Source organism: Streptomyces sp. (assembly GCF_019510245.1).
Lineage (GTDB): Bacteria > Actinomycetota > Actinomycetes > Streptomycetales > Streptomycetaceae > Streptomyces.
Genome location: NZ_JAEKKT010000126.1, coordinates 1 through 112,594 on the forward strand (window position 1 = coordinate 1; position 112,594 = coordinate 112,594).

The window sequence follows — 112,594 nt, forward strand, 5'->3', positions numbered from 1 at the left end:
CCTCGCCCCAACCGATATCGGCCGGAGACGGGGTATCAACATATCTGGCGTTGACTTTTGGCACGCTGTTGAGTTCTCAAGGAACGGTCGCTTCCTTTGTACTCACCCTCTCGGGCTTTCCTCCGGGCTTCCCTTCGGTGTTTCCAACCTTACCAGATCCGTTTTCCGTTCCGTTTCCGGTCGGAATTCATTTCCGGTGGCCGTTGGAGGGCCTTTGCCTTTTCGATTGCCTTTCGGCTCTCTTTCGGCGAGTCCGACTTTATCAGAAGTTCTTGGCCGGTCTGACCGGCCACTCACTCCTGAGTACATCGGGGTGGCTTCAATGTCTCGGAGAGAGCTCTCCGTTGTGAAGCAGATCGATTCTAACGATCGACCCTGAACTTGTCCAGTTCTGGGCAACTGTTTGAATCTACCTCCCCATCCAGCCCGTGTCAACGGGTCTTCCGAGGCGAAGAGGAGACTAGCAGCTCACAGGAGGTCTGCGCACATCAGGCGGCCGTAGGGATGAGCGCGCTGCGTTCGGTCTCCTCGAGGTCACCTGTCTCACCAGCACGGGCGGCGCGGCCGCCGACGACGAAGACGTAGGTCAGGAAGGCGAGCTCAGCCACTACTCCGATGGTTATGCGCGCCCAGGTCGGCAGGCCGGACGGGGTGACGAAGCCTTCGATGGCGCCGGAGACGAACAGGACGAGGGCCAGGCCGATCGCCATGCCCACGGCGGCGCGGCCCTCCTCGGCCAGGGCTGTACGGCGGCTGCGCGGACCCGGGTCTATGAGGGTCCAGCCCAGGCGGAGTCCGGTGCCCGCGGCCACGTAGACCGCGGTGAGCTCCAGCAGTCCGTGCGGAAGGACCAGGCCCAGGAAGGTGTCGAGTCGGCCGGCCGAGGACATCAGGCCGAAGCCGACGCCCAGGTTCAGCATGTTCTCGAAGAGGATCCAGAGGACAGGAAGGCCGAGGAAGACGCCAAGGACCAGGCACATGGCGGCGGCCCTGGCGTTGTTGGTCCACACCTGGGCCGCGAAGGAAGCCGCGGGATGGCTGGAGTAATAGGTCTCGTACTCGCCGCCGGGGCGGGTCAGCTCGCGGAGCTGGCTGGGGGCCGCGATGGTCGACTGCACGTCCGGGTGGGTGCCGATCCACCAGCCCAGGACGATCGCGATGGCGGTGGATATGAGCGCGGTGGGCACCCACCAGTGGCGGGAGCGGTAGACGGCGGCCGGGAACCCCTGTCCGAGGAAGCGGGCGACGTCGCGCCAGGAGGCGCGGCGGGTGCCTGTCACGGCGCTGCGCGCGCGGGCCACGAGCTGGCTGAGGCGGCCGGTGAGCTGTGGATCGGGAGCGCTGGACTGGATCAGGGAGAGGTGGGTGGCGGTGCGCTGGTAGAGCGCGACGAGTTCGTCCGCTTCGGCTCCGTTGAGGCGCCGCTGACGGCGGAGGAGCGCGTCGAGGCGGTCCCACTCGGCTCGGTGTGCGGAGACGAAGACGTCGAGGTCCATCGGGTCTGCCTGCTCCTCGGCTGGTCGTCGACTGCCTGTCGTAGCAATGTCGCAGCTGTCAGCTTGTCGTACTGCGGCGCGATGCGCCCTCAGCTTGGCAGACTTGCGCTGTACAGGGCAGACCAGGGGAAGGCGGCGGGCGTGAGTGAGCTGGTGACGGGTGAGGCGGTGGCGCTCGAACTGCGCCCCGCGAAGTTGCCCAGCAGGGCGCTTGCCGTCCTGCTCGACCTGATCGTGACCTTCACCGTGTACATCGCTGTCTCGATCGGTCTGGCGGCGGCCACGGCCTCGCTCGACGACGCCGCCCAGATCGCCCTGACGATCGCGGCCTTCCTGCTGGTGCTGGTCGGTGCGCCGATCGCGGTGGAGACGCTGAGCCATGGGCGCTCGCTCGGGAAGATGGCGTGCGGGCTGCGGGTCGTGCGGGACGACGGCGGGCCCATCCGGTTCCGGCATGCGCTGGTGCGGGGTGCTCTCGGTGTGGTCGAGATCCTGATGACGTTCGGCGTCGTCGCCTGTATCGCCTCGCTGGTCTCGGCGCGTGGGCGGCGGCTCGGGGACGTGTTCGCGGGCACCCTGGTCGTGCGGGAGCGGGTGCCCGTCGGGCAGACCCGTTTCGTTCCACCGCCTCCGCCCTGGCTGGCGGGGCGTTTCGCCGAGCTGGACCTGTCGGCCGTGCCGGACGCGCTGTGGCTCGCCGTCCGGCAGTACCTGACGCGGATGCAGCAGCTCGATCCGCAGGTCTCCTGGGCGATGGCCGCACAGCTCGCGGGGGATCTCGCGACACGGACGGGTACCCCGGCGCCGACGGACATTCCGCCGGCCGCGTATCTGGCGGCGGTGGTGCAGGAGCGGCAGGCCCGCGAAGCTCGGCGGGCCTTCGCCGACCATGCTTCCGCGTCCGCCGGTGTCCCCAGCGCGTACGCACCTCCGGTCCTCGGCGCGGCCCCTGCACCCGCACCCGCACCCGCACCTATGCCTACTCCGCCTGTCCCTCGGCCGTCGGCTGTGCCCGTGGTTCCTCCCGCTGCCGCGGCCGAGCGGCCGGCCACCGGGTTCGTGCCGCCGGCCTAAGCGTGGTCGGCCCCCGCGGGGCCTGCTGTCCGGTCTCACTCCTCGGGGTCGGCGAAGAGCGACGGCGGTGACCGCAGGTCCTCCAACTCGATTCCGGGGGCGGCCAGGACCACGTCGCCGGCCAGGTGCACAGAGTGCTGTTCGCCGGTGTCCAGGGCCGTGACCTGGTACTCGTCCACGGTCAGAGGGCCGTTGTCAGTGGCGTGTGTTTCTCTTTTCAGCAGGGCCCAGGACTGGTCCACGGTGCGTGGGGCGAGGACCGGGTCCGTGAAGGCCACGAGGCGTACCCGGGTCGCGGTGGCGGAGGGGGTGAGGCGCAGGAGACGCGCGGTGGCGACGAGGAACGCGGGGGACGTGCCGGTGAAGGCGTGGGCGCGCACATTGCCCGTGGAGTTCCAGGCGGATGGGGCGGCCGAGGTCGTCGAGGGCGAGATCCACCGAGCCGCCGTGATCGCCGGAGGGGGTGGTCACCTGGGAGACATAACGCCAGCCGGAGGGGCCGGGGGCGCACTGGAAGTGTTCTTCGCCGAGGGGGGTGTGATCGTGCGGATCGTGGAGCGAATAGCGGCCGCGGGGCATGGGGGTCCTGGGGCTTGACGGGGCGTGGATCCGGCGCTCGGACCTCCGGTACGGCCGCGCGGGCGGTCGACGGTCCAAAGGGGCAGGCCCCCGGCACGGGGGTGCGGGGGCCTGCCTCGGCGGACCGGAGGACCTGCCGCCGGGAGAGCACGTCGGTGCACGGGTGCGCTTCCCGGTGGGCGGGTCTCGGACTCAGTAGCGGTAGTGGTCCGACTTGTACGGACCCTCGACCTTCACGCCGATGTACGAGGCTTGCTCCGGGCGCAGCGTCGTGAGCTTCACACCGAGCGCATCCAGGTGCAGGCGGGCGACCTTCTCGTCGAGGTGCTTGGGCAGCGTGTAGACGCCGACCGGGTACTCGTCGGGCTTGGTGAACAGCTCGATCTGGGCCAGGGTCTGGTCCGCGAAGGAGTTGGACATCACGAACGAGGGGTGACCGGTGGCGTTGCCCAGGTTCAGCAGGCGGCCCTCGGAGAGGACGATGATCACCTTGCCGTCGGGGAACTTCCAGGTGTGGACCTGCGGCTTGACCTCGTCCTTGACGATGCCGGGGATCTTGGCGAGGCCGGCCATGTCGATCTCGTTGTCGAAGTGGCCGATGTTGCCGACGATGGCCTGGTGCTTCATCTTGGCCATGTCCGAGGCCATGATGATGTCCTTGTTGCCGGTCGTGGTGACGAAGATGTCGGCCTTGTCGATGACCTCGTCGAGGGTCGTGACCTGGAAACCGTCCATCGCGGCCTGGAGGGCGCAGATCGGGTCGATCTCGGTGATGATCACGCGGGCGCCCTGTCCGCGCAGGGACTCCGCGCAGCCCTTGCCCACGTCGCCGTAGCCGCAGACGACCGCGGTCTTGCCGCCGATCAGGACGTCGGTGGCGCGGTTGATGCCGTCGATCAGCGAGTGGCGGCAGCCGTACTTGTTGTCGAACTTCGACTTGGTGACGGCGTCGTTGACGTTGATCGCCGGGAAGAGGAGGACGCCGTCGCGCTGCATCTCGTACAGGCGGTGGACGCCGGTCGTGGTCTCCTCGGTCACGCCACGGATCTCGGAGGCGAGCTGGGTCCACTTCTGCGAGCCGTCCGTGATGGTGCGGTGCAGGAGTTCGAGGATGACGCGGTGCTCGTCGGACTCGGCGGTGTCGACGGAGGGGACCTTGCCGTCCTTCTCGTACTCGACGCCCTTGTGGACGAGGAGGGTGGCGTCACCGCCGTCGTCGAGGATCATGTTGGGGCCGCCGGTGGGGCTGTCCGGCCAGGTCAGCGCCTGCTCCGTGCACCACCAGTACTCCTCCAGGGTCTCGCCCTTCCAGGCGAAGACCGGGATGCCCTGCGGGTTGTCGGGGGTGCCGTTCGGGCCGACGGCGATGGCGGCGGCCGCGTGGTCCTGGGTGGAGAAGATGTTGCAGGACGCCCAGCGGACCTGTGCGCCCAGGGCGACCAGGGTCTCGATCAGGACGGCGGTCTGCACGGTCATGTGCAGGGAGCCGGTGACGCGGGCGCCGGCCAGCGGCTGGGTCTCGGCGTACTCCTTGCGGATCGCCATCAGGCCGGGCATCTCGTGCTCGGCGAGGGTGATCTCCTTGCGGCCGAAGTCGGCCAGGGAGAGGTCGGCGACCTTGAAGTCCTGTCGGTTGTCGACAGTCGTCATTGCGAGCTGCTCCTCGGGTTGGGGTCGAGGGTGGGTACGGCTGGTCTGCGCGGCGGCGGACACAGGGGTGCCCGAGAAGAGGACACAGGCATGCCCGCGTGCGCGCAGCGCAGTCCGTCGGAGGCCCTCTCTCCCTCGGACGGTCCATGTGGGACCGCCCGACCGCCATCAGCAGCGACGTCTGGCTCCGTCCCAAGCTACACCGGAGGAGCGGGCCGTCCCCAGTCCGCCTCCGAACAGATCACGCCGTTCGAGGGGGTCAGTGGTCGGCGGGGTGGGGGGCCGGGCCGCCCGGGGTGGCTTCCGGGTCGGGGCCCTTGGCGGCCTCCGCCTCGCTGTAGATGTCGGGTTCCAGGTAGATCACGCGGGCGATGGGGACCGCGGCACGGATGCGGGCCTCGGCGGCGTTGATGGCCTTGGCGACCTCGGCGGCCGTGTCGTCGTGCTGGACGGCGATCTTGGCGGCGACGAGGAGTTCCTCGGGACCGAGGTGGAGGGTGCGCATGTGGATGATGCCGGTGACGGTGTCGCCGTCGACGGTCGCCGCCTGGATCTTCTTGACCTCCTCGGCGCCGGCGGCCTCGCCGAGCAGGAGGGACTTGGTCTCGGCGGCCAGGACGAGGGCGATCATGACGAGCAGGACACCGATGCAGACGGTGCCGATGCCGTCCCAGACGCCGTCGCCGGTGAGCACGGCGAGGCCGACGCCGCCGAGGGCGAGGACCAGACCGATGAGCGCGCCGAAGTCCTCGAGGAGGACGACGGGCAGCTCGGGTGCCTTGGCACGGCGGATGAACTGCGACCAGGACAGCTTGCCGCGCAGTTCGTTGGACTCCTTGATGGCCGTCTTGAAGGAGAAGCCCTCGGCGATCACCGCGAAGACGAGGACGCCCACCGGCCAGTACCAGTGCTCGACCTCGTGCGGGTGGCTGACCTTCTCGTAGCCCTCGTAGATGGCGAACATGCCACCGACGGAGAAGAGCACGATGGAGACGAGGAAGGCGTAGATGTACCGCTCGCGGCCGTAGCCGAAGGGGTGTTGCGGGGTCGCCTCGCGCTGGGCCTTCTTGCCGCCGACGAGCAGCAGGAACTGGTTGCCGGAGTCGGCGAGCGAGTGGACGCCCTCGGCGAGCATCGACGAGGAGCCGCTGAACGCGAACGCCACGAACTTCGATGCCGCGATCGCGAGGTTGGCGCCGAGTGCCGCCACGATCGCCCTGGTGCCGCCTGACGCGCTCATGTGTTCGCGTTGTCCCTTCTCGTTCTCGCCGGTACTCGCTTTGCCCGTGCTTTGCCGGTGGGTCATTCTTGCAGCCCGGTACGGGAGCGACTCGTCAGGTATCCACACTCCCGGTGCGGCAATCGGACTTCACCGGACTCCGCGAGAAGCGCCGACCCCTCAGACGATCATCAGACGATCACCGTGGCGCGGAACACCGTGCCCGCGCCCGACACCTCGGCCTTCTCGGCCGCCGGGACGAACACCGAACGGCCCGGGGTCAGGTCGTACTCGCCGACGCGTACCGCACCGGCCGTGCAGAGCAGGATCTGCGGGGTGGGCAGGGTCAGGTCATGGGCCTCGGCGCCCTCGGGCAGGACGTACCGGGAGAGCCGGAACTCGTCGATCGGCGTCTCGTAGACCTCCTCGCCGTCCGGGGCCGCCTCGGGACGCAGCACGCCGGCGTCGCCCGCCTCGAAGCGGACGATGCGCAGGAGTTCGGGGACGTCGACGTGCTTGGGGGTCAGGCCGCAGCGCAGGACGTTGTCGGAGTTGGCCATGATCTCGACGCCGAGGCCGTTGAGGTAGGCGTGCGGGATGCCGGCGCCGAGGAAGAGGGCTTCGCCGGGCTGCAGGCGGACGTGGTTGAGGAGCATGGCGGCGATCACGCCGGGGTCGCCCGGGTAGTGGTGGGCGATGTCGGCGTAGGGCAGGTAGTCGCCGCCGAGGCGGGTGCAGGCGGCCGTCGCCTCGGCGACCGTGCGGGCCATCTCCTCGCGGTCGGCGCTGAGGATCGCGGTGAGCACCTCGCGCAGGGCCGCTCCCTCGGGGTGGGCGCGCAGCAGGTCGACGTACGGCTTGAGGGAGTCCACGCCGAGGCCGTCGAGGAGTTCGGCCGCCTGCTCCGGTGCGCGGAAGCCGCACAGGCCGTCGAACTCCGTGAGCGCGCAGATCAGTTCGGGCTTGTGGTTGGCGTCCTTGTAGTTGCGGTGCGGGGCGTCGACCGGGATGCCGCGCCGCTCCTCGTCCTCGTACCCCTCCCTGGCCTGTTCGAGGTCGGGGTGCACCTGGAGGGAGAGCGGGGCGCAGGCGGCGAGGATCTTGAGCAGGAAGGGCAGTCTCGGGCCGAACCTGGCCACGGCCTCCTCGCCCAGTTCGGCCCTCGGGTCCGCGTCGATGACCTCGATGAGCGTGCCGCGCGCGGTGCGCGAGGGGGCGCCCGGGTGCGCGCCCATCCACATCTCCGCCTGCGGCTCGCCGCTCGGCTCGACCCCGAGCAGCTTCGGGATGGCAGTCGGGGAACCCCAGGCGTAGGGGCGGATGGTGTTGTCGAGGAGGTCCATGACTTCTCTCTGCGGTTCTCTCTGCGGACGGGCGGGGGCGAACAGGGTTGCACGGGAGGGCGTGGGAGGCACGGGGACGGGGCGCGGCGTACGGGTCGTACGACGGCGCACGACGTTGTACGACGGCTGTGTTCACCGTGTGTTCCCTCACCGTGTTCCCTCACCGGTTCGCCTTCGGTACGGCCCTCAGGTCGTCCTTCGTGCGGCGGGTCCGGCGCCGGTGTCCACCTCAGGCCCTCGAAGCGAGCGCCAGGTAAACGGCGGCGAAATCCGTGACGGCGATCAGTTCCGCCAGGGTCTCCAGCTCGTCGCCCGCCTCGGGCTCCAGCTCGCTGATGGGGGTGTCGTGGCTGAGGGCGAGGTCGCGGGCGGCCGGCGCGGCGGTGAGGCCGCCGATGGGGCGGTCGCGCAGCAGCACCACGCGCGCGTGCAGCGCGGGCGGCTCGTCCACGCGGTCGCGGAAGAAGTCGTCGGGGTCGGCGCTTGCCGCGAGTCGCCCGGCGAGCAGGGCGGCGTGGGCGGCCAGGGCTTCGGGGAGTTCGGCGACCAACGCGGGGCGGCCGGCCAGTTCGGCGAGGGCGGCGGCGAAGCGGCGGCCCGCCGGGCCCGCCGAGTCGCCCTCCGTCCAGACCACCGGGAGCGCGTCGGCCAGTTCCGCGGCGAGAGTCTTGGCCGGGTTGCTGTAGGTCACGATGGCCGGGCCGCAGCGCTCGGCGATGTGGTCGAGGCGGTCGGCGACCTTCTCCAGCGCGTCCGGCGGGGCGGTGAGCAGCCCGACGCGGTCGAGGAGTGCGAGCAGCGGGGTGAGCAGCGCCCACAGGACGCCCGGGGAGGAGCCGGCGAGCGGCTCGCCGTGGTCGTACGGGGCCGTCGCCATCGGCATGAACAGGCCGTGGGCGCCGGCCACCGCCTCGGCGAGCGGGGTGCCGGCGGGGGCGACGGCCGCGACCGAGCAGCCGCGGCGGTAGGCCTGGTCGGTGAGGAGGGAGAGGCTTGGCTCGGTGCCGTCCGGGGTGGCGATCAGCAGCAGGTCGACGGAGCCGGCCCAGCCGGGGAGCTCCCAGCGCAGGGCGCCGGCGGCCGGGGCGACGCCGGTGGGGGCCAGGCGGGTGACGGGGCTGCCGGGGCCGGCCAGCGTGCCGAGGAGGTCGGCGGCGTGGGTGGCGGCGACGCCGGGGCCCGCGATCAGGACGGCGCGGGGGCGGCCGTCCGGCTTCAGCTCCTGCACACCGGCCTCGATGGCGTGCCGGGCGGCCGTACGGACGCGGGCGCCGGCCTCGGCGGCGCCGCGCAGTAGACCTCGGCGGTCGGCCCCGGCGAGGTCCTCCGGGGTGTCGAGCAGCGTTTCGTCGAGCATGGAGCGGCCTCCGGTTGCCGGGGTCCTGGTCCTGATCTGATCTTGTTGCTGGGGGGCTGCCGTTGTGGCGCCTACGCCGGGCGGCGGGCCTCGTCGACGAGGAGGACCGGGATGCCGTCGCGGACGGGGTACGCCAGGCCGCAGTCCTGGCCGGTGCAGATCAGCTCGGCATCCTGCTCCTTGAGGGTGGCGTGGCAGGCCGGGCAGGCGAGGATCTCCAGGAGGCCGGCTTCGAGCGGCATGGCGGGGGTTCCCTTCGGGGCGGATGTTCGCGTGCGGTCAGGTTACCGCCGGTGGGGTGGGTTGGGCTGACCGTGGCTGACGGCTGACCGCCGGCCGGGGTGACCGCCCAGGGGGCTCCGCCCCCTGGACCCCCGAGACCTTCGCCCACCCACCACCCGACTCGGTCGATCGAAAGGTGAGGGGTGGGGGCGGGCCGGCTCGGCCGACTGACGGGCGCGGCGCAGAGACGACGCGACACCGCCAGGCTGACAGGTGCGGCGCAGGGACGAGCCGACACCACCCCACTGACAGGCGCGGCACGTGAGGCAGAGGCGGGAGGGGGCGGTCGGCTGGGTGGTGTGGGGGCGGGTTGGTGGGGTCAGGCCCTGATGATGGCCAGGACCTCGTCGCGGATCTTGGTCATCGTCGTCTCGTCCCTTGCCTCCGCGTTCAGGCGCAGCAGCGGTTCGGTGTTGGAGGGGCGGACGTTGAACCACCAGTCGGCGGCGGTGACGGTGAGACCGTCGAGGTCGTCGAGGGTGACGTCGTCGCGGTCGCCGTAGGCGGCCCGGATCGCGGCGAGGCTGGCCTGCTGGTCGGCGACCGTGGAGTTGATCTCCCCGGAGCCGGTGTAGCGGTCGTACTGGGCGACGAGGGCGGAGAGCGGGCCGGGCTGGCCGCCGAGGGCGGCGAGGACGTGCAGGGCCGCCAGCATGCCCGTGTCGGCGTTCCAGAAGTCCTTGAAGTAGTAGTGGGCCGAGTGCTCGCCGCCGAAGATCGCGCCGGACCTCGCCATCTCGGCCTTGATGAAGGAGTGGCCGACGCGCGTGCGGACCGGGGTGCCGCCGTTCTCCCGGACCACCTCGGGGACGGTCCAGGACGTGATCAGGTTGTGGATGACCGTGCCCTTGCCGCCGTTCCTCGCCAGCTCGCGTGCGGCGACGAGGGCCGTGATCGCCGAGGGGGAGACCGGCTCGCCGCGCTCGTCCACGACGAAGCAGCGGTCCGCGTCGCCGTCGAAGGCCAGGCCGAGGTCGGCCGACTCGGCGCGCACGCGCTGCTGGAGATCCACGATGTTGGCGGGGTCGAGCGGGTTGGCCTCGTGGTTCGGGAAGGTGCCGTCCAGCTCGAAGTACATCGGGACCAGGGTCAGCGGCAGGCCCTCGAAGACCGTCGGGACCGTGTGGCCGCCCATGCCGTTGCCCGCGTCGACCACGACCTTCAGGGGGCGGACAGAGGTCAGGTCCACGAGTGTGCGCAGGTAGGCCGCGTAGTCCGACAACGTCTCGCGGGTGGTGATGGTTCCGGGTGTGGCCGCCGGCTCGGGGGCGCCCTCCTGCGACCAGCGCTCGGCCAGCTCCCGGATCTCCGCCAGGCCCGTGTCCTGGCCCACCGGCGCGGCTCCGGCGCGGCACATCTTGATGCCGTTGTACTGGGCGGGGTTGTGCGAGGCCGTGAACATCGCGCCGGGCAGACCGAGGGCGCCCGAGGCGTAGTACAGCTGGTCGGTCGAGCACAGGCCGATCTCGGTGACGTCGACGCCCCGGGCCGCCGCACCGCGCGCGAAGGCGCGGGACAGACCGGGCGAGGAGGGCCGCATGTCGTGGCCGACGACGATCGCGGCAGCACCGGTCACCTGGACGAAGGCGGCGCCGAACAGCTCGGCGAGCGCCTCGTCCCACTGGTCCGGGACCACTCCGCGCACGTCGTACGCCTTCACGAGCTGCGACAGATCAGTTACAGCGGCCACAGGCCAACCCTCCTGGAATACTTTCGGTCGCCCCAAACTACCCGGCCCGGGTGAAGGCCCGACGCCCGATCCCCCGGCGAGCCCGCCGCGGTTTCCGGCTGTGATCTGCGGAGATCCAACTCGGCGAGCACGATCGACCGCAATCGATGGTGGGTGGGCTGCAGGCTGAAGCCCTCCTCGCGCAGCAGTCCGGCGACCGTGTCTGAGAAGGCCCGGTGGCCCCGCCGGGTCGGCTCGGCTGCCGGCTTCCGGGGCGCCTTCGCCGTCCAGCGCAGCGGAGACAACGGATCGCCCCGTCGTCGGCCTCTACCAACGCCGACAGCGCCCGCCGCAGCCCCACATCCAGCTCGGCAGCCTTCTTCCGGCCTCCACCGGCACGACGGACCCGGCCCAACAGCCCCTGGCGGGCTCGGGTTCAGTCACCCCACGCGAGACCGCGCCCTCCCGGACCCCGGCCGCAGCGGCGACAAACCTGAATCCCGCCGTGCCCCCAACGACCACCCTTCCGCCCCCATGGACAGCCGAGATGCGGCAACAACGCCTGGAACTTCGCCGCCACGACGGACTCGATCGCCCCAGCCCCTACCAGAAACGATCCCCGCAGCTGCAGACCACGACCTTTTGCCCCGCTAAACCCTTAGAAATCTCAACGAAATGATCTTCGAGGTGGTTGGATCACTCCGGGACCAATGATCCAAGGGTGCGAGGTGGCGCGCTCGAAGCGCGGAAATCTACGACGAGTCGTGGGCGGTGATCGAGCCGCTGCTGCTCAAGGTCGAGCGACGAACCGCCACCCGGGACGCAAGCGGCATCCGGACCGGCTGGTGTCCCGGGGCATCCTGTTCGTCATGCACACCGGCACCGCCCGGGAACACCTGCCGCAGAACTCGTCTTCGGGCCGGGCATGGCCTGCTGACTGGCAGCAAGCGCAACGACGTCACCCCGCTGATCCAGGCCGTGCCGCCGGTGCGGGGCAAGCGCGGCCGACCCGGCGCCGCCAGGACGCGGCGTGACCGGTGCTACCACCGCGTGTGTACCCAACAATGTGCCGTGGAGCGCTTGTTCACCCATCTGTGCTTGCTCTGCCGCCTGCGCATCCGCCGGGGGATCCGCGACGACATCCACGAAGCCTTCCGCGCCCTCGGATACGCAGTCATTCTTCCGAAGACGCCTGCAGGCATTGCGATAGGAGTGCTTGGCCAGTGTCGGTCGGTCAGGGTTTCAGGGTGTTGAAGAGGTCGCAGACGCCCTCCAGGGTGGGCCGGTCGTTGACCCGGGCGCGGAGGTTTTCGCGCAACTCGTCGGTCTGCGCGTCAGGTTTCGGGTGCAGGGCGAGGTTGACCAGGGCGGCCAGGGTGGAGGCCAATTGGCCTTGGCGGTCGAACGGCAGTGTGCCACCGGGGTCGAGGAAGACCGAGGTCATGTGCTCGGCTCCGGTGGCCAGTAGATGGGTGAGCAGGTCGGCACTCGGCTGGAGTCGAGGGCGGGACGGCGCGTAGGGGTGGGGGACGGGGCACGGCTCGTCGAGCAGGCCGGCGGTGACGATCGCGGCGACGGCCGGGGCCATCAAGACGCCGTTGCGGTAGGTGCCGGTGGCCAGGTGCAGCCCCTCGGGCCCCACCGGACCGAGGAGGGCTTTTCCGTCGCCGGTGGCCGGGCGGTGGCCCCAGCGGATCTCCCGTACTGCGGTCGTGCGCAGGTCGGTGCGGAATTGGTGCAGCAGCCCATGGAGCAGGCTGAGGTGTTCGTCCGTGGTCGCGCCGCCGGCCGGTCCGGGACGGTTGGTCGCTCCGAGGTAGAGGCCGCAGGCCGCGCGGGGCACCAGGTGCAGGCCGCAGGCGAAGTCGCGGTTGGGGGTGCGAATGACCATCGGTGGCTGTTCGGCGACAGGCACATCGAGCAGCATGCTGACGCCCTTGGCAGGCAACACCGCTGGCAGGGTGGGCGGGGTGAGACCGTCCAGGAGGGCGCCGGTGGCGGCACCGGCGCAGAGCACCACCTGCGCGGCGGGTAGTTCGCCGCCGGCGCCAAGGCGTACACCGGTCACGCGCGATCCGTCGGGGCTGACAGTGACCCGCCGGACAGTGTCGGGCACGGTCGTGATCCGAGGATGGCGTGCGGACGCGGACTCCAGGGCATCGAGCAGGGCGTCGGCATCCACCCACCCCTCGTCCGGGCAGGCCAGCGCTGCCACAGGGGCATGCCGGGGCGCCGGGCGCAAGCCCGGCACGTGCCGCGGGTCCAGCCGCTGCGCGCGCAGCCCGAGATGGCCGGCGGCGCGTTCGATCGCGTCGAGGTTGTCCTGGTCACCTGGGTGGTCGAGGTTAGCGATGACCACGGTGCCGCGCCGCAGCACCACCGGGCTCGGGGTGTGCTCGGCGAGTCCGGCCAGCCATCCGGGCCACATCTCTGCGGAAGCAAAACGGAACTCAAGGTCCGCCGGGTCGGTGTCCTCGGCGGTGTGTTCACCGAGTACACCGAGCATCGCTCCGGCCGCCGCGGACGCCGCGCCCTCGGTCCGGCACCCCGGGGACACCAGAGTCACCCGGAGCCCGGCGTCGGCGGCTCCCAGGGCGACCGCCATACCGAGTACTCCGCCACCGACCACGACCACATCACGCATCTGGTTCCCCTGTCTCGTTGGTCAACACAATGCCGTTGCCCGCCGATCGCCCCGGCCGGCCAGCGGGAGCCGCCACGGCCGCCGACACCCGCCGGCTACCGGGCACCGGGGCCGGTGGACGCCGGGCGCGGCCGCAGGCCGATCGCCTCGGCCGCCCGGGTCTGGCCGCCGCCCGGCCACTCCCCGTCGAGTGCCCAGGCGGCGTCGAAGACCCGCACTTGGTGTTCGAGGCTGCGTTTGTACAGCCGAAAGAGGCTCTCCCGCTCGGCCGGGCCGCCGGCCTCGGCGGCGTCTTCCATGACGGCCGCGTGTGCGGCGCACATCTCGGTTCGGGTGCGCCGTGTGTACATGTCCGCCCACCGGCGATAAGGCTCGGGGCCGGGGATCCGCACGCCGCGGAACCGTGACCCGATGACCTCCGTGAACAGCGAACAGGGGTAGAGGCTCGACGCGATGTGCGCGAAGGTTCCCTCCAGGCCGGTACGGACAAGGTGGTTGACGTAGCCCTCGCGGGCGGGGGAGGTGCTCCAGCGGTCGTGTCCTATGACGACTGGGAAACCGAGATCCTCGACCAGTGACTGCTTCTCGCCGAGTTCGTCCACAGTGGACATGTTGGCCAGCACGTTCGCGGCGGCCTTCGCCCACGGGTGCCCGACCGGGGCCTTGGCGATGCCGATCGCGATGGTGCGGTTAAAATCAGCGACGTGCGCGCCGTCGTCGGCCTGGAAGAACACGAACTGCTCCGGCCGTAGTGTCCCGCCGGCCAGCGCCTCGATCCAGGGGTGGCGGCGGTAGGCGCTCCAGACCGCCTCACTGCGCTCACGGCAGTCGTCGACGAACGTCATTCGGCTGCTCTCCTCATCGGGGCCGACGTCGCGGCCCACCGTCGAGCCGACAGTTGCCCAGCCGCTTGCTCTGTCCCGGCGGCGATCTCGCGGTCGTCGGTGACGAGTTCGGCTAGCAGTTCGGCCGTGCCGGGGCCCGCGATGTAGCCCTCGCCGCCATGGCCGAAACATCCGAACAGGCCGGGCGCCAGGCGGTCAACCACCGGTCGCCGGTCCGGCAGCGTCGGCCGCAGCCCGCGGCGCTCGGTGACCACGCGTGGTTCGCCGATGCCCGGCAGCAGGCGGCGGGCACGCGTGAGGATCCGTTCGGTCAAGTCGGCGGGCTCCGCGGCGTCCTGTGGATACCAGGAACCACCGAGTACAAGCCGGCCCTGCGGGGTCTGATGGGCCAGCAGGGCCACCGAGCGCGGCGCGCCGATGCTATCTTCAGCCAGCACTCTGCGTAGGGTCGGCGCGACCGGCTCGGTGATCAGCACGCGTCCGCGCACGCCGCTGAGCGGGATGTGGATGCCATGCGGTGCGAGCAGCGCGGCCGATCCCAGGCCGGCGGTAACGACCACCTGCCGAGCGGCGAAACGCGCACCGGCCGCGCCGACGACCGCCCATCTTCCGCCCGGGCTCTGCTGCAAGCTCACCGGCCCGAGGCCCGACCGTGACATCACCCCGGCCTTCCGCCCCGCGCACACCAGGGCGTCGAGCACGGCAGCCGGTTCGATACGACGCCCCTCGGCCAGCAGTCGGGCCGCCCGGACGTGGGGCCCGACGGCTGGTTCCAGGGCGGCGAGTTCACCGCGCGGCACTGCCTCGGACCCGGTGACGGATCGGGCCGCCGGTCCGGCGCCGCTGTCGTGCCCGGCGCGGCCGGCAGGATCAGCGGGGCTGTCAGGGCTAAAGGGACTGACGGCCTCGGGGGGAGCGGTGAGGAGCAGGGTGCCGACCGGCTCGTCGTCCCACCGCATCCCGCTCTGCGCGGCCAGCCGGGCGTACAGCGCCAGGCTCCGCCGGAAGCAGGTTTCCAGCTCCGGGGAGGGCGGGACGAGCTCGCCCTGGGCCGCGTGCGAGGCCCCGGCCCCGGGTGCGGCGGCGTCGAGGACCGTGACCTCGGCGTCGCGCAGCGCCAGCAGCCAGGCCACCGTCAGCCCGACGACCCCGCTTCCGACCACCACCACGTCGGCGCCCTGTGCGTCGCTGCTCACCGAGCCGTCCGAACACTGAGCAGATCCAGGGGATGATGCCCCGATCCGATGTCCGCTGCCCCGTGCCGAATGCCCAGCCGGACCGCCTCATGGGCCTGGCGGGCCGCTTCGAGCAGGCCCATGTGGCGGGCAAGGAAGACCGTCAGCAAGGCCGAGTGCGCGCAGCCGGCGCCGTGATCGCACCGCGTGTTCTCGCGGGGGCTGCGGATCTCGTGGTGTTCCTCGCCGTCGAACAGCCAGTCGCACACCTCCGGCCCGTCCGGGAAGGCGTCGGTGATGAGCGCGGACGCCGCCCCGAGCCCGACTAACTTCTCGGCCAGCAGCGCCGGCGGTGCCTCCTGCCCGAGCCCGGTGAGCAACCGGGCCTCCGTCAGGTTCGGGGTCGCGGTCCGGGCGAGCGGGAGCAGGCCCTCGCGGACGGCCGCGAGCGACTCCGCGTCCCCGCCGAGCGCGGATCCCGCGGCGGTGACCATGACAGGGTCGACGACGACGGGGGTCTCCGTCAGCCGACCGAGCCGCTCCACCAGCGTCCACACCACCAGCGGGCTCCATGTGGTGCCCACCTTCAGCCCGTCCGCGCCGATGTCGTCGAGCACCGCCTTCAGTTGGCCGTCCACCAGTTCGGGGTCGATTGGCGCGCGGGCGCTGACCCCCATTGTGTTCTGCGCCGTCACCCCGACGACCACGCTGGCGCCATACGCACCAACTGAGGCGAAGGCCTTGAGGTCGCCCTGTATACCGGCGCCGCCACCGGAATCCGAAGAGCCGATGGTGACACACCGCGTCCGGGCTGCTGTGGCCGGCGGCCGTTCGGACGCGAGGGGCGTCGGGTTCACGACGTCACCCCGGCGGCCGCTGTCTGGGCTTGCAGTGCCGCGGCCACCAGGGCGGTCACCTCGCTGACGCACTTCTGATCGTCCCGGTACTCCACGAGCATGACAGGTGCGACCTCGGGCAGGCCGCTGACCAGGGCCGCCGGCTGCGCACCGGGTTCTACCAGCACCACGGTGGGCCGGCCGAGCGCCGAAGCCCAGCCCAGTTCCACGTGCGTGCCCGGGGACACCGGGTTGCCGGGGAAGGCGACGAAGACCGAGCAGCGGCGCATCCAGGCAAGGTCACGTCGGGTGCAGTCGCGATCGCTGACCAGGCCGGCCCCCCAGTCCTCGGTGCGGTGGGCGCTGAGCACCCCCCATCCCTCGGCCTCGAAGGCGTTGATGAGCGTCGCGTAGCGGTCGCGCACCCGTGGCGGCAGGCTCCCGGTGGCCTCATCGATCAGGGCTTTGAACGGGCCGCCGAGGAACACGGCGGGACGGTCACCTTGCGGCATCGAGGACCTCCGGGGGGACGGGGCTTCGGTCGCCAGCGTGGGGAAACGCTGGAGCATTAGGCGCCGGTAGAGCGGGGGCAACCGGTCGACGAGGCCGTCGTCGCTCAGCTGGCCCGCCCGGGCCCGGCGGTAGAGCTCGAACAGCCGCACCACGTGCGCCCACCACGGTGGGAGGCCCAGCGCCTCCACGCTGTCGGCGTCCAGCCGCGTATGGCCGAGCCGGAGCGTCTCCTCGATCTGCAACACCTGGGCAAGGTAAGGGCGGTTGTCCCCGTCCGGCATCGCGGGCATCCGGCACTCCGGCGGCTCGGGCGCGGGATTGTCCAGCAGGCGGACCGCCTTGGCCAGGTCGGGTTCGTACAGGTGCAGCGAGCCTGCAACGTGCGTATAGGTACCGAGGCCGACGCCGAACTGCCTGGCCATCATCTCCTGCAGGATGGTGAAGGAGAAGATGTCGCTGGTCATGCCCCGGTAGGCGTCATTGGCGCGCATGTAGGCGACCATGTGCATCCGGCCTTCACGCAGCAGGAACTGCAGAGCCAGGGTGCAGGCCATGTCAATGTTGCCGGGCACCAGCAGCTCGCTCGGCCGCAGGATCTGGATGACCGCGCGCTTGGTGTCGGGATCCTCGCGAATCGCCTCCGTGACGGCGGCCCACTGGTCGCCGGCTCCCTCCCCGTAGGCGAAGATCCGCGGACCGTAGGCGGTACCGGTCAACCGCACGCCATCTGCGGAGTACTTAGCGACACCGGGCGCGTAGTACGCCAGGTAGGCCAGGTCGTCCCGGCCTGCGAGATACCAGAGCGCTTCGGCCACGTTGAACACGAGGTTTGCACGCCGCCTGGGGTGAGTGACGAGCCGTCGCAACGGGTCGCGCAGCGTGAAGGCGGCTCCCAGCTTCTCCTGGCTGGCGTAGCCGCGTGGACTGTTGTGGAATTGCGGCTCGTGCACAAGCTCTGCGAGATGGTGCAGGTAGGCGTCCTGCAGCCCGGCAAAGACTCTCACTTGAAGTCCTCGGGAGGGCGGACGGATCTGCCGGTGGGGCGGTGACGGGCGATCGCTGCACTTCCGCGGCCTGCCCGGGGAGTGCCGCCGGGAGCACCCGGTTCGGTCTCGGCGGGTCGCCGCGGGGGTTCACGCCGGTCGGTGGGATCGAAGGAGCGGGTGGGGAAGACCGTTCCGCGTTGCATTCGGCCACCTCTGTGGTGTTGTGCGCTGCCGCGCTGCGCGGTGGGCGCTGTGGAAGGCCGGCAGTTTGCCAGGCCGGCCGGAGGCAAAGGGCGAGACGTGGGACCGGCGGCCTGACGCAGGGCAGGCGCGCCGCAGGATGCCCAGCCCGGGGAGGGCCAGGGCAAGAAGGGGTGAGGTAGGACGGCGCGGGGCCGGCCGCCGAAACGGCAGCTGGGAGGCCGCGCAGAGCCGACGCGAATGGCGGCACTCGGCAGGCGAGAATCTCGGTGTTGAACGGATTATGAACTCGGACAAAAGGGGGCGTCGGGCGATGCCTGTCTTCGCCGGGGTTCGCTGCGCTTCGAGAGACATCCTAGACAGCGCCTCGCCCCTCGTCTATAAGCTCAACAATAAGAGGTTCGAGCATTCAAGTAAACGACTGCCGGGGCCGCTTGGCCCCGAAAGCGTCAGGTTGAAGCGTTCCGTGGTACCACCGCGTTTGGTCGCCGCACTCTTGGGCGTGCCGCCGTTCCAACGGGTCACCACATCTGGCGAACAGATCGGATGGGGGGCAAATCGAATTAAATCAGGCCTTGGGTAAGTCAGTCCGACCGGACACTGCGTTGCCGTTGCAGGTTTTGCGGGCCCAGGTTCGGGCCATACCATCGCCATGGCTATTCCAAGACGTCCCCCAAATGCTTCGGGGATGCCAGGGCCGGTTTGCTACAGCTTTCACCGAAATCGGGATAGTTTGCGCCCCACACCACAGGCAGGCGTCGCGCTCCCGTAGACACAGAGCCGAAGACATCGAAGGACGCCAAGGATGCTGTGGACGCCGAGGGCCGTGGAGGGGAGCCGCTATGCGCAGCCAGGAATTCGGAGCCGGCCTCATCGCGCAGAACCAGTCGTCGCTGGCGCCCTTCCGGCTCAGTCGTCCGACATCGGTCGACGACGCTGTCGCACTCGTGGCAGCGGAACCGGAAACGGTCGTCGCGGCGGGGTGTACGGATCTGGTAGCACAACTGCGGGAGGGACGTGCGCCTCGGTCGATGGTGCACCTGAGCCGAATACCCGAACTGCGGGAGATAACCCACCGCGGGGGCCGTCTCTCGCTCGGTCCGACCGCAACTCTGGACCAGACCGCGACCGCCCATGCTGTCGTCGATGCCGTTCCGGGGCTGGCCCGGGCCTGCGCACGGATTGCGACCGTGCGGGTGCGTCGCACGGCGACGGTGGGGGGGAACCTCCTCGCCCGCCGGTTCCGCTACGAGATGCCGGTGCTACTCAGCGCGCTGGACGCCGAATTGGAGTTCGCGGGGGGGCCGGGCACGACGATGGAAGAGCTGTGGCGCGAGGACGCCGGGGAAGGGCGGGCTTGCGGCGCTTGGGAACCCCAGGGGCTGCTCACCGGCGTTTCGGTCCGCACGGCCGGCCTCGTGTGGTTCGGCTACGAACGATCAATGCGCCCGACAACCACGGTGGCACTGGCGGTGCGCCGCCGCTCCGACGGAGCGCTCACGGTGCGCGCCGTAGCCGGCTCCGAGTACCGCCGGCCGTACACGATGACCTGGCGGACCGGGGTGGCCGCCCTCGCCGAGGCCGAACCCGCGCAGATCGGCGGGGCGCTGGCCGCCCAACTGCCGGACCGGATCGCCGACTACTGCGGCTCGGCACCATACCGCAGGCATCTGGTCGGCGTGCTGACCGCACGACTGCTCACGGCGGCCTCGGCCGCGACCACACCAGGAGTACAGGACACCTGAGATGAGCGAGCAACCTTCGGAAGGGACAACCGAGTCGGTCGTGGCATTCGGGCTCAACGGCGAAAAGCAACTCTGCACGGTTCCGACGAGCAGAATGCTGCTGGACCTGCTGCGCGACACCTTCGGCTGCCAGGGAGTTCGCGGCTCGTGCGAACGGGGGGTCTGCGGTGCTTGCACGGTGCTCGTCGACGGAGTCCCCGTCGCGGCGTGTGCCACGTTCGCCTTCGCGGTCGACGGCGCGGACGTGGAGACAGTGGAAGGCCTCGCCTGCGACGACGGCACGCTGTCGCCACAGCAACGGGCCTTCGCCGAGTGCGGCGGCTACCAGTGCGGCTTCTGCACCTCGGGCATGCTGATGACCACCACGGCCCTCTTACGGCACGACCCATCGCCCGACCGGGCCACGATCCGTGAGTGGCTCAGCTCTAACACCTGCAGATGCACCGGCTACGAAATGATTGTCGAGTCGGTTGAGCGCGCCGCGCGTCTCCTCGCGGACGGCGGAGCACAGCGATGACCCCGACCTCGGACAGCCTCGCCGCCGACCCCACCGTGAGCCCCGCAGTCGATCCCGCCGCGCCGATGGCCGCCCTGCCCGCTCCGGCGCCGGGCCGCCGGGTGACCGGCCGGGACGGCACCCGCGCCGACGCACGGGCCAAGGTGACCGGTGCCGCCGTCTACGGCACCGACATCCGCCGCCCTGGAATGCTGCACGCCAAGGTGCTGCGCAGCCCGCACCCGCACGCCCGGATCCGGGCAGTCGACACCGCCGCGGCCCGCCGGCTCAATGGCGTGACCGCTGTCCTCACCGGTGCCGGCGTGCGGCACCTCAAGCCCTACGGGACCCTGGTCAAGGACCAGCCCGTGGTGGCCGTCGACACCGTCCGCCATGTCGGCGACATCGTCGCCGCGGTCGCCGCGGTGGATGAGCGCACCGCGTTCGCCGCGTTGGACTTGATCCGAATCGACTACGAAATCCTGCCCGCGGTCCTCGACATGGAGGAAGCCCTCGCCCCCGACGCGCCGCAGATCTTCCCCGATCCCCCGCACGGCATCGTCCCGCGATACGGCCAGGGGGCCTCGGGAGCCCTGCGCACCGGCCCCAACGTCGCCTACGAGTTCCGCTACCGCACCGGGTCGGCCGCAGTCTGGGACGAGTGCGACCACGTCTTCACCGACACCTTCCGCTTCTCGCGGATGAACCACATGCACCTGGAGCCGTTCGTCACTGTGGCCGAGGCCACCGACGAGGAGATCGAGGTGTGGACGGCGACGCAGACGCCCTTCCCCCTGCGCCGGGAGCTCAGCTGGATCTTCGGCCTGCCGGAGAATCGCATACGGGTCCGGGTGCCGTTGCTGGGTGGCGGGTTCGGCGCGAAGAGCGGCCCGAAGGCCGATCCGATCGCGATCCGGCTGTCCCAACTCAGCGGCGGCCGGCCGGTGCGGTTCTGTATGACCACCGAGGAGGTCTTCCACACCCTCTCCCAGCACGCGGCCACCCTGGTGGTGACGTCCGGGGTGAAGGCCGACGGCACATTCGTGGCACGCCGCAGCAGCGTGCTACTCGACGGCGGTGCCTATACCGAGGCCAGCCCCGTGGTGTGCGAGAAGGCGGGCTACCGGATGCACGGCGCGTACCGCTGGCGGCACGTCGACTCGGTCTGCCGAGCGGTGATCACCAACACCGTCCCCGCCGGTGCCTTCCGTGGCTTCGGCGGCACCCAGGCGACGTGGGCCGGTGAGCGCCAGATCGACCTCATCGCCGAGCGGCTCGCCATCGATCCGATCGAACTTCGGCGGCGCAACCTCGTACGCCGTGGCGAGGAGGTCGTCCCGGGTGAGCTCGCGATGGACTGCGACCTCGCCGAGGGGCTCCGGCTGGTCGCGGACGCTATCGGCTACGGCCGCGGGCGCCCGGCGGGCCGCGGCGTGGGGATCGGTATCGGCGTCAAGGACGGCGGAGGGCTCAACAAGCCCGCCCAGGCCAGGGTAAAGGTGTCCACCGACGGCGATGTCTTCCTGCACTGCGGACTCATCGAGATGGGTCAGGGCGGCCAGTCGGCGATGGCGCAGATCGTCGCCGAGGTCCTGCGATGCCCTCGGGAACGGATCACCTACGCCGGGATCGACACCGATCACACTCCCTTCGACCAGGGCACCAACGCCTCCTCGGGTATCACAGTGACGGGCCGGGCCGTGCACCGCGCCGCAGACCGGCTGCGGCACGACGTCCTGAATTGGGCGGGCGAACAGCTCGGGCGTGACCCCCACGGCTTGGAACTCTCCGACTGGACCGTCGTGGACGACGACGGTGGCCGGCACCCCCTGCCCGCGATGATTATGTCGACCTTCGGGGGCCGGGGCTACGAGTTCACCGCCGACGGCTTCTACAAGGTCCGCAACTCCCACCTCGCGCCCCTTGGGGCTCCCTGCGTGTTCTGGGAGGTCGGGGTGGCCGGAGCGGAGGTCGAGGTCGATCCCGAGACCGGCCGGGTCACCGTCCTGCGGCTGGTGGTCAGCGGCGACGCCGGCACGGTCATCAACGAGATCGGGTGCCGCGGCCAGGCCGAAGGGGCAGCGGTCTTCGGCCTCGCCCAGTCGCTGTTCGAGGAGTTGCGCTACGAGGACGGGAGGCCGTTGAACGCTGAACCGCTGCTGTACCGGGTACCGCTGGCCGAGGACGTTCCCCACGACTTCCGCTCCGTCATCCAGGAACAAGGTAACGGCGCGGGACCGTTCGGCGCGAAGGGCATGGGCGAGGGCTGCATCCTGCCCATCGCGCCGGCCATCGCCCAGGCGATCGCTGACGCCGTCGGCGCGCAGCTCACGCAACTGCCGATGACGCCCGAACGCGTCCACCGGGCGATCGACCGCGGGCGGGGCCGACCCTCTGGGGGCGCCTGACGATGCGCGCCCGGCAGCGGGCTGCGAGCACGACCTGCCATGCCGACCCACTGAGCGAGGTTTCCGTGACGGACACAACGAATTCCGGCCGTGGCGGCGGACGCGGGGGCGGGGCCATCGAGCCGGACCCCGTGGTGGACGCGGTGGTGGACACCGGAGTGGACTCGGTCGGGGGCGCCGTGGTGGACGCGTGGCGTTATCCGCTGTTCCCCGCCCTCGCCAGGCGGCGCTCACGCCGCTTCCCGGTGGGGGCCGCCAGCAACGGACTGTCCCCCTTCACCTCCACCGCACTGCCGCAGCCGCTCACGCACACCGAGGAGGCCTTGCTGGTGATGGCGGCAAACGGGGCGACCGGGCCCGTCCTGCCGGACGATCTGCTCGGCGGAACGCTGGACCACAGCATGGCCTTCCACGGGCGGACTTACCCCTCGGCGTGCGCGGTGCACGGCACCACGTTGCTGCTGACCAACGACGAAGGGGTCTTCGTGGCCGGCCCGGTGCCGCTGACGGACCAGCCACCGCAGGACGCCGCGGACGCCTACCTGCGATGCCGCACCAGAATCGCGGACAGCCGGCTCGACATCCCGATGGACCCGCCGGCGACCGCGCGGTCCAACGCCTGGAGCGTGAACAAGCCCGGCACGACGCTGCTGATGCCGGTCACCGACGTGACGCACCAGTACATCAACATGCTGCTGATGATGCTGGACGATCCCAACAGGATTTACGTCTACGACGATCTCAACGGCGGTGCGGAGCCGCTGGCCAAGTACGCGGGCAGACTGGACCCCGCGCGCGGCCTTCCGCTGTCGGCGTTCGAGCTCAAGCTGGCCCAGAGCACCGCCGCCACGGAGCAGGCCCTCATGCTCGGCAACGCCTTTCTCGCCACTCAGGCGCTGGGCCTCGGCGGATGGCTGTTCACGCCGTCCGATCCCGTCGCGGTGCTCGCCACACTCGGCTTCGCCCCGGGACTGGCGCCGCACGTCACCCCATGCCGTCCACCATACCGGCCGACGATGGCCGACGCCGTCCGGCGCGTAGTGGCCGACAAGCACCACAACTACGCCGTGGCCGACACGCCGCTGCGCCGCAACCTGGTCACCGGAGCCACCCGGGTCTCGGACTGGTGCGTGGACGCGGTCGTCGACCTGTGCACCTATGTATGGGAGACCTACGGGAGTTTCCCGGCGCGCATCCCACCGGTCCAGATGGTCAGCTGGTTCCAGGCACACCACCTCGACACCGCCTACTACGACAGGTACTACCGGCCCGGGACCTACCACGACGGTATCCGCACGCACCACAGCCGATGGCACACCGGGCGTACCGCGAACTGACTCCCCGCCCAGAGGCCTGACGCGGACCGGGGACGGCTGTCGGCCGCCCGGCCCGCGGGCGGCCACGAGGGGGGCCATCGGCTCAGGACCCGCCGCGCAGGGCTCATACCCGCCTCCTGGCCGGGTGAGTGGATGGTGGCGCATGTGTCACCTCGCGCCGTGGGACGATGGCCGCCGTTTCCACGGTCCGCCGGGACGGACGGGATCGGACGTTCCGGCAACGGCGGGAGAGAGCGATGAGTCGGTGGATCGAGCGGTGGGACCCGAGGACGAGGCTTCTGAAAGTGCTGGAACGAGCCTGCGAACAGGGCCGGCGTACCGCCCATGGAGACGACCCGCCAGGTGAAGAGATTTCCTCCGACCGGTTCACTTTGCGGGTTGACGTCGGGGCGTAGGCGCTGGACTTGAGGCTATTTCGTCATGCTTGTCCAGGTCCGCGCCGCGGGCGCCCTCGAGGACGGCGGGGCGGACCTCCTCCGCCGCCGGTACGCGTGCGTGCGGTACGGCGAGCAGGCGGCGCGGCCGTCCGCGAGTTGGGCGGAGACGTGGTGGGAGACGGCGGCAGCGCGGACCGGGTCGAAGCCGAGGGCGACGAGCATCAGCGATGCAGACCGCGACCGGGGCGCCGAAGCCGGCCAGCGCCTCCAGGAGAGCGCCGAAGCACGAGGCGACCACGAATGCGTGGATGCGCGGCGAGCAGGGGGAGACCCCTACGGGATCGCCACCAGATCCCTACGGGACGTCGGCGCCCGGTACTCCGTCAGTTGTCCGGTGACCGCAGGACCCGCAGATGGCCGCGCCGGGCGACCTCCATCGGGTCCGCGCCGCGACCGCCGCCCGCCTCGGCCGCCCGCTCCTGGGGGCGGGCCGCCTCGCGCACCGCGTTCGCAAGCGCTTCCAGGTCGTCCCCGCTCGGACGCGCGGGAGCGGAGCCGTCGAGGAGGCGGACCACCTCCCAGCCACGCGGGGCGGTGAGGCGCTCGGAGTGCTCGGCGCACAGGTCGTAGCAGTGGGGTTCGGCGTAGGTGGCGAGCGGGCCGAGGACCGCGGTCGAGTCGGCGTAGACGTACGTCAGCGTCGCGACGGCGGGTCGGCCGCAGGCGGTTCGCGAACAGCGACGTACAGGGCTCACGACGTTGGACGGTACCGCACTCTTGAGCGGGCCGCGACGACTCTCCCCCAGGTCACTCCACCGTGTCGTACTGTGAAACGCCCCACACCCCCCTCCCGACACGCCCTGCCGACCTGCACGGAAGGGATCGTCCGGGGTCACGGCCGGCACCGCATCCGGTCACGAGTCGGTACAAACACCGTCAATTGCCTTGAGTTCGCCGGTCTCGTGGAGATACGGAAACGAGCCCAACGTTGGCCGGAATGGTCATCCTGTGACACGCCGTCCCGGGCGGTGCCGGTGCGTGGAGCGGCGCGGCCGAAGCCGCGAGGACTACGCTTCACCAGTGATGGACAACCGTGTACCGCCCCGTGCCGCCGGCCCCGGGCCCCGTCGACGCGATCGCCACGGTCGGGGCATGCGCGGGCCGATCGCACCACCCCAGGTGCCGCTGGCCGCGAGCCGCGCCGACGTGTTCGCGGACCTGGTGCAGGACTCCGTGGAGCGCCTGGAGCGGCGCTGGCCGCAGCTCGCCGACATCGATTTCCTGGTGCTCGAAGTGCCCCGGCTGCAGGACCGGCACGGTGAGAGCTGGGACGACGAGGCGGTGCCGCTGGGCGGGATCATCACCGCCCGCGAGGGACGCCGGGCGCGGGTGGTCGTCTACCGCCGGCCGGTGGAGATCCGCACCAAGGGGCGCGACGAGCGGGCCGCGCTGGTGCACGAGGTCGTCGTGGAGCAGGTCGCCGAGCTGCTCGGCCTCACCCCGGAGACGGTCGATCCCCGCTACGGCGAGGACTGAGCCCCGGCGACCCGCCCGCTCTACTTCTGCAGCACCGACACGTCCTGGTCCGCCTCCGGAACGGCCACCGTGCCGCGGTCGTCCGGGAGGGTCTGGATCGTGAAGCCCGGGACACCGCCCTCGGTGGCCGCCAGGGTGCGGGCGCCGTAGACCGGACCGCCGGAGACCGTCTCGACGGTCAGGGCATAGGTCCCCTTCAGCCCGGACGGGACCGGGGCGGCCACGTTCTGCGTGGTGCCGGACTTGATCGTGAACGTCTTGGACACCGATGTGCCGCCGCCGCTCCCCGCCGACGCCGTGACCTTGACCTGGGCGGTCCCGGTCGGTGCGGTCAGGGAGAGGGTGGTGCCCTTGCCGCTGTTGTCGGCGGAGGTCGCGCGCGTGCCGACCGGTGCGGTCGCCGGGATGTACGCGGTCTCCCGGTTGCCGCCCTTGCCGCGCGTGACACGCAGGGCGGCCACCACCGGGACGGACTGGTCGGAGGGCGTGAGGATCAGCGAGCCCGCCTCGCCGCGCGTGACGTCGCCGAGGTCGGTGGCGGTGGTCATGCCCGACTTCACGTGCAGCGTCTCGTTGCCGGCGGGGGTGATCGTGCCGTCCGGGGAGGCGAGGCGCACCTTCAGGTCCGCGTCGTTGTCGCCGGTGGTGAAGGCGATCAGGCGGACGTCGGTGGCGTCCTTGGGGATGCCCGGCAGCACCAGGCTGCCCGCCGGGTCGGCGGCGGCGGCCAGCCAGTCGCCGCCGGTCTTGTCGTCCAGGGCCTGCACGCTCGCGCCGACCCGGCCGCTGCGCACGCTCACGTGCACGGTCAGGTCGGTCTGGCGCTCGTCCGTGAGCGTGGAGAGCAGGACCGGCTCACTGGCGTGCGGCTGGACGGTGATGCCCTCCCCCACCGTGGACTTGAGCTGGCCGTCCTTGCCGTACAGCTCGACGTCGACCACGGCGGCGCTGTCGTCGGGGTTGGTGAGGTGCACGTAGTCGGTGCGGCCGGAGGCGGTGCTGGCGCCGGGGAACCAGAACTCGGTGTCGGCCGCCGTGCAGGTGACCCCCTGGAGGCCGCGACCGGTGCCCGCGGCGACCTCGGTGGTCTCCTGGACCGTCCAGCCTGAGGCGTACTTGCCCTCGGCGGTGCCGACGTAGGCCGGCCCGTCGGAACCGGAGGTGTCCCCGGTGGCCGGCGTGCCGGGCGCCTTGGGGGTGAGGACGGGCTTGGCGGCCTTCTTCTTGCCGCCGCCGCTCCCCGTCCCCTGCGCCGACTGCTCGGTGGCGGCCTGGAGCGCGGCCTTCCCGTCGCTCGTGGCGCCCTTGGTGACGGGCGTGAACGACGTGTACGAGGTGTCCGCGATGTCGGACAGGCTGGGCGCCGGGCACAGCAGCGTGGAGCGCTCCACGGGCAGCTGGACGGCCGCCTCGGCGGCGTGCGCGGGGGTGGCGGCCGGCGCGTTCAGCTCGGCGAACCCGGTGACCGCCGCGAGGGCCGCCGTGCCGGCGAGCAGGGACAGGGTGGTGCGGTTCACTGCTGGCTCCCGTCGTGGTGCTCGCCGCCGGTGCCGCGGTGGTGCTGGGCGGCCGGGTCGTAGGCGGGGTCGTAGGCCGGGTCGTAGCCCTGCTGGTACGTCGGGTCGTACCCGGCCTGCCCCTGCTGACCGCCGTAGGCGTACGGGTCGTACTGGCCGGTCTGGTAGGGGTCGTAGGTCTGCTGGTCGTAGCCGCCGGTCTGGTACTGGCCGGTGCCGGCTTCGGCGCCCTGGTACGGGTCGGCGTAGCCCGCGTCATAGCCGTCGCTCTGCGGATAGGACGCCGGGTCCCACTCGTCGTACGACTGCTGCTGCGGAACCGCGGCCGGGGTCTCCTCCTGCGGAGCCTGTGGATCCGCCGACGGGACGTCGGCGCCTTCCGGGGCCTCCTGGTGCTCCTGGGACTCCGGGAACTCCGGGAACTCCTCCTCGGCCTCCGCCTGGGCGCGCAGGCGGCGGGCGCGGCGGCCCTCGCCCTCGGTGGCCTGGGCGGGGATCGGCTGCTCCTCGGGAAGGTCGTCGTCGACGTCACGGCGGCGGCCGGGCAGGGCGAGGACGACCAGGACGACGGCGAGCGCTCCCTGCGCCCACAGCCAGGCGGTGTGGGTGAACGGGGTGTCGTAGGTGAGGTCGAGCTTCCCGCCGGAGGAGGGGAGTTCGAAGCCCTGGGCCCAGCCGTCCACGGTGGTGCGGGTCAGCGGCTTGCCGTCCAGGGTGGCCGTCCAGCCGGGGGAGGCCGAGTCGGCCAGGCGCAGGATGCGGCCGTCGGCGCCGGCCGGGACGGTGGTGTGGATGTCGACGGGTCCCGCGGCGACGGAAACGGGGGTACCCGAGCCGTTCGCGGAGACGATGGTCGCGCGGGAGACCTGCTGGTCGACGCGCCACAGGGCGCTGCCGTCCTGCTGGCTGAGCCGGGACAGGCCGGGAGTGGCGTCGAGCACGCGCGTGATGTCGCGCGGCGCGCCCTTGTGGACCAGGACGTAGCGCACCGCGAACCCGCCGAGCTGGTCGGCCTGGTCGGCGCCGGAGCCGGCCACCAGGTTGGCGACGACCTTGTCGAGCTTGGCGTTCTCGCCGTCGGCGGCGGCCACCTCGGCGTCGCCCATGCGGGCGCCGGAGCCGCGTACCAGCATGTAGGTCACGCGGGCGGTGCTGTCGCTGTCGAGGACGAGGGTGCGGACCTGGTCGGTGGTGGTGCTGTCCTCGGCGACGAAGGCGGGCACCTGGGTGGGGTCGCGGCGCTCGACCGGGCCGTCGGCGCCCGCGATCATCCAGCCGGCGGCGAGCAGCAGCGGGCCCGCGGCGGCGGCGAAGGCGATCAGGGCGGCCACCGGCTGGCGCCAGCCGAAGCTCTGTTCGGCGACCCGGGAGCGTGCTCCGTCGGCGCCGAGCGCGGCGGCGGCCAGGATCGCGATGCCGTAGACGAGGGTCGCGGGGCCGGCCCAGGCGGACTTGTTGGACAGGACCGCGAAGACCAGGCCGACCAGGGCGACCGCCCAGGCGGTGCGGACCGCCGACTGGCGCTCGGAGCGCAGCAGGGCGGCGAGCGCGGCCAGGACGACGCCGATGAGCAGCAGCCCGTCGACGGTGCCGGGGCCGCCCGGGCTGGCGCCGAGCAGGTCGAGGGCGGAGGCGGCCGAGGAGCCGTACCCCAGCCCGGCCTGTGTGAAGAAGCCGGACGGCAGCAGGGTCAGCGACCAGGGGGCGAGGACCAGCAGCGGGGTGCCGAGCTGGGCCAGCAGCCGCAAGCCGGAGGCGACCAGGTCGGAGCGGCGTACGGCGAGCACGGCGAGGCCGAGGACCAGGGCGATCGGCCAGACGATCGGCGTGAACGCGGTGGTGACGGTCAGCAGCAGCGCGTACGCCCAGGTGGCGCGCCAGCTGCCGCGTGCTCCGGAGGGGTGCGTGAGGCCGCTGGCCGCGATGCCCGCGCGGGCGATCAGCGGCAGCAGGATCGCGAGGACGGCGGTGCCGATGCGGCCGCCCGCGAGGGCGCCGGTGGCGGCGGGCAGGAAGGCGTAGGCGATGGCCGCCCAGGCGCGCAGCAGCCGCGAGGTGACCAGCGGGCGGGAGGCGAAGTAGGCGGTGAACCCGGCCAGCGGCACCGAGGCGACCAGGAGCACGGTGACGGCGAGCCCGGTGGAGCCGAACAGCAGGGAGGCCAGGGAGGCGATGATCGCGAGGTACGGCGGCGCGGCGGGAGTGCCGCCGGCGCCGACGGCGTGCCAGGCGTCCAGGTAGCGCGACCACAGCTCGCCCGCGCTGCCCGGGGCGGGCAGCAGGGCGCCGCCCGCGAGGGCGCCGGAGCCGAGCAGCGCGCGGCAGGCGACCAGCGAGAACAGCAGCAGCACCAGGAAGAGCACCGGGCCCGGTTTGCGGGCGATGCGCTTGAGGCGGGCGAACTGCTCGATCTCCAGGAAGTCGGCGTCGTCGCCGCCGGGCCCGGACTCGACCGCGCCGCCGTGCCGGCCGGCCGCGGAGATCTCGTCGTCGGCGCCGAAGAGGTTGCCCGCGACCTGTTCGACGGTGGCCCGGACGGTGGCGCCGGGCGGCGGGAACAGGGGGCGCAGCTCGCCCTTGTCGAGCTGGGAGCGGCCGCGCCTGCGCCGCCCGGCGATGATCCGCTCGGGCCGCAGCAGGGTGCCCAGCAGGCCGCGGATCTCGTCGAGGGCCTGCCCGGGGACCTTGCCGACGAGGTAGGCGACGGTGCGCAGCAGGGTGCCGAGGACCAGGCGGAACAGGATCCAGGGCAGCACGGCCGTACGGGCGTTGACCAGCAGGGTGTAGATGGCCCCGGCCTTGTCGACCTTGTGCGGGGAGGTGGCGGTGCGGCCGGCGCAGTCGACGGTGCGGCGCTCGCGGGAGGCGGCCTCGGCGTGCCGTACGACGGCCTCGGGAGCGATCAGGACGCGGTGTCCCGCGTTGTGCGCGCGCCAGCACAGGTCGACGTCGTCGCGCATGAGGGGCAGCCGGCGGTCGAAGCCGCCGAGCTCCTCGAAGACGTCGCGGCGGATGAGCATGCCGGCGGTGGAGACGGAGAGCACGGGCCGTACGTGGTCGTGCTGGCCCTGGTCCTGCTCGCGGCGGTCCAGGCCGGTCCAGCGGCGACCGGAGTTGGCGATGGTGACGCCGACCTCCAGGAGCTGCCGGCGGTCGTACCAGCCGCGCAGCTTGGGGCCGACGACCGCCACGTCGTCGCGGCCCAGCTCCATCTCGTTGTCGACGACCCGCAGCAGCTGGGCCAGGGCGTCGGGTTCCGGGGCGCAGTCGTCGTGCAGCAGCCACAGCCACTGGACCGGCTCGCCGTACGGCAGCTCGGGCATGTCGTAGGCGTCGTCGCGCCACTGGCGGGTGACCGGGTCCCAGCCGCTGGGCCGCTTCAGGTACGGCAGGTCGTCCGGGGTGAGGAGGGGCGCGGTGCGGCTCGCCTCCTCGACGGCCTGGCCGAAGCCGGTGCGGCGGGCGAGGTGCAGGACGTTGGCGTCGCCGAGGGAGGCGGTGAGCTGCTGGGCGGAGTCGTCCGCGCTGCCGGTGTCGGCCGCCACCGCGTACTGGACGGGGCGCTCCTGGCCGAGCAGCCCGGCGAGCGCGTCGGGCAGCCAGCGGGCGCCGTCGTGGGAGACGAGCACCGCGGTCACCACATGACGCGGGAACTCGGGCGGGCGGGTTGGGTCAAACCCCGCTGTGGCAGCCGTGTCTTGGGCTGCCGTGTGGCTGTGCACGGACATCGAGGTACGGGCCCCGGTTCGATGGACTGCGGTGGACTCCTGCGCCCGCTGGTGGCGGCGAGGCGTCTCGGACGAGCGACCACACTATCGGCTGGGCATGCCGACGGCCCGCCGCCTGTGGATAACCCACCCGCGACGGGCCGTTCGCGCAGCTCAGATGTGTGCGTTGTGTGGACGTCCGCTTCGGTCGGCAGCCCTCCCGGCTCAGACGGCGGCCTTCTTGAGGCGGCGGCGCTCCCGCTCGGACAGTCCGCCCCAGATACCGAACCGCTCGTCGTTGGCGAGGGCGTACTCGAGGCACTCGGACCGCACCTCGCAGGCGAGGCAGACCTTTTTGGCCTCTCTGGTGGAGCCGCCCTTCTCGGGGAAGAAGGACTCGGGGTCGGTCTGGGCGCACAGCGCGCGCTCCTGCCAGCCGAGTTCCTCGTCCGCGTCGTCGACCAGCAGTTGCTGCACCAGCTCGGTCATGTGCGCCCCTCGTCTGTCTTTACGTCCCCGTGCCCGGCCGTTACCGATTTCGGCTGAACGACACGAGTGAAATTACAAGTGTGCTGCTCCGGGCGAGTCAAGCCGAGATCTGCTATTGGGCCCGTTATTCACTCTGCGGAACCAAGGCCGAGCGGAAAGTGTTCAAATCGGCATAAACCTTGACATGCAGACGAGGCCCCACTCAGGGCCTCCGACCCCATACAGGGCTTGTACGGAGGAGGACGCCCAGATGTTCGATCGCGTTCCGAAGTGGCTCGCGCGCCCGGTTGTGCGCCATGTGTCCCGGGTGCCCACTGAGCAAACCTTTCGGCAGCGAGATGGACCGGATGAGGTGAACCGTGTCCCACATACCGGGCGTCGAGTTGACACGGAGGGTGTGAACCGCTGTTCTTGTGGGCATGCTCGCGAACTTGGCACTCACCTCGACCCGCACCGCCGGGTCCCACGGTGCTGCCCGCGCTCGCTGTAGCTGTTGCTGTTCCAGCTGTTGAGCCGTAGCCGTCCCCGACCGCTCCCGCTCCGGCTGCAGACCGAGTCCCCAGGACTCGGTCTTCGCTTTTCGTTCCCCGCTGACCTTCTTCACTGAGGAACCAACGCACCCCCATGAACAGCGACAACGATCTCCAGATCGCCGGCGACATCCTCGAGGTCACGCACCTGCTGCAGGCCCCGCGCGAGCACCCGGTCACCGTGGCCGAGTTCGTCGGCCTGGCCCGGGCGATCGCCGCCGACCGCGCGCAGTGGGAGCACCTCGTCCAGTACGACGCGACCAGCCGCTGGTACCACCGCCTGCGCACCGGCCCCGGCTACGAGGTGTGGCTGCTGTCCTGGGTGCCCGGCCAGGGCAGCGGACTGCACGACCACGGCCGCTCCTCCGGCGTGCTGACCGTCCTGGAAGGGGCGCTCACCGAACGCACCGGGCGCGGCACGCGCGCGCTGGGCGCCGGTGCGCAACGGGTGTTCGCGCCGGGGTACGCGCACGAGGTGGTCAACGACACGCTGGAGCCCGCGGTGAGCCTGCACGTCTACTACCCGGGGCTGACCGAGATGCCGATGCACACGGCGGCCGCGGCCGCCTGCGAGGCCCGTCCCGTGACTGCGTGACGCGTTGTCGCACCCGCCTGCAAGACTTGGCGCATGCGCATTGTGGTTCTGGCAGGCGGTATCGGCGGTGCCCGGTTCCTGCGCGGTCTGAAGCAGGCCGTGCCGGACGCCGACGTGACCGTCATCGGCAACACCGGGGACGACATCCACCTCTTCGGGCTGAAGGTCTGCCCGGACCTCGACACGGTGATGTACACGCTCGGTGGCGGCATCGACGAGGAGCAGGGCTGGGGGCGGGCCGAGGAGACCTTCCACCTCAAGGAGGAGCTCGCCGCCTACGGCGTGGGGCCGGACTGGTTCGGGCTCGGCGACCGGGACTTCGCGACGCACATCGTGCGCACCCAGATGCTGGGCGCCGGATATCCGCTCAGCGCGGTGACCGAGGCGCTGTGCGACCGCTGGAAGCCGGGCGTGAAGCTGATCCCGATGACCGACGACCGGGTCGAGACCCATGTCGCCGTCGAGATCGAGGGCGAGCGCAAGGCCGTGCACTTCCAGGAGTACTGGGTACGGCTGCGGGCCGGCGTCCCCGCCGAGGCGGTGGTCCCGGTCGGCGCCGAGCAGTCCAAGCCGGCACCCGGCGTCCTGGAGGCGATCGCCGAGGCGGACGTGATCCTCTTCCCGCCGTCCAACCCGGTGGTCTCCGTCGGCACGATCCTCGCGGTGCCCGGCATCCGGGAGGCGATCGCGGACGCCGGGGTACCGGTGGTGGGCCTCTCCCCCATCGTCGGGGACGCTCCGGTGCGCGGGATGGCCGACAAGGTGCTCGCCGCGGTGGGCGTGGAGTCGACGGCGGCGGCGGTCGCCGAGCACTACGGCTCCGGGCTGCTGGACGGCTGGCTCGTCGACTCCGTGGACGCGGGCAGCGTCGCGCGCGTGGAGGCGGCCGGCATCCGCTGCCGGGCCGTTCCGCTGATGATGACCGACCTGGACGCGGCCGCGCAGATGGCCCGGGAGGCGCTGGCGCTGGCCGAGGAGGTGCGCGGGGCATGAGGGACGCGACCGACGACACGACCGCAGCCACCGACGCGACCGGTACGGCCGACGCGGTGCCCGCGTACCGGGTGTGGGCGCTGCCCGGGATCCCCGAAGTCCAGCAGGGCGACGACCTGGCGAAGCTGATCGCCGCGGCCGAACCGGGGCTGGCCGACGGTGACGTGGTGATCGTCACCTCCAAGATCGTCTCCAAGGCCGAAGGACGGCTCGTCGAGGCGGCCGACCGGGAGGCGGCGATCGACGCCGAGACCGTACGGGTGGTGGCCCGGCGCGGGGCCCTGCGGATCGTGGAGAACCGGCAGGGCCTGGTCATGGCGGCGGCCGGGGTGGACGCGTCCAACACCCCCGCCGGGACGGTGCTGTTGCTGCCCGAGGATCCCGACGCCTCGGCCCGTGCCGTCCGCGCGGGCCTGCGGGACGCGCTGGGCGTCAACGTCGGCGTCGTCGTCACGGACACCTTCGGGCGGCCCTGGCGCTCGGGGCTCACGGACGTCACCATCGGCGCCGCCGGCGTGGAGGTGCTGGACGATCTGCGCGGGGGCGTGGACGCGCACGGCAATCCGCTGGTCGCCACGGTCGTCGCCACGGCCGACGAACTGGCCGCCGCCGGTGACCTGGTGAAGGGCAAGGCGACGGGGATGCCGGTCGCCGTGGTGCGGGGCCTCGCCCATGTCGTGGCCGACGCGGACGACGACGGGGACGGCGCGCGGGCGATGGTCCGGGACGCGGGCAGCGACATGTTCCGGCTCGGGACGTCCGAGGCGGTCCGGGAGGCGGTGACGCTGCGGCGGACGGTGCGGGCGTTCACCGACGAGCCAGTCGACCCCGGGGCGGTACGGCGGGCGGTCGCCGCGGCCGTGACCGCGCCGGCGCCGCATCACACCACGCCGTGGCGGTTCGTGCTGCTGGAGTCGGCCGGGGCGCGCGTGCGGCTGCTGGACGCCATGCGGGACGCGTGGATCGCCGACCTGAGGAGGGACGGCAAGTCGGAGGAGTCCATCGCGAAGCGGGTGCGGCGGGGGGACGTGCTGCGGAACGCGCCGTACCTGGTCGTGCCCTGTCTGGTGATGGACGGGGCGCACACGTACGGGGATGCGCGGCGGGACACGGCCGAGCGGGAGATGTTCGTGGTCGCGGCGGGGGCCGCGGTGCAGAACTTCCTGGTCGCGCTGGCCGGGGAGCAGCTGGGCTCGGCGTGGGTGTCGTCGACGATGTTCTGCCGGGATGTGGTGCGGGGTGCGCTCGCGCTGCCGGCCGAGTGGGAGCCGATGGGGGCGGTTGCGGTGGGGAAGGCCGCGGAGGCTCCGCGGGAGAGGGCGCCGAGGGAGGCCGGGGACTTCATCGAGGTGCGGTGAGTTGCTTTGCGCCTTCGGATCGGGGTTGGCCGGTTCGTCGGCGAGTGCACGTTTGTGGGGGTTGATCGCGCAGTTCCCCGCGCCCCCAAAAAGACGGGCGCCTGAGGCCTAGGATTCTTTGAGTGGCTGGTCGGTTTGCTCCGAAGCCCACGCGTACGACCGTGCGGGGTGGGCAGGTCGTCGTGCCCGCCGGGGTGCCTCGGCAGGCTGTCGCGGCCGGGCGGGTGCGGCTCTGGAAGCCGGACGGGCCCCTTGATCTGGGGCTGGTGCTGGGGCCGCTGCGGCGGGGGCCCGGGGATCCGACCTTCAGGGCTACCCGGGACGGGTCCGTGTGGCGGGCCAGTCTCACCCCTGCCGGGGCCGGGACGCTGCGGGTCGCCGTGTACGGCGGTGAGGTGCGCGGGGAGGCATGGGGGCCGGGGGCCGAGTGGCTGCTGGAGCAGTTGCCGGAGATGCTCGGTTCCGCCGATGACCCGTCCGTGTTCGTGCCCCGGCACCGGGTCGTGGCGGCGGCCCGGCATCGGCGGCCGGGGCTGCGGCTGACGCGGACCGGGCTGGTGCTGGAGTCGTTGATCCCGTCGGTCCTGGAGCAGAAGGTCACCACCGACGAGGCGTACCGGGCCTGGCGGTTGCTGGTGCGCGGGTTCGGGGAGCGTGCGCCGGGTCCGGCGGGGGTGGGCGAGCGGCCGATGTGGGTGATGCCGGCGCCGCGTACCTGGGCGCTGATTCCTTCCTGGGAGTGGCACAAGGCCGGGGTCGACGACAAGCGGGCCTCGACGATCCTGCGCGCGGTGCGGGTCGCCGCGCGGCTGGAGCAGGCCGTGGGGATGGCGGCGGAGGCGGCGCAGGCGCGGCTGGAGGTGGTGCCGGGGGTGGGGCCGTGGACGTCGGCGGAGACCGTGCAGCGCAGTCACGGGGCGGCGGATGCGGTGACGGTCGGGGACCTGCACCTGCCGGGGATCGTCGGGTTCGCGCTGGCCGGGGACCGGTATGCCGACGACGAGGCGATGCTGCGGCTGCTCGAGCCGTATGCCGGGCAGCGGCATCGGGCGGCTCGGCTGATTCTGCTGAGCGGGCATACGCCGGCGCGACGGGCGCCGCGGATGTCGCGGGGCGACATCGGCCGGTTGTGAGGCCGCCTGGGGGTACCTCCCAGGCCCTTGAGGCCGTGGGGAGGCACGACTGCCCGCAGCTATGTCTTTCAGGGGCGCGGGGAACTGCGCGATCAGCCCCCACGCACCCGTGGTCAGCGCGCTGCCGCCACCACCCCTACTGGTCCGAAGAGAACCGCACCGCGCCCGCCGGGATCATCGCGTCGCACCACACCCTCGCGCCGTCCCGCAGTTCGTTGTCGGCGCCGATGACCGCGCCGTCGCCGATCACCGTGCCGGTGAGGACCGAGCGTTCGCCGACGCGGGCGCGGTTGCCGATGAGGGAGTCGGTGATGACGGCGCCGGGTTCGATCACGGCGCCGGGGAGGATCGTCGAGCCGAAGACCCTCGCGCCCTCCGCCACGAACGCGCCCTCGCCCACCACCGTGCCCCCCGTCAGCTTCGCGTCCGCCGCGACCCGGGCCGTGGGGAGGATGAGACGGTCGCCGCAGCGGCCGGGCACCGCCGGGGACGGGGCGCGGCCGAGGACGAGGTCCGCCGAGCCGCGGACGAAGGCCGCGGGCGTGCCGAGGTCCAGCCAGTACGTGGAGTCCACCATGCCCTGGAGGTGGGCGCCGGCCGCGAGCAGTTCGGGGAAGGTCTCGCGTTCCACGGACACCGAGCGGCCCGCCGGGATCGTGTCGATGACCGAGCGGCGGAAGACGTACGCCCCCGCGTTGATCTGGTCGGTGACGATCTCCTCCGGCGTCTGCGGCTTCTCCAGGAAGGCGAGCACTCTGCCCGCCCCGTCGGTGGGGACGAGGCCGTACGCGCGCGGGTCCGTCACCTTCGTGAGGTGGAGGGAGACGTCCGCGGCGGTCGACTCGTGCGTGGCCACCAGGGCGCGGATATCCAGCCCGGTCAGGATGTCGCCGTTGAAGATCAGGACCGGGTCGTCGGGCCCGGAGTGGAGGCGGGCGGCCACGTTGCGGATCGCGCCGCCGGTGCCGAGGGGCTCCTCCTCGGTGACGTACTCGATGTGCAGGCCGAGTGCCGCGCCGTCGCCGAAGTACGGTTCGAAGACCTCCGCCAGGTAGCTCGTCGCGAGGACGATGTGCTCCACGCCCGCCGCTCTGGCTCTGGCCAGCTGGTGCGTCAGGAACGGGACCCCGGCCGCAGGGACCATCGGCTTGGGCGTGTGGACCGTGAGCGGGCGCAGCCGGGTGCCTTTGCCGCCGACCAGGAGGATCGCTTCTGTCACCTGTCGTCTCTGCTTCCTGCCGGGACCGGCCGAACTCTCTGTCGGCCGGCCAGTGTATGCAGACCGTGCGACGGCGCCCTCGACGGCCGCGCGGTGCCACGCGGCATGGGTGTGCGGTATCCCCCGACTGCCCCCGACGGCGGTGAACGCCGGCCCCGTACTCAGCGCCCCTGAAGGTGCGCGGAGCTGGTCCGGGCCGAGCCGAGCTTGGCGTAGAGCTTGGCGCCTGGGCAGTCGGTGGCGTACCCGTCCCTGTGGCCGGAGATCACGTTGAGTCGTACGTTCTTCCCCTTTGGGTAGAGATTGCCACCCCCGGACTTCAGATATGTCTTTCCCTTCGGATTGGCCCCGAAGAGCCCGAGTTTCCACGCGGTGAGCTTGGCGACGGCGGTCACGGCGGCGGCGGACGGCTTGTGCGAGCCGTATGTGCCGATCACCGCGATGCCCATGCTGTTGTTGTTGAAACCGAGCGTGTGGGCGCCCCTGACGGCCTTCGCCGCTCCCCCGGCGCGGCCTTCGTAGATGGTTCCGCACTTGTCGACGAGGAAGTTGTAGCCGATGTCCCGCCAGCCCATGCTCACGACGTGGTAGCGGTAGATGCTGCGGATGACGGACGGGGCCTGGGAGCAGCGGTAACCGTTGCCGGAGGCGGTGTGGTGGACGAAGGCCGCCTTGACCTTCCCCGTGTAGACGAACCCCTTCTCGCGCAGCGATTCGTCGGCGCCCCAGCCTCGGCGGGTGACGATCCTCGGGCGCGGCCCGATGTACGGCTTCGCGAGCGGGGCGCCGGCGCCGCCCATCTCCCGGAGTTCGCGTTCGGTGTCCGCCCGGCTGAGTGCGGGGATCTCGGTGGCGGCGAAGGACACTAGGTCGGCGTTGAGCGAGGCGGCCGCGTCGGCCTCGGTGTCGGTGCGCGGGGTGTCGCCGGGCGGCCCCTCGGACGGGGCCTCGTCGCCGGGGTCGACGAGTTCCAGGCGCAGGCCGGCCGGGAGCAGGTCGCGTCCGACGCCGGGGCCGGGTCCTGCTGTGGCGCGCACGCGTACGTCGACTCCGTCCGAGTCGCCCACCCACAGGGGCGCGGTGGCGCCGTGCACGCGGCCGGAGGCGGCCTCCGCCGTGCCCGGGTCGGCGCCGTGGTCGGCGTTGTGCGCGTCGACGTCCTGCCAGCCCGACCAGTGCCCGGTGCCGGCGGACCGGGTGCGTACCTGGACCTGGCCGAGGAGTTCGGTTCCGGGGTTGTCCCAGACGACGCCGACGAGCGAGAAATGCCGTACGCCGGTGCGGTACACGCCCTGTTCGGGGGCCTGGCCGAGGACACGCTCGCGGATGCGGGGGGTGAGGGGCAGCGACTGGGTGCTGCCGGAGAGGGCCGTCGTGGTCCGGTCCGCGGGTGCGGCGGCCGCGGACGGCAGGTTCAGCACGGTCGGCAGGAGGGTGAGGGCGGCCGCGCAGGTGGCGCCGGTCGGGCAAGTCAGGAATCCACGCATGCCCCCGATATTGAACATAGTCAGACAAACGTGTCCATTGGGGAACTGACGGTCCGTCGGGGCCCGCTACGCCGGACCGGTGGCCCTGCCGGGCGGTGCGGGCGCCGGGCGCGGCGTACGCTTGCGCGGGTGAACGCCACCGATCGCACCCCTGCCGACCTGCTGCGTTCCGCGCTCGCCGCGGATCCCGGACGCCCCCTGGTGACCTTCTACGACGACGCGACGGGCGAGCGCGTCGAATTGTCCGTGGCCACCTTCGCCAATTGGGTGGCGAAGACGGCGAATCTGTTGCAGACCGATCTCGCGGCGGGGCCGGGCGACCGGGTCGCCCTGCTGCTGCCGGCGCACTGGCAGACGGCGGTGTGGTTGCTGGCCTGTTCGTCGGTGGGTGCGATCGCCGACGTGGCCGGGGAGCCGGCGGCGGCCGACGTGGTCGTCAGCGGGCCGGACTCGCTGGAGGCGGCGCGGGCGTGCCGCGGGGAGCGGGTCGCTCTCGCACTGCGGCCGCTGGGCGGGCGGTTCCCGCAGACGCCGGAGGGGTTCGTCGACTACGCCGTCGAGGTGCCGAGTCAGGGGGACCGGTTCGTGCCGTTCTCTCCCGTGGATCCCGAGGAGCCGGCGCTCATCGTCGCCGGGGCGGAGATGAGTGGCGCCGAGGTCGTGGAGCGGGCGCTCGGGGATGCGGCGGGGCTGGATCTGACCGGGCCGGGGTCGCGGTTGCTGTCGGGGCTCGGGTACGACACGTGGGAGGGGCTGAGCGCGGGGTTGTACGCGCCGCTCGCGGTCGGGGGGTCGGTGGTGCTGTGCCGGCACCTGGACGAGCTGGGTGAGGAAGGGATCGCCAAGCGGATCGAGAGTGAGCGGGTTACGGCTTCCGCTCGCTGAGGTCGTTTTCGGGTGCGGCCCGGTGGGGGCCGTTCGCGCAGTTCCCCGCGCCCCCAGGAAGGTGGGACCAGGCACCCGCGCCGGCAACCCCCGCCCCTCCCACAAGACCAGCCCCCGTCGGCACCCCACCACCGCGTGGTTGGACCGCTCACCCGCGTGGACCAGTTACCCCGCCCTCGCGTCCTGGGCCAAGGCACTGTTGAGGAGTGACCGACGTCGTAGGGGCATCCGCCACCGGGTACGGGCTTGCCCGGCGGCGGCGTCGGTGTTGGGTGCGGGGGGTGGCCCTCGGGGTCGGTGTGGTTCTCGTCGGGGCCGTCGGCGGCGGCTGGGCCCTGTACGCCAAGCTCAGTCACAACATCACCGCCGACGAGGCGGCCGAGGCCGAGCTCGACCGGTACGAGCGGGAGCGGCCCACCGAGCTGGTGCGGGGCGCTCAGAACATCCTCCTCATCGGGTCGGACACCCGCGCCGGGGACGGCAACCGCCGCTACGGCAAGGACTCGGGCACCGAACGCTCCGACACGACCATCCTGCTGCATCTGGCCCGCGACCGGCGCAGCGCCACCGCCGTCTCGCTGCCCCGGGACCTGATGGTGCACGTGCCGGGCTGCCTGCGCGCGGACGGGCGGCGCAGCGATCCCTCGTTCACCATGCTCAACTCGGCCTTCGAGGTGGGTGGTTCGGCCTGCACCATCCGGACCGTCGAGAAGCTCACGGACATCCGGATCGACCATCACGTCGTCGTCGACTTCAGCGGCTTCAAGGACATGGTCGACGCGATCGACGGGGTGCAGGTGTGCCTGAAGAAGCCGATCGACGACAAGGCGGCGAAGCTGCGGCTGCCCGCCGGGCGGGTGACCCTCGACGGGGAGCAGGCGCTGGGGTACGTGCGGGTGCGCAAGTCGCTCGGGGACGGCAGTGACACCGGGCGGATGGACCGCCAGCAGCAGTTCCTGGGGGCGCTCGTCAACAAGGTGCAGAGCAGCGACGTACTGCTGAACCCGGCGAAGCTCTACCCGCTGCTGGACGCGGCGACCTCCGCGCTCACCACCGATCCGGAGCTGGCCAGTCTGCGGGGTCTGTACCAGCTGGTTCGCGGGCTGCGGGACGTCCCCACCGACCAGGTGCAGTTCCTGACCGTGCCGCGGGAGCCGTATGTGTACGACTCCAACCGGGACCAGCTGGTGGCGGGCAAGGCGGACGCGCTGTTCGCGCTGCTGCGGGCCGACCGGCCGGTGAAGGTCGCCAGGAAGAGCTCTTCCTCCTCCGGGGACTCCTCGGCGTCCGCGTTTCGCGGTAACACCGCCGCCGAGGACAGTTGCGAGTAAAGCACGCGCCAAGGCGGCGAACTTCCGCGCCGTTCGTTGTCAGTTAAATGAGACGGATTGCCCGGTTGTAGGAAGGACGAATTTGTCACTGGCGTCACTCGACGCTGAACTGGGCGGATAGTGTGAGCGCTCCGGTGCACCCGGCCGCGAGGTCCGTCCTGGGGTCGCGCACCGCGAAACGTGACCGAGCGCCTTGGTGGGGGGAAGGCGCCGCGTGGCCCCGACGGAGGATTCGGACAACCGTGGACGCGCAAGGCCGTGGGCGGGCGGACAACATCGATCCCGCAGACCAGTGGGTGCTCAATCCGAACACCGGTGAATACGAACTGCGACTGACACCTTCCGCACCGCAGTCGCCGGTACCGGGACCGCGCAGGCCCGCCTCGCCGGGCGCCGGCACGGCCGGTACCCGGGAGTCCGTGAGCCCGGAGATTCCGGGGCAGCGCAGACGGCGCGCCGAGCCCGAGCCACCGGCGGGGCGCCGCTCGCGGCGGCAGCCGGTGAAGAAGAAGTCGAAGGCCAAGAAGGTCCTGTTGTGGACCGGCGGAACGATGGCCTTCGTGCTGGTCGCCGCCTCGGCCGCCGGCTACCTCTACATCAAGCACCTCAACGACAACATCACGTCCGTCTCCGACGACGGCGCGAGCACCGGTGGCTTCAGCAAGGACAAGGCGATCAACCTGCTGATCATCGGCACCGACAAGCGGACGGGCTCGGGCAACGAGGGCTACGGCGACGCCGGCAGCGTCGGGCACGCCGACACCACGATCCTGCTGCACATCTCCAAGGACCGCTCGAACGCCACCGCGCTGAGCATCCCGCGCGACCTCATCGTCGACGTGCCCGACTGCCAGACGCAGCAGTCGGACGGGACCGAGAAGGTGATCGCCGGCACCGAGAACGTCCGGTTCAACACCAGCCTCGGCCAGGACGGCCGCACCGCCAGCTGCACCGTGCGCACGGTGACCGAGCTGACCGGGATCCAGGCGGACAACTTCATGGTGGCCGACTTCAACGCGGTCAAGACGCTGACCGACGCGGTCGGCGGGGTGGAGGTCTGCCTCGGCAAGGACATCGACGACAAGCAGTCGCACCTGAAGCTCACCAAGGGCACCCACCAGATCTCCGGCGAGACCGCGCTGGCGTTCGTGCGCACCCGGCACTCGGTCGGCTTCGGCGGCGACCTGAGCCGGATCCAGCTCCAGCAGCAGTTCCTGAGCGCCCTGATGCGCAAGCTCAGCTCCAACTCGACGCTCACCAGCCCGACCAAGCTGCTGAAGCTGGCCGAGGTCGGCACCAAGGCGCTCACCGTCGACTCCCAGCTGGACAGCATCGGCAAGCTGAAGGACCTCGGTCTGGAGCTCGGCAAGCTCAACCCGAAGAACCTGACCTTCACCACCATCCCGGTGCTGGACAACCCGGCGGAGAAGGTGAAGGCGACCGTCGTGCTCAACGAGACCAAGGCCCCCGCCGTCTTCCAGGCGATCAAGGACGACGTCTCCTTCACGGCCGTCAAGAAGAAGCAGGCGCAGGCCAGCAAGGACGCGGCCGCCGCCCGCCTGGAGGGCAGCAAGTCCACGGCCGCCGAGGTGCGGGTGCGGATCCTCAACGGCGGGGCCCCGGCAGGGAGCGCCCAGGAGACGCTCAGCTGGCTGCAGAACCAGGAGGGCGTCCTCAAGTCGGAGAACGCCGGCAACGCGGACGCCGAACTCAGCAGGACCACCCTGGAGTACGCGCCCGCCCAGGCCGCTCAGGCGCGTGAACTGGCCAGCCTCATGGGGCTGTCCGGCTCCGCGATGAAGCCCGGCAAGAGCGTGATCAACTCCCAGGGCCTGCCCGCGATCACCCTGACGCTGGGCAAGGACTTCCAGGGGGCGGGCGTCTCCCTCACCACTCCGACAAAGGCGCCGGACGTGGACAGCAAGACGACGGCGGACAAGGTGACCTGCGCCAAGTAGGGCGGCGCGACGAAGAGTTACGTCACATCACCGCCAAGTAACAGCGAATAAGCAGGTAACCCTATGGGTGCGTCGTGCGTCTAACCGGGCGCGGGGCGGACCCGTGTGGTCCGTGTGGCGTCCGACGGGGGGCGTGGCGGCGGGCCTGTGCGCGCAGGGCGCAGGGTGGGGAGGGCAGGGAGTTGACGCAGAGTGATGTGCGGGGGGAGGTGCCTGCGGTCGAGGACACGATGTCCCTCGCACCGAAGGCACGCACGGCACAGACGGCCCCCGGCGCGCCGGGCGGCACCGGCGGCGGGCGCCGCAAGGGCAGCTCGAACGGCGGCCGGGGGAAGCGCGGCCGGCGGGTGCTGCGCTGGTCGGCGACCGTGCTGTCGGTGGTGATCCTCGGTACGGCCGGAGCCGGTTACCTCTATTACCAGCACCTGAACGGCAACATCCAGAAGGGCCGGCGCGACATCGGCGACGCCAAGGCGCGCAAGACCGCGGCCAACGCGGCCGGCCAGACGCCGCTGAACATCCTGCTGATCGGCTCCGACAGCCGTAACTCCGACGAGAACGTCAAGCTCGGCGGCGCCAAGTACGACCGGGGCAGCCCGCCGCTCGGCGACGTGCAGATGCTGATCCACCTGTCGGCGGACCGCAAGAGCGCGGCGATGGTGAGCATCCCCCGGGACACCCGCGTCGACATACCCAAGTGCACGGACCCGAAGACCGGCAAGGTGTACCCGGCGACCAACACCATCATCAACGAGTCGCTGGCCCGCGGTGGCGCCGGCTGCACGCTCGCCACCTGGGAGAACCTCACCGGGGTCTACATCGACCACTGGATCACGATCGACTTCGCGGGCGTGGTGAACATGGCGGACGCCATCGGCGGCGTCGACGTCTGTGTGAAGCAGAACGTGTGGGACCGGCCGACGGCCGCGGTGCCTGGCGGCTCCGGGCTGAAGATGACGGCCGGTACGCACAAGGTGAAGGGCGAGAAGGCCCTGCAGTGGCTGCGCACCCGGCACGCCTGGGGCAGCGACCCGCTGCGGGCCAAGGCCCAGCACATGTACCTCAACTCGATGATCCGCACCCTGAAGGGGCAGAACGTCTTCACCGACACCGGCAGGCTGATGGACCTGGCCGAGGCGGCCACCAAGTCCCTGACGGTCTCGGAGGAGATCGGCACCCCGAAGGAGCTCTACGACCTGGGCATGCAGCTCAAGTCGGTGCCGACGGACCGCATCACCTCGCTCACGATGCCGAACGTCCAGGACCCGCAGAACAAGGACCACCTCGTGCCGGACGGCGCCAACGCCGCCAAGATGTGGCAGATGCTCCGCGACGACGTGGCGTTCGACAAGAACGGCAACGCCAAGGAGAGCAGGAACAGGAAGAAGACCACGGCGAGTGCCGAGCCGTCCAAGCAGCCGTCCGTCTCCGCGGGCAGCCTCGGCGTGCTGGTCCGCAACGCCACCGGTACCGCCACCGAGGAGGCGGTCGGCGGCCGGGCGCGGGCGCTCACCCAGGAGCTGGCCGCCAAGGGCTACACCAGGGCGGCGGCGGACACCTCGGGGGCCACGGAGTCGGTGGAGAAGACGGTGGTCCAGTACCCGAGCGCGGATCTGGAGGGCGACGCCCAGGCCGTCGCCAAGGCACTGGGCGTCCCGACGAGCCAGATCCAGCAGACCACCGATGTGTCAGGGGTCACGCTCGTCGTCGGCGCCGACTGGCGGGACGGGACCGCGTACCCGAAGCAGTCCGCGCCGAAGGCCGGTGACCTGCCGGAGAACGCCGACGCGATCAACGGTTCAGACACCAAGCAGTGCATGGACGTGTACGCGCCCTATCGCTGGTAGCCGGAGCACACAGGTCCGCACAGGTAGCCACAGGTAACTCCTAAACCCCTGCATGACACTGCCGCCGTGCCCAGGAACCCGGGAGTTCCGGGTGCGGTGGCAGGTGCGAGCGGGAGGGCGGGCAAGGTGGTGCGCAGCAGTGTGCGGGGGGAGGTGTCCGACGTGGTGTCCGTGGAGGACACCACGTCTCCCACGCCCCAGGACGGTGGTGGCCGGCGGAACAGACCCGGCGCGGACGACGACCGCGGACGCCGCAGACGCCGGATCGTACGCTGGTCCGCCTCGGTCCTGGCGCTGGCCGTGACCGGCCCCGCCACCGCCGGGTACCTGTACTACGAGCACCTCAACGGCAACATCAAGAAGGAGTCCCTGAACATCGGGGACTCCAGGGACCGCGCCACGAAGACCAGGGCGAACGCGGCCGGCCAGACCCCGCTGAACATCCTGCTGATCGGCTCCGACGCCCGGAACACCGCCGAGAACCAGAAACTGGGCGGCGCCAAGGACATCGGCACCGCCGCACGCGCGGACGTCCAGATGCTGCTGCACGTGTCGGCCGACCGCACCAACATGTCGGTGGTGTCCATGCCCCGCGACACGCTGGTGTCCATCCCCAGGTGCACCGACGCCAAGACCGGCAAGGTGTACCCGGCCACCACCGGCACGATGACCAACGCCTCCCTGGAACGCGGCGGCCCCGGCTGCACGGTGGCCACCTGGGAGAAGCTCACCGACATCCACATCGACCACTTCATGATGGTCGACTTCTCGGGTGTGGTGTCCATGGCGGACGCGATCGGCGGGGTACCGGTGTGCGTGGACGCCAACATCTACTCGCACACCTCCACCGGCCACGGCTCCGGCCTGAAGCTGAAGAAAGGCACCACCTCCGTCAAGGGCAAGCAGGCCCTGCAGTGGCTGCGCACCCGCTACGGCTTCGAGGACGGCAGCGACATAGCCCGGACCAAGGCCCAGCACATGTACATGAACTCGATCGTCCGCCAGCTGCGCTCCAACGCCACCCTCAGCAACCCCGACAAGCTGCTGGGGCTCGCCGAGACCGCCACCAAGGCGCTCACCGTCGACACCGGCCTCGGCTCGGTCACCGAGCTCTACGACCTGAGCAAGGAGCTGAAGAAGGTCCCCACGAACCGCATCACCATGACGACGATGCCGTTCGTGTACTCCTCCGACGGCAACCGCGTCCTGCCCAGGCCCACCGACGCGGCCAAGCTGTGGCGGCTGGTCCGCGAGGACGTGGCGCTGGACGGCAAGGACAAGAAGAAGACGACGGCCACGACGAAGGTCACCGACAAGGCGGCGGCCGACGACAAGATCGCCGTACAGGTGCAGAACGGCACGAGGAGCAGCACCGAGTCGGCCGTCACCGGCCGCGCCGCCGCCGTCACCGGGCTGCTCGTCGGCGAGGGCCTCACCAAGGCGGCCGCCGACACCGCGGCGCCGCTGAGCGAGGAGGAGACGCTGGTGCGCTACCCGAGCGCGGACCTGGCCGGCGACGCCCAGCGGGTCGCGAAGGTCCTGGGCATCCCCACCGACCAGGTGAAGAAGTCCGCCGCCGTCGACGGCGTCACCCTGGTCGTCGGCGCCGACTGGCGCTCGGGCACCAAGTACACCGCCGCCGAGGACGACACCACGCCGGCGTCGGCGAACGCCCTCAACGCCTCGGACACCAAGGCCTGCATGCACGTCGACCCGGACTACACCTGGTGACGCCCACGGGGCCCGAGGCGCGGGTGCTCAGTTCGAGGACGGGCTGAGCACCGCGGGGCGACGGGACGCGATGACCCGCTTCGCCAGCGACCTGGGGCTGGTCAGGAAGCCGTACCCCCACGACATGTGCATGGTGGCGAGGGCGACGGGGATCTGCAGCCGTGCCTTCAGCGGCAGCCCCTTGCCGGCCGGGAGCGACCCGGCGACGATCGCCGCGAGATAGCCGCCCGGGACCACGAAGGCGAACGGGGTGACCAGCGCCCCGGCGACGACCCCCGCGGCTATCGCGCACAGCGCCGTCGGCGGGGCGAGGTAGCGCAGGTTGATGGAGCCCTCGTGGTAGCGGGCGACGACGTGCCGCCAACGGCCGTAGTCCTTGTACTGCTTGGCGAGCGCCTTCACGCTCGGCCGCGGCCGGTACGACACCTTCAGCTCCGGCGAGAACCAGATCAGGCCGCCGGCCTCGCGGATCCGGAAGTTCAGCTCCCAGTCCTGGGCGCGGATGAACTCCTCGTTGTAGCCGCCCTGTTGCTCCAGCGCCTGGCGCCGGAAGACGCCCAGGTAGACCGTCTCGGCGGAGCCGGCCTCGCCGCCCGTGTGGAACGCCGCGTTCCCGACACCGATCTTCGAGGTCATGGCCGCCGCGACCGCCTGCTCCCAGGCGTTCTCGCCCTCGGCGTGCATGATGCCGCCGACGTTCATCGCGCCGGTCTCCTCCAGGAGCCGTACCGCGGTGGCGATGTAGTTCGGCGAGAGCATGCCGTGGCCGTCGACGCGGACCACGATCGGGTGCCGGGAGGCCTTGATCGCGGCGTTCAGCGCGGCCGGGGTGCGCCCGGTCGGGTTCGGGACGGTGTGCACGCGGGAGTCCTCGGCCACGAGCTCGGCGGCGATCTCGTCCGTACGGTCCGTGGAGGGACCGAGGGCGATGACGACCTCCAGCTCGCCGGCGTACTCCTGCGCGAGGATCGCTTGGACGGCCCCGCGCAGATGCCGCTCCTCGTCGAGGACGGGCATGATCACAGAAACTGCGGGGTGCCGCACGTCGGGCTTGGCGTTCATAGGAGGCTCACGTTACCGCGAACGGGGGACACCGGTGCGCGCCGCATCGACGGTGCCGCGGGCTGAAGGTCGTATCGGCCTACCGTGCTCACGGATCCCACGTACGGCCTCGTCCGGAGGTGTCCTTTGTCCGCCAGCCCGACCCGGTCCCCCGCCCGGCCCGTCCGGCCGCAGCGCCGACCGCAGCCCACCCGTCAGGCCCCGCGGCCGCCGGTACGACCCAGCAGGCCCCGGCGGCCGCGCTGGGCCATGCGGGCGGTCACCACACTCTCCGTGGTGGTGCTGGCGTCGGCCGGGATCGGGCACTCGGTGATGGCCGGCCTGGACGCGGACATCGCCCGGGTCGACCCCTTCAAGGACATGAAGAACCGTCCCGCCGCCGGCCACGGCATGAACGTGCTGCTGGTCGGCACCGACGGCCGCGACAAGATCACCGAGCGGGAGCGGCGCAAGTACCGGCTGGGCGGGGCGCCCTGCCACTGCACCGACACGATCATGATCGTGCACATCTCGGCGGACCGGGAGCGGGCGACGGTGGTCAGCCTCCCGCGCGACTCCTACGCCGAGGTCCCGGCGCACGTGGACGAGACGACGCACCGCCCGTACCCGGCCCACCCCATCAAGCTGAACGCGGCCTACGCGGAGGGCGGCCCGCAGCTGACCGTCCGCACGGTCGAGGACATGACCCATCTGAAGATCGACCACTACCTGGAGGTCGACTTCATCACGTTCATGCGGACCGTCGACGTGCTCGGCGGGGTCCAGGTCTGCACCGCCCTGCCGATGAAGGACTCCTACACCGGCCTGAACCTCGCCCCCGGCACGCACACCCTGGGCGGCGGCCAGGCCCTGCAGTACGTCCGCGCCCGGCACATCGACGCGGCGAGCGACCTGGGCCGGATGAAGCGGCAGCAGCGGTTCCTGGCCTCGCTGATCGAGCGGGCGACGTCGAGCGGGGTGCTGCTCAACCCGATCCGGTTCCGGGACGTGACACGGGCGGTGCTGGGGTCGGTACGGGCCGACACGGGCTTCGGCACGGACGAGCTGCTGGACCTCGGCCGGGCGATGCGCAACTTCTCCCCGTCCTCGTCCGAGTTCACGACCGTCCCCATCGGGCAGCTGGCGTACCCCGTGAAGGGCATCGGCTCGACGCTGAAGTGGGACCGGGCCGGGGCGGACCGGCTGTTCCGGTCCCTGCGCGACGACAAGCCGCTCGCACCGCCCGCGCATGCACCCGCGGCCGCGGCCGCGCCGAAGCCGCAGGGGCCGCCGCCGGCGACGGTGGAGGTGGCGCCGGCGACGATCCGGGTCCAGGTGGAGAACGGCACCGCCACGGCGGGGGTGGCGCGGCGGATGGACGCGGCGCTGGCGGCGACCGGCTTCGCGACGAACCACCGGCCGGTGACCGCCGCACACCGCGACGTGAAGCGGACGGTGGTCTCCTTCGACCCGCGGTGGGACCGCTCGGCCCGGTCCCTGGCGGCGGCGCTGCCGGGCAGCGAGCTGAGGGGCGTGCCGGGGCTGGGGCCGGTGCTGCGGGTGACGGTGGGGGCGGACTTCAAGGGGGCCGTGCGGAAGGTGCGGGTGGACGAGCCGGCACCACAGGGAGCCGCTTCTGTCATCCGGGGGGACGAGAAGGTGTGCTGAGGGTCGTCGGCCGGGTGCGGGCCGGTGGGGGCTGGTCGCGCAGCTCCCCGCGCCCCTGAAGGGGCGCTCGCCCTGGGTCTTTTAGGGGCGCTGGGGGTACCCCCGGCCGAAGGCTGGGGGAGGAACTGCGCGAACAACCCCTACGCACCCGCAGCCGACACACGGCCCGGCGCGGCAGCGGCCTAGTCCGCGTACCCCTCCGCCACCCTGCGCTCGCGCAGCTCACGGATCTCCCGGCGCCTCGCCAGCCGGTGCGTGCGCCTGATCTGGGCCTCCTGGTAGCGCCGGCGGTCCCGGTCCGTCTCCGGGAGCACCGGCGGCACCCGGCGCGGCTTGCCGTCCGCGTCGACCGCCGCGAAGACGAGGTAGGCCGAGCCGACCTGGGTGGCGGGAGTCGACTCGTTCCAGCGCTCGGCGAGGACCCGCACCCCCACCTCCATCGACGTCCGGCCGGTCCAGTTGACCTGGGCCTTGACGTGGACGAGGTCGCCGACGCGGACCGGCTCCAGGAACGCCATCTCGTCCATGGAGGCGGTGACGGCGGGACCGCCCGAGTGGCGCCCGGCCACCGCGCCCGCCGCGTCGTCCACGAGCTTCATGATCACACCGCCGTGCACCGTCCCGAGGAGGTTGGTGTCGCCGTGGGTCATGATGTGGCTCAGCGTGGTCCGGGACGCGGACGTCGGCTTGCCGGGTATATCGGATTCCGCCTCGGGGGCCTGGTCTGTCATGGCCCCCACCTTATGCCGAGGCGACAATCACGGAATTTGTGTCGGCTTCGCAACAGCGGTGCCCTGATTTTCCGACGGCCCTTGTAAGAGGCACACTCGCTGCCTGCACACTGGGGCCCATGAGCGAATGGCCCGAGGGACGGTCGGACGGCAACCGCGGCGACCGGTACGGACGCGGCAGTGCAGGCGCGCAGCCTGAGGGCGCCCGCGTGATGCGCCAGGTACGGCGCGGAGAGCCGTCGGCACCGCCGTACGGCGCCCCGCAGCAGGGCGGCGGGTACGGCGGGGTCCCGCAGCAGTCGTCGTACAACGGCGGGTACGACGGCGGTGGCGGGTACGACGGCTACGACAGCGGCTACAACACCGGCCAGGTCTACGGCGGCGGCCCGGGCGGCGGCGGTCCCTCCGGCACGCGTGAGCGTGAACCGCGCCCTGCTCCCAACTGGCGCAAGCGGATCAAGTGGACCGCGATCGTCGTGGTGAGCGTGCTGGTCGTCACGTCCGTCGCGACCTACTTCTGGGCCGACTCCAAGCTGCACCGGGACGTCGACCTGTCGAAGGTGATCGACCGGCCCGCGGCGGGCAAGGGCACCAACTACCTGATCGTCGGCTCCGACAGCCGCAAGGGCATGTCGGCCGAGGAGAAGAAGAAGCTGCACACGGGGTCGGCCGAGGGCCAGCGCACCGACTCGATGATGATCCTGCACGTCGGCGACAACGGCGACACGCTGGTCTCGCTCCCCCGTGACTCGAACGTGGAGATCCCCTCCTACAAGGGGTCGACGTCCGGCAAGGTCTACCCGAACACCGGCCGGTACACGAAGCTGAACGCGGCCTACGCCGAGGACGGCCCGACCCTCCTCGTCCGCACGGTCGAGTACAACACCGGTCTGCACATCGACCACTACGTGGAGATAGGCTTCGCCGGCTTCGCGGACATCGTGGACGCGGTCGGCGGTGTCACGATCACCATCGACAAGGGCTTCAAGGACAGCTACTCGGGCGCGAACTTCAAGGCGGGCAAGCAGACCCTGAACGGCGAGGAGGCCCTGGCCTTCGTCCGTACCCGGCACGCCTTCGCCGCCTCCGACCTGCAGCGCACCAAGAACCAGCAGAAGTTCCTGGCGGCCCTGGCCCACCAGGTGGCCACCCCGTCGACGATCCTGAACCCCTTCAAGCTCTACCCGACCCTCGGCGCGGGCCTCGACTCCCTCACCGTCGACAAGGACATGAGCCTGTGGGACCTGGCGTCGATGTTCTTCGCGATGAAGGATGTCAACGGCGGCGACGGCGTGTCCATGAACATGCCGATCTCCGGCTCCGTCAACGGAAACCTGGTCTGGGACAAGGCGAAGGTGAAGGCCCTGGTCGACGAGCTGAAGAACGACGAGAAGGTCGCCGTCTCCGGCAACTAGGCCGCAGCGGCGGCCGGTCGGCCACGGTCCTGGTGGAGGGCACCCGGTGGGTGCCCTCCACGGGCGTGCGGGGCCGGGCCGTCACATGGGCATCGTCGCCATCGAGCGGCACATCTCGGCGCAGCTGCGACACGCCTCCGCGCAGCGCTTCAGCTGCGGGTCGTCGGGCATGGACATACACGCCTCGGCGCACATGTCACAGGCCTTGGCACACATCGCACACATCTCGGGCGAGAGCGGCGAACGCCGCATCATCATGTCGGCGCACATGCGGGTCGCCTCGGAGCAGTCCATGAGCGCGCGCATGATCCGCATGTGGGCCTGGCCGCCCTCCATCGACATGCAGGAGCTCAGGGTCTCCTCGCACATCGTGTGGGTGGCCATGCACATGTTGACGCACTCCTGCATCTGCTTGGACATGGCCGTCATGGGTCCGGTCTGGGTCATGGCTCCTCCAGGGTGGGGGGGCGGGGTCCGGGGGCGGTCCCCGTGTGGTTCCCGTCCTAAGCCCGACCGTCCGGTAGTGCCATTCGAGGACCCGCACGGAAAAGGCGCCCCGAGGGGCGCCTTTTCGCCGGATACCCGTGCGGCTACGGCAGGTTGCGGGCCATGACGATCCGCTGGACCTGGTTGGTGCCCTCGTAGATCTGGGTGCTTTATAGGCCATACGGCTCTGACCTGTGCGAACACCCCTCCGAGAGGGGGGCTCCCCAGCATTCCCCCATGATCGTCAAGGGTCTCCGCAGGCAGGAGGTGCACTGGAGGCACCTCCGTCAGTCGCGCGGTATTCGAGCAGACCCGGCGCAGGTTACGCGGTTTCCCGTTCCGTCAACCGTGATCGCTTGACCGGTGCGCCCGGCTCTCGGGAGCATCAACCCAGATGCGGGGTAAGGGCAGCAGCACGGGAGAGGGGAACCCAGACCATGAAGGTCACCAAGCTGGTCAGCACGTGCGACATCAAGGACTGCCCGACGATCTACGCCACGGATCGCGGCACCCTCCTGGTACAGGGTGAGACGCCGACCGACCACGGGCTTCAGATTCCCGCGCACGAAACCCTGGTCGAGATCCCGATGGAACTGATCCAGAAGGCCATCCGTGACAACCTCATCTAGGAGCCTCGTCGACCTCTTCGACACGTTCGAGCGCGAGGCATTCCGACTGGAGACCCTGGACGACTACAGCAAGTCCGGGAGCGTCGACGCCTATCAGGCATTCCTGGCGGGGGAGCCACAGCCAGACGACTACAACGCAGGCTGGATCGAAGAACTACGCTCGCGCACCGAGAAGGGGAAGCGGGTATACCGGGTCCATATCCTGTCCCGCCCGCTCACGGACTATCTCAGGTTCGAACTCGGCTGGGGCTACCACAAGAACGTGAGCGGGGGCGAAGAGTTCTTCATCCTCGACATCACCGGCAAACCCAACCCCTTGGAGAACGTTCCAGATTTCTGGTTCTTCGACTCCGAATCCGTGGCCGTGATGAACTACGACGGAAGCGGAAAGTACCTGGATTCGGAAGTGCTACCGCCGGAACGAACAGCGGAATTCACGCGGTACCGCGATGCGGCTCTCGCGCACGCGGAACCGTTCACCGAATGGTGGGCCAAGTACGGGACGTGAACAGAGCACAGCTTGGAGCCGCGCTGCGGGCGCTGCGAGTGGCATCCGGCAAGGAAGCCAAAGCGGTGGCCCGCAGCGCCCTCATGTCTCCGTCCAAGCTGTCCAAGATCGAGAATGCGAAGCTGGCACCCAGCGCGACGGACGTAGAGCGCATCCTGACCGCCATCGGTGTCTCGGACGAGGTCAAAGCGGAGTACGCGGAAGCCGCACGCGCGTCAGCGACGGAAGCGACGGCGTGGCGCCTGCTCAAGCGAATCGGGGTCCACAAGGGCCAGCAGGCCGCCAAGGCTCTGGAAGCCCAGATGTCTGTACTGCGGCTGTTTCAACCCGCGCTCGTTCCGGGCCTGCTCCAGACGCCCGAGTACATCAGGGCCATTCTGCAACGGCACAATCTGAGTGAAGACGCACTCACGCGAACGATCAATGGGCGACTCGAACGGCAAGCGGTTCTCTACGACAACGCAAAGTCGCTCCGGTTCACCATCACCGAACCTGTTCTGCGCTGGCGCATCGTGCGACCGCAGATGATGGCCGCTCAGCTTGATCGCATCGCCTCCATTTCGCGGCTCTCCCACGTGGACATCCGGATAGTCCCTCTGCGAATTCAGCAACATGACATCGCAAATCATGCCTTCGTCATCCGTGACGACCGCATGGTGACGGTTGAAACCGTCCATGCCGAAGTCGTCGTTACGGACCCGCGAGATGTGAGTCTCTACGTTGATAAGTTCGAAGGATTCGCGCGAGCCGCGCTGGCCGGCGACGAAATGCGGGATCTGATCGAAAGCATCCGCAACGACTTTTTGCGGGAACAGGAAACAGGCTAGAGGCGCAATCGTGGGCCGCCGAAGATGGGGGCCATGGTGAGCGACAGCAAGGCACATAGGACCGAAGCGGCTGATCATCTGGGCAGCAGTGAGGCCCGACAGTTCCTCTCCCGTCTCTCCGGAGCGTTCGGTGTCGGCGGCGTGCTCATGGTGCAGAAGAGCGACCCTGGCCCCGAAGGCGCGGACCTGGCGCCGAGTTCGGCTTTGCGCTGGCCTCGGTGTGAGTGCGGGAGCCCGAAGTGTCCTGACTACAAGCCCCCGCCGAATAGCCCGTCAGCGGGACTGAGCGGCAGAGTCGCCGCAGCCAACGCGCGGACCCGTAGGGGTGGGCTGTGAGCGTCAGAGCGGCCATGCGGTACGTCATGCACCGGATCATCGAGCATCCCGACACGGACGTGACGTTCGAGGCCGAGTGTCTGCACTGCGGTTGGAAGGCAACTCCCGCCGATAACTCGGCCTCCGTCGACGTGGAGTGCATGAGCCACACGGGCCGGTCCGGGCACGCCGGTTTCCGGCGCATCCGGACCTCGTTCGCCATGGTCGTTCGCGCCGAGTGAGACACCGCCCCTGCGGTGGAATCCCTGAACTCCCGCCCGGTATGAGCGGCGACGGTCAGTCATGGCCGTGATCAGTTGAGCAGGAAGGTGCAGTGATGCTGGACGGAAGTGATCTGTACGCGCTCGACATCAACGGGGCGTCGTTCGTGAAGGCATGCGGCGGCCCCTGCACCGAAGGGTGCGTGACCCTGGCGCGGATCGGTGACGACGCCTGGGCCCTGGGTGACAGCAAGCGGCCGGACGCCCAACCGCTGCGGTTCACCACGGAGGAACTGGACGCGGCCGGTATCGACCCGGCGCGCTTCGGCCTGAACGTCTGAGCCTCCCCCTCCCGCCAGCCGGGCCGGGTCCTCCTGTCCCTGGGGCCGGCCCGGCTGGCACTCCTCGGAACGGAACGACTGGTGCACCACCACGGCTATCTATGGACCGGCCCGAAAGAGCGTTTCGACAATGAGGCCCTGCGGCGACCTCCACATCCTGAGCCGCCGCCGGCCGGAAGCAGGCCAGAACTGATCCAGCGTTACCGGGAGGTCGCAGCGGAGTTCCCGACCGTCGACCTGCCGCCCCTTGAAACGGCGTACTGGCTGATCAAGCCCCGTTCCATCGTTCGTGGCACATGGGAGGAAGCCAAGGAGGCTGCAACCTGGCTCGGTGAGCGGCTGGCCGAGTACGCGCCCCGGTTCTCGGCGGAACGGGACCGAGACACCACCCGCCTAGCCCGCCTGGTGGTCTCTGCTGCCGAACACCTGCACTCGGGCGCTGATGTGTCGTACGGCTTCTATCTGGAACGTCCCTCGTATCTGTCCCTGGCAGTGGTGACGTGCTCCCCCAATCGTGCGCTTCCTGGAGCGGCCTGCCCAGTCGCGTAGTCGAAACAGTGAACGGCCCCGTCCGAATGGACGGGGCCTGCTTGGTTTGCCTAGAGCAGCGCAAGGAAGGGGATTCGTGTCCCCGAGCGGTTCCGGTCGCTTCGGTTCCGGCGCAGGCTTGGGTGCTGGTCGGTAAGCATCAAGCTGGACAACCGTTGCTCGGTTCTGTTCACGCTCCGCGCTGGCCGGCTGCGGCACAGCGTCACCGGAACTGCCACCGCAGTGTGTGAAAGCGGATTAGTAAGGGAAGTGTTCCGCGTTCGGCTCTCCCATGTACGTCGGGTACGTGGTCCTGACTCGGATGGACTCGGCGTCCTTCGAGACGCCCACTTCCTGCGGGAGGTGCCGGGTCAATGACATGATCAGCTTGCATGCGTCAAACTCGGCGTATGCGGGAAGCACGAACGTGGCAGTGTAGTTCCCGCCTTGGTCCAGGCCCCCCAACTCCACTTCGGGAGTGTCCTTCAACCCGCCATTGGCCGCGCAACTCAGCGCCCACCAACCGAGGTTCGTGTACTTGGGCACGTGATCAACCCTCCCAACTTTGTTGTGGAACCTTGTAGTCGGTCAGGTTGCGCTCCGCATCGAGGCAGCCGTGCGCCCACTCCTTCCGCTGGTGGCCGTTGTACTCCCAGTGCGAGAAGAAGGAGATCCCAGATGCACGGTCCGGTCCTGGATCAGTCTTGTACTTGACCGGAATCGAACACTCGTCGACGACCATCTCCAGTCCGTACCTTTCGGGCAGCTTGAAGCTGACTGCCCGATTCCAGCCATCTTGATACTCAGCCGATGTGTCGTCCAAGCCCCCACTGCTGCCACTGTCGCTCGTGGCAGCGTGGACGCCGAGGATGCCCGCACCGATGACGAGTGATCCCCCGAGGATCGCTATGGGCATCCAGCCGCCGATGCGTTCGATGAACTCGTGCATGTACATCCCCCTGGTCCTTAGCGGCCAAGCGCGTCGCGACGCGCCTTCGCTTCCCGCTCGCTGACCTGATACGACGCGTAGATGGCCGCACAGGTGGCGATGACACCGAAGACCCAGAGCAGCCAGTAGACGAGCGCGCCCAGGATCGGCACACCGTCCGTCCAAACGCCCAGAAGCAGCCACAGGAAGCCGCCAACTGCCCAGGCCCCCCAGATGGCCTTGTGTTCGGCTTCAGCAGCCTTCTTCACGTCGTAGTACCCGTTGTTCACAATCCCTCCCCATCTCTTGCGAGCGGTGATCTTACATTCAACGAAGCGGGGACAGGAAGCCCGATCCCTGCCTTGACCTTGGGATTTGTGTTTCATGCAGGCAACAGCTATAGCCCGGGAAACGAGCGTTGGCTTCCCCGCTGCGCCGGTGGCTAGAAGTAGCCGCTGCTCAGCATCTCCCCATCGGCGCCACACATGGCGGCGACATCGGCCTCCGTTCCGGTCTGCCAGATCTGGTGGAAAGAGATGACCGACGCGAGGCAACAATGAAGCCCCGGCCTGCTTGGGCCGGGGCTGTTCCTCTGGTGGTTAGAGCAGCGCCAGGAACGGATTCGACTCTCCGAGCGGTTCCGACTGCTGCGGTTCCTGAGCGGGCACGGGCGTAGCCTGCACCGGTTCCGGGCGGTACGCGTCCCGTCGGACGACCCGTGCGCGGTTCTGCTCACGCTCCGCGCTGGCCGGCTCCGGCTCTGCGTGACGGGAAGTGTCCCCGTTCCTGTTGCTGTCCGCGCCGGCCGGCATCGACTCCGCAACCGTTTCTGTCGACCCTCCGTTTTCAGAACCGTCACCGCGGAGTGAGAAAACGGTGGCCGGTCGGCCCGTCTTCCCCGACCGCTCCACGGTCACGACGATTCCGGGCAGCGCTTTGACCTCAGCGGCCGTCGCTCCCACAAACGGGAGAACCTGAGAGGACGTGGCCCGACCGCCGTGCATCTCGATTCGGGCCCGGACCTTGTCCGCAAGACTGAGCGGCTGCCGCTTCACCTTCGGGGAAGTCGCTCCCTTGGTGATGCGTACGGCGTCCTGTACCGATCGGCGAACCAGAGTGAAGGCGGCCGACAGCATCTCTACCGTGATCCGCTCGGAGCACTCAGACGCTGCCAGGCAGGCCGCAAACCTGAGCGTCTGTTCTGCGGTCCGCTCGATGAACGCTGCCTGTTCTTCTGGCAGTGCCTCACCGAGGATCCGGGCATACCGCCGTACGATCCGCCACAAGGGCCGGGCGTCCTCCCCGAGCGTGATCACACGCGGCCGGGCCGTCGCCCACCCGTAAGCGTCAGCCACGTCTCGGCCGTCCACTTCCGGCAGGGTCACCCAGTCGTCATCAAGCATCGGCACGGAAGCGAGCAGGAACGGCAGGATGCGGTTGTAGGAGCCGCCCAGAGCATCGCTGGCCGCAACGTACTTGGTCCAGTCGGAAGGCGTGATGTGAGCGTGCAGGACCATGGCCGGGTCCCGGACTTCCTGGGGCTCATCCTTGGTGGTGTTGCGGAGAGTTGTGCCGTCCCAAGCAGCGCGCAGCTTGGTCGTGAACGAGGGGTCGCGCTTGACCCGCTTCAGAATCTCGGTCCACTCCTCCTCAAACGAACGTCCTCACGTCCCGACCGTGTTCAGTCTCGGAAGTGGCTTCCTGCTGGTCCCACAGGTGTTGCACGAGACTCGCCCCGGAAGTGATCCCGCTGGTTGTGTGGGTGGCCAGGAAACGGCCCAGTGCCTTGTCTACGACGTGATGCGCGGCCCGCAGCGCAGTTCCCTTACCCCTGCCCGTCCCGGCCACCAGGGCGGACCAGATCAGCACAGGGCGAGCGTTTCCACGGGATGACACCTTGACTGAGCCACCGATGGCGGCCGACCAAAACGACAGGGCGGCCACGTACACCCCCAAGGGGTCCGCTTCCAGGAACGGGGCGATCCTGCGAACCGCTCGCCCGATCGGACCGTACAGAACGGGGGTGCTCATGCTGCCTGCGCTTTCTGGGAGTTGGTTTGGTTGCGGAGGGAGACGACGGGTCGCCACCGTCCCCCGTCCTTTGCTAGAGCGGAAGCCTCAGCGGGTGTCCGGAGCGTCGCTCTTACGGCTTTCCCGCTTGCCTCTATTCTTCCGTACCTCTATCACGGAACGGTAACTAGCGGATATCTGACGCATTACTCAAATGTGGGTAATGGTAATTCGATAAAAAATAGGACCCACCGGGGGCGCCTTCCTTCCATCCCGTTCGCCAATCAAAATATTGCACCCTTTGCTGTCACCTGTCGGGCGGTCTGGCGGCAGCGTCAGTCGATCAAGTCGCGTCATCCTGGTTGACCGCGATGTGGATCAACTCGGTTAGGGTTAACAAGTCGTCGTGGAGTTCCCTGAGCATGTCAGTCTTGATTGAATCAGGCAAGGGGAAGTCTTCGCTCCAGACTTGGTCGTACCACCTATCAAATCTTTCGAATATCTCTGTGGAAAGCGAACGGATGGGATCCGGTGCAACCAAGTCAAAGTCCATGGCTGCAATGTTCAGCTCTTCTCGGGTGGCGACGGACTGATAGCTCAATGGGCCGTTGTGAGGGTCGGAGCCTTGGTCGCGGCATAGAATCTCGACCTCAAACTCCGACGTGGCTCGAATTGCAGCCTTTAAGTGAGCCCAAAATATCTGATACCCGGCAATTAGCTTGACGTGGTCCAGGTGTTCGGTCATGTAGCCGTTCGATAAGGGACTCAGGTTGGCCTTGTACTGCCGCATAGCCTTTCGATCGATGGCAGAGTGGGGAGAATCAAAGCGGGTGTGACACGTCGGACACAAGGCAATCAAGTTCTCAAACTCGTGCCGCCTTACCTTCCGCCATGGCTCAATGTGAGCGATCTCCACTGGAGTGGCGCGGCACGTGGGAATCGCGCATCGGTGTCCAGCTTCGACCAGCACGCGTCGCCTCAGGTCACGAGGCACGGCATCTCGCTTAGCACCCATACCTTCGATGCTAGCTGCGGTCACTGACACTCCGTCCGGTCTCCGACTCCTCTGCAGTGGTCTTGCCGCACTCGAAGCAGCCTGCAAGATGATGTCGATGGCGGTCAGGCCAAACCTGCTCCCTGCCGGTCAGTTGCCAGCCGATGTGCACGGCGAACTCCAGTAGGCAAGCGGAGCATTGGTCCTCAGTCCATGGGCACTCAACCCCCGTGTGATGGCCATCGTGAGCACCTGCGGACCCCACCTTCGCTGCTCGTCGGGCGCTCACTTGGCGTCCCCCTCGAAGGTCCAGCCGAGGCGCTTCATGCCTTCTGCGGTGAGCCCCAGCGACCCGGCAAGGTGTCGGAACTCCATCTGATGCGTACTGGTGGCCGTGCCATCAAGGATCTTGCCGAAGTAGGTGAGCATCACGGCTACGGTCGGGATGAACGACTCGTCCCACATGGCGGCCTGCGGAGATTCCCACCACTGTTGCCACTGCTCCCGTTCAGCCTCCGTCCAGTCCCGGACGGCCGGCATGGCGGGCACTGGAAGTCCATGGCCGGAAGGCAACTCCACCACACCCTTATAACGAGAATGAACACTATTCGGATTTCGGAACTTCGGCATTTCATCACCTCTCAAGCAAAACAAATGCCCCCTGCTAACGCAGAGGGCCGGTTCAGTAACAATTGTCAGGCGGCATCTTCTTCGGGCGGCGCAACGAAGTCTCCGAACTCAGCCCGGTTGCCTCGGTACTGGTCGATCAGGCCCAGATCCTTGGCGCTGTCGAAAGTGAGTCGGCCATCCGAAGTGGTCCGCCGGGCGTTCACCTCTTCGCCCAGGGCGCCAGAGAATCCGCGCCACTTCGGCCGGGTCAGCTCACCCGCAGTTGCAGCCCACAGAAATCGGCTGACGCTGCCTGCCAACTGGGCGCGTGCCGCCTTGGCGATTGCCGCCCGGTACCGCTTCAGTGCACGCTCAGACTGCTCGAACCCCTGGCGGGCCAGCTCCGGCAGTTCCTTCACGATGGCGTCTGTTGCTGCGGATTCGGCCTGCTCCACAGCACGGGCCAGGGCAGGCTCTACCCGCTCATACTCCTTGACTCTGAAACGGACCTCGGCCAGATACTTGTCCCTATCGGGAAGCGATCGGCCGTCAGCTACGGCCTGCATCTCCTGCTCCCTGAGTTCCCTATCCGCCTTGCGCAACGCGGGAACGTAGTAATCACGCGACGTAGGTCCGTGGCTGTCGTCGATGTACTGGCGAGCACAGTCCGCATTCTCCATTCTGTACTTGCGGTGGCGTTCCTCCAGATCGTCATGCTTGCGAATCAATTCCAGAGTCTTTCCAGAGGGCTGAAATTCCGACAGATCAAATCCTCGGTGAATGATGGGCATGGGTCTCCTCGTATTTCAGTTACGGCCGAGCATCAGGTCATCAAAATGGCCCGAGCGTCGGGCCTGGGAAATCTGCTCCGGCGACATGCGGGCGAGATCGTCCCGCGTGTACTGCGCGGGCCTGGCCTCCTGCATCGCCTTCAGGATTTCGGCTCGGATCATTGCGCGCATCGGGTCATCGTTCATCGTTGTTCTCCTTGGCTATGCGATGAATCTCGGCAAGCTGAATCGCTCGGGCGGAGTTCTCATCCCCTCCGGCCTGTTCGACCAGGGAAGCGATCGGAATCCGGAGGTGATGAGCAATGACCACGAACGTAGTCAGGCTCGGCTTACGCTCACCACGCTCCCACTGGTAGACAGCCTGGGTGCTGCACCCGATTTGATCGGCTAGCTCCTTGACGGTGATTCCCAAACTGAGACGTCGAGATCTTCCCTGCTCAGGGTCATACATGGCTCCTCCAAGCATTCGAGTGAGTAACAAGAAGAGCAAAAGACAGGGCCCCTAGGTGGCTGAGGGGTGAAGAAATCCGGTGATGCCACAGAGGCGACTATCACTCCACTTGACCTAAAATTCTCTGACTGAGAATGAAGAGGGCCGCTTTGGGGACGGCCCTACACCTCACAAGAGGACAACGTAAGAGAAGACACTGCCCCCCTTACCCCCCACCGTGAACGAGATCAGCAGAGAGCAAGAGGAGGAGTGTTTCTCTACGTTGTCATCTCACAGGGAGGTTTCCGCAGAGCCCCGTAACGACTTGGGAACTGCCCGGCCGTGTAGGCCGTGCCAGAGGCACACCGCCGAGTGTGCATGGCCCCAGAGGATCGCTCCTCCACTGTTCTGAATAAATGCGACACAGGCGGGGGACGCCCTGAAGCGGCTACCGCTGTCACCTTCCGGTGGTGTTGATCCGGCCCCACAGCTCTCGATAGCCGGACAGGTCTTACTCCTCCAGGCCGTCAAAGTCGTACACAAGGTTCCTGTTCTGCCCCACTCGGATTCCCGCATGCCGCGAACGCCGCGTGCGGGCCTTGGCTGCCTTCTGGTGAGCCTGGCAGTACCTTCGGGGCCGTCCACGCTTTCGTACCGTCTGCGAGGCATACAGATGCTCACGGCATCCGGTCCATTGACAGAACTCGGGGGGAGAGCTGCGGCGCTCCACCGTGAAACCGGAGCCGTATTGCGCGCTGGCTTCCTCCGCTTGGGCAAGAAGGGAGACCAGTTCGCCGTAATTGTCGGGTTGCTCCGCACCGGGCCGCTCCCGCATGAGGGATTCCAGGTCTCGACGGTTCAACTCTGGGTCGAAGCTGGGAAGTGCCGCCACGATGGGAACGCAACTCAAAGGAACCATCCCGGTATGCGCCGCCGCTATTCGATCAAATTCCCCTTCTTCCCGCTCCGGCCAGAAACCCGGCCACTCCTCGGATGCCTCTTCGCCAGCCGCCTCTAGAAGTGCATCCGCACGCCGCTCCAACTCGGCCTGTCCCCATTCGCCCATCGGTGGGATCGTCTTCGTCACGCAGTCCTCTCGGTAAACAGAAAGCCCCCGAATTACCTCGGGGGCGTTCGCGTATTGCAGTTCTTCAGTTCTGGTCGTCCAGCCATTTTTCCAAGTCGGCCGGTCGGCAACGAAGGGACTGACCTACCTTGCGGAACGGGATATGTTCGGCCTTCCAGTTCCCGTACACCCAGGAACGGGGCTTGCTCAGGTAGTTGGCCACGTCATCAACGGTCATCAGTCTCGGGTACGCCATTCATCCTCCAAGAAACAAGAAAGCCCCCGAAGACCCTCGGGGGCTCAATGCGTATGAAGTGCTAGGTGGTTCAGCCGTGTTGGCTACCTGCTTCAGCCATTTCCTCAAGTATGGCTTTGGCCTTGTCCGTCAACTCGCCACCCGCCTTACCGGCAACTGTGGTCAGGAAGCCGTCCCTTCTGGCCCGCTTCAGGTGATCCTTCACCGTCTCAGGTCGGCGGCCGATGAGCCGGGCCAGCCATGGAATGGGCGCAGGAGCCCCAAAATCCGCCATGACGGTGTACGTGGCTACAAGCAAGGTCAAGTACCGCTCTGAGACGCCTTCGCCCTCCAGGGCGAGCCTCGCCGCCTCTCCCATCTCATTCACCTTCCCTGCCAGTTCCTCCAACGTTCGCTGAGCTTCGGGAGCCTGCTTGGCCAATTCCAACGCGGCGACCATGTCGAGCCTGCGCAGGACAGTGGTCGAGATACCCCGTGCCACCTCACGAGCCGGGGCACCTTCGGCCGGCTGGATGGTGATCCGCTGCGGTCCCCCGTTGATCGGCCCTACGGGCCACCACATGTGGACCACCCAGGCGCCTTGCCGCTGAGTGATCTCGAACCCGCTGCCATCCGCTTCCATATCACTCAAGTTAGCACACCCAGGGTGTTCCACCCTGTGTTGACAACCCAGGGTGGTCAGTGCGCAAACTTGGAACGCCGGGGAATGACCGGCGCGACGGCGGGGCGGGCCCGTACGTCGGCAGCAGCAGGAGGGGGCCGCTTCAGTGGCAAGGGCATGGGTCGCGCGGTCAAAGGACGACCCGAAGAAGTGGACGACGTTCTGGTACGACCCGGACGGCAAGCAGCGACAGAAGACGTTCGAGACCAAGAAGCGGGCTGATGACCAGCGCAAGCGCAAGGAGCAGGAACTCGACGCCGGGACCTACCTGGACGACCGCTTGGGCAAGCAGCCCGTGACGGCCGTGTGGGAGCAGTGGACCGATCAAAGGAAGCTGGAGAACAGCACCAAGAAGCAGTACCGGTCCATCCTCAACACGACCATTGAGCCGTTCTTCAAGGCCCGTTCCATCGTGTCCCTGAAGGTCGCAGACGTTGAGCAGTGGCTCTTGTGGATGGAACAGGACCGGAAGCTCTCCGCCCGCACACGCCGTCAGCGATTCTCGTTCTTCTCCGGGATGATGGACTGGGCTGTCGTTAACGAGATCATCGGTCGGGACCCGTGCAAGAAGGTCAAGGGCGCCGGAAGCCGCGCCAAGGAGATCCGGGAGCAGAAGAGCACCGCAAGGCGGCTCACGACGCGGGAAGTTCTGGCACTACTGGATGCCGCCCCTCCGCGATACCGCGCGATGCTGTGGCTCATGGCCGGGTGCGGCCTGCGGCTGGGTGAGGCCATGGCGGTATCCCGCGATCAGATCGACTTCAAGGCCGAGACACTTCGCGTCGACTTCCAGATTGCGGAGGACGGAGACACCGAGTCGGGGAAGAACAGCGCGATCCAGCGTCGGCACATCAAGGCTCGTGATGAAGGTGAGCCAGGGCGTACCGTCCCCCTGCCACCGAACGTCGCCTTCGAGCTTCGGCGGCACATCAAGAACCACGGCGTATGGGGGCCGGAGCGGCTTCTCTTCTCCAACGTGACGCGGACCGGCTACCTCTACGCGTCGTACTTCTACCCGAAGATCTGGATGGAGGCTCTGGGCAAGGGACGGGTGAAGTACTGCAAGGCGCACTCACTCCGGCACTACTACGGGTCGCGGCTGCTGTACGCCGGAGTCCCCGAGAACGATGTGGCCGACTGGATGGGCCACAGCAGTACGGACGTGCTGAGGGAGCACTACCACTACATCTTCGAGGGGGCCGAGCAGCGCGGTCGGGCCGCCATCGCGACGATGTTGACGCCTGGCGCCGACGACCCGACGGAGGCATCAGAGGTCGCCTGATCCGTGTACGACAACAGCCCCCGGCGTCGCGCCGGGGGCTGTGTTGTTTGTGCAGCTCAGTGGCCATTTTCAGGTCGGCATCTGCCCAGGATTCCCCCAGCATGACGCCCAAGAACGGCCCTGATCAGCCCGCAACGGACGGAAAGCCAGGGTCGTCCCGCCGGACCTTCGAAACAGCTCCTGACCTGCAAAAACCCTGCTAGGGCAGGTTCCTCGCCATCACGATCCGCTGAACCTGATTCGTGCCCTCATAAATCTGGGTGATCTTCGCGTCGCGCATCATGCGCTCGACGGGGTAGTCGCGGGTGTAGCCGTAACCGCCGAGGAGCTGGACGGCGTCCGTGGTGACCTCCATGGCGACGTCGGAGGCGAAGCACTTGGCCGCCGCGCCCTGGAAGGTGAGGTCGGCGTCGCCGCGCTCGGAGGCGGCCGCGGCCTGGTAGGTGAGGGCGCGGGCGGCGGCGATCTTCATGGCCATGTCGGCGAGCATGAACTGGATGCCCTGGAAGTCGGCGATCGGCTTGCCGAACTGCTTGCGCTCCTGGACGTAGCCCTTGGCGTAGTCGAGGGCGCCCTGGGCGACGCCGAGGGCCTGGGCGGCGATGGTGATGCGGGTGTGGTCGAGGGTCTTCATGGCGGTGGCGAAGCCGGTGCCCTCGGCGCCGATCATGCGGTCGGCGGGGATGCGGACGTTGTCGAAGTAGACCTCGCGGGTCGGCGAACCCTTGATGCCGAGCTTCTTCTCCGGGGCGCCGAAGGAGACGCCCTCGTCGGACTTCTCGACCACGAAGGCGGAGATTCCCTTGGAGCGCTTCTCCGGGTCGGTGACGGCCATCACCGTGTAGTACTCGCTGACGCCCGCGTTGGTGATCCAGCGCTTCACGCCGTTGAGGACGTAGTGGTCGCCGTCGCGGACCGCCTTCGTCTTCATGCCGGCCGCGTCGGAACCGGCCTCCGGCTCGGAGAGGCAGTACGAGAACATCGCGTCGCCCTTGGCCAGCGGCGTGAGGTACCTCTTCTTCAGGTCCTCCGAGCCGGAGAGGATCACCGGGAGCGAGCCCAGCTTGTTCACGGCCGGGATGAGGGAGGAGGAGACGCAGGCGCGGGCGACCTCCTCGATCACGATGACGGTGGCGAGCGCGTCGGCACCGGCCCCGCCGTACTCCTCGGGGACGTGCACGGCCTGGAGGTCGTTGGCGACCAGGGCGTCGAGCGCCTCCTGCGGGAAGCGGGCCTCCTCGTCGACCGCGGCGGCGTACGGGGCGATCTTCGCCTCGACCAGCGCGCGGACGACGTCCCGGAGCATGTCGTGCTCCTCGGACGGGCGGTACAGGTCGAAGTCAGCCGATCCGGCCAAGGTCTCTCACTCCAGACGAGATGGTGCCGACGCTAATTACTGTTAAGTAACTCAAAGTTTAGAACGCTGCCCACCGAACGGTGACGTGAGGTACGCGACAGCGGGAAAGTTGCCCGCGAGGGGGCCCGGTTATGCTCGGCCCCGCAGCAGCACCAACGTCCCCGAGCTGGAGCAGTCCATGAGCCTCAAGATCACTGTGATCGGCACCGGCTATCTCGGCGCCACGCATGCCGCGGCCATGGCGGAGCTCGGCTTCGAGGTGCTCGGGCTCGACGTCGTGCCCGAGAAGATCGCGATGCTGGAGCGCGGCGAGACCCCGATGTACGAGCCGGGGCTCGACGAGCTGCTGCGCAAGCACGTGGCGGGCTTCGAGGGCTCCTCCGGGCGGCTGCGCTTCACCACCGACTGGGCCGAGGTCGGCGCCTTCGGCGACGTGCACTTCGTCTGCGTGAACACCCCGCAGAAGCACGGCGAGTACGCCTGCGACATGTCCTACGTCGACTCCGCGATCGCATCGCTGGCCCCGCATCTGACCGGGCCCGCGCTCGTCGTCGGCAAGTCGACGGTGCCGGTCGGCTCGGCGGAGCGGCTGGCCGCCTATCTCGCCGAGAACGCGCCGGCCGGGGTCGATGCCGAGCTGGCCTGGAACCCGGAGTTCCTGCGCGAGGGCTTCGCCGTGCAGGACACCCTGCACCCGGACCGGATCGTGGTCGGCGTGCGCGGCGAACGCGCCGAGAAGCTGCTGCGCGAGGTGTACGCGACGCCGGTCGGCGAGGGTACGCCGTTCGTGGTGACCGACTTCCCGACGGCCGAGCTGGTGAAGACCTCGGCGAACTCCTTCCTGGCCACGAAGATCTCCTTCATCAACGCGATGGCGGAGGTGTGCGAGGCCGCGGGCGGGGACGTGGCCAAGCTGGCGGAGGCGATCGGGTACGACGACCGGATCGGGAAGAAGTTCCTGCGCGCCGGCATCGGGTTCGGCGGCGGCTGCCTGCCGAAGGACATCCGCGCCTTCATGGCCCGGGCGGGTGAACTGGGTGCCGACCAGGCGCTGACCTTCCTGCGCGAGATCGACTCGATCAACATGCGGCGCCGGGGGCAGATGGTCGAGATGGCCCGGGACGCGCTCGGCGGGGGGTCGTTCCTCGGGAAGCGGGTCGCGGTGCTCGGCGCGACGTTCAAGCCGGACTCGGACGACGTCCGGGACTCGCCGGCGCTGAACGTCGCCGGGCAGATCCATCTACAGGGCGGCCAGGTGACGGTGTACGACCCGAAGGGGATGGGGAACGCGCGGAGGCTGTTCCCGACCTTGGGCTACGCCGGTAGCGCCGAGGAGTGTGTGCGGGGGGCCGATGTGGTGCTGCACCTCACCGAGTGGCGGGAGTTCAGGGAGCTGGATCCGGCGGTGCTGGGAGAGGTGGCCGCGGCTCGAGTGATTCTCGACGGGCGGAACGCGCTGGATCCTGAGGTCTGGCGGCGGGCCGGGTGGACGTATCGCGCGATGGGGCGGCCGACCGCGTAAGGCTGCGGGTGCGTGGGGGCTGGTCGCGCGGTTCCTCCCCCAGCCTTCGGCCGGGGGTACCCCCAGCGCCCCTGAAGGGGCGCCTCAGCCAGGGGCGTTTCACCGCAGCGCTTCCGCCCCGGGCCATAAGGCGACACCGGTTCGGCCGAGGCTCAGTCGGCCGAACCGGTGTCTTGTTGCATTCTGCACCACCCGGCACACGCTTTTCCGGTGAACCGGCTGTGCCTTACCGCTCCTTGGCCCGGTACCGGCGCATTTTGGCGCGCGCCCCGCACACCCGCATGGAGCACCAGCGGCCGCGGCCGGCCGGGCTGCGGTCGTAGTACGCCCAGTGGCAGGTGTCGGCCTCGCAGGCCTTGAGGCGGGTCCAGGTGCCCTCGATCGCGGCGGTGGCGACGGCCGCGGCTATGCGGGAGAGCAGCGGGGCCGGGTCGGCGGGGGCGAGGGTCGCCGAGCCGTCGGCGGGGTCGACAGCGACGTGCAGGGGGGCCTGTGCGAGCAGTTCACCCAAGGGGGTGACTTCGCGGTGCGGGGGGTACCCGGCGTGCGCGAGGAGGGTGGCGCGCAGCGACTCGCGCAGGGCGCGCGCCGGTGAGAGTTCGGCCTCCGTGATGCCGAGGCGTGCCCTGCTGTCCACCGTGTCGAGCGCGTCGGCGCCCGACTCGAGGTCCAGGGTGTTCACCAGGGCCTCGACCAGGGCCAGGCCGCCCGGCGCGGGCGATCTCTCACTCATCCCTGTACGTCACCTCCCGAAATCCGGTTGCGACGTTACCCCCGGTGCGGGAGCATACGGTAACCGAAGTTACTGGTTGAACGGCTTTAGGGGTAACTCCTACTTCGAGGAGGAAGTCATGGCTCTCGCCAAGCTGGGTGTCGTGGTCCTGGACTGTCCCGACCCGTCCGCGCTCGCCGGTTTCTACGCCGGGGTGCTGGGCGGCACGGTCGAGGGGGACGGGGACTGGGTGGACCTGGCGGTGCCGGGCGGGCAGGCACTGGCGTTCCAGAAGGCGCCCGGTTTCGTGCCGCCGCAGTGGCCCGCGCCCGACGACTCGCAGCAGTTCCACCTGGACCTGGTGGTGGACGACCTCGACGCGGCCGAGAAGGGGGTGCTGGAGCTGGGCGCCAAGCCGCTGGACGCGGCGGACCGGGAGCGCACCTTCCGGGTGTACGCCGACCCGGCAGGGCACCCGTTCTGTCTCTGCGCCTGCTGAGAGAAGGAGCACTCATGGCGTCCGTCGCACGCTTGCGCAACGTGGTGATCGACTGTCCGGACCCGCACGCCTTGGCCGCCTTCTACGCGGCCGTCGTCGGGGGCACCCTGGTGGCCGAGGAGGACGACTGGGTCGTGCTGCGGCTGGCGGACGGACTGCGGCTGGGCTTCCAGCCGGCGGAGGGGTACGTCCCGCCGGAGTGGCCGCGGGCCGACCACAACTCGCAGCAGTTCCATCTCGACTTCGACGCGGGTCCGACGTGGGAGGACGTCGACGCGGCGGAGAAGAAGGTGCTGGCGCTGGGGGCGCGGCTGCTGCGACGCGAGGAGGACCCTGTGACGGAGGACTTCCGGGTGTTCGCCGACCCGGCAGGGCATCCGTTCTGTCTCTGCCGGATCGACTGACCGGATCGACTGACCGGATCGACTGATCAGGCCTCGGTGTCCGCCGGGCGCGGCGGGTTCGGTTCCCTGCGGCGTTGGGTCGCGCGGGCGGTGAAGTCGGCGCTGCGCAGGGCCCGCTGGACGTTTCCCCAGGTCAGCAGGGCCAGCTCGGGCTCGGACCAGCCGCGTCGGAGCAGCTCGGCGATCAGGTGGGGGTAGCGGGAGGTGTCGTCGAGGTCGCGGGGGTGGGCGACGCCGGAGTCGTAGGTACCCGACAGCGCGACGCACTCGGGGCCCGCGGCCCCGCGGATGTGGTCGAGGTGGTCGGCGACGTCCGGGACGGTCGGGCCGGTCTGCTCGGCGGCCAGCGGCACCATGCACACGCCCTTCTGCTCCCCGAGCCGCGCGAGCAGCTCGTCGGAGAGGTTGGCGGGGTGCGGGCGCACGGCCGCCGCGGCGGAGCGGGTGCACAGGACCGGGGTCTTGGAGAGGGCCAGCACCCGGGCCAGGGTGATCTCCGGGGCGCCGGACAGGTCGGCGAGCACCCCGAGCCGGTTCATCTCCCGGACCACCTCCTCGCCGAACCGGGTCAGCCCCTCCGCCCCCGCCCAGGCGGCCCCGGCCAGGGAGAGCACCCGCAGGCCGAGGGAGTGCAGGACCCGCAGGATGCCGAGGGAGTCGTCGACGGCGGCGGCGGAGGCCGGGCCGAGCACCACGGCGACCCGGCCGCAGTTGCGGGCGTCGATGACCTGCCCGGCGGTGCGCACCAGCCGGAGCCCCTCCGGGTGCGTCTCGACCACCCGGCGCACCAGGTCCAGCTGCTCCAGGGTGGCCCCCACGGCCCGGTCGCCCCGCTCCCCCGCCGGCAGGTCCAGCGACCAGAACAGGGCGCCCACGTGCCCCTCGCGCAGCCGGGGCACGTCCGTGTCCACGGCCGTCTCGCCGAGCTCCAGGTCGTACCAGGGCAGCGGTCCGAGCGCCCGGGGCAGCGCACAGTAGCCGTCCGCCACCGGATGCGCCTCCAGCAGCGCGTGGGCCCGTTCCAGGACCGCGGCACCGGACTCCAGGGGGAACGGGTCGGCCGGGAGGAAGTCCTCCCTGCCGACCTCGGTCGTGGTGTGGATGTCGTGCTGGAGGTCGGCCATGAAGGGCTCCGTACGTCGTCCTGAGCTACGTCGTGAAGGGGCTGTAGCCCACCGTCGCACGGCCGCCCGGGAGGGTTCCTGGTGGACGGGGCGTTCGGGGGTACGCCCCGAACGCCCGGCCCTTCCGTACGGTCTCAGCCGTCCAGCTCGGCGATGGTCGCGTGCGAGGGCCCCCGCGTCTCCTGGAGGCCGCGGGCCACGTCCTCCGCCGCGCCCAGCACACGGACCGCGTTCTGCCAGGTCAGCTTCGCCAGGTCGGCCCTGGACCAGCCGCGGTCCAGCAGCTCGGCGATCAGGTTGGGGTAGCCGGAGACGTCGTCCAGGCCGTCCGGGGTGAAGGCGGTGCCGTCGTAGTCGCCGCCGATGCCGAGGTGGTCGATGCCGGCGACCTCGCGCATGTGGTCGAGGTGGTCGGCGACCGTGGCGGTGGTGGCGACCGGGCGCGGGTTGGTCTCCTCGAAGGCCCGGTGGACCTTCATCGCCTCCTCGGTGGTGTCGAGGTGGTGGAAGCCGTGGGCGCGCATGTTGTCGTCGGCGGCCGCCGACCAGTCGACCGCCGCCTGGAGCACGAACTTCGGTACGAACGTCACCATCGCCATGCCGCCGTTGCCGGCGAGGCGTTCGAGGACGTCGTCCGGGATGTTGCGGGGGTGGTCGCAGACGGCCCGGGACGAGGAGTGGGAGAAGATCACCGGGGCGGTGGTGGTGTCGAGTGCGGCGCGCATGGTCGTGGCGGCCACGTGGGAGAGGTCGACGAGCATGCCCAGGCGGTTCATCTCCCGCACGACCTCGCGGCCGAAGGCCGACAGACCGCCCACGTTCGGCTCGTCGGTCGCCGAGTCCGCCCAGTCGTTGTTGTCGTTGTGGGTGAGCGTCATGTAGCGCACGCCCAGCTCGTACAGGCCGCGCAGGGTGCCTAGCGAGTTGTCGATGGAGTGGCCGCCCTCCGCGCCCATCAGGGAGGCGATACGGCCCTCGGCGCGCGCCGCCTCCATGTCGGCGGCCGTCAGCGCGGCCCGCAGGTCGGCCGGGTAACGGGCGATCAGCTGCCGTACGCAGTCGATCTGTTCGAGGGTCGCCGGGACCGCGCCCGGCAGGTCCGAGCGGACGTACACCGACCAGTACTGCGCACCGACGCCGCCGTCCCGCAGCCGCGGGATGTCGGTGTGCAGGTGGGCGTTCTGGTGGGCGGCGATGTCACGGGCGTCGAGGTCGTAGCGGACCTGCTCGCGCAGTGCGTACGGCAGGTCGTTGTGGCCGTCGACGACCGGGAACTCGCGCAGCAGGGACCGGGCTTCATCGAGGGACGTCATTGCGTATTGCTTCCCGGAGTCCTACTTGCCGAAGCCGAAGCCGTTCGAGCCCTCGACCTTGGCCCGCAGTCGCTTGCCCTTATCGGTGGCCTGGTCGTTGAGGTCCTGCTGGAAGTCGCGCATCCGGCCGAGCAGTTCCTCGTCGTGGGTGGCGAGGATGCGGGCGGCCAGCAGGCCCGCGTTGCGGGCACCGGCGACGGAGACGGTGGCGACCGGGACGCCGGCCGGCATCTGCACGATGGACAGGAGGCTGTCCATGCCGTCGAGGTACTTCAGCGGGACGGGCACGCCGATGACCGGGAGCGGGGTGACGGAGGCGAGCATGCCCGGGAGGTGGGCCGCTCCCCCGGCACCCGCGATGATCACCTTGAGGCCGCGCTCGGCGGCCTGCTCTCCGTACGTCACCATCTCGCGCGGCATGCGGTGCGCGGAGACGACGTCCACCTCGTACGCGATCTCGAACTCGTCGAGGGCCTTGGCGGCTGCCTCCATGACGGGCCAGTCGGAGTCCGAACCCATGACGATGCCGACAACAGGGCTCATTCGGTGATCGTGCCTCTCAGGTAGCCGGCAGCGTGACGTGCGCGCTCGAGAACGTCGTCCAGGTCGTCGCCGTAGGTGTTGACGTGACCGACCTTGCGGCCGGGCTTCACGTCCTTGCCGTACATGTGGATCTTCAGTTTCGGGTCGCGGGCCATGCAGTGCAGGTACGCGGAGTACATGTCCGGGTAGTCGCCGCCCAGGACGTTGACCATGACCGTCCACCGGGCGCGGGGCCGCGGGTCGCCCAGGGGCAGGTCGAGAACGGCCCGCACGTGGTTGGCGAACTGGCTGGTGATCGCGCCGTCCTGGCTCCAGTGGCCGCTGTTGTGCGGGCGCATCGCCAGTTCGTTGACGAGGATGCGGCCGTCGCGGGTCTGGAACAGCTCGACGGCCAGGTGGCCGACCACGCCCAGCTCCTTGGCGATCCGCAGGGCCAGCTCCTCGGCCTGCAGGGCGAGGGTCTCGTCCAGGTCGGGCGCGGGCGCGATCACGGTGTCGCAGACGCCGTTGACCTGCTGCGACTCCACCACCGGGTAGGCGACGGCCTGGCCGTGCGGGGAGCGTACGACGTTGGCGGCGAGCTCGCGGACGTAGTCGACCTTCTCCTCGGCGAGGACCGGCACGCCGGCCCGGAAGGGGTCGGTGGCCTCCTCGGCCGTCTCGACGACCCACACGCCCTTGCCGTCGTAGCCGCCGCGCACGGTCTTCAGGACGACGGGGAAGCCGTCGCCCTCGGCCGCGAACCGGACCACGTCCTCCTGGTCGGCCACGATCCGGTGCCGCGGGCACGGCACGCCGATCTCCGTGAGCTTCGCCCGCATCACACCCTTGTCCTGGGCGTGCACCAGCGCGTCCGGACCGGGGCGCACGGGGATGCCGTCCGCCTCCAGGGCCCGCAGGTGCTCGGTGGGCACGTGCTCGTGGTCGAAGGTGATCACGTCGCAGCCGCGCGCGAACGCGCGCAGCGTCTCCAGGTCGCGGTAGTCGCCGACGACGACATCGCTCACCACCTGGGCCGCGGAATCCTGGGGAGTGTCACTGAGGAGCTTGAACCTGATGCCCAGCGGGATGCCCGCCTCGTGCGTCATACGCGCGAGCTGACCCCCGCCGACCATGCCGACTACCGGGAACGTCACGCCCCTAGGATATCGGCCGCGCCGGGTGGCCGGTTTCCGCGCCCGCGGCCAGGGCTCTTACCCGCCGCTTCACCGCCTCTTGCCCCGCTTTTCCCGCGCCTTTCCGGAGCTCTTCCCAAGCCTTTCCCGGCCTGTGTCGCCATCCACAGGCGTCGGAGATACTGGGTCGTTAGAGTGGCTGAGTCGCAATACCTACTGACGGGAGCCCGCACAACCATGGAACGTGGTTCCTCGGGGCTGCAACGGCTCGTACGCGAGGTCGCCAAATTCGGCGCGGTCGGCGGAGCCGGCATTCTCGTCAATCTCGGCGTCTTCAACCTGGTCCGGCACGTCACCGACCTGCCAGTGGTGCGGGCGAGCGTCATAGCGACGGTCGTCGCGATCATCTTCAACTACCTCGGTTTCCGGTACTGGACGTACCGGGACCGCGAGAAGAGCGGCCGCACCAGGGAACTCACCCTGTTCCTGCTGTTCAGCGCGGTCGGCCTGGTCATCGAGAACGGCCTGCTGTACCTGGCCACCTACGGCTTCGGCTGGGACAGCCCGCTGCAGAGCAACGTCTTCAAGTTCGTCGGCATCGGCGTGGCGACGCTGTTCCGTTTCTGGTCGTACCGCACGTGGGTGTTCAAGGCACTGCCGGCGCGTGAGGCGGTCGCCGACGCGGAGGCCATCCTGGAGCGGGCCGCCGACGCCGAGAACCCCGCACAGCGGGTTCGGTAGGGCACACCGCGGGCAGGTCCTGGCGGACCGTCGCTCCTAGCGGACCGTCGGCAGGTCGTCGTCCGGCTTGTGCGGCGGCGGGGTGCGGGACAGGAACAGGCCGAAGACCGGTGGCTGGGCCTGGAGCAGCTCCAGGCGGCCGCCGTCGGCCTCCGCGAGGTCACGCGCGACGGCCAGCCCGATGCCGGTGGAGTTGCGGCCGCTGATGGTCCGCTCGAAGATGCGGTTGCCCAGGTCGGCGGGGACCCCGGCGCCCTCGTCGGTCACCTCGACCACCGCCTGGTTGCCGGTTACCCGGGTCCGCAGGGCGACGGTGCCGCCCCCGTGCATCAGGGAGTTCTCGATCAGCGCGGCCAGCACCTGCGCCACCGCGCCCGGCGTGCCGACCGCGCGCAGGTGCCGTTTGCCGGAGCTGACGATCGCCCGGCCCACGCCACGGTAGGCGGGCCGCCACTCGGCGAGCTGCTGCTGGATGACCTCGTCCAGGTCGAAGGAGACGGCGGAGCCGGTACGCGGGTCCCTGGAGTTCGTCAGCAGCCGCTCCACGACGTCCGTCAACCGCTCCACCTGCGTGAGCGCCACGTTCGCCTCCTCCTTCACGATGTCCGGGTCGTCGGTGAGGGTGATCTCCTCGAGCCGCATGGACAGCGCGGTCAGGGGCGTGCGCAGCTGGTGGGAGGCGTCGGCGGCGAGGCGCCGCTCGGCGGTGAGCATCCGCCCGATCCGCTCGGCGGAGGAGTCCAGCACGTCGGCGACCCGGTCCAGCTCGGGGACGCCGTACCGCTTGTGCCGCGGGCGCGGATCACCGGATCCCAGCCGCTCGGCGGTCTCCGCGAGGTCGGTCAGCGGGGAGGCCAGCCGGTTGGCCTGCCGGATCGCGAGCAGCACGGCGGCGATCACGGCGAGCAGCGCGACGGCCCCGATGATCAGCAGCGTACGGCCGACCTCCCGGGTCACGGTCGAGCGCGGCTCCTGGACGGTGATCGTCTCGCCTTCCTCACCGTCGGCCGTGTAGTGGATGACGTCGCCCTCGGGCTTCACGCCCAGCTCGATCGGGGGCTTGCCAGGGATCCGGATGACGGCGTACTGCTCCTTGCCGACCTGGCTGCGCAGTATCTCGGCGGTGACGTCCTCGTCCTCGAGAATCCGGCTGTCGACGATGCTGGCGAGGCGGAGCGCCTCGGAGTCGACGCGTTCCTGGGCACTGTTGCTGATGGTCCGCGACTCGACGATGACGAGCGAGACGCCGAAGACGGCGATGACGACGAGCACGACGGCCAACGTGGACTGAATCAGCCGACGCCGCATGTCAGCGCCCCGTCAGGGGCGCGGGGCCGTTACATCTGCGGCTCCGCCGCGTGGGCGCGAGCAACCACCTACAACGGTCAGTCGCGCACTGTGAGGTACCGCCCACCACTCAGCTCTTTTCGAAACGGAACCCGACACCACGCACGGTAGCGATGTACCGCGGGTTCGCCGCGTCGTCGCCGAGCTTCTTACGCAGCCACGAGATGTGCATGTCGAGCGTCTTGGTCGACGACCACCACGTGGTGTCCCAGACCTCCCGCATCAGCTGGTCCCGCGTGACGACCCGCCCCGCGTCCCGCACCAGCACCCGCAGCAGGTCGAACTCCTTCGCCGTGAGCTGGAGCTCCTCGTCGCCCATCCACGCCCGGTGCGACTCGACGTCGATCCGCACACCGTGCGTGGCCGGCGGCTGCGCCGGCTCCGCGGCACCGCGCCGCAGCAGCGCCCGCACCCGGGCCAGCAGTTCGGCGAGGCGGAACGGCTTGGTGACGTAGTCGTCGGCGCCCGCGTCGAGGCCGACGACGGTGTCCACCTCGTCGGCCCGCGCGGTCAGGATGAGGATCGGCACGGCGTGGCCCTCGGCACGCAGCCGGCGCGCCACCTCCAGGCCGTCCATGCCGGGCAGCCCGAGGTCCAGCACGACCAGGTCGACGCCGCCCTGCATTCCGGCGTCGAGCGCGGTGGGTCCGTCCTCGCGCACCTCCACCTCGTAACCTTCCCGGCGCAGTGCGCGGGCCAGCGGCTCCGAGATGGACGCGTCGTCCTCGGCGAGCAGTACACGGGTCATGGGGTGATGGTAGTCCGATTACGCGCAGTACTGGAGTGTGATCGGCACCAGGGATTCTTACCTTGGGGCACAGTGGTACGAACCTGTGGGTGCGAGGTGCGATCGTAGAGGGGACCTTCGAAACTGGGTGCGAGGTTCCTCCGACACCTGTGATCCCTGTCTCAAGTCCTTCCATATCCGGCAGTGTCCTGACGTACAGTGACGTGAACGCCTGTAGTACACCCGGGGACCTTTGGTGGGCATATTGACGCTGAAGGTCTCTTTTGTGTGCGGGCTGGCCTGCCAGCCTCGAAAGGAATGACCTCTGGCCGGGCTCCGGACGCGACGCAGCGTCACGGGGCGTGGATCCCGGTGGTCGCCGTCCACCGCCCCGCGACCCGGGGCGGAATCCCTGTGGGCGTGGGGTGGACGGGCGGACCCTGCCGGTGCCGGCCGCTCCCCCCACGGGTGCGCAGAGCCCCACCGCGCGCTCCGACCAGCAAGGAACGACCATGGCGTCCAGCCTGACGAAGGACTCGGTCCGACCGGGCACCCCCGGTTCCGAGAAGACCTTCTTCGGCCACCCCCGCGGACTGGCCACCCTCTTCATGACCGAGATGTGGGAGCGATTCTCCTACTACGGCATGAAGGCCCTGCTCCCGCTGTACCTGGTCGCTCCCGGCGGCCTGCACATGAGCGCGGCCACGGCGACGGCGATCTACTCGGTGTACCTGTCGCTCGTGTACCTGCTCGCCCTGCCGGGCGGCTGGTTCGCCGACCGTGTCCTCGGCCCCCGCAAGACGGTCGCCGTCGCGGGCACGATCATCATGTTCGGCCACCTGACGCTGGCGCTGCCCAGCGCCGGCACCTTCTTCGCGGGCCTCGGCCTGGTCGCCATAGGTTCCGGCCTGCTGAAGGCCAACATCTCCACGATGGTCGGCCACCTGTACGAGGGTCCGGACGACCCGCGCCGTGACGGTGGCTTCACGCTCTTCTACATCGGCATCAACCTGGGCGCGTTCGCCGCGCCGCTGATCATCGGCACGGTCGGCGAGAACTACAACTGGCACCTGGGCTTCGCGCTGGCCGCGGTCGGCATGGCGCTGGGTCTCGCCCAGTTCCTGCTCGGCACCCGCCACCTGAGCTCGCGCTCGGACATCGTCCCGACGCCGCTGTCCGCCGCCGAGAAGAAGGCGACGCTGACGAAGGCCGGCTTCTGGGCCGCCGTCGCCGTGGTCTTCTACGTCGTCGTGGGTGTCTCCGGCGTCTACACGCTGAACTGGCTGCTGGTCCCGATCACCATCGCCGGTCTGGTGATCCCGGTCGTCGTCATCGCCCGCATCAAGCGGGACAAGGACCTGGACCGCGCCGAGCAGTCCAAGATGAGCGCGTACATCTGGTTCTTCGTGGCCGCCGCCGTCTTCTGGATGATCTACGACCAGGGTGGCTCGACCGTCTCCCTGTTCGCCGACGCCTCCGCGAAGAACACGATCTTCGGCTGGAACTTCCCGGTCTCCTGGTACCAGTCCGTCAACCCGGTCATGATCATGGCGTTCGCGCCGGTCTTCGCCTGGGCGTGGCTGGCGATGGCGCGGCGCGGCAAGGAGCCGAGCACGGCCGTGAAGTTCGCCGGTGGTCTGGTGCTGATCGGTGCGTCGTTCTTCCTGTTCCTCGCCCCCCTGTCGATCGCGGACGGCGGGCACAAGGCCGCGGCGATGTGGCTGGTCGGGATCTACTTCGTGCAGACCGTGGGTGAGCTGATGCTGTCCCCGGTGGGTCTGTCGGTGACGACCAAGATGGCGCCGGCGAAGTACGCGTCGCAGATGATGGGCGTGTGGTTCCTCGCGGTCACCGCAGGTGACGCGACGACCGGGCTGCTGTCGATCGCCGGTGTCGACCTGAACAAGACGGGGATCGTGGCGTTGCAGGCGGCTCTCGCCGTGGTCGCCGGTGTGGCCGTGTGGCTGTACCGGAAGAAGGTCCGCGAGCTCATGGGCGACGTGCACTGATCGTTTTTTGACAGAGGGCCACCGCATCTTTTGGATGGGGTGGCCCTCCTGTGTTTCGGCTAACGGTTGGTGGGGGCTGATCGCGCAGTTCCCCGCGCCCCCAGAGGCAAGTTGGTCACCGCGTCCTCTTTCGAGGCATGAACGTGAACACGGCGCCGCCCAGCAGGATGGCCGTTCCTGCCACCAGGCCCAGCGCCTTCAGTGCGCCGTTGCTGTTGTCACCGGTCTCTGCCAGGCCGCCGCTGCCACTGCTGCTTCCGCTGCTTCCCGAAGTGGTGCTGCCCGACGCCCCGCCCGCCTGCTCCGTCGTGTCCAGGGTCAGCGAGACCGCGGTCTTGGTCGGGGTGCACGTCGTCGTCGTGCCGAGGGCCTCGACCGTCAGGACGCCCGGTGACAGCGTCGACTCGCCGCTCGCCCCCGGCTTGTACGTGCCCGTCAGGTCCGGGATCTCGATCGGGTCGCCGGACTTGATCGCGGAGGAGTTGGTGGGGCCCTCCACATGGACCGTGCCCTTGTCGGCGCCGCCCAGGACCACCTCCATCGACGGCTTCACCGAGTCCGCCGGGATGTCGGCGGGGCTGTCCATCACCGACCCCTTGAACTGCACGGTGAGGTCGAAGTTGCCGCCGTCCTTCTTGGCGTTGATCTGCACCGGCGAGGTCGCGCTCTTGTCGCCGATGGGTGTCTTGCAGGCGTAGGGGATGTCGACCTGCTTGCCCGTGAAGTCGGTCTGGCCGCTGCCCGTGCCGTCGGAGGCGGATGCGGAGGCGGAGGCGGACGCCGACGCCGAGTCGGAAGGGGATGCCGAGCCGGAGGGGGACGCCGACGCCGACGTGGTGTCCGACGGGCTCGCCGAGCCGCTCGAACCGCTGCCGGTGACCTGGATCGTGGCCGCCTTCTCCACCGTGCCCTTCGGGGTGCACACGGTGTTCGTCCCGTAGGCGTTGACCGTGTACGCGTCCGGCGTGAGCGTCACCTCGCCGGGCGACGTCAGTTTCAGCGTGCCCGTCATGTCGGACAGCACCATGTCGCCGCCCTTGGGGATCGCGGGGTTCTCGCGCGGCCCCTGCATGGCGATGTCGGCGGCCTGGGCACCGGCCGCCTTGACCGTGCCGGACGGCTGGACCGTGTTCGCGGGCAGGTCGATGATGTCGGGGTTCTTGGACGCGGCCTGCACGAACTTCCAGGTGATGTCGACGGTGTCGCCGACCTTAGCCGTGGCGGGCGCGGTGATCTCGACCTTGGTGGTCCCGTCGATCGGGTCGGCGACCCCGGCGGGCGGTACACAGTGGGTGGCGTACGACACCTCGGCCGCCTGGGCGGTCCCCGCGGCCGCGCCGAGCAGGGCGCCCGCCCCGGCGAGGACCAGGGCGGCCGCCGCCGCGCCCGCTCTGGCCGGTACCGGTGTCACTCTCCTTCGCATGATCACGTCGGTCCTTTCGTCGTCGGAGTCGTGGGACTCGTGGAACTGTCGTCGTGCGGTGCGGAGAGCCGGCCGGCCGTCGCGTCCGGACCGGAGTCCGGCGTGAACCACGGCAGGGTCGAGGTGGTGGAGGCCGCCGGGGGCGCGGGTGCCGCGGCGCGCAGGCGCGGCACCCGGAGGACCGGGCGGGGCACTCCCCGGTGCCGGATGCCGCCGGCGCGGGGCGGCCGTACCCGGTCCACCACCGCCATGCCGATGCGGAAGACGGCCGCCGGTACGACCACGCAGAGCAGGAGCCAGAAGAGGGTCACTCCCCAGGGGCGGCCGACGCCCCAGGGCTCCTCGGCAAGGACCTTGCCCTGGTACCTGACGGAGACGGTGTAGTCGCCGTGTGCCCCGGCGGAGAGTTCGACGGGCAATTCGACCTGGGCCTTCTTGCCGGGCGCCAGGGTGCCGTGCCACTGCTGCTCGTCCCACTGGGGGGCGAACACGCCGTGGGCGGTGCCGACCTGGAAGACCGGGTCCTTGAGGGTGCTGGATCCCGCGTTGCCGATGGTGAAGACGACGGTGCGGGAAGGGGGTGCGCCGAACCAGGTCAGCAGGCCCGAGGAGCCGTCGAGACGGGTGTCGGTGAGCATCGACAGGCTGCCGCCGGTGGACTGGGCGGGCAGCGCCTTGACGGGGTGGCCGGCGACCTGGAAGGCGGCGTCCGCGTCGGCGCCGGCGCCGGTCACGGTGGCCACGTGCACCACGCACGGGCAGGGGACCGGCGGTTCGGCGACCGGGAGCTGCTTGCTGAAGGAGCCGTTCGCGTCGGTGGTGACGGCCCGCCCGTCGGCGTTGGCGCAGGAGTTGGTGCCGCCGATCACACCCCGGGACGGGCTGGACTGGCCGCAGACCAGCATCATCAGCAGGGTGTGCGGCCGCCAGCCGGTGCCGCTGACGGTGACCGAACCTCCGGTGCCGGCCTGGGACTTGGAGACCTTGACGGTCGGCCCGCCGGCGGCTGCCGCCACAGGCACGAGGAACAGCGAGAACAGCGCCGCCAGCGCCGTCAGTGCCGCCAGCACCGGCACCGGTCTCGGGACCGCACGCACCCTCACCTCGCTGCTCCCGTCAACTCGACGTCCATGGACACGGGTTCGGCCGCCTGGCCGGTACGTCGTCCGCGCAGTCGTACGACCGTCACGGCGGCCCCCGCCGCCAGCGCGCCCGCCACCCCCGCGACCGCGCCCCACGGCACGAACCGCGCCTCGGTCTCCGCCGTGTCGTGTGCGCCGTCCGCCGCCGTCGCCGTCAGCCGGACGTCGACCGTGTCCAGGGCGGGGTGGCCGGGCCAGGGCTCGCTGAGGTCGGTGCGGGTGCCCGGTGCGAGCCGGACCGGGAGGGTGCGCGCGGCCCGGTCCAGCAGGACCCGGCCGAACAGGCCGTGGGCGCGCACCGCCAGCTTCGGAGTGAGCACCGTCGTACCCCGGTTGACCAGCTGGTAGGTGATGCGGTCACCGTGGACGGCGACGTGTTCTACGGTCAGCGCGGAGAGCGCGGGGCCGCCGACGCGCAGGCGGATGCGGGCGGTTGCGGTGCGGCCGTCGGCGTCCCTCGCCACGAGCGTGCCGGTGCGGTCGCCGGGGGCCGCGCCCGCCGGGACGGTCATGGTGAAGGGGACGTCGGCGCGGGTCCGGGCGGGGACCCGGACGGTCTGCTCGGCGAAGGCGACGGGGACGCCGGTGCCGGTCAGCCGTACCGTGGCGGGGTGGCCGCCGGCGTTGGTCACCGACACGGTGTCCTGGAGGACCGTGCCGGGGGTGCCCTCGGCGTAGAAGGAGGGGCGGCCGCCGCCCGCGGGCGTGAGCGACCAGCCCTCGGCGGCCGCCGCCCGCGGGGCGGTGGCGAGCAGGGTCAGCGCGGCGAGGCCGAGGACACGGGCGGCGGACCGGGCGGCTGACGGGACTGCGGACCGGGCGGACGGCATGGGCGGCTCCAGCGGTCGGACCCGGAGGTCAGCGGCGTACGGTCTGGTTCCGCCGGGTCAGCCAGAGCGTGCCCGCCGCGCCCGCCAGCAGCACGGTGCCGCCGAGGGTGCCGAGGGCGACGAACGAGTCCTCGGGCCCGGTCTTCGGGAGGGTGCCTCCGGAGTCGGTGCCGGTGCCGCCGGACGACGACGAGCCGGAACTGCCGGAGCTGCTCGAACCACCGCCCGCCGCGGTCACGTCCAGGGTCAGGGACGGGCCCGGGTTGTTGGTGGGGGTGCAGGTGGTCGTCGTACCGAGCGCCTTGATGGTGAGCGTGCCCGCCGTGAACGTCACCTTGCCGGACTTCTCCGGGGTGTAGGTGCCGCTCAGGTCGCTGATCTTGATGGGGGTGTTGGCGGGGATCGCGGCCTGGTTGGCGGCGCCGGTGACGTTCAGGGTGCCGCTGTCGGCGCCGCCGAGCTTGATGGTGGCGCTCGGGTTCATCGCGCCCTTGCCGAGTTCGACGGGGCTGGAGGAGACGCCCTTCTGCCAGGACATCGTGATCTTGTATCCGCTGCCGCTCTTGACGCCCGTGATGTCGATCGGGGAGACGGCGCTCTTGTCGCCGATCGGCGTCTTGCAGTGGTAGTTGACGTTGACGACGGTGGCGTGTGCCGCGGGGGCGGCGAGCAGCACCGCCGATCCGGCCAGGGCGGCGGCGGACGCGAGCACGGCGGTACGTTTCGGGTACGACGACACGGTCGGTCCACCCCATTCGTTACTGACGAGGTATCAGATTCGGCCGTCAAGGTACGCCGGGGCTCATGAGGAGGGAAGAGAAAGGGCGTGGCGGAAGTGTGGGGATGCCGAAGCGCCCCCTGGGATGTGATGCGCCCCGCCACAGCGCCCCGTCAGGGGCGTGAGGAACTGCGCGACCAGCCCCCACCGGCCGTCAGCCGAAAAGCAACGCGGCGCCCTCTTACGCCGGTGCCCCCAACTCCGCCCACACGGTCTTCCCGGCCGCCCCCTGCGCCCGTACAACCCCCCAGTCCAGACAGAGCCGTTGCACGATGAACATCCCGTGCCCGCCCGGCCGCCCCGCCCGGTGCGGCGTCCGCGGTGCCGGCTGCCCGGCCCCCCGGTCGGACACCTCCACCCGGATCACCTTCTTGTCGCAGGCCAGGAACAGCTCGTCCGGCCCCTCCGCATGCAGGCACGCGTTCGTGACGAGTTCGGAGACGACGAGGAGCACATCCTCGGCGGCGGCCCTGCGGTCGGCCGTCGCGGCCGGCAGCCACCCCCACGCGTGCAGCGCCTGGCGAGTGAAATCGCGGGCGAGCGGTACGACCCCGCTCTCGCCGTGGAGGCGGAGCCTCCGGACCTGACGACCCCCCGTCGAGGCCGGCAGGTCGTCGGACGCCGCCCCCTCGGACATCCCCGAAGCGCCGCTGGGCTCCGGGCCGCGGTCGCCCGGCGGGTAAGGCCGGGTCGTGCTCATCAGCGCTTCACCTCACCGATTCACCGGTTCACAGGAAAAATTTCGGGTTGCTGCAGTTCGTCCGGGCCTGTCGGCGCGATCGACTCGAACGTAGCCGGGCCGGGCGCGACAGATCCAGACTCTCTCCTGCCCGAGCGATCCACGGGAACACCCCCCGGTTCCGGACGCCGGGCCGGCCGGGGCTCAGCCCTCGCCGCCGGTCGCGCCGGTCCCGCCACCCCCGTCGTCCTCGTCGGCCAGGGCCGCCTCGACGGAGTCGTGGACGGTGAAGACCGCCTCGGCGCCGGTGATCTCGAAGACGCGGGCTACGACGGGCAGCATCCCGGCGAGGTGCACCCCGCCCCCGGCGGCCTCCGCCCGCAGCCGGGCACCCAGCAGCACGTTCAGCCCGGTGGAGTCGCAGAACTCCAGGCGTGAGCAGTCGACGACAAGGCGTGAGAACCCCTTGTCGAGGAGATCGTCAAGCGGCTCGCGCAACAGGTCGGCGGTGTGGTGGTCGAGCTCACCCGCCGGAATCACGACGGCACTGGAGCCCTCTTCCCGCACCTCCACCAGCAGCCGGCCCGACTGTGCGCTGCCGACCGTCCCGTGGTCCATTGCCGTCTCTCTCCCGAGGTCGTGACCGCTTTTGCCACCGTCTGACCGATGTCTGACGATGCCCACCGATGTCCGCCGAACGCCGCGTGGACGCCCTCGAACATTACGCCTTCTGCACGCAACCCGACACCCGAACAACCTCGCAGAATGGGACAAACCATAATAGAACGGACTTGCGAGTGCCTCCGCGGAGCGGGTAGGCCTAGTAGGGACACGTAACCGACACGGCCGGCTTTGGAGGCGCCGCACACCGCAGTGCACGCACGGCTCCGGCAGCCTTATTTGCCGAGAACGATGGAGGACACCATGTCACCCCGGCTCGACGCCTCGTACCCCCTGACGGCGACGTCGACACCCCCACCGGAACCACTGGATGCCATCGAGGGATTCTTCGCGGAACTCGGACACCCGGAGATCCCCCCGTACGACGAGGTCGACGCGGTCGACGCGCGCGCCTTGTCCAAGACCCTCTTCGAGCGGCTGGAGTCGCTGGAGGAAGGCACGCACGACTATTCGTACGTCCGCAACACCCTGGTGGAACTGAACCTCGCGCTGGTCAAGTTCGCCGCCTCCCGCTTCCGCTCGCGCAGCGAGCCGATGGAGGACATCATCCAGGTCGGCACCATCGGCCTGATCAAGGCGATCGACCGCTTCGAGCTCTCCCGCGGCGTCGAGTTCCCCACCTTCGCGATGCCCACCATCATCGGCGAGATCAAGCGCTTCTTCCGCGACACGTCGTGGTCGGTACGCGTCCCGCGCCGCCTCCAGGAGCTCCGCCTCGACCTCGCCAAGGCCGGCGACGAACTGGCCCAGAAGCTGGACCGCGCCCCCACCGTCGCGGAACTCGCGGAACGCCTCGGCCTCTCCAACGAGGAGGTCGTCGAGGGCATGGCGGCGTCCAACGCCTACACCGCCTCCTCCCTGGACGCACAGCCCGACGAGGACGACTCCGAAGGCGCCCTGGCGGACCGCATCGGCTACGAGGACCACGGCCTGGAGGGCATCGAGTACATCGAGTCCCTGAAGCCCCTCATCGCCGAACTCCCGGCCAGGGACCGCACCATCCTCTCCCTCCGCTTCGTCGCGGGCATGACCCAGTCGGAGATCGGCGACGAACTCGGGATCTCCCAGATGCACGTCTCCCGGCTGCTGTCCCGCACGCTCGTGCACCTGCGCAGGGCGCTGACGCTGGACGAATGACCCCGGTCCGACCGTTGCGCCGTCGGGGCGACGGGGATCCCCCCGCCGAGCCCCCGCCCCGGCCCGCTGCGTCTTTGGCCAAAGCTCCCCCGCTACCGCGAGTCACACCCCAAACTGGCCGGTACGTCAGGAAGGACGGCCCGGGAGAAGGGGTGCACGATGGTCGAGGACATCCAGGGCGGTCCGCCCTCGGACACCCGCCTGACCGAGCTCCTGCGCACCTCCACCCCCACCGCCTACCCCGCCCTCCAGGAGCTTCGCGCCCGCCACCACCCCGCGGTCCTCGCCTACGCCCGCCTCTGCACGGCCGGCGACGCGGCGGCCCGCCGGCTCGCAGCGCAGACCTTCACCACCGCCGCCCGCGACATCGCGCGCGGCGCCGAGCCGGTCGTACCCCTCCGTCACCACCTGCTCCTGCTCGCCGCCCGGCTGGCCGCGGGCTGGTCCGGCGACGAACACTCCGCCGCCCTGGACCCCACCCTCCTGCTGGTCCTGAACTCCTCCGGTGCCCCGGGCGGCCCGACCCCGCCACTGCTCCCGGCGTTCCAGTCCCTGCCGTCCCGCACCCAGGGCCTGCTCTGGTACGGCGTGCTGGACGGGGAGCCCGCCGAGCCGACCGCCACCTATCTCGGCCTGACCCCCGAGGACGTCCGGTACGACACCCCGCCCGCCCTCCAGTCCCTGGCCCAGGCCTGCCTGCGCACCCGCCTGGCCGCCTCGGACGATCAGCGCTGCGCGGACTTCCGCCGCCTGATCGAGGAGTCGGTCCGCCCGGAGAACCCGCGCCACAGCCCCGACCTGCACGCGCACATGGCGCACTGCCCGCACTGCACGGCCGCGTTCGAGGACCTCACCGCGCTCCGGGACGCCCCGCGCGAGACCCTGGCGGAGGGCCTGCTGCCCTGGGCCGGAACGGCGTACGCACGGCACGAAGCCCCGCCTGCCCCACCCGCCGGCCCCGCCCGGTCCCGGCAGCGCCGCCAGCCGTCCCGGCGCCTGCTCCTGACCTCCACGGCGCTGGGCGTGGCCCTGGTGCCGCTGCTGCTGGTCCTGCTGGCTCACCGGGACGGCCACGCCCCCGACCCCGCCGCCGCGACCCCGCCGCCGCCGAGCCCCCAGGTGACGGTGACGGCGACGGCGACCGTCTCGCCGACACCGTCCGGTGCCTCGGCCACGCCCAGTGCCAGTGCCAGTGCCAGTGCTGTGTCACACAGCCCCGCCCCGACCCGGTCCGCCCGTCCGACCCCCACCGCCTCCCCCGCCCCCGAACCCCCGGGAACGGCTTACGCCCAGGTCGTGAACCTCGCCACCGCCCGCTGCCTGGACGTGCGCGACGGCGACTTCGACGACGGCACCGACGTGGTCACGGCCCCCTGCTCCGGCTCCGCCAGCCAGCGCTGGCGGGTCGACCCGGACCGGGGCGTCCTGCAGTCCGCCGCGGACTCCGACTTCTGCCTGGACAGCCGGGGTTCCGTCGACAAGGGCGTCGGCATCTGGAGCTGCGACTCGGTGGACGGCGACCACGGCGACAACCTCCGCTTCACCGTGACCCCCGACGGCGAGATCCGCCCGGAGATCGCCCTCGAGACGGCCCTCACCCCGTCCGGCGACGACCAGCTCTCCCTGGACCCGGTGAACGACGGCACGGGACAGCACTGGCGGGCGGGGGCGGGCTGACTCAGCCGACGACCCGTACGCCCTTCCGCCACACCCCGCTGACCAGCGGCACCCCCGGCCGATATGCCAGATGGACATGGCTCGGGGCGTCCAGGAGAAGCAGGTCGGCGGAGGCGCCCGGGGTCAGGCGGCCGATGTCCGTCCGGCGCAGGGCTGCCGCGCCGCCCGCCGTGGCCGACCAGACCGCCTCGTCGGGGGTCATGTGCATGTCCCGTACGGCCAGGGCGATGCAGAAGGGGACGGAGGAGGTGAAGGACGAGCCGGGGTTGCAGTCGGTGGAGAGGGCGACCGTCGCGCCGGCGTCGAGGAGGCGGCGGGCGTCGGGCCATTCGGCGCGGGTGGAGAACTCGGCGCCGGGCAGCAGGGTGGCGACGGTCCGGCTGTTGGCGAGGGCGTCCACGTCCGCCGCGGTGAGGTGGGTGCAGTGGTCGGCGCTGGCCGCGTCGAGTTCCACCGCGAGCTGGACGCCGGGGCCGTAGGAGAGCTGGTTGGCGTGGATGCGCGGGGTCAGGCCCTTGGCCCTGCCCGCGGTGAGGATCGTCCGGGCCTGGTCGCCGTCGAAGGCGCCCTTCTCGCAGAAGACGTCGATCCAGCGGGCGTAGGGGGCGCAGGCGTCGAGCATCTCGCCGGTGACGAGGTCGACGTAGGCGGCCGGGTCGTCGGCGTGGTCCGGGGAGACGATGTGGGCGCCGAGGTAGGTGACCTCGTCGGTGTGGGCGGCGGCGATACGCAGCGCCCGCGCTTCGTCGGCGACCGTCAGGCCGTAGCCGGACTTCGTCTCGAAGGTGGTGGTGCCCTGGCGGAGGGCCTCGGCGAGGTAGTGCGTGAGGTTCCGCTCCAGTTCCTCGTCGGTGGCGGCGCGGGTGGCCGCGACGGTCGTCCGGATGCCGCCCGCCGTGTAGGAGCGGCCGGACATGCGGGCGTTGAACTCCTGGGTGCGGTCGCCCGCGAAGACCAGGTGCGAGTGGGAGTCCACGAAGCCCGGCAGCACCGCCCGGCCGCCCGCGTCGACCCGGTTGTCAGTGGCGGGTGCTTTGCTGGATTCACCGGTCCACACGACGCGGTCGCCCTCGATGACGACGGCCGCGTCCTGGATCAGGCCGAGAGGGGAGTTGTCACCGAGGGAGGGGTCGTTGGTGACCAGCGTGGCGATGTCGGTGATGGCGGTGCTGCTGCTCATGGCGTCCTCGTCGGAGTCCTTGGGTGGGCTGGTCGTCAGGTGCGAAGGGCTTCGACGGCCCGCGCGAGGGCCTGTGGCACGTCGGGTACGAGGGTGTGCGCGCCGTCCCGTACGACGTGACGGCCTCCGACGACCGTGTGCCGTACGTCCGCTGCCGTCGCCGCGAATACGGCCGTCTCGGCGCCGAGCCGCGGCAGCGGTCCCGCCGTTCTGACCGAGTCCAGCGCGATCGTGGTGAGGTCGGCGAGCATGCCGGTCTCGATGGCGCCGGCGTCGTCCCAGCCGAGGGCGGCATGTCCGTCGGCACAGGCGGCGCGCAGCAGGGCGGCGGCCGTCCAGTGGCCCCGGGTGCGGGTGCGCAGCCGCTCGTTCAGCTCCATCGCGCGCGCCTCTTCGAGCAGGTCGATCACGGCGTGGCTGTCGGAGCCGAGGGAGAGCGGCGAGCCGGCGCGCTGGAGCGCGACGGCCGGTCCGATGCCGTCGGCCAGGTCGCGTTCAGTGGTCGGGCACATGCAGGTGCCGGTGCCGGAGCCGCCGAGCAGGGCGATGTCCTCGTCGGTGAGGTGGGTGTTGTGGACGCCCGTGGTGCGTGGGCCGAGGACGCCGTGGTCGGCGAGGAGGCGGGTGGGTGTGCAGCCGTGGGCGGCCTGGCAGGCGTCGTTCTCGGCCGTCTGCTCGGACAGGTGCACGTGCAGCGGGGCCCGCCGCTCCTCGGCCCAGCGCGCCACCGTCGCCAACTGCCCTGCGGGCACCGCCCGTACCGAGTGGATCGCCGCCCCGATCCGTGCGTGATCCCGTTCCTTGAGAACTGAACAGCGTTCGGCCCAGGCCTCCGCGCTGCCGTCGGAGAAGCGCAGCTGGTGGGTGTTGGGCGGCTCGCCACCGTGCTTGTCCGAGATGCCCGAGGACAGGTAGGCGGTGTCGAGGAGGGTGATCCGGATCCCGGCGTCGGCGGCCGCCGCGATCAGCGCCTCGCCCATGGCGTTGGGGTCGGCGTACGGGGTGCCGCCGGGGGCGTGGTGGACGTAGTGGAACTCGCCGACGCAGGAGACGCCCGCCAGCGCCATCTCGGCGTACACCGCGCGGGCGAGCGCGTGGTAGGTCTCCGGGGTCAGCTGGTCGGCGAAGGCGTACATGAGTTCGCGCCAGGTCCAGAAGGTCCCGGAGCCGACCTGCACGGTGCCGCGCAGGGCGCGGTGGAAGGCGTGCGAGTGGGCGTTGGCCAGGCCGGGGAGGGTGAGGCCGCGCAGCACCTCGGCACCCGGCGGCGGCACGGGCACCTCGGTGCGCACCGCCGTGATCCGGCCGCCGGCCACCTCCACGGCGACGCCCGGCTCGACGTGCGTGTCCAGCCAGGCATGCTCCAACCAGTACGTCGTCCGTGTCGTCACCCGCAGGCCAGCCCTTCCAGTACGTCGGCGAGCGCGCTCACCCCGGCCACGCAGTCGTCCTCGGCCGCGAACTCGGCCGGGGAGTGCGAGACGCCGGTGGGGTTGCGCACGAACAGCATGGCGGTCGGGATGCTCCCGGAGAGGATCCCGGCGTCGTGTCCGGCACCGGTACCCAGGACGGGCACGGTGAGACCGGTGTCCCGGCCGAGGATGCGCCCCAGCTCGTCCCGCAGGGCGTGGTCGAACTCGACGACCGGCGTGAACGACTCGCGGACCACGTCCAGGTCGATGCCGTGTGCCTCCGCGTACTCCCGGGCCGCCTTCTCGATGCCGCCGACGACGGTGTCGAGGGTGGCCTGGTCGGCGGCGCGGGAGTCGAGCCAGCCGCGCACCAGGGAGGGGATGGCGTTGACGCCGTTCGGCTCGACGGCGATCTTGCCGAAGGTGGCGACGGCACCGGCGAGTTCGGCCTCCCGGCGGGCGGCGAGCACGGTCTCGGCGTACGACAGCATGGGGTCGCGCCGGTCCACCAGCCGCGTGGTGCCGGCGTGGTTGGCCTCGCCGCGGAAGTCGAACCGCCAGCGTCCGTGCGGCCAGATGGCACTGGCGATGCCGACCCGGTCGCCGGACAGGTCCAGCGCCCGGCCCTGTTCGACGTGCAGTTCGACGAAGGCGCCGATGCGGGCGAGCCGCTCGGGGTCGGGCCCGATGGCGTCGGGGTCGTAGCCCGCGGCCTCCATGGCCTGCGGCAGCGTGATGCCGTCGCCGTCGGTGAGCCGGTGGGCCTGCTCGACGGTCAGGTGCCCCGCGGTCAGCCGGGACCCGACACAGGCGAGCCCGAACCGGGCGCCCTCCTCGTCGCCGAAGTTCACGATGGCGAGGGGCCGGGTGAACTCCACCCCTCGCCCCCGGAGTTCGTCGAGCGCGGCGAAGGAGGACACGACGCCGAGGGGCCCGTCGAAGGCCCCGCCGTCCGGCACGGAGTCCAGATGCGACCCGGTGACGACGGCGTCCCCGGCCGCCGGGTCGCCGAGCCAGGCCCACTGGTTCCCGTTCCGGTCCACCTCGTACGCCAGCCCCCGCCCCTCGGCCTGCTCCCGGAACCAGGCCCGGCACTCACCATCGGCCTCGGTCCAGGCGAAGCGCCGGTAACCGCGGGAGTCGGGGTGCCGCCCCACGGGAAGCAGCTCACGCCACATGGAGTGAAAGGAAGCCGCGCTGCTCCCCGGACTCTGTCCAGGCTCTGGGCGGTCGTTCGGCAGGGCGATGGGGGTCCCCCCGCTCGAACGAAGTCGAGAGTGGGGGCGGGTGGGCACAGCCGCGCCCGCGCCCGGCGACGAGAGCTCGGCCCCCACCGGAGAGTCGCCGTTGGTCACGCCGACTCACCTTCACGCATCGGCACCCGAACCCCGCGCTCCTCGGCGACCGACTCCGCGATGTCGTACCCCGCGTCCACGTGCCGGATGACGCCCATGCCGGGGTCGTTGGTCAGCACCCGGCGGATCTTCTCCCTGCCCAGCTTCGTGCCGTCGGCGACCGTCACCTGGCCCGCGTGGATGGACCGGCCCATGCCGACCCCGCCGCCGTGGTGGATGGAGACCCAGGACGCACCCGACGCGACGTTGACCATCGCGTTCAGCAGCGGCCAGTCGGCGATCGCGTCGGAGCCGTCCAGCATGGCCTCCGTCTCGCGGTAGGGGGACGCGACGGAGCCGGCGTCGAGGTGGTCGCGCCCGATGGCCAGCGGCGCCGCCAGCTCCCCGCTCGCCACCATGTCGTTGAACCGCTCGCCGGCCTTGTCCCGCTCCCCGTAGCCGAGCCAGCAGATGCGCGCGGGCAGGCCCTGGAACTGGACCCGCTCGCCGGCCATCCTGATCCAGCGGGCGAGGGACTCGTTCTCCGGGAATAGGTCGAGGATCGCCTTGTCGGTCTTGGCGATGTCGGCGGGGTCGCCGGACAGGGCCGCCCAGCGGAAGGGGCCCTTGCCCTCGCAGAAGAGCGGGCGGATGTAGGCGGGGACGAAGCCGGGGAAGGCGAACGCCCGGTCGTATCCGGCCAGCTGTGCCTCGCCGCGGATGGAGTTGCCGTAGTCGAAGACCTCGGCACCGGCGTCCATGAAGCCGACCATGGCCTCGACGTGGCTGGCCATGGACTCGCGGGCCCGGGTGGTGAAGCCGGCCGGGTCCTTGGCGGCGGCGTCGGCCATGTCCTCGAAGGCGACGCCGACCGGCAGGTAGGACAGCGGGTCGTGCGCGGAGGTCTGGTCGGTGACGATGTCGATCGGGGCGCCCTCGGCGAGCATCCGCGGCAGCAGCTCGGCCGCGTTGCCCAGCAGGCCGATGGAGAGCGGGCGGCGGGCGTCGCGGGCCTCGGTGGCCAGCTGGAGGGCGTGCTCCAGGCTGTCGGCCTTCACGTCGAGGTAGCGGTGCTCGATGCGGCGCTCGATGGCACGCGGGTCGCAGTCGATGCAGATCGCGACGCCGTCGTTCATGGTGACCGCGAGGGGCTGGGCGCCGCCCATGCCGCCGAGGCCGGCGGTGAGGGTGATGGTCCCGGCGAGGGTGCCGTTGAACTTCTTGGCGGCGACGGCGGCGAAGGTCTCGTAGGTGCCCTGGAGGATGCCCTGGGTGCCGATGTAGATCCAGGAGCCGGCGGTCATCTGGCCGTACATGGTCAGGCCGAGGGCCTCCAGGCGGCGGAACTCCTCCCAGTTGGCCCAGTCGCCGACGAGGTTGGAGTTGGCGATGAGGACGCGCGGGGCCCACTCGTGGGTCTGCATGACGCCGACCGGGCGGCCGGACTGGACCAGCATGGTCTCGTCCTGCTTGAGGGTCCTCAGCGTGCGGACCATCGCGTCGAAGGAGCGCCAGTCGCGGGCGGCCTTGCCGGTGCCGCCGTAGACGACGAGCTTGTCGGGGTGCTCGGCGACCTCGGGGTCCAGGTTGTTCTGCAGCATCCGCAGGGCGGCTTCCTGCTGCCATCCCAGGGCGCTCAGTTCCGTACCGCGCGGTGCTCGTACGGGGCGGGGTCCTGACATGGTCTGCCTCCTAGCGGATCAGGGATCAACGGCCGGCGAAGTGTTCCTGCGGTTATTCACATCCTGGCCCGCTGAATAGAACTAGTCAATACATGGGTCCGGCAGCGCTGCCGCATTCCGGATGTTTGGCTGGACTTATGGGTCTTAAGGGTGTGGACGACGACATGTCGGGGGATGCCGTGGACGGACACGGGGACGACGGTGAGCGGGTCGGGCGGCGGGACGACGCCGTGCGGGCGGCGGTGGAGCAGGGACTGCTGGGGCCGGACGCGCCGATCGTAGGCCTGCTGGACGTGGCGGGCATCCGGGCGTCGGCGGCGGAGCTGCGCCGGGCGTTCGAGGCGGTCGCGGCGCCGGGCACGGCGATCCTGCACGCCTTCGCGGTGAAGGCGAACCCGCTGGTCCCGGTGGTGCGGCTGCTGGCCGAGGCCGGCCTGGGCGCCGAGGTGGCCAGCGCGGGCGAGCTGGCGCTGGCGCGGGCGGCCGGGGTGCCGGCGGAGCGGGTCGTGTTCGACGCGCCCGCGAAGACGGCGGCGGAACTGCGCGAGGCGCTGGCGCTGGGCGTCGCCGTGAACGCGGACAACCCGCAGGAGCTCACCAGGATCGACGCGCTCCGGCACGCACGCCCCACCCGTTCGCCGCTCGGGATCCGGGTGAACCCGCAGATCGGGGCCGGGACCATCGGGGCCACCTCCACCGCGACCGCGACCTCGAAGTTCGGGGTGGGACTGCGCGACGAGGGGGCCCGGGAGTGGGTCGTCCAGGCGTTCGCGGAGCGGCCGTGGCTGACCCGGCTGCACGCGCACACCGGGTCGCAGGGGATCTCGCTGTCACTGCTGGCGCGGGGCGTGGCGGAGACGTACGCGCTGGCCGAGGAGATCAACGCGCGCGCCGGGCGGCACCAGGTCGACACCCTCGACATCGGGGGCGGGCTTTCGGTCAACTTCGCCTCCGAGGCGACGGAGCCGACGCACGCGCAGTACGCGCGGTTGCTGGCGGAGGCGGTGCCGGGGCTGTTCGACGGGCGGTACGGGCTGGTGACGGAGTTCGGGCGGTCGCTGCTGGCCCGGCACGGCACGGTGCTGGCCCGGGTGGAGTACGCGAAGAGCTCCGGCGGGCGGCGGATCGCGGTGACCCACGCGGGGGTGCAGGTGGCGCCGCGGACGGTGTACGTGCCGGGGGCGTGGCCGCTCAGGATCGCCGCGTACGACGCGAAGGGGCGGCCCAAGGAGGGGGCGCCGGTGGTGCAGGACGTGGCGGGGCCGGCCTGTTTCGCGGGCGACCTGCTCGCCGAGGGCCGCGTGCTGCCGCCGCTGGAGCAGGGAGACATCGCGGCGGCACTGGACACCGGGGCGTACTACTTCGGCAGCCATTACTCCTACAACTCCCTTGCCCGGCCCGGGGTTTACGGCTTCGCACCGGACGGCGACGGGGGCGTGGCGTTCGCCGTCGTACGGGAGCCGCAGACGGTCGCCGAGGTGGTGGCCGAATCCGGAGGGGCGCACGCCGACGCGCTCACCACCCTGCGTGCAACCGAGAGCCGTTGAGACACCTCGGACAGCGGCGATCAACTGGTGTGAAAAGCAGCTCAGTTGACCAACACTAGCCTGCCGGGCGCATGTTCCACTGGAAAATGCCAAACGACTCACTCCTCCCGCACACGTTGCGTAGTGTCTGCGTCACTCAACCGGAGAGTCACGCGGCGGGAGGGGAGCCACGGTGCCCGGAATCGACGAGTGCTTACTGGAAGCCATGCGACTGCCCGGTGCCCGGGGCGCCGCGCTGGTCGACTGGACCAGCGGGCTGGCCCTGGGCACGGTCGGGGAGGCGCCCGGCGGTGATCACGAGACGACCGCCGCGGAGGCAGCCGAGCTGGCCCGGCTGGCCGCCGAGCACGGGGCGTTCAGCACGGAGGACGACACCGAGGTGAGCCCTCCGGTGGAGGACCTGATCGTCAGCAACCGGGACAGCTACCACCTGCTGCGGTTCGTGGTCACGTCCTTCGACGCCACCGTGTTCCTGCACCTGTGGCTGACCCGCGAGGACGGCAATCTCGCCCTCGCCCGGATCCGGCTCGGCGAGATGGCCGAGCGGCTGGTGCTGGGATGACCGTGGTCGAGACACCGCCGCCGCTGCCGGTCCGGGACCGCACGGCCGCGCACGAGAGAGTGCCCGGCGCGCTCTCCCCGATGCTGATACGCCTCGCCGAGGAGCGGGCCACCGGAGTCCTGGTCCGCGAGCACGGCACCCTGCACCTGGCCGAGGGTCGCGTGGTGCACGCCGAGAGCCCGCTCGCCCCCGGCCTCGACGTGCTCCTCACGGCCCACGGCACGCTCGACGCGGCGGCCTGGCCCTGGACCGACGACATAGCCGCCGCGACCCACCGGCTGCTCGCCGCCGGCCTGCTCCCGAGGGGCGCCCTGGAGCTGTGCCGGCTCAGCGCCCTGTACGACGCCGGGTACTTCGCGCTGGCGCCCAGCAGCACCCCGGGCCGGTTCCGGTACGGCACCACCGCCGCCGGTCCCTGGCACGCGGTGCCCGTCGCCGCCCTGGAGCGCGAGACCCTGCGCCGCCGCGAGCTGCTGCACCGCATCTGGCCCGACCCGTCGGCGGACAGCGCCCCGCTGATCCGCGCCGACCCCGTCGCGCCACCGCCGGTCACCCCCCGGCAGCGGGCGGTCCTGGACCGGGTGGACGGCGTCCGCACGGCCCCGCAGATCGCCCGGGAGCTGGGCAGGCCGGCCTTCCACACGCTGGTGGACGTACGGCGGCTGGCGGCGGCCGGACTCCTCGCCCCGAGGAACACCGCGCCCCTCCCACCCCCGCTCCCCCCGGTCACCGACCCCGACATCGCGCTGCTGAAGAGGCTCAGGGATGCGCTGGAGGCCCTTTGAACGGCACCGCCCCGCCGAGAGGAGACAGCTGATGGCGGCAGAACCCGGCAGCTCCGACAGAGAGGCCGTCCTCGACGAACTGCGCCGGTTACGCACCCGGATGCCCCAGCTCACCGGCGCCCTCGCGGCCGGCGTCGACGGCCTCGTCGTCGCCCACGACTGCCCGGGCGTCGATCCGGAGGGGCTCGCCGCGCTGACCGCGGCCGAGCTCGGTGTCGCCGTCCGGGTCTCCGACGCCACCGGCAAGGGCGAGCTCAGGGAGCTGCTGGTACGCGGCGAGGACGGCTACGTCGCCACCTACGCGGCCGGCCACAGCGCCGTACTCACCCTGCTCGCCGAGGACCGGGTGAACGTCGGCCGACTCCACCTGGAGGGCCGCCGGGCCGCCGCCCGGATCGGCGAGACGGTCGACGCCGCCGAGGCCGCCGCCAAGGCCCTGCGCCCGGCCCGCAACACAGCCACACGGACCAGAACCACGCGCACGCCACGCACCAGCACCACCACCGACGCGCGCACTGCAACCGACAGTTGAACAGTTGAAAGGAACCAGAAAGTCATGGCCAACACCGAAACCGCGCTGAAAGAGTGCCTGACCTCCATCGAGGGCGCCACCGGCGTCGCGCTCGTCGACTACACCAGCGGGATGGCGCTGGGCACGATGGGCGGCAGCAAGACCTTCGACCTGAACGTGGCCGCGGCCGGCAACACCGACGTGATCCGCGCCAAGATGCGCACCATGGAGCACCTCGGCCTCAAGGGCGAGATCGAGGACATCCTGATCACGCTCTCCAACCAGTACCACCTGATCCGGCTGCTCAAGGGCCGGGGCGGCAACGGCCTCTTCCTCTACCTGGTGCTCGACCAGGCCCGCGCCAACCTGGCGATGGCCCGGCACCAGCTGAAGCGGATCGAAGAGGACCTGGAGGTCTAGGGCCTGCCGTTCGGATCATGCCGGCGTCGCGGCAGACCCTAGGCGGCCCTCACACCAGGGCCGCGGTGCGGCGGCGGGCCCCGCCCGGGGCCGCGTCGCCCGCCGCGATGCCGGTACCGCGGTAGGCCTTGACGGCCTTGCCGGCCGGGCGGCCGCCGCGCTCGTCGAGCCAGTCGACGCGCAGCCACACCAGTTGTTCGCCGGCCTTCTCCCGGCGGCCCAGCCAGGCCGCCTTCAGGCGCAGCCCGGTGCCGGTCCCGGCGAGCAGCATGCCGCCGGCCGCGGGCACCGCGAAGGCCGAGCCGAGGGCGACGGCGAAGGCCAGCAGCAGCCACCAGCGGTGCCCCCGGCGCCAGTTCCGCACGGTCACCGCCCGGTCCTGGAGCACGTCGTGCTTGCCGGCCCGGGCGGCCCCGTGGACCAGGGCGGTGTACCGCCTGCGGCGGGTGAGCGCCACGACGGCGGCACCGATGATGAACAGCGCGGCCCCGGCCATGACGCCGATCCGCCGCCCGGTGATCCCGGAGGGCAGCACGCCGACGCCCGCCGCGAACACCCCGGACCACCACAGCGGCGCGGCGCCGGCCCGTACGACCACGGCCACCCGGGCCAGGCCCTGTCCTCCTCGTGTCCCTCGTCCCGCACGCGCCATGTCCGCAGCCTCCTCGCCGGTGTCGGCCCATTCCGTAGGGCGGGACGCTAACCAGCGAACGTGAGACGAGTCTTAAAGCCGCCTACTCGACGAAGAGACCGCGCGCCGCCGCCCGGGTGTCGAACTCCTCCAGGCGGGCCTGGGCGTCCGGCAGGTCGTCGCACATCGCCTCCAGGAGCACCCGGCCGAGCAGCATCGGCGCACACGCGGTGTCGAAGGCGAGCCCGGTACCGACGGCGGCCGGCAGCAGCAGGTCGGAGACCTTGGCGACGGGCGCGAAGGCGGAGTCGGCGACGGTCACGACGGTCAGCCCGGACTCCTTGGCATAGCCCAGGGTGTCCACGACCTCGCGCGGGTGCCGGGGCAGCGCGAAGCACAGCAGGGCCGTGGCGCCGGCCAGGACGGCCGCGTCGATGCGGTCGTGGATCATCGTGCCGCCCTCGTGGAGCAGCCGGACGTCCGGATGCACCTTGGCGGCGAAGTAGGCGAAGCCGTAGGCCTGGGAGGCGGCGGCGCGCAGGCCGAGGACCGGCAGCGGCCGGGAGGCGGCCAGCAGGCGGCCCGCCTGCTGCACGGGGCGCGGGTCGGCGAGCACCTCGGCGAGGTGCCGGAGGTTCTCGATCTCGGCCTCGACGGCCTGCTGGTACTCGTTGTACGACCCGTTGCCGGCCGCCTGTTCGGCGGGGACCACCTCGCGCAGGTGCCTGCGCAGCGCCGGGTAGCCGTCGAAGCCGAGGGCGACCGCGAACCGGGTGACGGAGGGCTGGCTGACCCCGGCCAGTTCGGCCAGCTCCACGCTGGACAGGAAGGGCACGTCGGCGGCGCGCCGCACCATGCTGTGCGCGATGCGCCGCTGGGTCGGCGTGAGCCGGTGCCCCTCGAAGAGCGCCTGCAAGCGAGTCGCAGGGCTGTCGGTCACGTTCATGACGTGCTCCCCCTCCAGATGTCCGTGAACCGGTCGAGCAGCCCGGCCGCCGCGGTGACGTCGTCCGTGAGCGGCCGGTCGGCCGGGTCCGCCTCCAGCGCCGCCTCGGCGAGCTCCAGCGCCCGCCCCGCCCCGAGTTCCGGGTCGGGACGCAGCTCGCGCTGGCGCAGCGCCCGTACGGCGGCGACGAGTTCGCAGCCGACCACCAGACGGTACGCACGGCAGGCGCGCAGCGTTTGACGGGCGGCGAGCGAGGCGAAACTGGCCTGCTCCTCGACGCCTCGGGAGAGTACAGCGTGCCCGAGGGAGGCGGGCGCGGAGAAGGCGCGCAGATCGCCGAGGGCGGCGCCGGCGGCGTACTCCAGGATCATCACGCCGGAGGAGGCGGGCTCGTGGTCGGCGAGGAAGGGGCGGAGCCGGGTGTAGGCGGGCTCGTTGAGGGTGGAGAGCCGGGACGTGGACAGCCGGGCCACCTGGGTGAGGGCGAGCCGGAAGTGGTCCAGGGCGAGGGCGAGCTGGGCCTGGTAGAAGCCGCCGTGGTGGTAGGCGGCCAGGTCCTCGGGGGAGATGAGGGGGTTCTCGGCGGCCGCGTTGATCTCGATGCCGAGGACCTGCTCCAGGGCGTCGGCGGCGTCGTGGGCGGGGCCGTGGATCTGCGGCAGGCAGCGGAAGCCGTAGGGGTCCTGGATCCGGCCGAGCGGCGGGGTCGGCCGGTCGGCGGCGCCGATCAGCTCCCGCATCCGGCGGGCGGCCTCGACGCTGCCCCGGTGCGGGCGGGCGGCGTGGACGGGCGCCGCGAACGCCTCGTGGGAGCCGTCGACGGCCAGCAGTGACAGGGCCGCCACCACCTGGGTGGCCTCGATCAGCCCGCGCAGCTCGTGCAGGGCGAGCGCCGACTGGCCGAGGGTGAGGGCGTTGCTGCTGATCAGGGCGAGGGCGTCGTTGTTGTCCAGTGGCTGGGCCTCCGGCGCTCCGGCGCCCCGCCAGGGGTGCTCCCCCGCCAGCGCGAGGCCCATCTGGGCCAGCGCCGCGATGTCCCCGGTGCCGACCGAGCCGAACTCGTTGACGACCGGGTACGCGCCCGACTCCAGCGCCTCGCACAGGGCGGTGACCACGCTCGGGCGCAGCCCGGCGCCGCCGGCCAGCAGCTGGTTGGCGCGCACCGCGAGCATCGCGCGGACCTGCCGGGCGGGCAGCTCCTCGCCGATCGCCCCGGCGTGGCTGCGCAGCAGCCGCAGTCCGTGGCCGGCGGCAGCCTCGGTGGGGACGTCCTCGTTCCGGTTGGCGCCGACGCCGGTGGAACGGCCGTAGACGCGGCCGGTCGCGGCGATCTGCCGGGCGGCGTTCCAGGACTCCTCCGCGCGGCGCATCGCCTCGGTGCCCGGGACCGGGCGGGCGGCGCCGTCGGCGAGGCGTACGACGTCCTCGACGCCCATGCCGATGCCGTCGAGGACCACCAGGCCGGAATGCGCTGTTCCGGGAGCGTCCACAGTGTGAGACGACATCACGCCCAAACTCCCCTCAATCCGGACACTCGATCTTGCCTTCCGGTCATCCGTTACCTCGGATTAACGCCAGACCGTTGACAAGCTATTCACGTACCGAGAACTCTGCATGACGTTATACAGCCGGGCAAGGGACATCTCATGATCCAGTTCGACGCGGTCCACAAGCGCTTCCCCAACGGCACGACAGCAGTCCATGATCTCTCCCTGGAGATGCCGGCAGGCGGGGTCACCGTCCTGGTCGGCTCCTCCGGTTGCGGCAAGACCACCACCCTGCGGATGATCAACCGGATGGTCGAGCCGACCTCCGGCACGATCAAGGTGAACGGCAAGGACGTCACCGAGCAGGACGCCGCCGAACTGCGCCGGTCCATCGGGTACGTCATCCAGCAGGCCGGGCTCTTCCCGCACCGCACGGTGCTCGACAACATCGCCACCGTCCCGCTGCTGCTCGGCTGGAACCGGAAGAAGGCCCGCGCCCGCGCGGCCGAACTCCTGGAGACCGTCGGCCTCGCCGCCGACGCCGGCAAGCGCTACCCGCACCAGCTCTCCGGCGGCCAGCAGCAGCGCGTCGGCGTGGCCCGCGCCCTCGCCGCCGACCCGCCGGTGCTGCTGATGGACGAGCCGTTCGGCGCGGTCGACCCGGTGGTGCGCACCCAGCTCCAGGACGAACTGCTGCGGCTCCAGAAGGAGTTGAACAAGACCATCGTCTTCGTCACCCACGACGTCGACGAGGCCGTCCGGCTCGGCGACCGGATCGCGATCTTCCGTACCGGCGGCCACCTCGTCCAGTGCGCCCCGCCCGCCGAGCTGCTGGCCCGGCCCGCGGACGACTTCGTGGCCGACTTCCTCGGCGCGGAACGGGGCCTGAAGCTGCTCTCCCTGCAGACCCTCGCCGACGTCCCCCAGGGCCCGGCGCCCCAGGGCGGCACCTGGACCCTCACCCTGGACCCGGCGGGCAAGCCCCTGCACTGGGCCTCGAAGGACGCCGAACTCCCCGTACGCCCGCTGACGGACGACGACTCACTGCTCGCCGCACTCGACGAGTCGATCGCCTCCCCGACCGGACTCGTCGCCCGGGTGGACGCCCAGGGGGTCCTCACCGGCGTCTCATCCCGCGACGACATCCACGTGCACGCCGGCCAGGCGCACAGCGCGGCCCGGGTGGTGGCGGCATGAGCGTCGACTGGTCGTGGATCGGCGACCACACCGACGACCTCACCAGCCTCACCCTCTCCCACCTCCAGGCCGCGATGACCGCCGTCTTCTTCGGTCTGCTGATCTCGCTGCCGCTCGCGGTGGTCGCCCACCGGGTCCGTCCGCTGCGCGGCTTCCTGCTCGGCCTGTCCAACGTGCTCTTCACGATCCCCTCGATCGCGATCTTCGTGCTGCTGCTCCCCATCAGCGGCCTGACCCGGACCACGACCGTCATCGGCCTGACCGTCTACACGCTGGTCGTGCTGCTGCGGAACACGGTCGAGGGCCTGGACTCGGTCCCCGCGAAGACCAAGGAGGCGGCGAAGGCGATGGGCACCCGCCCGCTGCGCACCCTCCTCACCGTCGAACTCCCGCTCGCCCTCCCCGTGATCATGGCGGGCGTCCGGATCGCCACGGTCATGTCCATCTCGCTGGTGAGCGTCGCCACCTACATCGGCGACGGCGGCCTCGGCCAGCTCTTCACCGACGGCTTCCAGCGTGACTTCCCGACCCCGGTGATCGTGGGCGTGGTCCTCACGATCCTGCTCGCGGTGGTCGCGGACGCCCTGCTGGTGGCGCTCCAGTACGTACTGACCCCGTGGCGGCGGAGGCGAGCCTGACATGTTCGAACTCTTCAAGAACCTCGGAACCTGGCTGACCAGCGGCTCCCAGTGGGCCGGGCAGGACGGCATCGCCCACCGCCTCGCCGAGCACCTCCAGTACTCGCTGCTCGCGACCCTCATCGCGGCCGCGATCGGCCTTCCCCTCGGCCTGCTGATCGGCCACACCGGCAAGGGCGCGTTCCTCGCGATCAACCTGGCGTCCTTCGGCCGCGCCCTGCCGACCGTCGGCCTGGTGGTCCTGGTCTTCCTCGCGGGCGGCCTGTCGATGCTGCCGGTGTACGTCGCGCTGGTCGCCCTCGCGGTCCCGGCGATCGTCACCAACACCTACGCCGGCATGACCGCCGTCGACCCGGACGTCCGCGACGCGGCCCGCGGCCAGGGCATGCGCGGCCACCAGGTCCTCCTCCAGGTCGAACTGCCGCTGGCCCTCCCGCTGATCATGACGGGCCTGCGCCTCGCGCTCATCCAGGTCGTGGCCACCGCCACCATCGCCGCGTACGTCTCCTTCGGCGGCCTCGGCCGCTACGTCTTCGACGGACTCGCCCAGCGCGACCTCGTCCAGGTGCTCGGCGGCGCGGTGCTGGTCGCGCTCGTCGCCGTCGTCCTCGACCTGCTCCTGAGCACTCTCCAGCGCTTCCTCTTCCGCCACCGCACCGCCTAGGGAACCCGAAGATGAACCGTCGCACCCTCCTCGGTGGCCTGCTCGCCGCCGGCTCCGTCACCACCCTCTCCGCCTGCTCCAGCGGCATCACCTCGCTGAACGAGAGCAGCGGCTCGACCGCCGGCGGCGGCTCCAGCAAGGGCGGCATCACCATCGGCACCGCCAACTTCACCGAGAACCAGGTGCTCGGCTACCTCTACGCGGCCGTGCTCCAGAAGGCCGGCGTGAAGGTGAAGGTCCGCCCCAACCTCGGCACCCGGGAGATCGTGATCCCCGCGCTCAAGGCGGGCGACATCGACCTGCTGCCCGAGTACCAGGGCGCCCTCCTCAACTACCTGGCCCCGAAGGACGCCTCCGCCGAGCCGGGCACCATGCAGAACGCCCTCACCCTGGCACTGCCCGCCGGCCTCCAGGTGCTGCCGTACGGGCAGGCGGCCGACTCCGACTGCTTCGTCGTCACCCGGGCGACCGCCCAGAAGTACGGCCTGACCTCCCTCGCCGACCTCGCCAAGCAGAACGGCAAGCTGGTCATCGGCGCCGCACCCGAGGTGAAGAAGCGCCGGGTGGGCGCGGTCGGGCTGCAGGAGGTGTACGGCGTCCAGTTCAAGGAGTTCAAGTCGCTGGACTCGGACGGTCCGCTGGTCAAGGGAGCGTTGAAGAAGGGCGACGTGGACGTGGCGAACCTGTTCACCACCGACACCGACATCGCCGCCAACGGCTGGGTGGTGCTGGCCGACCCGAAGAACCTGATCCCCAGCCAGCACATCGTCCCGCTGATCGCCGACCGCAAGGCCGACGACACCGTCCGCAAGGCCCTCGCCCGGCTCGGCAACGTCCTCACCACCGAGCAGCTCACCCAGCTCAACAGCCAGGTGGACAACGACAAGAAGGACCCGGAGGACGTGGCGGCCGCCTACGCGAAGCAGCACGGGCTGGCCTGAGCACCGGCCGGACACGTCGGCCGTATCGGTATCGCGCGGGCGATGATCCGGCCAAGAGCCGTTAAACCAATACCGACAGTAACGTTTCCGCCGCGTACAGTGATGAGAACCATCAGCGCCAGCACCTGAGGAAGCGTCATGGCCTCCACCCCCAGGGCCCTTCCGACGGCCACCGCCGTCGGCGCGCCGGCCGTCGCCCTCTCGCCGGCGGCCGTCGTCCCCGACTCGGCGAGTGCCGCACTCGACGAACTGCTCCAGGGCAACCGGCGGTACGCCACCGGCCGCGCCCGCCGGAGCCGGGCCGCCGCACCGCGCCCGTTCGCCGTGGTGCTCGGCTGCGTGGACGCCGCGGCCGCCCCGGAACTGGTCTTCGACCAGGGTCTCGGCGACCTGCTGAGCATAAGGACGGCCGGGCAGGTGCTGGACGAGGCGGTCCTCGCCTCCCTCCAGTACGGCGTGCAGGAACTGCGCGTCCCGCTGGTCGTGGTCCTCGGTCACGAGGGCTGCGGGGCCGTCGCAGCCACCCTCGGCCGGCTGCGCACCGGCGCCGCCGTCCCCGGCCATCTGGAGCTCCTGGCCGAACAGATCACGCCGGCCGCCCTGCGCACCAGGGCGCTGCCCGGCGACTGGGCCGAACACACCATGCGGGCCCAGACGGTGTGGGCACGGGACGCGATCCGCGCGGACTGCGCGTTCGCTGGGGCGTCGGTGGTGGCGGCCCGGTTCGACGCCGGCAGCGGGCTGGTGTCGCTGCTGCCCTGAGGGCGATCCCCCGCCGGATGCGGGGGATTTCCCCAGTGCGCCAAGGGCCCCGGATCCCTACCGTGGGCCCCATGACGGACGCGCGTGACACCGACCTGAAGAAGGAACTCGCCGCGACCCTGCACGCCCGCAGGGAGCTGGGGCCAGAGTACGAGTCGGAACTGGCCGACTCCTTCGTGGAGAAGATCGACCAGCGCATCGACGGCGCGGTCGAGCGCCGGCTGCGCAGGGGCCTGGCCGAGCAGCAGATGCAGGTGGCCCGGGGGGCGCGCGGCGCCAGGAGCGGCACCGACTCGTGGGGCGAGCGCTTCGGCTTCGGGATCGTGTCGCTGGTGGTGGCGATCCCGCTGTCCGCGATCGGCGGCGCGTTCGCGGGCATGACCGGCCTGATCACGACCTGGATCGGCATCGTCGGTGTCAACGTGGCCCAGGCGATCCGCCTCAACCCCGACCTGTTCCACCGGAGCGACCGCGCCCACGAGGACTGACCCGGGCCGGACCCGGCCCCGGTCACACCTGGCGGGTCGGCTGGACCACGACCTGCCGCAGGTTGACGTTCCGCGGACGGCTCACCACATAGCCGACCAGGTCGGCGAGGTCCTCGGCGGCCAGTGCGCCCATCCCGTCGAACATCCCCGCCACCTGCTCGCGCAGCTCCTCGCCGTCGATGTGCGTGCCGAGTTCGGTGTCCGTCAACCCCGGCTCGACGTTGGTGACCCGCACGTCACGCGGCCCGAACTCGGCGCGCAGGGCCTGCGAGAGGAAGGTGACGGCGGCCTTGGTGGCGCCGTACACCGCGAAGGTGGGGAAGACGACGTGCGCGCCGATGGACGACACGTTGACGAGATCGGCGGTACGGCCCTCGGCCGCCGCCTCCACCAGGTCCCCGGTGAAGGCCCGCAGCACCCTCAGCACCCCGGTGACGTTGGTGTCGAGCATGCGCTGCCACTCGTCGATTCGGCCGTCGTCGACGGGGTTGGGCAGCATGACGCCGGCGTTGTTGACGACGAGGTCGACCCTCCCGTAGGCCGCGTGCACGGCGTCGGCCGCCGCCTGCACGGAGGCGTCGTCGGTGACGTCGGCGACGACGGCGAGGGCCTCCCCGCCGTTCGCCCGGATCTTCGCCACGACCGTCTCCAGCCGCTCCGCGCGCCGGGCGAGCAGCGCCACCCGGGCTCCCGACCCGGCGAGCCGCAGGGCCACCGCCGCCCCGATCCCGCTGGCGGCGCCGGTGACGACGGCGGTACGGCCGGACAGGTTGTCGTACGACATGAGGTACTCCCTGGTCAGTGCCGCCGGGACCGCCCCGGTGGCGTGTCTCCACACTCGCCGGGTCCGGGCGGGCTACCCAGGGCTGAGCTTTTCCTGGGTCTGGCAGAACCAGGTTGGCGGGGCGCCGCTCCTCTACGATCGAACCCATGGACGGGGAACTCGGAGACTTCCTGCGCTCGCGCCGTGCCCGCATCCAGCCCGAGGAGGTGGGGCTGCCCTCGCACGGGCGGCGCCGCGTACCGGGCCTGCGCCGCGAGGAGGTGGCGCAGCTGGCGGGGGTCAGCGTCGACTACTACATCCGGCTGGAGCAGGGCAGAGGTCCCGGGGGAGTTTCGGACGCGGTGCTCGACGCCGTCGCCCGCGTCCTGCGCCTGGACGAGACCGAGCACGCCTACCTGCTGACGGTGGCCCGCCCGCACCGGAAGAGCACCGCGCGCCCGGCCGGCCCCCGGGTCCGTCCCGGCGTACAGCTGCTGCTGGACGGCATGGAACGGACGCCCGCGTTCGTGCTGGGCCGCCGGATGGACGTGCTGGCCTGGAACGCGCTCGGCGACGCGGTGAACGGGTTCAGCGCCCTGGCCCCGGCCGAACGGAACATCCCGCGCCAGGTCTTCCTCGACCCGGCAGCAGCGGACTTCTACCCGGACTGGGCCGCCGTCGCCGCCCAGACCGTCGCCAACCTGCGCATCGACGCGGGCCGCCACCCCGACGACCCCCGTATGGCCGCGTTGGTGGGCGAACTCTCCCTGAAGAGCGCGGACTTCCGGCGACTGTGGGCGGACCACGAGGTCAAGGAGTGCGCGTACGGGACGAAACGCATCCAGCACCCGGTGGCGGGCCTGCTGACCCTGCCCTACGAGACCCTCACGGTCCCGACCGACCCGGACCAGACGATCGTGGCGTACACCCCGGAGCCGGGCTCGGAGACGGCGGAGCGGCTTGCCCTGCTGGGTAGCTGGAAAGCGACGGCGGTGTGAGCCGGGAGAAGTAATGCGCGGGGACCGCCGCACCCCCTTGAAAGGGGGGCGGGACGACGGCGGTCCCCGCGAGGGACGTGGACCGGGTCAGGGCCGGGTCTCACGTCCGGGCGTCCATGGAGGTCCGGGAGCCGCTCCGGAGGTCCTTGGACGTTCAGTGCCGGCCGAGGCGGGGAGCCGCTCCCGCCCTGCCGACGCCCACTAATGTGCCGGACCCGTGTTAAGCGTGTGCTGCGCGCACGTGACACGCTCGTACCACTTCCGCTAAGTCCACCACTTGGACAGGAAACAGCAAGTTCCGCGGGGTCACGGGCCGTTCACCTTCAAGGCACAGAGCGCCTCGACGGCTGTCAGACGTGTGGTGACATGCGAACGCGCGTACGTATGGTCGCCGACCAGGGTGGTGGGGGTGAGATCTGAGTACGCGTGTGCGGCGGTCGTTCGTATGGTCCTTTTGCAGGGTTCGTGATGCCACGGCGTTACTACCGGAGACGTGAGGGGACGGGATGGCGCAGGCTGTGGCGGCTGTCGAGGCCGGACATGCCCGCTACACCTACCGGCTTCGCCTGTCATCCACCGCTCGTACCGCCCTGGTGGCCGAGTGGGACAGATGCCGCTGGTTGTGGAACGAGTGCGTCGCCAAGTCCAGGGCCGTGCACCTGCACAACAAGGCGACCGGGGCGAAGCAGACGTGCGGCCCGGCGCAGCTCGACAAGATGCTGACCGAGGCCCGCATCCGTACCCCGTGGTTGCGTGAAGGCTCGTCGGTTCCCCAGCAGCAGATCATCCGCGACTTCGGCCGCTCCCGCGCCAAGGCGCAAAAGGACATCAATGAGCGTCTACCTGCCGTGCGCCGGGCCGGGATGCCGAGGTGGAAGACCAAACGCGAGGCGCTACCGACCCTGAACTACACCCGGCGCGGGTTCCGGTTGAAGGACGGCCGGCTGTACCTGGCCGGGGGCATCGTAGTGACGGTGGTGTGGTCACGGGAATTGCCGGCCGGGCCGTCCTCGGTGCGCTTGTACCAGGACAGCCTTGGACACTGGTACTGCTCGTTCGTCGTGCCCGCTGAGGTGCAGCCGCTGCCGGAGACCGGCCGCGCGCTGGGCGTCGACTGGGGCGTGAAGGAGACCGCGACCACCACGTCCGACAAGCACGACCTGCCGTACGCCGGGCACGGCAGGAAGACTCAGGCGAAGCTGACACGGTACGACCGGATGATGGCCCGCCGCAGACCGAAGAAGGGCCAGACCGCTTCGAAGGGCTACCGCAAGGCGAAGAAGCTGCGAGCGAAGTCGTACAAGAAGGTCGCAAGACAGCGTGAGGACACCGGTCGCAAGTGGGCCAAGCAGGTTGTCCGCGATCACGATGCCGTCGCCGTCGAGGACTTCCGCCCGAAGTTCCTCACCAAAACCACCATGGCCCGCAAGGCCGCTGACGCCGCCATCGGCGCCACCAAGACGGCTCTGATCGATATCGGCCGCAAGCACGGGCGGGACATCCGCCTCGTCCACCCCGCGTACACCACGATGGACTGCGGGCAGTGCGGAGCGAGAGCCAAGCACGTACTGCCGCTGGGTGAGCGCATCTACACCTGCTCCGAGTGCGGGACCGTGTCCCCACGGGACAAGAACTCCGCACGCGTGATGCTCGTCCGGGCTGGTCTCAACCCGGCTGGTGCCGATGGCAGAAGACCTCCCGGAGCGCTGCTCCGGGAGGCGGCCTGAGCCAGGAATCCCCTGCCCTCAGGGAGGGGAGGATTCAACGGACGTTCGCTACTGCTTGCCGCCCTTGGCCAGGAAGGCCAGCAGGTCCTGCCGGCTGATCACACCGGTGGGCTTGCCCTCGACGAGGACGATCGCGGCGTCGGCCGCGCCCAGCACCGTCATCAGGTCCCCGACCGGCTCGCCTGAGCCGACCTGGGGCAGCGGGGCGCACATGTGCTTCTCCAGCGGGTCCTCCAGGGAGGCGCGCTTGCTGAACAGCGCGTCGAGCAGCTCGCGTTCGACGACCGAGCCGACGACCTCGGCGGCCATCACGTCGGGGTGGCCGGCGCCCGGCTTGACGACGGGCATCTGCGAGACGCCGTACTCGCGCAGTACCTCGATGGCCTGCCCGACGGTTTCGTCCGGGTGCATGTGGACGAGGGAGGGGATGGAGCCGCCGGCCTTGTCGCTGAGCACGTCGCCGACGCGGGCGCTCGGGCCCTCGTCCTCCAGGAAGCCGTAGTCGGCCATCCACTCGTCGTTGAAGATCTTGCTCAGGTAGCCGCGGCCGCTGTCCGGGAGGAGGACGACGACCACGTCGTCCGGGCCGAGCCGCTCGGCCACCCGGAGCGCGGCCACGACGGCCATGCCGCAGGAGCCGCCGACGAGCAGGCCCTCCTCCTTGGCCAGCCGCCGGGTCATCTGGAAGGAGTCCTTGTCCGAGACGGCGACGATCTCGTCGGCGACGGTCCGGTCGTAGGCGGTGGGCCAGAAGTCCTCGCCGACGCCCTCGACGAGGTAAGGCCGCCCGGAGCCGCCGGAGTACACGGAGCCCTCCGGGTCGGCGCCGATCACCTGGACGCGGCCGTCACTGGCGTCCTTCAGGTAGCGCCCGGTGCCGGAGATGGTGCCGCCGGTCCCCACGCCGGCCACGAAATGGGTGATCCTCCCCTCCGTCTGCTCCCACAGCTCAGGGCCGGTCGAGTGATAGTGCGAAAGGGGGTTGTTCGGGTTGGAGTACTGGTCCGGCTTCCACGCGCCGGGCGTCTCGCGGACCAGCCGGTCGGAGACGTTGTAGTACGAGTCCGGGTGCTCCGGGTCGACGGCGGTGGGGCAGACGACGACCTCGGCGCCGTACGCCCGCAGCACGTTGATCTTGTCGGTGCTCACCTTGTCGGGGCACACGAAGATGCACTTGTACCCCTTCTGCTGGGCCACGATCGCCAGCCCCACCCCGGTGTTCCCGCTGGTCGGCTCGACGATGGTGCCACCGGGCTGCAGTTCCCCGCTCTTCTCGGCGGCCTCGATCATCCGCAGCGCGATGCGGTCCTTGACGGAGCCGCCCGGGTTGAAGTACTCGACCTTGGCGAGCACGGTGGCCTGGATGCCCTGGGTGACGCTGTTGAGTCTCACCAGCGGGGTGTTGCCGACGAGGCTGATCATCGAGTCGTGGAATCGCACCGTTGTCTCCGGTTGCTTGCAAAAGGTGTGGTCCTAGTGGTGTGGCCAGCCTAGGGCCTGTCCGGCGGATCAGGTCGCAGCACGGTAACCGCCCCCATCAGCGCAGGTGAGCGGGGTGTGGTGCGTGCAGCTGCGAGGCGGAGGAGGGAGCGTCGGCGAGTGACGACGACGCGGCAGATGCGCGTGCCACACCCCGCGTCTGCGACAGGATCCGCCGGGCAGGCCGTGGGGCACCGCTCCGGAGGTTCACTCCCCGTTGAGATTGACGCACGGGCTGTACGGGGCAAGGAGTGGATGAGCGGCAACGAGGAGGTGGCGGCGACGCATGACGAACATGTCGAGGGCACGGGTGGCCCGGCGGATCGCGGCCGGGGCGGCGTACGGCGGTGGCGGGGTCGGGCTGGTCGGCGCGGCCGCGGTGGGCCTGGTGCTGGCCGAGGTGCGGATGGCCAGGACGGCGGTGCACAACGGCAACAGCGGCGGCCGGGTGCCGATCGCGGACGGCCGTTACGGCGACGGGTACGGCACCCCGGGTGAGCCGCCCATCCGCCTGACCATGCTCGGGGACTCCACGGCCGCCGGGCAGGGCGTGCACCGCGCCGCGCAGACGCCGGGCGCGCTGCTGGCGTCCGGCCTCGCCGCGGTCGCGGAGCGCCCGGTGCAGCTCAGCAACGTGGCGCTGCCCGGCGCCCAGTCCGACGACCTGGACCGCCAGGTCGCCCTGGTGCTGGGCACGGCCTCACCCGTCCCCGACATCTGCGTGATCATGATCGGCGCCAACGACGTCACCCGCCGCATGCCGCCGACCCGCTCGGTCCGTCACCTCTCGGCGGCCGTCCGCCGCCTGCGCACGGCGGGGGCCGAGGTCGTGGTGGGCACCTGCCCCGACCTGGGCACGATCGAGCCGGTACGACAGCCGCTGCGCTGGCTGGCCCGGCGGGCGTCCCGGCAGCTGGCGGCGGCCCAGACGATCGGGACGGTGGAGCAGGGCGGGCGCACGGTGTCGCTGGGCGACCTGCTCGGCCCCGAGTTCGCGGCCCACCCGCGCGAGCTGTTCGGCCCCGACAGCTTCCATCCCTCGGCGGAGGGCTACGCCACGGCGGCGATGGCGGTGCTGCCGACGGTCTGCGCGGCCCTCGGCCTGTGGCCGGCGGAGGAGGAGCGGCCCGACGTCACCCGCCGCGAGGGCTTCCTGCCGGTCGCCCGGGCCGCGGCGGAGGCGGCGGCCGAGGCGGGCACGGAGGTCACGGCGGCGATGCCGACAGGGCCGCGTGGCCCGTGGGCCCTGCTGAAGCGCCGCCGGCGCCGGCAGGTCGGGGAGCCGCCCGCTCTCCCACCCGACTCGGCTTCCGAGGAGGCGAGGTCGAGGGCCGGTTCCAGCGACTAGGGAGTCGGTGGGCCCGGGCGGGGGGACGCTTGCCGACGCTTGCCGGGTGCCTCCCCCACGCTCGGCTTCACTCGCGCGGGGCCCCCATCGCCCACCCGCGCCGCCCTGGGGGCACCTCCCAGGCCCTTAAGGCACTGGAGGAGGCACGACTGCCCCAGCTGAGTGCCCCGTAAGGGGCGCTGGGGGCACCCCCGGCCGAAGGCTGGGGGAGGAAGTGCGCGACCAGCCCCGACGCACCCGCACGGACCCACACGGCCCAAAAACAAAGCAAGCGCTTAGAAAGTGCGGCCAGTGTCACACCCCGACACCGGTGACCGATGACATACGTACGGGTAACTTCCCAAGCACCCCTGCCAGTCCCCGCATGCCAATGGAGCCGTGATGCCCGAAGCCGTCATCGTCTCGACCGCCCGTTCCCCGATCGGCCGCGCCGTCAAGGGCTCCCTGAAGGACCTGCGCCCCGACGACCTCACCGCGACGATCATCCAGGCCGCCCTCGCCAAGGTACCCGAGCTGGACCCCAGGGACATCGACGACCTGATGCTCGGCTGCGGTCTCCCCGGCGGCGAGCAGGGCTACAACCTCGGCCGGATCGTCGCCGTGCAGATGGGCATGGACTACCTGCCCGGCACCACGATCACCCGGTACTGCTCCTCGTCCCTGCAGACCAGCCGCATGGCCCTGCACGCCATCAAGGCCGGCGAGGGCGACGTCTTCATCTCGGCCGGCGTCGAGATGGTCTCCCGCTACGCCAAGGGCAGCTCGGACGGCCTCCCGGACACCACGAACCCGATCTTCGCCGACGCCCAGGCCCGTACCGCCGCCACCGCCGCGTCGACCGGCTCCACCTGGCACGACCCGCGCGAGGACGGCCTGCTCCCCGACCCGTACATCGCGATGGGCCAGACCGCCGAGAACCTGGCCCGCATCAAGGGCGTGACCCGCCAGGACATGGACGAGTTCGGCGTCCGCTCCCAGAACCTCGCCGAGGAAGCCATCAAGAACGGCTTCTGGGAGCGCGAGATCACCCCGGTCACCCTCCCCGACGGCACGGTCGTCAGCAAGGACGACGGCCCGCGCGCCGGCGTCACCCTGGAGGGCGTCGCGGGCCTGAAGCCGGTCTTCCGCCCCGACGGTCTGGTGACCGCCGGCAACTGCTGCCCGCTCAACGACGGCGCCGCCGCGGTCGTCATCATGAGCGACACCAAGGCCCGCGAGCTGGGCCTCACCCCGCTCGCCCGCATCGTGTCGACCGGCGTCACCGGCCTCTCCCCCGAGATCATGGGCCTCGGCCCGGTGGAGGCGAGCAAGCAGGCGCTGCGGCGCGCCGGCCTGACCATCGACGACATCGACCTGGTCGAGATCAACGAGGCGTTCGCCGCCCAGGTGATCCCCTCCTACCGCGACCTGGACATCCCGCTGGAGAAGCTGAACGTGAACGGCGGCGCCATCGCCGTCGGCCACCCCTTCGGCATGACCGGCGCCCGCATCACCGGCACGCTCATCAACTCCCTCCAGTTCCACGACAAGCAGTTCGGCCTGGAGACGATGTGCGTCGGCGGCGGCCAGGGCATGGCGATGGTCATCGAGCGCCTCAGCTGAGCCCCACCGCACGACCCCCCGGTCATCCCTGAGTGACCGTCACGGGACCCACCGTGACGCCGCGGCCCGGTGTTCGAGAAAACCCCGAACACCGGGCCGATTTGTGATCCAATCTCCCCCAGGATGTGACGTATCTCCCTCAGAGGGGGTATCACCGCAGGTCAGCGTAGTTGTCCAGGTAAACCCCGGGGTCAAAGCCCTGTCCGATTCGTGACGTTACGCACTGACAGCTTGATAGTCCACCCTTCAAGCTGATGTAGGAAGTCGGGGGGTCGACTTTGAACCGGGAGTACGTCAGTGAGCGCCATGCCGATCGCCTTGCTGCTCACCACGGCCGCCACGGGCGCCGTGGGCGTCGCTGTCCTGCGCACCGTACTGAAGCTGCGCCGTCAGGTCGCCGAGCTGCACACCCAGCTTGCGCAGAACCAGGCCGCGACCCTGCGCGCCCTCATGCCGGCGGCTCGCAGCCATGCCGGCGCCGAGGAGATACGCGCCGCCGTGGCGGAGGCGCTGGCCGAGGAGCGGGAGCGGGAGCTGGCCGAGGCACGTGCCTTCTGGGCCGCGCAGGAGGCGCGTGACGCCTCCGACGCGCCGTCACTGCTGGGTCTGGCCGACGGCGAGCCGTTCCTGCCCCGGCATACGGACTTCGTGGGCCTGGAGCCGGTCGCCGAGCCGACGGCGGAGGCCGACGAGTTCACCGGGGAGTCCCCGGAACTGGCGGCGGCCCGCCGCCGCCACCCGTCCCACCCGGACTTCGTACCGGTGCAGTCGCCGGTGGTGAACGACCACGAGCGCACGGTCGCGGCGCTGGAGCAGCTGGCCGAGTCCCAGGTCGAACTCTCCGACGTCCGCCCGGGCCCGCTGGGCACGCTGGACGTCTACGTCTTCGCCGACGGCACGACCCTGTGCATGACGCCGGGGCACCGGGAGACGGCGGAGCGGTTGGCTGCCGCCCTGAGCGCCGGTGAGACGCCGTACCTGCTGGGCGGGTCGGGGATCTCGGGCGCGTACACGCTGACGTTCGCGTGCGGGGAAGAGAACGTGTACATCCTGGCGGACCGGGTCATAGCGTCGCTGTGATTCTCGGGGTGCTTCGGGTGCTTCGTCGGGTGCGGGTGCGTCGTGGCTGATCGCGCAGTTCCTCCCCCAGCCTTCGGCCGGGGGTACCCCCAGCGCCCCTGACGGGGCGTACTGCAGCGCCCCTTTTTCAGAGGCAGGAGGAACTGCGCGGGCAACCAAGACGGCGCCGCACCCGACCACGCACGGCCCTCACACCCCCGCCCGCTTCTGCGCCTCCTCCACCAGCCGCACCGCGTCCCCCACCTCGGCCTCGTTCTTCAGCACCACCGCCAGGTCGTTCCCGGCCACGGTGATCTGGTCGGCCACGGCGAACATCCCCGCGTCCGGCATCTCCCGGCTCTCGGCGCCCGGCTCCTCCACCGCCT

Annotated in this window: 103 protein-coding genes and 5 pseudogenes (1 of these 108 cut by a window edge); 48 read left to right on the top strand and 60 right to left on the bottom strand. The window is 70.5% G+C overall.

From position 1 onward, the window contains the following. Window positions 1-488: 488 nt before the first annotated feature. On the bottom strand, window positions 489-1,496 hold the full coding sequence (locus tag JF597_RS14070) for a stage II sporulation protein M (protein WP_293993725.1): 1,008 nt from the start codon (window positions 1,494-1,496) through the stop codon (window positions 489-491). Window positions 1,497-1,637: 141 nt separating this feature from the next. On the opposite strand from JF597_RS14070, the gene JF597_RS14075 reads away from it, so the two are divergent. After that, entirely contained in the window at window positions 1,638-2,570 is a 933-nt protein-coding gene (locus tag JF597_RS14075) for an RDD family protein (protein WP_293993727.1), read from the top strand. 35 nt (window positions 2,571-2,605) lie between these two features. On the opposite strand, the pseudogene JF597_RS14080 reads toward JF597_RS14075, so the two are convergent. The 8 genes and pseudogenes from JF597_RS14080 to JF597_RS14115 form a co-directional block, all read right to left on the bottom strand. Then, a pseudogene (locus JF597_RS14080) lies at window positions 2,606-3,149 on the bottom strand (hypothetical protein). A gap of 192 nt (window positions 3,150-3,341) precedes the next feature. Next, window positions 3,342-4,799 carry an adenosylhomocysteinase gene (ahcY, locus tag JF597_RS14085; RefSeq protein WP_293993729.1) on the bottom strand — a complete coding sequence of 486 codons (1,458 nt, stop codon included), beginning with the start codon at window positions 4,797-4,799 and terminating at the stop codon, window positions 3,342-3,344. Window positions 4,800-5,058: 259 nt separating this feature from the next. Beyond that, window positions 5,059-6,039 (bottom strand): cation diffusion facilitator family transporter, encoded by a 981-nt coding sequence (locus JF597_RS14090; RefSeq protein WP_293993731.1) that lies wholly within the window; start codon window positions 6,037-6,039, stop codon window positions 5,059-5,061. Between the two features lie 170 nt (window positions 6,040-6,209). Further along, window positions 6,210-7,361: a mannose-6-phosphate isomerase, class I gene (manA, locus tag JF597_RS14095; RefSeq protein WP_293993733.1), complete on the bottom strand. Its 1,152-nt coding sequence runs from the start codon at window positions 7,359-7,361 to the stop codon at window positions 6,210-6,212. A 229-nt stretch (window positions 7,362-7,590) separates the two neighbouring features. Continuing rightward, complete coding sequence (locus JF597_RS14100; RefSeq protein ID WP_293993734.1) at window positions 7,591-8,718, bottom strand: SIS domain-containing protein; 1,128 nt, start codon at window positions 8,716-8,718, stop codon at window positions 7,591-7,593. A gap of 71 nt (window positions 8,719-8,789) precedes the next feature. Then, on the bottom strand, window positions 8,790-8,960 hold the full coding sequence (locus JF597_RS14105; protein WP_293993735.1) for a Trm112 family protein: 171 nt from the start codon (window positions 8,958-8,960) through the stop codon (window positions 8,790-8,792). A gap of 359 nt (window positions 8,961-9,319) precedes the next feature. Then, window positions 9,320-10,690, bottom strand: a complete 1,371-nt coding sequence (locus tag JF597_RS14110; RefSeq protein WP_293993737.1) for a phosphomannomutase/phosphoglucomutase — start codon at window positions 10,688-10,690, stop codon at window positions 9,320-9,322. 158 nt (window positions 10,691-10,848) lie between these two features. Next, window positions 10,849-11,228: pseudogene (locus tag JF597_RS14115) on the bottom strand (ISAzo13 family transposase); the annotation flags it as partial. A gap of 191 nt (window positions 11,229-11,419) precedes the next feature. On the opposite strand from JF597_RS14115, the pseudogene JF597_RS14120 reads away from it, so the two are divergent. Further along, window positions 11,420-11,574 (top strand): annotated as a pseudogene (locus JF597_RS14120) (transposase); the annotation flags it as partial. Window positions 11,575-11,903: 329 nt separating this feature from the next. On the opposite strand, the gene JF597_RS14125 reads toward JF597_RS14120, so the two are convergent. The 5 genes from JF597_RS14125 to JF597_RS14145 form a co-directional block, all read right to left on the bottom strand. Then, a complete protein-coding gene (locus JF597_RS14125) occupies window positions 11,904-13,313 on the bottom strand; it encodes an FAD-dependent oxidoreductase (RefSeq protein ID WP_293993739.1) in 1,410 nt (469 codons plus the stop codon). Window positions 13,314-13,408: 95 nt separating this feature from the next. Then, window positions 13,409-14,158 (bottom strand): hypothetical protein, encoded by a 750-nt coding sequence (locus tag JF597_RS14130; protein WP_293993740.1) that lies wholly within the window; start codon window positions 14,156-14,158, stop codon window positions 13,409-13,411. Further along, the gene (locus JF597_RS14135) at window positions 14,155-15,354 is read right to left on the bottom strand and encodes an FAD-dependent oxidoreductase (RefSeq protein ID WP_293993742.1); all 1,200 of its coding nucleotides are present in this window, start codon (window positions 15,352-15,354) and stop codon (window positions 14,155-14,157) included. The genes JF597_RS14130 and JF597_RS14135 overlap by 4 nt, the downstream gene beginning before the upstream one ends. Further along, the gene (locus JF597_RS14140; RefSeq protein ID WP_366916400.1) at window positions 15,351-16,262 is read right to left on the bottom strand and encodes a bifunctional hydroxymethylpyrimidine kinase/phosphomethylpyrimidine kinase; all 912 of its coding nucleotides are present in this window, start codon (window positions 16,260-16,262) and stop codon (window positions 15,351-15,353) included. Before JF597_RS14140 ends, JF597_RS14135 begins: the two co-directional genes overlap by 4 nt. Beyond that, on the bottom strand, window positions 16,187-17,686 hold the full coding sequence (locus JF597_RS14145) for a thymidylate synthase (protein WP_293993745.1): 1,500 nt from the start codon (window positions 17,684-17,686) through the stop codon (window positions 16,187-16,189). Before JF597_RS14145 ends, JF597_RS14140 begins: the two co-directional genes overlap by 76 nt. A gap of 1,025 nt (window positions 17,687-18,711) precedes the next feature. Between JF597_RS14145 and JF597_RS14150 the strand changes: the two genes are divergently transcribed. The 4 genes from JF597_RS14150 (at window position 18,712) to JF597_RS14165 (ending at window position 23,855) form a co-directional block, all read left to right on the top strand. Then, the gene (locus tag JF597_RS14150) at window positions 18,712-19,614 is read left to right on the top strand and encodes an FAD binding domain-containing protein (RefSeq protein ID WP_293993747.1); all 903 of its coding nucleotides are present in this window, start codon (window positions 18,712-18,714) and stop codon (window positions 19,612-19,614) included. Between the two features lies 1 nt (window position 19,615). Next, on the top strand, window positions 19,616-20,131 hold the full coding sequence (locus JF597_RS14155) for a (2Fe-2S)-binding protein (protein ID WP_293993748.1): 516 nt from the start codon (window positions 19,616-19,618) through the stop codon (window positions 20,129-20,131). Next, the gene (locus JF597_RS14160; protein ID WP_293993750.1) at window positions 20,128-22,518 is read left to right on the top strand and encodes a xanthine dehydrogenase family protein molybdopterin-binding subunit; all 2,391 of its coding nucleotides are present in this window, start codon (window positions 20,128-20,130) and stop codon (window positions 22,516-22,518) included. The genes JF597_RS14155 and JF597_RS14160 overlap by 4 nt, the downstream gene beginning before the upstream one ends. A 65-nt stretch (window positions 22,519-22,583) precedes the next feature. Then, on the top strand, window positions 22,584-23,855 hold the full coding sequence (locus tag JF597_RS14165; RefSeq protein ID WP_293993752.1) for a hypothetical protein: 1,272 nt from the start codon (window positions 22,584-22,586) through the stop codon (window positions 23,853-23,855). A 296-nt stretch (window positions 23,856-24,151) separates the two neighbouring features. Here the strand turns inward: JF597_RS14165 and JF597_RS14170 are convergent. Beyond that, window positions 24,152-24,548 (bottom strand): annotated as a pseudogene (locus JF597_RS14170) (L-lactate permease); the annotation flags it as partial. Between the two features lie 67 nt (window positions 24,549-24,615). Beyond that, window positions 24,616-25,038: a DUF3499 domain-containing protein gene (locus JF597_RS14175; protein WP_293994172.1), complete on the bottom strand. Its 423-nt coding sequence runs from the start codon at window positions 25,036-25,038 to the stop codon at window positions 24,616-24,618. 277 nt (window positions 25,039-25,315) lie between these two features. Between JF597_RS14175 and JF597_RS14180 the strand changes: the two genes are divergently transcribed. After that, complete coding sequence (locus JF597_RS14180; RefSeq protein WP_293994174.1) at window positions 25,316-25,768, top strand: metallopeptidase family protein; 453 nt, start codon at window positions 25,316-25,318, stop codon at window positions 25,766-25,768. 20 nt (window positions 25,769-25,788) lie between these two features. On the opposite strand, the gene JF597_RS14185 is transcribed toward JF597_RS14180, so the two are convergent. The 3 genes from JF597_RS14185 to JF597_RS14195 form a co-directional block, all read right to left on the bottom strand. Next, entirely contained in the window at window positions 25,789-27,285 is a 1,497-nt protein-coding gene (locus JF597_RS14185) for a DUF5719 family protein (RefSeq protein WP_293993753.1), read from the bottom strand. Beyond that, complete coding sequence (locus JF597_RS14190; protein ID WP_293993755.1) at window positions 27,282-31,013, bottom strand: glycosyltransferase; 3,732 nt, start codon at window positions 31,011-31,013, stop codon at window positions 27,282-27,284. The genes JF597_RS14185 and JF597_RS14190 overlap by 4 nt, the downstream gene beginning before the upstream one ends. A 204-nt stretch (window positions 31,014-31,217) precedes the next feature. Beyond that, the gene (locus tag JF597_RS14195; protein WP_003975777.1) at window positions 31,218-31,481 is read right to left on the bottom strand and encodes a WhiB family transcriptional regulator; all 264 of its coding nucleotides are present in this window, start codon (window positions 31,479-31,481) and stop codon (window positions 31,218-31,220) included. 624 nt (window positions 31,482-32,105) lie between these two features. Here JF597_RS14195 and JF597_RS14200 point away from each other — a divergent pair. From JF597_RS14200 to JF597_RS14215, 4 genes are all read left to right on the top strand, one after another. Continuing rightward, entirely contained in the window at window positions 32,106-32,606 is a 501-nt protein-coding gene (locus JF597_RS14200) for a cysteine dioxygenase family protein (RefSeq protein ID WP_293993928.1), read from the top strand. Between the two features lie 33 nt (window positions 32,607-32,639). Next, on the top strand, window positions 32,640-33,599 hold the full coding sequence (gene cofD / locus JF597_RS14205; protein WP_293993931.1) for a 2-phospho-L-lactate transferase: 960 nt from the start codon (window positions 32,640-32,642) through the stop codon (window positions 33,597-33,599). Then, on the top strand, window positions 33,596-34,957 hold the full coding sequence (locus JF597_RS14210) for a coenzyme F420-0:L-glutamate ligase (RefSeq protein WP_293993934.1): 1,362 nt from the start codon (window positions 33,596-33,598) through the stop codon (window positions 34,955-34,957). The genes cofD and JF597_RS14210 overlap by 4 nt, the downstream gene beginning before the upstream one ends. A 122-nt stretch (window positions 34,958-35,079) precedes the next feature. After that, a complete protein-coding gene (locus JF597_RS14215; RefSeq protein WP_293993936.1) occupies window positions 35,080-36,090 on the top strand; it encodes a DNA-3-methyladenine glycosylase 2 family protein in 1,011 nt (336 codons plus the stop codon). Window positions 36,091-36,226: 136 nt separating this feature from the next. Here the strand turns inward: JF597_RS14215 and JF597_RS14220 are convergent, their stop codons facing one another. Together JF597_RS14220 and JF597_RS14225 are read right to left on the bottom strand one after the other, a co-directional pair. Beyond that, complete coding sequence (locus JF597_RS14220; protein ID WP_293993938.1) at window positions 36,227-37,309, bottom strand: NDP-sugar synthase; 1,083 nt, start codon at window positions 37,307-37,309, stop codon at window positions 36,227-36,229. Between the two features lie 161 nt (window positions 37,310-37,470). Next, entirely contained in the window at window positions 37,471-38,814 is a 1,344-nt protein-coding gene (locus JF597_RS14225) for an N-acetylmuramoyl-L-alanine amidase (protein ID WP_293993940.1), read from the bottom strand. Window positions 38,815-38,925: 111 nt separating this feature from the next. Between JF597_RS14225 and JF597_RS14230 the strand changes: the two genes are divergently transcribed. From JF597_RS14230 to JF597_RS14250, 5 genes are all read left to right on the top strand, one after another. Continuing rightward, window positions 38,926-39,681, top strand: a complete 756-nt coding sequence (locus tag JF597_RS14230; RefSeq protein WP_293993942.1) for a TIGR03089 family protein — start codon at window positions 38,926-38,928, stop codon at window positions 39,679-39,681. A 272-nt stretch (window positions 39,682-39,953) separates the two neighbouring features. After that, window positions 39,954-41,012 carry an LCP family protein gene (locus tag JF597_RS14235; protein WP_293994176.1) on the top strand — a complete coding sequence of 353 codons (1,059 nt, stop codon included), beginning with the start codon at window positions 39,954-39,956 and terminating at the stop codon, window positions 41,010-41,012. 242 nt (window positions 41,013-41,254) lie between these two features. After that, window positions 41,255-42,970, top strand: a complete 1,716-nt coding sequence (locus JF597_RS14240) for an LCP family protein (RefSeq protein ID WP_293993944.1) — start codon at window positions 41,255-41,257, stop codon at window positions 42,968-42,970. A 230-nt stretch (window positions 42,971-43,200) separates the two neighbouring features. Beyond that, window positions 43,201-44,817, top strand: coding sequence for an LCP family protein (locus JF597_RS14245; RefSeq protein WP_293993947.1), 1,617 nt, complete (start codon window positions 43,201-43,203; stop codon window positions 44,815-44,817). A 264-nt stretch (window positions 44,818-45,081) separates the two neighbouring features. Beyond that, complete coding sequence (locus tag JF597_RS14250) at window positions 45,082-46,548, top strand: LCP family protein (protein WP_366916403.1); 1,467 nt, start codon at window positions 45,082-45,084, stop codon at window positions 46,546-46,548. 27 nt (window positions 46,549-46,575) lie between these two features. On the opposite strand, the gene JF597_RS14255 is transcribed toward JF597_RS14250, so the two are convergent. Beyond that, complete coding sequence (locus JF597_RS14255) at window positions 46,576-47,610, bottom strand: glycosyltransferase family 2 protein (RefSeq protein ID WP_293993951.1); 1,035 nt, start codon at window positions 47,608-47,610, stop codon at window positions 46,576-46,578. Window positions 47,611-47,859: 249 nt separating this feature from the next. On the opposite strand from JF597_RS14255, the gene JF597_RS14260 reads away from it, so the two are divergent. Continuing rightward, the gene (locus JF597_RS14260; protein ID WP_293993953.1) at window positions 47,860-49,257 is read left to right on the top strand and encodes an LCP family protein; all 1,398 of its coding nucleotides are present in this window, start codon (window positions 47,860-47,862) and stop codon (window positions 49,255-49,257) included. A 182-nt stretch (window positions 49,258-49,439) separates the two neighbouring features. On the opposite strand, the gene JF597_RS14265 is transcribed toward JF597_RS14260, so the two are convergent. Next, window positions 49,440-49,988, bottom strand: a complete 549-nt coding sequence (locus JF597_RS14265; protein WP_293993956.1) for an acyl-CoA thioesterase — start codon at window positions 49,986-49,988, stop codon at window positions 49,440-49,442. Window positions 49,989-50,107: 119 nt separating this feature from the next. On the opposite strand from JF597_RS14265, the gene JF597_RS14270 reads away from it, so the two are divergent. Beyond that, window positions 50,108-51,403, top strand: a complete 1,296-nt coding sequence (locus JF597_RS14270) for an LCP family protein (protein WP_293993958.1) — start codon at window positions 50,108-50,110, stop codon at window positions 51,401-51,403. A gap of 81 nt (window positions 51,404-51,484) precedes the next feature. On the opposite strand, the gene JF597_RS14275 is transcribed toward JF597_RS14270, so the two are convergent. Continuing rightward, complete coding sequence (locus tag JF597_RS14275; protein WP_293993960.1) at window positions 51,485-51,850, bottom strand: four-helix bundle copper-binding protein; 366 nt, start codon at window positions 51,848-51,850, stop codon at window positions 51,485-51,487. Window positions 51,851-52,326: 476 nt separating this feature from the next. On the opposite strand from JF597_RS14275, the gene JF597_RS14280 reads away from it, so the two are divergent. The 6 genes from JF597_RS14280 to JF597_RS14305 all read left to right on the top strand — a co-directional run bounded on the left by JF597_RS14280 (window position 52,327) and on the right by JF597_RS14305 (window position 55,279). Then, on the top strand, window positions 52,327-52,518 hold the full coding sequence (locus tag JF597_RS14280) for a hypothetical protein (protein ID WP_030298065.1): 192 nt from the start codon (window positions 52,327-52,329) through the stop codon (window positions 52,516-52,518). After that, the gene (locus JF597_RS14285; RefSeq protein ID WP_293993967.1) at window positions 52,502-53,026 is read left to right on the top strand and encodes a DUF6879 family protein; all 525 of its coding nucleotides are present in this window, start codon (window positions 52,502-52,504) and stop codon (window positions 53,024-53,026) included. Before JF597_RS14280 ends, JF597_RS14285 begins: the two co-directional genes overlap by 17 nt. Continuing rightward, window positions 53,023-53,853, top strand: a complete 831-nt coding sequence (locus JF597_RS14290; RefSeq protein WP_293993969.1) for a helix-turn-helix transcriptional regulator — start codon at window positions 53,023-53,025, stop codon at window positions 53,851-53,853. Before JF597_RS14285 ends, JF597_RS14290 begins: the two co-directional genes overlap by 4 nt. A gap of 332 nt (window positions 53,854-54,185) precedes the next feature. Further along, a complete protein-coding gene (locus tag JF597_RS14295) occupies window positions 54,186-54,410 on the top strand; it encodes a hypothetical protein (RefSeq protein WP_293993972.1) in 225 nt (74 codons plus the stop codon). A gap of 95 nt (window positions 54,411-54,505) precedes the next feature. After that, the gene (locus JF597_RS14300) at window positions 54,506-54,730 is read left to right on the top strand and encodes a DUF397 domain-containing protein (RefSeq protein ID WP_046427928.1); all 225 of its coding nucleotides are present in this window, start codon (window positions 54,506-54,508) and stop codon (window positions 54,728-54,730) included. An 81-nt stretch (window positions 54,731-54,811) separates the two neighbouring features. Then, window positions 54,812-55,279 carry a hypothetical protein gene (locus JF597_RS14305; protein WP_293993980.1) on the top strand — a complete coding sequence of 156 codons (468 nt, stop codon included), beginning with the start codon at window positions 54,812-54,814 and terminating at the stop codon, window positions 55,277-55,279. A gap of 529 nt (window positions 55,280-55,808) precedes the next feature. On the opposite strand, the gene JF597_RS14310 is transcribed toward JF597_RS14305, so the two are convergent. From JF597_RS14310 to JF597_RS14360, 12 genes and pseudogenes are all read right to left on the bottom strand, one after another. After that, window positions 55,809-56,213: a hypothetical protein gene (locus tag JF597_RS14310; RefSeq protein ID WP_293993983.1), complete on the bottom strand. Its 405-nt coding sequence runs from the start codon at window positions 56,211-56,213 to the stop codon at window positions 55,809-55,811. Between the two features lie 11 nt (window positions 56,214-56,224). Beyond that, the gene (locus JF597_RS14315) at window positions 56,225-56,476 is read right to left on the bottom strand and encodes a hypothetical protein (RefSeq protein WP_293993987.1); all 252 of its coding nucleotides are present in this window, start codon (window positions 56,474-56,476) and stop codon (window positions 56,225-56,227) included. Between the two features lie 309 nt (window positions 56,477-56,785). Next, window positions 56,786-57,703, bottom strand: a complete 918-nt coding sequence (locus JF597_RS14320; protein WP_366916401.1) for a hypothetical protein — start codon at window positions 57,701-57,703, stop codon at window positions 56,786-56,788. A gap of 836 nt (window positions 57,704-58,539) precedes the next feature. Then, window positions 58,540-58,941: a hypothetical protein gene (locus JF597_RS14325; RefSeq protein WP_293993990.1), complete on the bottom strand. Its 402-nt coding sequence runs from the start codon at window positions 58,939-58,941 to the stop codon at window positions 58,540-58,542. Window positions 58,942-59,007: 66 nt separating this feature from the next. Continuing rightward, a pseudogene (locus JF597_RS55535) lies at window positions 59,008-59,211 on the bottom strand (HNH endonuclease signature motif containing protein); the annotation flags it as partial. Between the two features lie 264 nt (window positions 59,212-59,475). Then, the gene (locus JF597_RS14330) at window positions 59,476-59,820 is read right to left on the bottom strand and encodes a hypothetical protein (protein ID WP_293993993.1); all 345 of its coding nucleotides are present in this window, start codon (window positions 59,818-59,820) and stop codon (window positions 59,476-59,478) included. A gap of 65 nt (window positions 59,821-59,885) precedes the next feature. Further along, window positions 59,886-60,590 carry a hypothetical protein gene (locus JF597_RS14335; RefSeq protein ID WP_293993996.1) on the bottom strand — a complete coding sequence of 235 codons (705 nt, stop codon included), beginning with the start codon at window positions 60,588-60,590 and terminating at the stop codon, window positions 59,886-59,888. A gap of 15 nt (window positions 60,591-60,605) precedes the next feature. Next, entirely contained in the window at window positions 60,606-60,776 is a 171-nt protein-coding gene (locus JF597_RS14340; RefSeq protein WP_159033054.1) for a hypothetical protein, read from the bottom strand. Then, window positions 60,766-61,041 carry a helix-turn-helix transcriptional regulator gene (locus JF597_RS14345; protein ID WP_293994004.1) on the bottom strand — a complete coding sequence of 92 codons (276 nt, stop codon included), beginning with the start codon at window positions 61,039-61,041 and terminating at the stop codon, window positions 60,766-60,768. Before JF597_RS14345 ends, JF597_RS14340 begins: the two co-directional genes overlap by 11 nt. Before the next feature lie 490 nt (window positions 61,042-61,531). Next, window positions 61,532-62,107: a hypothetical protein gene (locus JF597_RS14350; protein ID WP_293994007.1), complete on the bottom strand. Its 576-nt coding sequence runs from the start codon at window positions 62,105-62,107 to the stop codon at window positions 61,532-61,534. 64 nt (window positions 62,108-62,171) lie between these two features. Then, window positions 62,172-62,342 carry a helix-turn-helix domain-containing protein gene (locus tag JF597_RS14355; RefSeq protein WP_293994010.1) on the bottom strand — a complete coding sequence of 57 codons (171 nt, stop codon included), beginning with the start codon at window positions 62,340-62,342 and terminating at the stop codon, window positions 62,172-62,174. Window positions 62,343-62,412: 70 nt separating this feature from the next. After that, complete coding sequence (locus tag JF597_RS14360; protein WP_293994012.1) at window positions 62,413-62,964, bottom strand: hypothetical protein; 552 nt, start codon at window positions 62,962-62,964, stop codon at window positions 62,413-62,415. Between the two features lie 145 nt (window positions 62,965-63,109). Here JF597_RS14360 and JF597_RS14365 point away from each other — a divergent pair, with 145 nt between their 5' ends. Then, window positions 63,110-64,285: a site-specific integrase gene (locus JF597_RS14365; RefSeq protein WP_293994015.1), complete on the top strand. Its 1,176-nt coding sequence runs from the start codon at window positions 63,110-63,112 to the stop codon at window positions 64,283-64,285. 199 nt (window positions 64,286-64,484) lie between these two features. On the opposite strand, the gene JF597_RS14370 is transcribed toward JF597_RS14365, so the two are convergent. Further along, a complete protein-coding gene (locus JF597_RS14370) occupies window positions 64,485-65,642 on the bottom strand; it encodes an acyl-CoA dehydrogenase (protein WP_293994019.1) in 1,158 nt (385 codons plus the stop codon). A 178-nt stretch (window positions 65,643-65,820) separates the two neighbouring features. Between JF597_RS14370 and JF597_RS14375 the strand changes: the two genes are divergently transcribed. Continuing rightward, window positions 65,821-67,164, top strand: a complete 1,344-nt coding sequence (locus tag JF597_RS14375; protein WP_293994021.1) for a UDP-glucose/GDP-mannose dehydrogenase family protein — start codon at window positions 65,821-65,823, stop codon at window positions 67,162-67,164. A gap of 226 nt (window positions 67,165-67,390) precedes the next feature. On the opposite strand, the gene JF597_RS14380 is transcribed toward JF597_RS14375, so the two are convergent. After that, on the bottom strand, window positions 67,391-67,897 hold the full coding sequence (locus JF597_RS14380; protein WP_293994023.1) for a CGNR zinc finger domain-containing protein: 507 nt from the start codon (window positions 67,895-67,897) through the stop codon (window positions 67,391-67,393). Window positions 67,898-68,015: 118 nt separating this feature from the next. Here JF597_RS14380 and JF597_RS14385 point away from each other — a divergent pair, with 118 nt between their 5' ends. Together JF597_RS14385 and JF597_RS14390 are read left to right on the top strand one after the other, a co-directional pair. Next, complete coding sequence (locus tag JF597_RS14385; RefSeq protein WP_293994025.1) at window positions 68,016-68,375, top strand: VOC family protein; 360 nt, start codon at window positions 68,016-68,018, stop codon at window positions 68,373-68,375. 14 nt (window positions 68,376-68,389) lie between these two features. Further along, window positions 68,390-68,779 carry a VOC family protein gene (locus JF597_RS14390; protein ID WP_293994027.1) on the top strand — a complete coding sequence of 130 codons (390 nt, stop codon included), beginning with the start codon at window positions 68,390-68,392 and terminating at the stop codon, window positions 68,777-68,779. A gap of 26 nt (window positions 68,780-68,805) precedes the next feature. Here JF597_RS14390 and JF597_RS14395 read toward each other — a convergent pair whose 3' ends face one another. The 4 genes from JF597_RS14395 to JF597_RS14410 all read right to left on the bottom strand — a co-directional run bounded on the left by JF597_RS14395 (window position 68,806) and on the right by JF597_RS14410 (window position 72,895). Further along, window positions 68,806-69,903, bottom strand: a complete 1,098-nt coding sequence (locus JF597_RS14395; RefSeq protein WP_293994029.1) for a dipeptidase — start codon at window positions 69,901-69,903, stop codon at window positions 68,806-68,808. Window positions 69,904-70,037: 134 nt separating this feature from the next. Then, window positions 70,038-71,216 (bottom strand): dipeptidase, encoded by a 1,179-nt coding sequence (locus JF597_RS14400; RefSeq protein ID WP_293994031.1) that lies wholly within the window; start codon window positions 71,214-71,216, stop codon window positions 70,038-70,040. A gap of 21 nt (window positions 71,217-71,237) precedes the next feature. After that, a complete protein-coding gene (gene purE / locus JF597_RS14405; protein ID WP_293994033.1) occupies window positions 71,238-71,759 on the bottom strand; it encodes a 5-(carboxyamino)imidazole ribonucleotide mutase in 522 nt (173 codons plus the stop codon). Then, entirely contained in the window at window positions 71,756-72,895 is a 1,140-nt protein-coding gene (locus tag JF597_RS14410; protein ID WP_293994035.1) for a 5-(carboxyamino)imidazole ribonucleotide synthase, read from the bottom strand. Before JF597_RS14410 ends, purE begins: the two co-directional genes overlap by 4 nt. A 216-nt stretch (window positions 72,896-73,111) precedes the next feature. On the opposite strand from JF597_RS14410, the gene JF597_RS14415 reads away from it, so the two are divergent. Then, window positions 73,112-73,615 (top strand): GtrA family protein, encoded by a 504-nt coding sequence (locus tag JF597_RS14415; protein ID WP_293994037.1) that lies wholly within the window; start codon window positions 73,112-73,114, stop codon window positions 73,613-73,615. Between the two features lie 36 nt (window positions 73,616-73,651). Here the strand turns inward: JF597_RS14415 and JF597_RS14420 are convergent, their stop codons facing one another. Further along, on the bottom strand, window positions 73,652-74,923 hold the full coding sequence (locus JF597_RS14420; RefSeq protein WP_293994039.1) for an ATP-binding protein: 1,272 nt from the start codon (window positions 74,921-74,923) through the stop codon (window positions 73,652-73,654). A 109-nt stretch (window positions 74,924-75,032) separates the two neighbouring features. Next, on the bottom strand, window positions 75,033-75,710 hold the full coding sequence (locus JF597_RS14425) for a response regulator transcription factor (RefSeq protein ID WP_016436346.1): 678 nt from the start codon (window positions 75,708-75,710) through the stop codon (window positions 75,033-75,035). A 491-nt stretch (window positions 75,711-76,201) separates the two neighbouring features. Here JF597_RS14425 and JF597_RS14430 point away from each other — a divergent pair, with 491 nt between their 5' ends. Further along, a complete protein-coding gene (locus JF597_RS14430; protein ID WP_293994046.1) occupies window positions 76,202-77,698 on the top strand; it encodes an oligopeptide:H+ symporter in 1,497 nt (498 codons plus the stop codon). A 115-nt stretch (window positions 77,699-77,813) separates the two neighbouring features. Here JF597_RS14430 and JF597_RS14435 read toward each other — a convergent pair whose 3' ends face one another. The 6 genes from JF597_RS14435 to JF597_RS14460 all read right to left on the bottom strand — a co-directional run bounded on the left by JF597_RS14435 (window position 77,814) and on the right by JF597_RS14460 (window position 83,168). Beyond that, window positions 77,814-79,121 (bottom strand): hypothetical protein, encoded by a 1,308-nt coding sequence (locus tag JF597_RS14435; protein WP_293994049.1) that lies wholly within the window; start codon window positions 79,119-79,121, stop codon window positions 77,814-77,816. A gap of 2 nt (window positions 79,122-79,123) precedes the next feature. Next, window positions 79,124-80,179, bottom strand: coding sequence for a hypothetical protein (locus JF597_RS14440; protein WP_293994181.1), 1,056 nt, complete (start codon window positions 80,177-80,179; stop codon window positions 79,124-79,126). 41 nt (window positions 80,180-80,220) lie between these two features. Then, window positions 80,221-81,093 (bottom strand): hypothetical protein, encoded by an 873-nt coding sequence (locus JF597_RS14445; RefSeq protein WP_293994051.1) that lies wholly within the window; start codon window positions 81,091-81,093, stop codon window positions 80,221-80,223. A gap of 28 nt (window positions 81,094-81,121) precedes the next feature. After that, window positions 81,122-81,805 carry an LPXTG cell wall anchor domain-containing protein gene (locus JF597_RS14450; RefSeq protein WP_293994054.1) on the bottom strand — a complete coding sequence of 228 codons (684 nt, stop codon included), beginning with the start codon at window positions 81,803-81,805 and terminating at the stop codon, window positions 81,122-81,124. Between the two features lie 247 nt (window positions 81,806-82,052). Further along, on the bottom strand, window positions 82,053-82,571 hold the full coding sequence (locus JF597_RS14455) for an ATP-binding protein (RefSeq protein WP_293994056.1): 519 nt from the start codon (window positions 82,569-82,571) through the stop codon (window positions 82,053-82,055). A 183-nt stretch (window positions 82,572-82,754) separates the two neighbouring features. Next, entirely contained in the window at window positions 82,755-83,168 is a 414-nt protein-coding gene (locus JF597_RS14460) for an STAS domain-containing protein (RefSeq protein ID WP_293994059.1), read from the bottom strand. Window positions 83,169-83,474: 306 nt separating this feature from the next. On the opposite strand from JF597_RS14460, the gene JF597_RS14465 reads away from it, so the two are divergent. Further along, window positions 83,475-84,368 (top strand): RNA polymerase sigma factor SigF, encoded by an 894-nt coding sequence (locus JF597_RS14465; protein WP_293994061.1) that lies wholly within the window; start codon window positions 83,475-83,477, stop codon window positions 84,366-84,368. Between the two features lie 159 nt (window positions 84,369-84,527). Next, window positions 84,528-86,045 carry an RICIN domain-containing protein gene (locus tag JF597_RS14470; protein WP_293994064.1) on the top strand — a complete coding sequence of 506 codons (1,518 nt, stop codon included), beginning with the start codon at window positions 84,528-84,530 and terminating at the stop codon, window positions 86,043-86,045. A gap of 1 nt (window position 86,046) precedes the next feature. On the opposite strand, the gene hutI is transcribed toward JF597_RS14470, so the two are convergent. From hutI to hutU, 4 genes are all read right to left on the bottom strand, one after another. Further along, a complete protein-coding gene (gene hutI, locus JF597_RS14475) occupies window positions 86,047-87,225 on the bottom strand; it encodes an imidazolonepropionase (RefSeq protein ID WP_293994067.1) in 1,179 nt (392 codons plus the stop codon). A gap of 35 nt (window positions 87,226-87,260) precedes the next feature. Further along, window positions 87,261-88,616: a formimidoylglutamate deiminase gene (locus JF597_RS14480; protein WP_293994069.1), complete on the bottom strand. Its 1,356-nt coding sequence runs from the start codon at window positions 88,614-88,616 to the stop codon at window positions 87,261-87,263. Then, on the bottom strand, window positions 88,613-89,815 hold the full coding sequence (locus JF597_RS14485; RefSeq protein ID WP_293994071.1) for an allantoate amidohydrolase: 1,203 nt from the start codon (window positions 89,813-89,815) through the stop codon (window positions 88,613-88,615). Before JF597_RS14485 ends, JF597_RS14480 begins: the two co-directional genes overlap by 4 nt. A 173-nt stretch (window positions 89,816-89,988) precedes the next feature. Further along, window positions 89,989-91,653: a urocanate hydratase gene (gene hutU, locus JF597_RS14490; RefSeq protein ID WP_293994074.1), complete on the bottom strand. Its 1,665-nt coding sequence runs from the start codon at window positions 91,651-91,653 to the stop codon at window positions 89,989-89,991. Between the two features lie 164 nt (window positions 91,654-91,817). Between hutU and JF597_RS14495 the strand changes: the two genes are divergently transcribed. From JF597_RS14495 to JF597_RS14515, 5 genes are all read left to right on the top strand, one after another. Continuing rightward, window positions 91,818-93,200 carry a diaminopimelate decarboxylase gene (locus JF597_RS14495; protein ID WP_293994076.1) on the top strand — a complete coding sequence of 461 codons (1,383 nt, stop codon included), beginning with the start codon at window positions 91,818-91,820 and terminating at the stop codon, window positions 93,198-93,200. 172 nt (window positions 93,201-93,372) lie between these two features. Then, entirely contained in the window at window positions 93,373-93,762 is a 390-nt protein-coding gene (locus tag JF597_RS14500) for a hypothetical protein (RefSeq protein WP_046731666.1), read from the top strand. Continuing rightward, window positions 93,759-94,547, top strand: coding sequence for a transcriptional regulator (locus JF597_RS14505; protein WP_293994083.1), 789 nt, complete (start codon window positions 93,759-93,761; stop codon window positions 94,545-94,547). The genes JF597_RS14500 and JF597_RS14505 overlap by 4 nt, the downstream gene beginning before the upstream one ends. A 31-nt stretch (window positions 94,548-94,578) precedes the next feature. Next, entirely contained in the window at window positions 94,579-95,079 is a 501-nt protein-coding gene (locus JF597_RS14510) for a roadblock/LC7 domain-containing protein (RefSeq protein WP_293994085.1), read from the top strand. A gap of 24 nt (window positions 95,080-95,103) precedes the next feature. Further along, entirely contained in the window at window positions 95,104-95,478 is a 375-nt protein-coding gene (locus JF597_RS14515; RefSeq protein WP_293994087.1) for a hypothetical protein, read from the top strand. Window positions 95,479-95,527: 49 nt separating this feature from the next. On the opposite strand, the gene JF597_RS14520 is transcribed toward JF597_RS14515, so the two are convergent. The 3 genes from JF597_RS14520 to JF597_RS14530 all read right to left on the bottom strand — a co-directional run bounded on the left by JF597_RS14520 (window position 95,528) and on the right by JF597_RS14530 (window position 98,560). Further along, complete coding sequence (locus JF597_RS14520; RefSeq protein ID WP_293994090.1) at window positions 95,528-96,130, bottom strand: hypothetical protein; 603 nt, start codon at window positions 96,128-96,130, stop codon at window positions 95,528-95,530. Between the two features lie 82 nt (window positions 96,131-96,212). Further along, entirely contained in the window at window positions 96,213-97,055 is an 843-nt protein-coding gene (locus tag JF597_RS14525) for a MurR/RpiR family transcriptional regulator (RefSeq protein ID WP_293994093.1), read from the bottom strand. Then, window positions 97,052-98,560: an aromatic amino acid ammonia-lyase gene (locus tag JF597_RS14530; RefSeq protein ID WP_293994096.1), complete on the bottom strand. Its 1,509-nt coding sequence runs from the start codon at window positions 98,558-98,560 to the stop codon at window positions 97,052-97,054. The genes JF597_RS14525 and JF597_RS14530 overlap by 4 nt, the downstream gene beginning before the upstream one ends. Before the next feature lie 141 nt (window positions 98,561-98,701). On the opposite strand from JF597_RS14530, the gene JF597_RS14535 reads away from it, so the two are divergent. The 6 genes from JF597_RS14535 (at window position 98,702) to JF597_RS14560 (ending at window position 103,232) form a co-directional block, all read left to right on the top strand. Further along, entirely contained in the window at window positions 98,702-99,739 is a 1,038-nt protein-coding gene (locus JF597_RS14535; RefSeq protein WP_293994099.1) for an ABC transporter ATP-binding protein, read from the top strand. Next, window positions 99,736-100,377 (top strand): ABC transporter permease, encoded by a 642-nt coding sequence (locus JF597_RS14540; protein WP_293994102.1) that lies wholly within the window; start codon window positions 99,736-99,738, stop codon window positions 100,375-100,377. The genes JF597_RS14535 and JF597_RS14540 overlap by 4 nt, the downstream gene beginning before the upstream one ends. A gap of 1 nt (window position 100,378) precedes the next feature. Then, window positions 100,379-101,041 (top strand): ABC transporter permease, encoded by a 663-nt coding sequence (locus JF597_RS14545; protein WP_293994105.1) that lies wholly within the window; start codon window positions 100,379-100,381, stop codon window positions 101,039-101,041. 11 nt (window positions 101,042-101,052) lie between these two features. Beyond that, a complete protein-coding gene (locus tag JF597_RS14550) occupies window positions 101,053-101,982 on the top strand; it encodes an ABC transporter substrate-binding protein (RefSeq protein ID WP_293994108.1) in 930 nt (309 codons plus the stop codon). A 138-nt stretch (window positions 101,983-102,120) separates the two neighbouring features. Then, the gene (locus JF597_RS14555; protein WP_293994113.1) at window positions 102,121-102,744 is read left to right on the top strand and encodes a carbonic anhydrase; all 624 of its coding nucleotides are present in this window, start codon (window positions 102,121-102,123) and stop codon (window positions 102,742-102,744) included. A 71-nt stretch (window positions 102,745-102,815) separates the two neighbouring features. Beyond that, window positions 102,816-103,232, top strand: coding sequence for a hypothetical protein (locus JF597_RS14560; RefSeq protein WP_293994116.1), 417 nt, complete (start codon window positions 102,816-102,818; stop codon window positions 103,230-103,232). A gap of 22 nt (window positions 103,233-103,254) precedes the next feature. Here the strand turns inward: JF597_RS14560 and JF597_RS14565 are convergent, their stop codons facing one another. Beyond that, on the bottom strand, window positions 103,255-104,016 hold the full coding sequence (locus JF597_RS14565) for an SDR family oxidoreductase (protein ID WP_293994118.1): 762 nt from the start codon (window positions 104,014-104,016) through the stop codon (window positions 103,255-103,257). Between the two features lie 146 nt (window positions 104,017-104,162). Between JF597_RS14565 and JF597_RS14570 the strand changes: the two genes are divergently transcribed. Next, entirely contained in the window at window positions 104,163-104,993 is an 831-nt protein-coding gene (locus JF597_RS14570; RefSeq protein ID WP_293994121.1) for a helix-turn-helix transcriptional regulator, read from the top strand. Window positions 104,994-105,499: 506 nt separating this feature from the next. Next, entirely contained in the window at window positions 105,500-106,720 is a 1,221-nt protein-coding gene (locus tag JF597_RS14575) for a transposase (protein ID WP_293994124.1), read from the top strand. Between the two features lie 48 nt (window positions 106,721-106,768). Here JF597_RS14575 and JF597_RS14580 read toward each other — a convergent pair whose 3' ends face one another. Beyond that, complete coding sequence (locus JF597_RS14580; RefSeq protein ID WP_293994126.1) at window positions 106,769-108,160, bottom strand: cystathionine beta-synthase; 1,392 nt, start codon at window positions 108,158-108,160, stop codon at window positions 106,769-106,771. Window positions 108,161-108,485: 325 nt separating this feature from the next. On the opposite strand from JF597_RS14580, the gene JF597_RS14585 reads away from it, so the two are divergent. From JF597_RS14585 to JF597_RS14595, 3 genes are all read left to right on the top strand, one after another. Next, window positions 108,486-109,547: an SGNH/GDSL hydrolase family protein gene (locus tag JF597_RS14585; RefSeq protein ID WP_293994129.1), complete on the top strand. Its 1,062-nt coding sequence runs from the start codon at window positions 108,486-108,488 to the stop codon at window positions 109,545-109,547. Between the two features lie 381 nt (window positions 109,548-109,928). Then, window positions 109,929-111,149: an acetyl-CoA C-acetyltransferase gene (locus JF597_RS14590; protein ID WP_293994132.1), complete on the top strand. Its 1,221-nt coding sequence runs from the start codon at window positions 109,929-109,931 to the stop codon at window positions 111,147-111,149. A gap of 297 nt (window positions 111,150-111,446) precedes the next feature. Then, on the top strand, window positions 111,447-112,229 hold the full coding sequence (locus JF597_RS14595) for a hypothetical protein (RefSeq protein ID WP_293994135.1): 783 nt from the start codon (window positions 111,447-111,449) through the stop codon (window positions 112,227-112,229). A gap of 189 nt (window positions 112,230-112,418) precedes the next feature. Here the strand turns inward: JF597_RS14595 and JF597_RS14600 are convergent, their stop codons facing one another. Continuing rightward, window positions 112,419-112,594: the 3' portion of a hypothetical protein gene (locus JF597_RS14600; protein ID WP_293994137.1), read on the bottom strand. 136 nt of this gene lie beyond the right edge of the window; the window shows 176 of its 312 coding nt (coding positions 137-312); its start codon lies beyond the right edge, outside the window; it ends in the stop codon at window positions 112,419-112,421.

Excerpts from the sequence above, each read along its gene's own strand:
- JF597_RS14070 (WP_293993725.1), bottom strand. The coding sequence starts at position 1,496 with ATGGACCTCGACGTCTTCGTCTCCGCACACCGAGCCGAGTGGGACCGC.
- ahcY (WP_293993729.1), bottom strand. The coding sequence starts at position 4,799 with ATGACGACTGTCGACAACCGACAGGACTTCAAGGTCGCCGACCTCTCC.
- JF597_RS14090 (WP_293993731.1), bottom strand. The coding sequence starts at position 6,039 with ATGAGCGCGTCAGGCGGCACCAGGGCGATCGTGGCGGCACTCGGCGCC.
- manA (WP_293993733.1), bottom strand. The coding sequence starts at position 7,361 with ATGGACCTCCTCGACAACACCATCCGCCCCTACGCCTGGGGTTCCCCG.
- JF597_RS14100 (WP_293993734.1), bottom strand. The coding sequence starts at position 8,718 with ATGCTCGACGAAACGCTGCTCGACACCCCGGAGGACCTCGCCGGGGCC.
- JF597_RS14105 (WP_293993735.1), bottom strand. The coding sequence starts at position 8,960 with ATGCCGCTCGAAGCCGGCCTCCTGGAGATCCTCGCCTGCCCGGCCTGC.
- JF597_RS14125 (WP_293993739.1), bottom strand. The coding sequence starts at position 13,313 with ATGCGTGATGTGGTCGTGGTCGGTGGCGGAGTACTCGGTATGGCGGTC.
- JF597_RS14130 (WP_293993740.1), bottom strand. The coding sequence starts at position 14,158 with ATGACGTTCGTCGACGACTGCCGTGAGCGCAGTGAGGCGGTCTGGAGC.
- JF597_RS14150 (WP_293993747.1), top strand. The coding sequence starts at position 18,712 with ATGCGCAGCCAGGAATTCGGAGCCGGCCTCATCGCGCAGAACCAGTCG.
- JF597_RS14155 (WP_293993748.1), top strand. The coding sequence starts at position 19,616 with ATGAGCGAGCAACCTTCGGAAGGGACAACCGAGTCGGTCGTGGCATTC.
- JF597_RS14160 (WP_293993750.1), top strand. The coding sequence starts at position 20,128 with ATGACCCCGACCTCGGACAGCCTCGCCGCCGACCCCACCGTGAGCCCC.
- JF597_RS14180 (WP_293994174.1), top strand. The coding sequence starts at position 25,316 with ATGGACAACCGTGTACCGCCCCGTGCCGCCGGCCCCGGGCCCCGTCGA.
- JF597_RS14190 (WP_293993755.1), bottom strand. The coding sequence starts at position 31,013 with ATGTCCGTGCACAGCCACACGGCAGCCCAAGACACGGCTGCCACAGCG.
- JF597_RS14195 (WP_003975777.1), bottom strand. The coding sequence starts at position 31,481 with ATGACCGAGCTGGTGCAGCAACTGCTGGTCGACGACGCGGACGAGGAA.
- JF597_RS14200 (WP_293993928.1), top strand. The coding sequence starts at position 32,106 with ATGAACAGCGACAACGATCTCCAGATCGCCGGCGACATCCTCGAGGTC.
- cofD (WP_293993931.1), top strand. The coding sequence starts at position 32,640 with ATGCGCATTGTGGTTCTGGCAGGCGGTATCGGCGGTGCCCGGTTCCTG.
- JF597_RS14210 (WP_293993934.1), top strand. The coding sequence starts at position 33,596 with ATGAGGGACGCGACCGACGACACGACCGCAGCCACCGACGCGACCGGT.
- JF597_RS14225 (WP_293993940.1), bottom strand. The coding sequence starts at position 38,814 with ATGTTCAATATCGGGGGCATGCGTGGATTCCTGACTTGCCCGACCGGC.
- JF597_RS14245 (WP_293993947.1), top strand. The coding sequence starts at position 43,201 with ATGTCCCTCGCACCGAAGGCACGCACGGCACAGACGGCCCCCGGCGCG.
- JF597_RS14255 (WP_293993951.1), bottom strand. The coding sequence starts at position 47,610 with ATGAACGCCAAGCCCGACGTGCGGCACCCCGCAGTTTCTGTGATCATG.
- JF597_RS14260 (WP_293993953.1), top strand. The coding sequence starts at position 47,860 with ATGCGGGCGGTCACCACACTCTCCGTGGTGGTGCTGGCGTCGGCCGGG.
- JF597_RS14265 (WP_293993956.1), bottom strand. The coding sequence starts at position 49,988 with ATGACAGACCAGGCCCCCGAGGCGGAATCCGATATACCCGGCAAGCCG.
- JF597_RS14270 (WP_293993958.1), top strand. The coding sequence starts at position 50,108 with ATGAGCGAATGGCCCGAGGGACGGTCGGACGGCAACCGCGGCGACCGG.
- JF597_RS14275 (WP_293993960.1), bottom strand. The coding sequence starts at position 51,850 with ATGACCCAGACCGGACCCATGACGGCCATGTCCAAGCAGATGCAGGAG.
- JF597_RS14280 (WP_030298065.1), top strand. The coding sequence starts at position 52,327 with ATGAAGGTCACCAAGCTGGTCAGCACGTGCGACATCAAGGACTGCCCG.
- JF597_RS14300 (WP_046427928.1), top strand. The coding sequence starts at position 54,506 with ATGCTGGACGGAAGTGATCTGTACGCGCTCGACATCAACGGGGCGTCG.
- JF597_RS14310 (WP_293993983.1), bottom strand. The coding sequence starts at position 56,213 with ATGTACATGCACGAGTTCATCGAACGCATCGGCGGCTGGATGCCCATA.
- JF597_RS14320 (WP_366916401.1), bottom strand. The coding sequence starts at position 57,703 with ATGGTCCTGCACGCTCACATCACGCCTTCCGACTGGACCAAGTACGTT.
- JF597_RS14325 (WP_293993990.1), bottom strand. The coding sequence starts at position 58,941 with ATGACCGAACACCTGGACCACGTCAAGCTAATTGCCGGGTATCAGATA.
- JF597_RS14330 (WP_293993993.1), bottom strand. The coding sequence starts at position 59,820 with ATGCCGAAGTTCCGAAATCCGAATAGTGTTCATTCTCGTTATAAGGGT.
- JF597_RS14335 (WP_293993996.1), bottom strand. The coding sequence starts at position 60,590 with ATGCCCATCATTCACCGAGGATTTGATCTGTCGGAATTTCAGCCCTCT.
- JF597_RS14340 (WP_159033054.1), bottom strand. The coding sequence starts at position 60,776 with ATGAACGATGACCCGATGCGCGCAATGATCCGAGCCGAAATCCTGAAG.
- JF597_RS14345 (WP_293994004.1), bottom strand. The coding sequence starts at position 61,041 with ATGTATGACCCTGAGCAGGGAAGATCTCGACGTCTCAGTTTGGGAATC.
- JF597_RS14355 (WP_293994010.1), bottom strand. The coding sequence starts at position 62,342 with ATGGCGTACCCGAGACTGATGACCGTTGATGACGTGGCCAACTACCTG.
- JF597_RS14360 (WP_293994012.1), bottom strand. The coding sequence starts at position 62,964 with ATGGAAGCGGATGGCAGCGGGTTCGAGATCACTCAGCGGCAAGGCGCC.
- JF597_RS14375 (WP_293994021.1), top strand. The coding sequence starts at position 65,821 with ATGAGCCTCAAGATCACTGTGATCGGCACCGGCTATCTCGGCGCCACG.
- JF597_RS14380 (WP_293994023.1), bottom strand. The coding sequence starts at position 67,897 with ATGAGTGAGAGATCGCCCGCGCCGGGCGGCCTGGCCCTGGTCGAGGCC.
- JF597_RS14385 (WP_293994025.1), top strand. The coding sequence starts at position 68,016 with ATGGCTCTCGCCAAGCTGGGTGTCGTGGTCCTGGACTGTCCCGACCCG.
- JF597_RS14390 (WP_293994027.1), top strand. The coding sequence starts at position 68,390 with ATGGCGTCCGTCGCACGCTTGCGCAACGTGGTGATCGACTGTCCGGAC.
- JF597_RS14395 (WP_293994029.1), bottom strand. The coding sequence starts at position 69,903 with ATGGCCGACCTCCAGCACGACATCCACACCACGACCGAGGTCGGCAGG.
- JF597_RS14400 (WP_293994031.1), bottom strand. The coding sequence starts at position 71,216 with ATGACGTCCCTCGATGAAGCCCGGTCCCTGCTGCGCGAGTTCCCGGTC.
- purE (WP_293994033.1), bottom strand. The coding sequence starts at position 71,759 with ATGAGCCCTGTTGTCGGCATCGTCATGGGTTCGGACTCCGACTGGCCC.
- JF597_RS14415 (WP_293994037.1), top strand. The coding sequence starts at position 73,112 with ATGGAACGTGGTTCCTCGGGGCTGCAACGGCTCGTACGCGAGGTCGCC.
- JF597_RS14420 (WP_293994039.1), bottom strand. The coding sequence starts at position 74,923 with ATGCGGCGTCGGCTGATTCAGTCCACGTTGGCCGTCGTGCTCGTCGTC.
- JF597_RS14425 (WP_016436346.1), bottom strand. The coding sequence starts at position 75,710 with ATGACCCGTGTACTGCTCGCCGAGGACGACGCGTCCATCTCGGAGCCG.
- JF597_RS14430 (WP_293994046.1), top strand. The coding sequence starts at position 76,202 with ATGGCGTCCAGCCTGACGAAGGACTCGGTCCGACCGGGCACCCCCGGT.
- JF597_RS14435 (WP_293994049.1), bottom strand. The coding sequence starts at position 79,121 with ATGCGAAGGAGAGTGACACCGGTACCGGCCAGAGCGGGCGCGGCGGCG.
- JF597_RS14445 (WP_293994051.1), bottom strand. The coding sequence starts at position 81,093 with ATGCCGTCCGCCCGGTCCGCAGTCCCGTCAGCCGCCCGGTCCGCCGCC.
- JF597_RS14455 (WP_293994056.1), bottom strand. The coding sequence starts at position 82,571 with ATGAGCACGACCCGGCCTTACCCGCCGGGCGACCGCGGCCCGGAGCCC.
- JF597_RS14460 (WP_293994059.1), bottom strand. The coding sequence starts at position 83,168 with ATGGACCACGGGACGGTCGGCAGCGCACAGTCGGGCCGGCTGCTGGTG.
- JF597_RS14465 (WP_293994061.1), top strand. The coding sequence starts at position 83,475 with ATGTCACCCCGGCTCGACGCCTCGTACCCCCTGACGGCGACGTCGACA.
- JF597_RS14470 (WP_293994064.1), top strand. The coding sequence starts at position 84,528 with ATGGTCGAGGACATCCAGGGCGGTCCGCCCTCGGACACCCGCCTGACC.
- hutI (WP_293994067.1), bottom strand. The coding sequence starts at position 87,225 with ATGAGCAGCAGCACCGCCATCACCGACATCGCCACGCTGGTCACCAAC.
- JF597_RS14485 (WP_293994071.1), bottom strand. The coding sequence starts at position 89,815 with ATGTGGCGTGAGCTGCTTCCCGTGGGGCGGCACCCCGACTCCCGCGGT.
- hutU (WP_293994074.1), bottom strand. The coding sequence starts at position 91,653 with ATGTCAGGACCCCGCCCCGTACGAGCACCGCGCGGTACGGAACTGAGC.
- JF597_RS14495 (WP_293994076.1), top strand. The coding sequence starts at position 91,818 with ATGTCGGGGGATGCCGTGGACGGACACGGGGACGACGGTGAGCGGGTC.
- JF597_RS14505 (WP_293994083.1), top strand. The coding sequence starts at position 93,759 with ATGACCGTGGTCGAGACACCGCCGCCGCTGCCGGTCCGGGACCGCACG.
- JF597_RS14510 (WP_293994085.1), top strand. The coding sequence starts at position 94,579 with ATGGCGGCAGAACCCGGCAGCTCCGACAGAGAGGCCGTCCTCGACGAA.
- JF597_RS14515 (WP_293994087.1), top strand. The coding sequence starts at position 95,104 with ATGGCCAACACCGAAACCGCGCTGAAAGAGTGCCTGACCTCCATCGAG.
- JF597_RS14520 (WP_293994090.1), bottom strand. The coding sequence starts at position 96,130 with ATGGCGCGTGCGGGACGAGGGACACGAGGAGGACAGGGCCTGGCCCGG.
- JF597_RS14525 (WP_293994093.1), bottom strand. The coding sequence starts at position 97,055 with ATGAACGTGACCGACAGCCCTGCGACTCGCTTGCAGGCGCTCTTCGAG.
- JF597_RS14530 (WP_293994096.1), bottom strand. The coding sequence starts at position 98,560 with ATGTCGTCTCACACTGTGGACGCTCCCGGAACAGCGCATTCCGGCCTG.
- JF597_RS14535 (WP_293994099.1), top strand. The coding sequence starts at position 98,702 with ATGATCCAGTTCGACGCGGTCCACAAGCGCTTCCCCAACGGCACGACA.
- JF597_RS14540 (WP_293994102.1), top strand. The coding sequence starts at position 99,736 with ATGAGCGTCGACTGGTCGTGGATCGGCGACCACACCGACGACCTCACC.
- JF597_RS14545 (WP_293994105.1), top strand. The coding sequence starts at position 100,379 with ATGTTCGAACTCTTCAAGAACCTCGGAACCTGGCTGACCAGCGGCTCC.
- JF597_RS14550 (WP_293994108.1), top strand. The coding sequence starts at position 101,053 with ATGAACCGTCGCACCCTCCTCGGTGGCCTGCTCGCCGCCGGCTCCGTC.
- JF597_RS14555 (WP_293994113.1), top strand. The coding sequence starts at position 102,121 with ATGGCCTCCACCCCCAGGGCCCTTCCGACGGCCACCGCCGTCGGCGCG.
- JF597_RS14560 (WP_293994116.1), top strand. The coding sequence starts at position 102,816 with ATGACGGACGCGCGTGACACCGACCTGAAGAAGGAACTCGCCGCGACC.
- JF597_RS14565 (WP_293994118.1), bottom strand. The coding sequence starts at position 104,016 with ATGTCGTACGACAACCTGTCCGGCCGTACCGCCGTCGTCACCGGCGCC.
- JF597_RS14570 (WP_293994121.1), top strand. The coding sequence starts at position 104,163 with ATGGACGGGGAACTCGGAGACTTCCTGCGCTCGCGCCGTGCCCGCATC.
- JF597_RS14575 (WP_293994124.1), top strand. The coding sequence starts at position 105,500 with ATGGCGCAGGCTGTGGCGGCTGTCGAGGCCGGACATGCCCGCTACACC.
- JF597_RS14585 (WP_293994129.1), top strand. The coding sequence starts at position 108,486 with ATGACGAACATGTCGAGGGCACGGGTGGCCCGGCGGATCGCGGCCGGG.
- JF597_RS14590 (WP_293994132.1), top strand. The coding sequence starts at position 109,929 with ATGCCCGAAGCCGTCATCGTCTCGACCGCCCGTTCCCCGATCGGCCGC.